Annotated in this window: 95 protein-coding genes (2 of these 95 cut by a window edge); 54 read left to right on the forward strand and 41 right to left on the reverse strand. The window is 58.7% G+C overall.

Annotated elements, in window-relative coordinates:
- From rlmN to ACV8MC_RS12045, 10 genes are all read left to right on the forward strand, one after another.
- Window positions 1–160 carry the 3' portion of a 23S rRNA (adenine(2503)-C(2))-methyltransferase RlmN gene (gene rlmN / locus ACV8MC_RS12000; protein WP_024014215.1) on the forward strand. 989 nt of this gene lie to the left of the window's left edge, so the window shows 160 of its 1,149 coding nt (coding positions 990–1,149); its start codon lies beyond the left edge, outside the window; its stop codon occupies window positions 158–160.
- A gap of 12 nt (window positions 161–172) precedes the next feature.
- Entirely contained in the window at window positions 173–931 is a 759-nt protein-coding gene (gene pilW / locus ACV8MC_RS12005; protein WP_073473307.1) for a type IV pilus biogenesis/stability protein PilW, read from the forward strand.
- Window positions 931–1,950 (forward strand): RodZ domain-containing protein, encoded by a 1,020-nt coding sequence (locus ACV8MC_RS12010; RefSeq protein ID WP_236168945.1) that lies wholly within the window; start codon window positions 931–933, stop codon window positions 1,948–1,950. The genes pilW and ACV8MC_RS12010 overlap by 1 nt, the downstream gene beginning before the upstream one ends.
- Before the next feature lie 3 nt (window positions 1,951–1,953).
- Window positions 1,954–3,063, forward strand: coding sequence for a flavodoxin-dependent (E)-4-hydroxy-3-methylbut-2-enyl-diphosphate synthase (gene ispG / locus ACV8MC_RS12015; RefSeq protein ID WP_016773332.1), 1,110 nt, complete (start codon window positions 1,954–1,956; stop codon window positions 3,061–3,063).
- Between the two features lie 22 nt (window positions 3,064–3,085).
- Window positions 3,086–4,375: a histidine--tRNA ligase gene (gene hisS / locus ACV8MC_RS12020; RefSeq protein ID WP_252882632.1), complete on the forward strand. Its 1,290-nt coding sequence runs from the start codon at window positions 3,086–3,088 to the stop codon at window positions 4,373–4,375.
- A 41-nt stretch (window positions 4,376–4,416) separates the two neighbouring features.
- A complete protein-coding gene (locus ACV8MC_RS12025; RefSeq protein WP_016773334.1) occupies window positions 4,417–5,058 on the forward strand; it encodes a tetratricopeptide repeat protein in 642 nt (213 codons plus the stop codon).
- Entirely contained in the window at window positions 5,051–6,202 is a 1,152-nt protein-coding gene (gene bamB / locus ACV8MC_RS12030) for an outer membrane protein assembly factor BamB (protein ID WP_016773335.1), read from the forward strand. The genes ACV8MC_RS12025 and bamB overlap by 8 nt, the downstream gene beginning before the upstream one ends.
- 135 nt (window positions 6,203–6,337) lie before the next feature.
- Window positions 6,338–7,810 (forward strand): ribosome biogenesis GTPase Der, encoded by a 1,473-nt coding sequence (gene der / locus ACV8MC_RS12035; RefSeq protein ID WP_024014210.1) that lies wholly within the window; start codon window positions 6,338–6,340, stop codon window positions 7,808–7,810.
- Between the two features lie 291 nt (window positions 7,811–8,101).
- Window positions 8,102–9,250 (forward strand): pyridoxal phosphate-dependent aminotransferase, encoded by a 1,149-nt coding sequence (locus ACV8MC_RS12040; protein ID WP_457265370.1) that lies wholly within the window; start codon window positions 8,102–8,104, stop codon window positions 9,248–9,250.
- Window positions 9,238–10,029 (forward strand): amidohydrolase, encoded by a 792-nt coding sequence (locus ACV8MC_RS12045; protein ID WP_252878849.1) that lies wholly within the window; start codon window positions 9,238–9,240, stop codon window positions 10,027–10,029. The genes ACV8MC_RS12040 and ACV8MC_RS12045 overlap by 13 nt, the downstream gene beginning before the upstream one ends.
- Window positions 10,030–10,205: 176 nt before the next feature.
- On the opposite strand, the gene leuA is transcribed toward ACV8MC_RS12045, so the two are convergent.
- The 3 genes from leuA to xseA form a co-directional block, all read right to left on the reverse strand.
- Window positions 10,206–11,885 carry a 2-isopropylmalate synthase gene (leuA, locus tag ACV8MC_RS12050; protein WP_016773339.1) on the reverse strand — a complete coding sequence of 560 codons (1,680 nt, stop codon included), beginning with the start codon at window positions 11,883–11,885 and terminating at the stop codon, window positions 10,206–10,208.
- Between the two features lie 463 nt (window positions 11,886–12,348).
- Window positions 12,349–13,170: a peptidoglycan DD-metalloendopeptidase family protein gene (locus ACV8MC_RS12055; RefSeq protein ID WP_252878848.1), complete on the reverse strand. Its 822-nt coding sequence runs from the start codon at window positions 13,168–13,170 to the stop codon at window positions 12,349–12,351.
- 3 nt (window positions 13,171–13,173) lie between these two features.
- Window positions 13,174–14,553, reverse strand: a complete 1,380-nt coding sequence (gene xseA / locus ACV8MC_RS12060; protein ID WP_024014206.1) for an exodeoxyribonuclease VII large subunit — start codon at window positions 14,551–14,553, stop codon at window positions 13,174–13,176.
- Window positions 14,554–14,772: 219 nt separating this feature from the next.
- Here xseA and ACV8MC_RS12065 point away from each other — a divergent pair, with 219 nt between their 5' ends.
- The 8 genes from ACV8MC_RS12065 (at window position 14,773) to ACV8MC_RS12100 (ending at window position 23,234) form a co-directional block, all read left to right on the forward strand.
- Window positions 14,773–15,540, forward strand: coding sequence for a sulfite exporter TauE/SafE family protein (locus ACV8MC_RS12065; protein ID WP_056790143.1), 768 nt, complete (start codon window positions 14,773–14,775; stop codon window positions 15,538–15,540).
- Between the two features lie 163 nt (window positions 15,541–15,703).
- The gene (locus ACV8MC_RS12070) at window positions 15,704–16,252 is read left to right on the forward strand and encodes a sugar ABC transporter ATPase (RefSeq protein WP_041479923.1); all 549 of its coding nucleotides are present in this window, start codon (window positions 15,704–15,706) and stop codon (window positions 16,250–16,252) included.
- A 105-nt stretch (window positions 16,253–16,357) separates the two neighbouring features.
- Window positions 16,358–17,827, forward strand: coding sequence for an IMP dehydrogenase (guaB, locus tag ACV8MC_RS12075; RefSeq protein WP_016773343.1), 1,470 nt, complete (start codon window positions 16,358–16,360; stop codon window positions 17,825–17,827).
- An 80-nt stretch (window positions 17,828–17,907) separates the two neighbouring features.
- Complete coding sequence (gene guaA / locus ACV8MC_RS12080; RefSeq protein WP_016773344.1) at window positions 17,908–19,485, forward strand: glutamine-hydrolyzing GMP synthase; 1,578 nt, start codon at window positions 17,908–17,910, stop codon at window positions 19,483–19,485.
- A gap of 307 nt (window positions 19,486–19,792) precedes the next feature.
- Window positions 19,793–21,001, forward strand: a complete 1,209-nt coding sequence (locus tag ACV8MC_RS12085) for a tyrosine-type recombinase/integrase (protein WP_320431277.1) — start codon at window positions 19,793–19,795, stop codon at window positions 20,999–21,001.
- Window positions 21,002–21,295: 294 nt separating this feature from the next.
- Window positions 21,296–21,526 (forward strand): helix-turn-helix transcriptional regulator, encoded by a 231-nt coding sequence (locus ACV8MC_RS12090; RefSeq protein WP_169896450.1) that lies wholly within the window; start codon window positions 21,296–21,298, stop codon window positions 21,524–21,526.
- A gap of 3 nt (window positions 21,527–21,529) precedes the next feature.
- Window positions 21,530–22,408 (forward strand): helicase RepA family protein, encoded by an 879-nt coding sequence (locus ACV8MC_RS12095; protein ID WP_320428398.1) that lies wholly within the window; start codon window positions 21,530–21,532, stop codon window positions 22,406–22,408.
- Complete coding sequence (locus tag ACV8MC_RS12100; protein WP_457265375.1) at window positions 22,395–23,234, forward strand: hypothetical protein; 840 nt, start codon at window positions 22,395–22,397, stop codon at window positions 23,232–23,234. Before ACV8MC_RS12095 ends, ACV8MC_RS12100 begins: the two co-directional genes overlap by 14 nt.
- Window positions 23,235–23,671: 437 nt before the next feature.
- Here ACV8MC_RS12100 and ACV8MC_RS12105 read toward each other — a convergent pair whose 3' ends face one another.
- From ACV8MC_RS12105 to ACV8MC_RS12125, 5 genes are all read right to left on the reverse strand, one after another.
- Window positions 23,672–23,992 (reverse strand): hypothetical protein, encoded by a 321-nt coding sequence (locus tag ACV8MC_RS12105; RefSeq protein WP_457265376.1) that lies wholly within the window; start codon window positions 23,990–23,992, stop codon window positions 23,672–23,674.
- A 2-nt stretch (window positions 23,993–23,994) separates the two neighbouring features.
- Entirely contained in the window at window positions 23,995–25,599 is a 1,605-nt protein-coding gene (gene trbL / locus ACV8MC_RS12110; protein ID WP_457265378.1) for a P-type conjugative transfer protein TrbL, read from the reverse strand.
- 2 nt (window positions 25,600–25,601) lie between these two features.
- Window positions 25,602–25,787: a hypothetical protein gene (locus ACV8MC_RS12115; RefSeq protein WP_169896454.1), complete on the reverse strand. Its 186-nt coding sequence runs from the start codon at window positions 25,785–25,787 to the stop codon at window positions 25,602–25,604.
- 2 nt (window positions 25,788–25,789) lie between these two features.
- Window positions 25,790–26,584 carry a P-type conjugative transfer protein TrbJ gene (gene trbJ / locus ACV8MC_RS12120; RefSeq protein WP_320428394.1) on the reverse strand — a complete coding sequence of 265 codons (795 nt, stop codon included), beginning with the start codon at window positions 26,582–26,584 and terminating at the stop codon, window positions 25,790–25,792.
- A 494-nt stretch (window positions 26,585–27,078) separates the two neighbouring features.
- Window positions 27,079–27,288 (reverse strand): TraC family protein, encoded by a 210-nt coding sequence (locus ACV8MC_RS12125; RefSeq protein ID WP_124401818.1) that lies wholly within the window; start codon window positions 27,286–27,288, stop codon window positions 27,079–27,081.
- Window positions 27,289–27,780: 492 nt separating this feature from the next.
- Here ACV8MC_RS12125 and ACV8MC_RS12130 point away from each other — a divergent pair, with 492 nt between their 5' ends.
- Both ACV8MC_RS12130 and ACV8MC_RS12135 read left to right on the forward strand, forming a co-directional pair.
- A complete protein-coding gene (locus tag ACV8MC_RS12130; RefSeq protein WP_457265381.1) occupies window positions 27,781–28,152 on the forward strand; it encodes a plasmid mobilization protein in 372 nt (123 codons plus the stop codon).
- A gap of 474 nt (window positions 28,153–28,626) precedes the next feature.
- Window positions 28,627–30,912, forward strand: a complete 2,286-nt coding sequence (locus tag ACV8MC_RS12135; protein ID WP_457265383.1) for an nSTAND3 domain-containing NTPase — start codon at window positions 28,627–28,629, stop codon at window positions 30,910–30,912.
- Window positions 30,913–30,988: 76 nt separating this feature from the next.
- Here ACV8MC_RS12135 and ACV8MC_RS12140 read toward each other — a convergent pair whose 3' ends face one another.
- Genes ACV8MC_RS12140 through ACV8MC_RS12150 form a run of 3 tightly spaced genes read right to left on the reverse strand, consistent with a single transcriptional unit; the run spans window position 30,989 to window position 36,000 of the window.
- Window positions 30,989–32,206 carry a phosphorylase family protein gene (locus tag ACV8MC_RS12140; protein WP_320428391.1) on the reverse strand — a complete coding sequence of 406 codons (1,218 nt, stop codon included), beginning with the start codon at window positions 32,204–32,206 and terminating at the stop codon, window positions 30,989–30,991.
- Window positions 32,196–32,672, reverse strand: coding sequence for a response regulator (locus ACV8MC_RS12145; protein WP_320428390.1), 477 nt, complete (start codon window positions 32,670–32,672; stop codon window positions 32,196–32,198). The genes ACV8MC_RS12140 and ACV8MC_RS12145 overlap by 11 nt, the downstream gene beginning before the upstream one ends.
- Complete coding sequence (locus ACV8MC_RS12150; protein WP_457265385.1) at window positions 32,665–36,000, reverse strand: hypothetical protein; 3,336 nt, start codon at window positions 35,998–36,000, stop codon at window positions 32,665–32,667. Before ACV8MC_RS12150 ends, ACV8MC_RS12145 begins: the two co-directional genes overlap by 8 nt.
- Window positions 36,001–36,148: 148 nt before the next feature.
- Here ACV8MC_RS12150 and ACV8MC_RS12155 point away from each other — a divergent pair, with 148 nt between their 5' ends.
- Window positions 36,149–36,610, forward strand: coding sequence for a hypothetical protein (locus ACV8MC_RS12155; RefSeq protein ID WP_098950442.1), 462 nt, complete (start codon window positions 36,149–36,151; stop codon window positions 36,608–36,610).
- Between the two features lie 363 nt (window positions 36,611–36,973).
- Here the strand turns inward: ACV8MC_RS12155 and ACV8MC_RS12160 are convergent, their stop codons facing one another.
- Window positions 36,974–40,102 carry a membrane-targeted effector domain-containing toxin gene (locus tag ACV8MC_RS12160; RefSeq protein WP_457265387.1) on the reverse strand — a complete coding sequence of 1,043 codons (3,129 nt, stop codon included), beginning with the start codon at window positions 40,100–40,102 and terminating at the stop codon, window positions 36,974–36,976.
- A 100-nt stretch (window positions 40,103–40,202) separates the two neighbouring features.
- Window positions 40,203–40,907 (reverse strand): trehalose operon repressor, encoded by a 705-nt coding sequence (gene treR, locus ACV8MC_RS12165; RefSeq protein ID WP_056790138.1) that lies wholly within the window; start codon window positions 40,905–40,907, stop codon window positions 40,203–40,205.
- A 235-nt stretch (window positions 40,908–41,142) separates the two neighbouring features.
- Here treR and treP point away from each other — a divergent pair, with 235 nt between their 5' ends.
- The 7 genes from treP (at window position 41,143) to tadA (ending at window position 50,547) form a co-directional block, all read left to right on the forward strand.
- A complete protein-coding gene (gene treP, locus ACV8MC_RS12170; RefSeq protein ID WP_041479919.1) occupies window positions 41,143–42,585 on the forward strand; it encodes a PTS system trehalose-specific EIIBC component in 1,443 nt (480 codons plus the stop codon).
- Between the two features lie 118 nt (window positions 42,586–42,703).
- On the forward strand, window positions 42,704–44,350 hold the full coding sequence (treC, locus tag ACV8MC_RS12175) for an alpha,alpha-phosphotrehalase (RefSeq protein ID WP_457265389.1): 1,647 nt from the start codon (window positions 42,704–42,706) through the stop codon (window positions 44,348–44,350).
- A 107-nt stretch (window positions 44,351–44,457) separates the two neighbouring features.
- Window positions 44,458–45,681: a maltoporin gene (locus ACV8MC_RS12180; protein WP_150741874.1), complete on the forward strand. Its 1,224-nt coding sequence runs from the start codon at window positions 44,458–44,460 to the stop codon at window positions 45,679–45,681.
- Between the two features lie 50 nt (window positions 45,682–45,731).
- On the forward strand, window positions 45,732–48,260 hold the full coding sequence (gene ptsP / locus ACV8MC_RS12185) for a phosphoenolpyruvate--protein phosphotransferase (protein ID WP_457265391.1): 2,529 nt from the start codon (window positions 45,732–45,734) through the stop codon (window positions 48,258–48,260).
- A gap of 2 nt (window positions 48,261–48,262) precedes the next feature.
- Window positions 48,263–48,553 carry a PTS transporter subunit EIIB gene (locus tag ACV8MC_RS12190; protein ID WP_252884793.1) on the forward strand — a complete coding sequence of 97 codons (291 nt, stop codon included), beginning with the start codon at window positions 48,263–48,265 and terminating at the stop codon, window positions 48,551–48,553.
- 117 nt (window positions 48,554–48,670) lie between these two features.
- Entirely contained in the window at window positions 48,671–50,047 is a 1,377-nt protein-coding gene (locus ACV8MC_RS12195; protein WP_457265393.1) for a multicopper oxidase family protein, read from the forward strand.
- The gene (gene tadA / locus ACV8MC_RS12200) at window positions 50,047–50,547 is read left to right on the forward strand and encodes a tRNA adenosine(34) deaminase TadA (protein WP_375122623.1); all 501 of its coding nucleotides are present in this window, start codon (window positions 50,047–50,049) and stop codon (window positions 50,545–50,547) included. Before ACV8MC_RS12195 ends, tadA begins: the two co-directional genes overlap by 1 nt.
- A gap of 166 nt (window positions 50,548–50,713) precedes the next feature.
- On the opposite strand, the gene cmoB is transcribed toward tadA, so the two are convergent.
- The 4 genes from cmoB to lon form a co-directional block, all read right to left on the reverse strand.
- Window positions 50,714–51,670: a tRNA 5-methoxyuridine(34)/uridine 5-oxyacetic acid(34) synthase CmoB gene (gene cmoB, locus ACV8MC_RS12205; protein ID WP_095181720.1), complete on the reverse strand. Its 957-nt coding sequence runs from the start codon at window positions 51,668–51,670 to the stop codon at window positions 50,714–50,716.
- The gene (cmoA, locus tag ACV8MC_RS12210) at window positions 51,667–52,410 is read right to left on the reverse strand and encodes a carboxy-S-adenosyl-L-methionine synthase CmoA (RefSeq protein ID WP_252878841.1); all 744 of its coding nucleotides are present in this window, start codon (window positions 52,408–52,410) and stop codon (window positions 51,667–51,669) included. The genes cmoB and cmoA overlap by 4 nt, the downstream gene beginning before the upstream one ends.
- Before the next feature lie 195 nt (window positions 52,411–52,605).
- The gene (locus ACV8MC_RS12215) at window positions 52,606–52,998 is read right to left on the reverse strand and encodes a protease inhibitor I42 family protein (RefSeq protein ID WP_252868225.1); all 393 of its coding nucleotides are present in this window, start codon (window positions 52,996–52,998) and stop codon (window positions 52,606–52,608) included.
- Window positions 52,999–53,214: 216 nt separating this feature from the next.
- The gene (gene lon, locus ACV8MC_RS12220; protein WP_122602379.1) at window positions 53,215–55,629 is read right to left on the reverse strand and encodes an endopeptidase La; all 2,415 of its coding nucleotides are present in this window, start codon (window positions 55,627–55,629) and stop codon (window positions 53,215–53,217) included.
- A 396-nt stretch (window positions 55,630–56,025) separates the two neighbouring features.
- On the opposite strand from lon, the gene ACV8MC_RS12225 reads away from it, so the two are divergent.
- Window positions 56,026–56,214 (forward strand): hypothetical protein, encoded by a 189-nt coding sequence (locus ACV8MC_RS12225; RefSeq protein WP_041479908.1) that lies wholly within the window; start codon window positions 56,026–56,028, stop codon window positions 56,212–56,214.
- Between the two features lie 206 nt (window positions 56,215–56,420).
- Here the strand turns inward: ACV8MC_RS12225 and ACV8MC_RS12230 are convergent, their stop codons facing one another.
- Together ACV8MC_RS12230 and ACV8MC_RS12235 are read right to left on the reverse strand one after the other, a co-directional pair.
- Complete coding sequence (locus ACV8MC_RS12230; RefSeq protein ID WP_095181723.1) at window positions 56,421–58,832, reverse strand: glucose/quinate/shikimate family membrane-bound PQQ-dependent dehydrogenase; 2,412 nt, start codon at window positions 58,830–58,832, stop codon at window positions 56,421–56,423.
- 217 nt (window positions 58,833–59,049) lie between these two features.
- A complete protein-coding gene (locus tag ACV8MC_RS12235) occupies window positions 59,050–60,411 on the reverse strand; it encodes a carbohydrate porin (RefSeq protein WP_406227334.1) in 1,362 nt (453 codons plus the stop codon).
- A gap of 298 nt (window positions 60,412–60,709) precedes the next feature.
- Here ACV8MC_RS12235 and ACV8MC_RS12240 point away from each other — a divergent pair, with 298 nt between their 5' ends.
- Together ACV8MC_RS12240 and ACV8MC_RS12245 are read left to right on the forward strand one after the other, a co-directional pair.
- Window positions 60,710–60,940: a VF530 family protein gene (locus ACV8MC_RS12240; RefSeq protein ID WP_016773359.1), complete on the forward strand. Its 231-nt coding sequence runs from the start codon at window positions 60,710–60,712 to the stop codon at window positions 60,938–60,940.
- A 1-nt stretch (window position 60,941) separates the two neighbouring features.
- Window positions 60,942–61,580 (forward strand): Pr6Pr family membrane protein, encoded by a 639-nt coding sequence (locus ACV8MC_RS12245; protein WP_095181724.1) that lies wholly within the window; start codon window positions 60,942–60,944, stop codon window positions 61,578–61,580.
- A gap of 121 nt (window positions 61,581–61,701) precedes the next feature.
- On the opposite strand, the gene ACV8MC_RS12250 is transcribed toward ACV8MC_RS12245, so the two are convergent.
- Together ACV8MC_RS12250 and ACV8MC_RS12255 are read right to left on the reverse strand one after the other, a co-directional pair.
- The gene (locus ACV8MC_RS12250) at window positions 61,702–62,487 is read right to left on the reverse strand and encodes a siderophore-interacting protein (protein ID WP_056790103.1); all 786 of its coding nucleotides are present in this window, start codon (window positions 62,485–62,487) and stop codon (window positions 61,702–61,704) included.
- Window positions 62,484–63,059 (reverse strand): PadR family transcriptional regulator, encoded by a 576-nt coding sequence (locus ACV8MC_RS12255; protein WP_016773362.1) that lies wholly within the window; start codon window positions 63,057–63,059, stop codon window positions 62,484–62,486. Before ACV8MC_RS12255 ends, ACV8MC_RS12250 begins: the two co-directional genes overlap by 4 nt.
- A gap of 495 nt (window positions 63,060–63,554) precedes the next feature.
- On the opposite strand from ACV8MC_RS12255, the gene ACV8MC_RS12260 reads away from it, so the two are divergent.
- The 5 genes from ACV8MC_RS12260 to ACV8MC_RS12280 all read left to right on the forward strand — a co-directional run bounded on the left by ACV8MC_RS12260 (window position 63,555) and on the right by ACV8MC_RS12280 (window position 69,238).
- Complete coding sequence (locus ACV8MC_RS12260) at window positions 63,555–64,043, forward strand: CS1 type fimbrial major subunit (protein WP_041479903.1); 489 nt, start codon at window positions 63,555–63,557, stop codon at window positions 64,041–64,043.
- A gap of 113 nt (window positions 64,044–64,156) precedes the next feature.
- Window positions 64,157–66,679, forward strand: coding sequence for a TcfC E-set like domain-containing protein (locus tag ACV8MC_RS12265; protein ID WP_056790099.1), 2,523 nt, complete (start codon window positions 64,157–64,159; stop codon window positions 66,677–66,679).
- 4 nt (window positions 66,680–66,683) lie between these two features.
- The gene (locus tag ACV8MC_RS12270; RefSeq protein ID WP_150638600.1) at window positions 66,684–67,901 is read left to right on the forward strand and encodes a hypothetical protein; all 1,218 of its coding nucleotides are present in this window, start codon (window positions 66,684–66,686) and stop codon (window positions 67,899–67,901) included.
- Between the two features lie 44 nt (window positions 67,902–67,945).
- The gene (locus tag ACV8MC_RS12275) at window positions 67,946–68,689 is read left to right on the forward strand and encodes a molecular chaperone (RefSeq protein ID WP_150638601.1); all 744 of its coding nucleotides are present in this window, start codon (window positions 67,946–67,948) and stop codon (window positions 68,687–68,689) included.
- 33 nt (window positions 68,690–68,722) lie between these two features.
- On the forward strand, window positions 68,723–69,238 hold the full coding sequence (locus ACV8MC_RS12280) for a CS1 type fimbrial major subunit (protein WP_041479899.1): 516 nt from the start codon (window positions 68,723–68,725) through the stop codon (window positions 69,236–69,238).
- Between the two features lie 91 nt (window positions 69,239–69,329).
- Here ACV8MC_RS12280 and ACV8MC_RS12285 read toward each other — a convergent pair whose 3' ends face one another.
- The 4 genes from ACV8MC_RS12285 to ACV8MC_RS12300 form a co-directional block, all read right to left on the reverse strand.
- Window positions 69,330–72,935 (reverse strand): NEL-type E3 ubiquitin ligase domain-containing protein, encoded by a 3,606-nt coding sequence (locus tag ACV8MC_RS12285; RefSeq protein ID WP_457265397.1) that lies wholly within the window; start codon window positions 72,933–72,935, stop codon window positions 69,330–69,332.
- A gap of 198 nt (window positions 72,936–73,133) precedes the next feature.
- Window positions 73,134–74,321: a dermonecrotic toxin domain-containing protein gene (locus ACV8MC_RS12290; protein ID WP_457265399.1), complete on the reverse strand. Its 1,188-nt coding sequence runs from the start codon at window positions 74,319–74,321 to the stop codon at window positions 73,134–73,136.
- A gap of 186 nt (window positions 74,322–74,507) precedes the next feature.
- Window positions 74,508–77,627, reverse strand: a complete 3,120-nt coding sequence (locus ACV8MC_RS12295) for a transglycosylase domain-containing protein (protein WP_457265401.1) — start codon at window positions 77,625–77,627, stop codon at window positions 74,508–74,510.
- Between the two features lie 711 nt (window positions 77,628–78,338).
- The gene (locus ACV8MC_RS12300; protein WP_252876841.1) at window positions 78,339–78,797 is read right to left on the reverse strand and encodes an REP-associated tyrosine transposase; all 459 of its coding nucleotides are present in this window, start codon (window positions 78,795–78,797) and stop codon (window positions 78,339–78,341) included.
- Between the two features lie 474 nt (window positions 78,798–79,271).
- Between ACV8MC_RS12300 and ACV8MC_RS12305 the strand changes: the two genes are divergently transcribed.
- The 7 genes from ACV8MC_RS12305 to ACV8MC_RS12335 all read left to right on the forward strand — a co-directional run bounded on the left by ACV8MC_RS12305 (window position 79,272) and on the right by ACV8MC_RS12335 (window position 87,208).
- The gene (locus ACV8MC_RS12305) at window positions 79,272–80,693 is read left to right on the forward strand and encodes an amino acid permease (RefSeq protein WP_056790085.1); all 1,422 of its coding nucleotides are present in this window, start codon (window positions 79,272–79,274) and stop codon (window positions 80,691–80,693) included.
- 237 nt (window positions 80,694–80,930) lie between these two features.
- On the forward strand, window positions 80,931–81,293 hold the full coding sequence (locus ACV8MC_RS12310) for a GtrA family protein (protein ID WP_095181734.1): 363 nt from the start codon (window positions 80,931–80,933) through the stop codon (window positions 81,291–81,293).
- A 26-nt stretch (window positions 81,294–81,319) separates the two neighbouring features.
- A complete protein-coding gene (locus tag ACV8MC_RS12315) occupies window positions 81,320–82,759 on the forward strand; it encodes a UbiA family prenyltransferase (protein WP_056790362.1) in 1,440 nt (479 codons plus the stop codon).
- Window positions 82,756–84,072, forward strand: a complete 1,317-nt coding sequence (locus ACV8MC_RS12320; RefSeq protein WP_423520687.1) for an FAD-binding protein — start codon at window positions 82,756–82,758, stop codon at window positions 84,070–84,072. Before ACV8MC_RS12315 ends, ACV8MC_RS12320 begins: the two co-directional genes overlap by 4 nt.
- Window positions 84,069–84,809: an SDR family oxidoreductase gene (locus ACV8MC_RS12325; RefSeq protein ID WP_041479891.1), complete on the forward strand. Its 741-nt coding sequence runs from the start codon at window positions 84,069–84,071 to the stop codon at window positions 84,807–84,809. Before ACV8MC_RS12320 ends, ACV8MC_RS12325 begins: the two co-directional genes overlap by 4 nt.
- Window positions 84,806–85,768, forward strand: coding sequence for a lysylphosphatidylglycerol synthase transmembrane domain-containing protein (locus tag ACV8MC_RS12330; RefSeq protein ID WP_457265405.1), 963 nt, complete (start codon window positions 84,806–84,808; stop codon window positions 85,766–85,768). The genes ACV8MC_RS12325 and ACV8MC_RS12330 overlap by 4 nt, the downstream gene beginning before the upstream one ends.
- A 21-nt stretch (window positions 85,769–85,789) precedes the next feature.
- Window positions 85,790–87,208: a glycosyltransferase family 39 protein gene (locus ACV8MC_RS12335; protein ID WP_457265406.1), complete on the forward strand. Its 1,419-nt coding sequence runs from the start codon at window positions 85,790–85,792 to the stop codon at window positions 87,206–87,208.
- A 46-nt stretch (window positions 87,209–87,254) separates the two neighbouring features.
- On the opposite strand, the gene ACV8MC_RS12340 is transcribed toward ACV8MC_RS12335, so the two are convergent.
- Entirely contained in the window at window positions 87,255–88,874 is a 1,620-nt protein-coding gene (locus tag ACV8MC_RS12340; protein WP_252876838.1) for an FMN-binding glutamate synthase family protein, read from the reverse strand.
- Between the two features lie 275 nt (window positions 88,875–89,149).
- Entirely contained in the window at window positions 89,150–89,620 is a 471-nt protein-coding gene (locus tag ACV8MC_RS12345) for a DUF4234 domain-containing protein (RefSeq protein ID WP_056790069.1), read from the reverse strand.
- A gap of 214 nt (window positions 89,621–89,834) precedes the next feature.
- Between ACV8MC_RS12345 and ACV8MC_RS12350 the strand changes: the two genes are divergently transcribed.
- From ACV8MC_RS12350 to ACV8MC_RS12360, 3 genes are read left to right on the forward strand one after another with little or no spacing between them, the layout of a single operon-like run.
- Window positions 89,835–90,269, forward strand: a complete 435-nt coding sequence (locus ACV8MC_RS12350) for an NUDIX hydrolase (RefSeq protein WP_258707147.1) — start codon at window positions 89,835–89,837, stop codon at window positions 90,267–90,269.
- A 23-nt stretch (window positions 90,270–90,292) separates the two neighbouring features.
- The gene (locus ACV8MC_RS12355; protein WP_457265408.1) at window positions 90,293–90,931 is read left to right on the forward strand and encodes a LysE family translocator; all 639 of its coding nucleotides are present in this window, start codon (window positions 90,293–90,295) and stop codon (window positions 90,929–90,931) included.
- 1 nt (window position 90,932) lies between these two features.
- Complete coding sequence (locus ACV8MC_RS12360; RefSeq protein ID WP_150638626.1) at window positions 90,933–91,430, forward strand: GNAT family N-acetyltransferase; 498 nt, start codon at window positions 90,933–90,935, stop codon at window positions 91,428–91,430.
- 130 nt (window positions 91,431–91,560) lie between these two features.
- Here the strand turns inward: ACV8MC_RS12360 and metR are convergent, their stop codons facing one another.
- The gene (metR, locus tag ACV8MC_RS12365) at window positions 91,561–92,478 is read right to left on the reverse strand and encodes a transcriptional regulator MetR (protein ID WP_016773382.1); all 918 of its coding nucleotides are present in this window, start codon (window positions 92,476–92,478) and stop codon (window positions 91,561–91,563) included.
- Between the two features lie 216 nt (window positions 92,479–92,694).
- Here metR and ACV8MC_RS12370 point away from each other — a divergent pair, with 216 nt between their 5' ends.
- From ACV8MC_RS12370 to ACV8MC_RS12380, 3 genes are all read left to right on the forward strand, one after another.
- Window positions 92,695–93,729: an alpha/beta fold hydrolase gene (locus ACV8MC_RS12370; RefSeq protein ID WP_056790057.1), complete on the forward strand. Its 1,035-nt coding sequence runs from the start codon at window positions 92,695–92,697 to the stop codon at window positions 93,727–93,729.
- A 107-nt stretch (window positions 93,730–93,836) separates the two neighbouring features.
- Window positions 93,837–94,532, forward strand: coding sequence for a hypothetical protein (locus ACV8MC_RS12375; RefSeq protein WP_024014168.1), 696 nt, complete (start codon window positions 93,837–93,839; stop codon window positions 94,530–94,532).
- The gene (locus ACV8MC_RS12380) at window positions 94,529–95,437 is read left to right on the forward strand and encodes a hypothetical protein (protein ID WP_457265411.1); all 909 of its coding nucleotides are present in this window, start codon (window positions 94,529–94,531) and stop codon (window positions 95,435–95,437) included. The genes ACV8MC_RS12375 and ACV8MC_RS12380 overlap by 4 nt, the downstream gene beginning before the upstream one ends.
- An 18-nt stretch (window positions 95,438–95,455) precedes the next feature.
- Here the strand turns inward: ACV8MC_RS12380 and ACV8MC_RS12385 are convergent, their stop codons facing one another.
- From ACV8MC_RS12385 to ACV8MC_RS12435, 11 genes are all read right to left on the reverse strand, one after another.
- On the reverse strand, window positions 95,456–95,785 hold the full coding sequence (locus ACV8MC_RS12385) for a GlpM family protein (protein WP_177342732.1): 330 nt from the start codon (window positions 95,783–95,785) through the stop codon (window positions 95,456–95,458).
- 8 nt (window positions 95,786–95,793) lie between these two features.
- Window positions 95,794–97,071, reverse strand: a complete 1,278-nt coding sequence (gene aauR / locus ACV8MC_RS12390) for a two-component response regulator AauR (RefSeq protein ID WP_231507471.1) — start codon at window positions 97,069–97,071, stop codon at window positions 95,794–95,796.
- A 44-nt stretch (window positions 97,072–97,115) separates the two neighbouring features.
- The gene (gene aauS / locus ACV8MC_RS12395) at window positions 97,116–99,017 is read right to left on the reverse strand and encodes a two-component sensor histidine kinase AauS (protein ID WP_252884780.1); all 1,902 of its coding nucleotides are present in this window, start codon (window positions 99,015–99,017) and stop codon (window positions 97,116–97,118) included.
- Between the two features lie 228 nt (window positions 99,018–99,245).
- Entirely contained in the window at window positions 99,246–99,980 is a 735-nt protein-coding gene (locus ACV8MC_RS12400) for an amino acid ABC transporter ATP-binding protein (RefSeq protein WP_016773390.1), read from the reverse strand.
- On the reverse strand, window positions 99,977–100,648 hold the full coding sequence (locus ACV8MC_RS12405; RefSeq protein WP_016773391.1) for an amino acid ABC transporter permease: 672 nt from the start codon (window positions 100,646–100,648) through the stop codon (window positions 99,977–99,979). The genes ACV8MC_RS12400 and ACV8MC_RS12405 overlap by 4 nt, the downstream gene beginning before the upstream one ends.
- On the reverse strand, window positions 100,648–101,394 hold the full coding sequence (locus ACV8MC_RS12410; protein WP_056790046.1) for an amino acid ABC transporter permease: 747 nt from the start codon (window positions 101,392–101,394) through the stop codon (window positions 100,648–100,650). Before ACV8MC_RS12410 ends, ACV8MC_RS12405 begins: the two co-directional genes overlap by 1 nt.
- 200 nt (window positions 101,395–101,594) lie before the next feature.
- A complete protein-coding gene (locus tag ACV8MC_RS12415; RefSeq protein ID WP_095181779.1) occupies window positions 101,595–102,509 on the reverse strand; it encodes a glutamate/aspartate ABC transporter substrate-binding protein in 915 nt (304 codons plus the stop codon).
- A gap of 525 nt (window positions 102,510–103,034) precedes the next feature.
- Window positions 103,035–104,570 (reverse strand): glycerol-3-phosphate dehydrogenase, encoded by a 1,536-nt coding sequence (gene glpD, locus ACV8MC_RS12420; RefSeq protein ID WP_457265414.1) that lies wholly within the window; start codon window positions 104,568–104,570, stop codon window positions 103,035–103,037.
- A gap of 289 nt (window positions 104,571–104,859) precedes the next feature.
- Window positions 104,860–105,615 (reverse strand): DeoR/GlpR family transcriptional regulator, encoded by a 756-nt coding sequence (locus ACV8MC_RS12425; protein ID WP_007953179.1) that lies wholly within the window; start codon window positions 105,613–105,615, stop codon window positions 104,860–104,862.
- Window positions 105,616–105,710: 95 nt separating this feature from the next.
- Complete coding sequence (glpK, locus tag ACV8MC_RS12430) at window positions 105,711–107,213, reverse strand: glycerol kinase GlpK (protein WP_457265415.1); 1,503 nt, start codon at window positions 107,211–107,213, stop codon at window positions 105,711–105,713.
- 77 nt (window positions 107,214–107,290) lie between these two features.
- The gene (locus tag ACV8MC_RS12435; RefSeq protein ID WP_457265417.1) at window positions 107,291–108,142 is read right to left on the reverse strand and encodes an MIP/aquaporin family protein; all 852 of its coding nucleotides are present in this window, start codon (window positions 108,140–108,142) and stop codon (window positions 107,291–107,293) included.
- Window positions 108,143–108,492: 350 nt separating this feature from the next.
- On the opposite strand from ACV8MC_RS12435, the gene ybaK reads away from it, so the two are divergent.
- Both ybaK and ACV8MC_RS12445 read left to right on the forward strand, forming a co-directional pair.
- Complete coding sequence (ybaK, locus tag ACV8MC_RS12440) at window positions 108,493–108,963, forward strand: Cys-tRNA(Pro) deacylase (protein WP_095181783.1); 471 nt, start codon at window positions 108,493–108,495, stop codon at window positions 108,961–108,963.
- A gap of 100 nt (window positions 108,964–109,063) precedes the next feature.
- Window positions 109,064–109,846 carry a PhzF family phenazine biosynthesis protein gene (locus tag ACV8MC_RS12445; RefSeq protein WP_457265419.1) on the forward strand — a complete coding sequence of 261 codons (783 nt, stop codon included), beginning with the start codon at window positions 109,064–109,066 and terminating at the stop codon, window positions 109,844–109,846.
- 120 nt (window positions 109,847–109,966) lie between these two features.
- Here the strand turns inward: ACV8MC_RS12445 and ACV8MC_RS12450 are convergent, their stop codons facing one another.
- Together ACV8MC_RS12450 and argF are read right to left on the reverse strand one after the other, a co-directional pair.
- Entirely contained in the window at window positions 109,967–111,076 is a 1,110-nt protein-coding gene (locus ACV8MC_RS12450; protein ID WP_095181785.1) for an ABC transporter ATP-binding protein, read from the reverse strand.
- A complete protein-coding gene (gene argF, locus ACV8MC_RS12455) occupies window positions 111,073–111,993 on the reverse strand; it encodes an ornithine carbamoyltransferase (RefSeq protein WP_024014160.1) in 921 nt (306 codons plus the stop codon). Before argF ends, ACV8MC_RS12450 begins: the two co-directional genes overlap by 4 nt.
- A 406-nt stretch (window positions 111,994–112,399) precedes the next feature.
- Here argF and ACV8MC_RS12460 point away from each other — a divergent pair, with 406 nt between their 5' ends.
- From ACV8MC_RS12460 to grxD, 3 genes are all read left to right on the forward strand, one after another.
- Complete coding sequence (locus tag ACV8MC_RS12460) at window positions 112,400–112,690, forward strand: hypothetical protein (protein WP_016773401.1); 291 nt, start codon at window positions 112,400–112,402, stop codon at window positions 112,688–112,690.
- A 135-nt stretch (window positions 112,691–112,825) separates the two neighbouring features.
- Window positions 112,826–114,931, forward strand: a complete 2,106-nt coding sequence (locus ACV8MC_RS12465; RefSeq protein ID WP_457265421.1) for a molybdopterin oxidoreductase family protein — start codon at window positions 112,826–112,828, stop codon at window positions 114,929–114,931.
- Window positions 114,932–115,028: 97 nt separating this feature from the next.
- Window positions 115,029–115,343 carry the 5' portion of a Grx4 family monothiol glutaredoxin gene (grxD, locus tag ACV8MC_RS12470; RefSeq protein ID WP_016773402.1) on the forward strand. Its footprint extends 27 nt past the window's final position, so the window shows 315 of its 342 coding nt (coding positions 1–315); the start codon lies at window positions 115,029–115,031; its stop codon lies off the right edge, out of view.

The following is a 115,343-nucleotide window of genomic DNA, read 5'->3' on the forward strand; positions in this document are numbered from 1 at the left end:
CGTCACCGTGCGCACCACCCGTGGTGAAGACATCGACGCCGCATGTGGTCAATTGGTAGGGCAGGTGCTGGATCGCACCCGTCGCAGCGAACGTTACATCGCCGTGCGCGAGTTGAGCGCCGACAGCGATCTGGCACAGAACGCCGCGAACACTAACTAAGAGAGGATCTCTATGTCCCTGCGCTTTGCGCTGCTGTTGCTGTTGGCCAGCCTGTGCGCTGGCTGTGTCCTGTCGGGTGACTACAACCCGATGAAGACCAGCAAGGGCCGCGATGAAGCGCGGGCTGCCTACGTGCAGCTGGGGCTGGGCTACCTGCAGCAGGGCATGACCGAGCGCGCCAAGGTGCCGTTGAAGAAAGCGCTGGAGCTGGACGGTTCCGACCCTGACGCCAATGCGGCCCTCGGTCTGGTGTTTCAGGCCGAGATGGAGCCGGCACTTGCCGACGAGCACTTTCGCAAGGCCTTGTCCTCACGTCCCACCGATGCACGCATCCTCAACAACTACGGCAGTTTTCTCTACGAAGAACAGCGCTACAAGGAAGCCTACGAGCGTTTTGAACAAGCGGCCGCCGATACCCTGTATCCTGAGCGCTCGCGGGTCTTCGAAAACCTCGGCATGACCGCCGCCAAGCTTGGCCAGCGTGATCTGGCCCAGCAACAGCTGGAAAAGGCGCTGCGCCTGAATCGCCAACAACCGCGCGCATTGCTGGAAATGGCTGAGTTGTCCTTCGAAGACAGGCATTATGTGCCCGCGCGTGACTATTACGACCGTTTCAGCCAGCTCACCGAACAAAATGCACGTAGTCTATTGCTCGGCGTTCGCCTGGCAAAAGTGTTTGAAGATCGCGACAAGGCAGCCAGTTACGGTCTGCAATTAAAACGACTCTATCCCGGTACGCCGGAATATCAGCAATACCTGTCGGAGCAATGATGAAAGCGGCGCATCCCGAAGTTGTAGCAGCGAATCGCGTAAATCCCGGTGAGACCCTGCGCCAGGCCCGCGAAAGCAATGGCTGGTCGCTGGCCGAAGTGGCCCTCAAGCTCAACCTCACCGTGACGTCCCTGAGCAATCTTGAAGCCGGCGCTTTCGACAAGCTGCCGGGGCATACCTTCGCTCGCGGTTACATTCGCGCCTATGCCAAGTTGCTCGGCATGGACCAGACCGTTCTGGTTCAGCAATTCGACCAGTCCACCGGCACCGATTCCCAGGGCAGCAACGTTCATGCCCTCGGTCGTATCGAAGAGCCGGTGCGCGTTTCCCACACCATTTTGCGTATCGTCAGCCTGTTGCTGCTGATCGCGGTCATCGGTGGCGGTTTCGTCTGGTGGCAGGATCAGACCTCGCAGCGCACCCGCGATCTGACCAGCCTGGCGCCTGAACACGTCGAAGTCGAAGGCGCGGACGGCACCACGCAGATCCACCCGATCGACGAGCCGGAAGATCAGGCTGTCGCCGAAAATCAGGCTGACAATTCGACATCGCTGGCCTTGCCGCAGTCGGAAACCAGTGCTGAATCCACCGGTGCCGAGTCCGCAGCGCCAGCAACCGAGCCGGCTGCCCCGGCAGTTGCGCCAAGCGCTCCGGCACCGACGCCTGCGCCAGTGGTGGCGGCTCCGGCCACTCCAGCGCCGAATGTCCCAGCGACACCTGCCCCGACCGCGCCGGTTGCTCAAGCGCCAAGCGCTGAAGCAGCTGCGCCGGTCGCCGGCGAAGGCCAGGTGCAGTTGCAGTTCACCGGCGATTGCTGGGCACAGGTGACCGATGGCCGTGGCAAAGTGATTTTCAGCGGCCTGAAGCATAAAGGCGACAGCGTGAGTGTTTCCGGCAAGCCGCCGCTCGCCGTACGTCTGGGCGTTGCCCGCGCGGCACAGGTCAGCTACAACGGCCAACCGGTCGATATCGCTCCGTTCACCAGTGGCGAGACTGCTCGCCTGAAGTTGGGTCAATAAGTCATGCACGGCGAATCTCCAATCAAACGTCGCGAATCGCGCAAGATCTGGGTCGGCAACGTACCGGTGGGCGGCGACGCGCCGATCGCTGTGCAGAGCATGACCAACAGCGACACCAATGACGTCGCCGCGACCGTGGCGCAGATCAATCGTCTGGAAGCCGCCGGCGTCGACATCGTTCGCGTCTCGGTGCCGGACATGGACGCCGCCGAGGCGTTCGGCAAGATCAAGCAACTGGTCAAAGTGCCGTTGGTGGCTGACATCCACTTCGACTACAAAATCGCCTTGCGCGTGGCCGAACTGGGTGTGGACTGTCTGCGCATCAATCCGGGCAACATCGGTCGCGAAGACCGCGTGCGTGCCGTGGTCGATGCGGCGCGTGATCGCGGCATTCCGATCCGCATCGGCGTCAACGCCGGTTCCCTGGAAAAAGACCTGCAAAAGAAATACGGCGAGCCGACCCCGGCCGCATTGGTCGAATCCGCTCTGCGTCACGTTGAACACCTCGAACGCCTGAATTTCCAGGACTTCAAGGTCAGCGTGAAAGCCTCCGACGTGTTCATGGCCGTCGAAGCCTACCGCCTGCTGGCGAAGGAAATCGTCCAGCCGCTGCACCTCGGCATCACTGAAGCTGGCGGTTTGCGCTCGGGCACGGTGAAATCCGCCGTGGGCCTAGGTATGCTGCTCGCCGAAGGGATTGGCGATACTATCCGCATCTCGCTGGCGGCCGACCCGGTCGAGGAAGTGAAGGTCGGTTACGACATTCTCAAGTCTTTGCATCTGCGTTCCCGTGGCATCAACTTCATCGCCTGCCCGAGCTGCTCGCGGCAGAACTTCGATGTGGTCAAGACCATGAACGAGCTGGAAGGGCGCCTTGAAGACCTGCTGGTGCCGCTGGATGTCGCGGTCATCGGTTGCGTGGTCAACGGCCCCGGCGAAGCCAAGGAAGCCCATATCGGCTTGACCGGCGGCACGCCAAACCTGATTTACATCGACGGCAAGCCGTCGCAGAAGCTGACGAATGACAATCTGGTGGACGAGCTGGAAAAGCTGATCCGCCAGAAAGCGGCCGAAAAGGTCGAAGCTGACGCTGCCGTTATCGCGCGCGGCTGATCGAACGAATTAAGGAAATTTTGTGAGCAAGTCTCTGCAAGCCATTCGTGGCATGAACGACATCCTGCCCGAACAGACCCCGCTGTGGCGTTATTTCGAAGGCACTGTGGCGCGTCTGCTGGATAACTACGGTTACAAGCAGATCCGCATGCCGATCGTCGAGTTCACCGAGCTGTTCAAGCGCTCGATCGGCGAAGTCACCGATATCGTCGAAAAAGAGATGTACACCTTCGAAGACCGCAACGGTGATTCCCTGACCCTGCGTCCGGAAGGTACTGCTGCGTGCGTGCGTGCCGTGCTTGAGCACGGCATCACCGGCGGTGGTCAGGTGCAGAAACTCTGGTACATCGGCCCGATGTTCCGCCACGAGCGTCCGCAAAAAGGCCGTTATCGCCAGTTCCACCAGATCGGTCTGGAAGTGTTCAACCTCGACGGTCCGGACATCGACGCCGAACTGATCATCATGACCTGGCGCCTGTGGGGCGAGCTGGGCATTCGTGATGCGGTCAAGCTCGAACTCAACAGCCTTGGCACCAGCGAATCCCGTGGTCGCTATCGTGAAGCGCTGGTCGAGTACCTCTCGGCGCACCACGACAAGCTCGATGAAGACAGCCAGCGTCGTCTGAAAACCAACCCGCTGCGCGTGCTCGACACGAAAAATGCCGACACTCAAGCGGTGTTGGTTGATGCGCCGAAAATGGCCGACTACCTCGACGACGAGTCCCGCGCTCACTTCGAAGGCCTGAAGGCGCGTCTGGATGCCGTCGGCATTCCTTACGTGCTCAACCCGAAACTGGTGCGTGGCCTCGATTACTACAGCAAAACCGTTTTCGAATGGGTCACCGACAAGCTCGGCGCCCAGGGCACCGTGTGCGCGGGCGGCCGTTACGACGGTCTGGTCGAGCAGATGGGCGGCAAGCCAACCCCGGGCGTCGGTTTCGCCATGGGCATCGAGCGTCTGGTGTTGATGCTCGAAACCCTTGAGCAGATTCCGCAGGAAATTTCCCGTCAGGTCGACGTCTACCTCTGCGCCTTCGGTGAAGAAGCCGAGCTGGCCGGTCTGGCCCTGGCCGAACGGGTTCGCGATCAACTTCCAAACCTGCGCCTGCAAGTCAATGCCGGCGCCGGCAGTTTCAAAAGCCAGTTCAAGAAGGCCGACAAGAGCGGTGCGCTGTACGCATTGATCCTCGGTGACGACGAAATGGCCCAGCAAGTGGTAGGTTTCAAACCCCTGCGTGGCCAGGGCGAACAACAAAGCATTGCCTGGGATGCGCTTGCCGCTCACCTGGCCACCTGCGTCGTGCAGGGTTGAAGCTGTCTTAACAGCCGATTTAGCGATTAAGGAGTATTGGGGTGTCGAGTACCGAAGACGAACAGTTGGCGGATTTGAAGGACTGGTGGACACGCAACGGCAAACCTCTGGTCACCGGCGGCCTGTTGGCGCTGGTCATCGTGTTCGGCTGGCAGGCCTATCACAAGTACCAGAGCAACCAGTCGCAAGGCGCCTCGGTGCTCTATCAGCAATTGCTGGAAACCACGCTGACGCCTGACGGCAAGCCTGATGCCGCCCGCGTTGCGGATCTGGCCGGCAAGCTCAACAGCGAGTACGGCGGTTCTGCCTATGCGCAATACGGCAGCCTGTTCGTCGCCAAAGTGGCGGTCGACAGCGGCAAGCTGGACGACGCGGCAACCGAACTCAAAGCCATCGTCGACAAACCGGCCAACCCGGCGCTGGGCGAAATCGCCCGTCAGCGTCTGGCGCAGGTGCTGGGCGCGCAGGACAAGGCCGAAGACGCCCTGAAACTGCTCGACGGCGATGCCGACAAAGCGTTCCTGGCCACTCGCGAAGAACTCAAGGGCGACCTGCTGGTGCGCTTGGGCCGTACCGATGACGCGAACAAGGCGTATCAAAAAGCCAAGGCGGCACTGTCGGATGAAGCGGCGGTCGGTGGCCTTCAAATCAAGCTCGACGACCTGGCCAAAGGGGATGCGTGACGTGATCCGTTGGAAGCATGCAGCATTGCTGGCTCTGGCCCTTCTGGCCGCGGGTTGCAGCAGCAACAGCAAGAAAGAATTGCCACCGGCCGAACTGACCGACTTCAAAGAAGAAGTCGTTCTGCAGAAGCAGTGGAGCCGCTCGATCGGTGACGGTCAGGGCGAAACCTACAACATGCTGGTGCCGGCGATCGACGGTGACACCATCTACGCCGCCGATGTGACTGGTGTGGTGATGGCGCTGGATCGCAGCAACGGCGACGTGAAGTGGGACCAGGATCTGGAACTGCCTGTCTCCGGCGCCGTCGGCGTGGGTTATGGTCTGGTACTGATCGGTACCCTGCGTGGCGAAGTCGTCGCTCTGGACACCAGCAACGGTGAAGAGAAGTGGCGTGCCCGCGTCAACAGTGAAGTGCTCGCGCCGCCGGCCAACAATGGCGACGTGGTGGTGGTGCAGACCCAGGACGATCGTCTGATCGGTCTGGACGCTGCCACCGGCAACCAGCGCTGGGTGTATGACAGCACCCCGGCGGTCCTGACCCTGCGTGGCACCAGTGCTCCGCTGGTGACCAACCGTCTGGCCGTAGCTGGCCTGTCGACCGGTAAAGTGGTCGCGCTGGACATCTCCAACGGCGTGCCGGTGTGGGAACAACGCATCGCCATTCCACAAGGTCGTTCGGAGCTGGAGCGCGTGGTCGACATCGACGGCGGTCTGCTGCTGTCCGGCGGTACGCTGTACGTGGCCAGCTATCAGGGTCGCGTTGCGGCGCTGGACCTGGAAAGCGGTCGTCAACTGTGGCAGCGCGATGCGTCGAGCTACGCCGGTATCGCTCAGGGTTTCGGCAGCGTCTACGTGAGCCTGTCCTCGGGCACCGTTGAAGGCGTCGACGAGCGTTCCACCACCGCACTGTGGAGCAACGATTCGCTGGCTCGCCGTCAACTGTCGGCACCGGAAGTGTTCTCCAGCTACGTAGCTGTGGGTGACCTGGAAGGTTATCTGCATCTGCTGAGTCAGGTCGACGGTCGTTTCGTCGGCCGTGAGCGCATCGACAGCGACGGCCTGCGTGCTCGTCCGCTGGTGGTGGGCGACACGATTTATGTGTATGGCAACAGCGGCAAACTGGAAGCCCTGACCATCAAGTAACAACTATGCTTGGGGTTCATCCCCAAGCGGCCCTGCATCAGCAGGGTTTGCAGCGCCCCCGGGTGTTGCCCCGAGCACCAGCCGCTGCCTCGCAGCGGCTTTTGTATTTTCTGAAATAACGAAGTGGAGAGCCGCATGGTTCCCGTAATCGCCCTGGTGGGCCGACCGAACGTCGGCAAGTCCACCTTGTTCAACCGCCTGACCAGGACTCGTGACGCCATCGTCGGCGACCTGTCCGGTCTGACCCGTGATCGCCAGTACGGTGAGGCCAAGTGGCAAGGGCGTTCCTACATTCTGATCGACACCGGCGGTATCTCCGGTGACGAACATGGTATGGACGAAAAAATGGCCGAGCAGTCGCTGCTGGCCATCGAAGAAGCCGATGTGGTGCTGTTTCTGGTAGATGCCAAGGCCGGTTTTACCGCTGCCGACCAGATGATCGCCGAGCATTTGCGCAAACGTAACAAGCGTTCCCACGTGGTGGCCAACAAGGTCGACAACATCGACCCGGAAATGGCCCGCGCCGAATTCGCCCCGCTGGGCATGGGCCACGCGATCCCGATCGCTGGCGCCCACGGCCGTGGCATCACGCAACTGCTGGAAGCCGCCCTGAGCGAGTTCCCGCGCGATGATGACGAGCCGGCTGAAGGTGAAGAGGAAGAAGTCGTTGCCGAAGGCGAGGAAGCCAAGCGCATTCCTGGTCCGAGCGAAAAAGACGGGATCAAGATCGCCATCATCGGTCGTCCGAACGTCGGCAAGTCGACCCTGGTCAACCGCATGCTTGGTGAAGACCGGGTCATCGTGTACGACCAGCCGGGCACCACCCGCGACAGCATCTACATTCCGTTCGAGCGCAATGAAGAGAAGTACACGCTGATCGACACCGCCGGTGTGCGCAAGCGCGGCAAGATCCACGAAGAAGTCGAAAAATTCTCCGTGGTCAAAACCCTGCAGGCGATCAAAGACGCCAACGTGGTGATCTTCGTGATGGACGCCCGCGAGGGTGTGGTCGATCACGACCTGAACCTGCTGGGCTTCGCGATCGAATCCGGTCGTGCGCTGGTCATCGCGATCAACAAGTGGGATGGCATGACGCCGAGCGAGCGCGACTTTGTGAAAGTCGAGCTGCAACGTCGGCTGTTCTTCGTCGACTACGCCGACATTCACTTCATCTCGGCGTTGCACGGCACGGGCGTGGGCAACCTCTACGCTTCGGTGCAGAACTCGTTCAAGTCCGCTGTTACCCGCTGGCCGACCAACCGTCTGACCCAGATTCTCGAAGATGCGGTGGGCGAGCACGCGCCGCCGATGGTCAACAACCGCCGGATCAAGCTGCGTTACGCTCACCTCGGTGGTGCGAACCCGCCGATCATCGTGATCCACGGTAACCAGATCGAGAAAGTGCCGAAGTCGTACGTGCGCTATCTGGAGAACACTTACCGTCGTGTACTCAAGCTGGTCGGTACGCCGATCCGCATCGAGTTCAAGGGCGGCGAGAACCCGTACGAAGGCAACAAGAACACGCTGACCGACCGCCAGGTCAACAAGAAGCGTCGCTTGATGTCGCACAACAAGAAAGCCAGCAAGAAGCGCCGCGACAAGAAGTGATCCGAGGCCCTGCACAATTTTGTGTGGGGCTTTTGTGGCGAGGGGATTTATCCCCGATGGGCTGCGCAGCAGCCCCAAAACCTGTGTCCGCGGTGTATCAGTCAAACCGCATTCAACGGGTTTGCGACTGCTTCGCAGCCGGAACGGGGATAAATCCCCTCGCCACAGGATTGGGTTTGTTCAATGAGAGAAGGGCGCCGTTTGGCGCCCTTTTTTTATGGGCGCCGGATGGGCTATCCTCGGGCTCTCCCGCGCCGTCGTCAGAGCCGGGTGTTGAGCAGAGAACCCCCGATGATCACCAGCAAGCTGCCGAATGTCGGCATCACTATTTTCACGCAGATGTCTCAGCTCGCGGCGCAGACCGGCGCGATCAACCTGTCCCAGGGTTTCCCGGATTTCGACGGCCCGCAGTCGTTGCGTGATGCGGTCGGGCGGCATATCGCCAGTGGCCATAACCAGTATTCGCCGATGACCGGTTTGCCGGCGTTGCGTCAGCAGATCGCGGCCAAGATCGCGCGCAGCTATGGCGTGACAGTCGATGCCGATCATGAAGTGACGGTAACGCCCGGTGCGACTCAGGCAATCTTCTGCGCGATTCAGGCAGTGATTCACAGCGGCGATGAAGTCATCGTCTTCGATCCGTGCTACGACAGCTACGCACCGGCGACGGAATTGGCGGGTGGTCGTAGCGTACATGTGCAACTGAATCCGGACGATTTCTCCATCAATTTCGATCAACTCGCAGCGGCCCTCAGTCCGCGGACGAAAATGATCGTCATCAACACCCCGCACAACCCGAGCGGCGCATTGATCAGCCGCGCCGAGCTCGATCAACTGGCGGCGTTGATCCGTGATCGCGACATCTATCTGATCAGCGACGAAGTCTACGAACACCTGGTCTTCGACGGCGTGCCGCATGTCAGCGTGCTGGCCCATGAAGAGCTGTATCAGCGCGCGTTCGTGGTCAGTTCGTTCGGCAAGACGTACCACGTCACCGGCTGGAAAACCGGCTATGTCGTCGCCCCGCCAGCGCTGACGGCCGAGCTGCGCAAGGTGCATCAGTACGTCAGTTTCTGTGGCGTCACGCCGCTGCAATACGCGCTGGCCGATTACATGGCCGAGCACCCGGAACACGTTGAAGAGCTGCCGGGTTTCTATCAGGCCAAGCGCGATCTGTTCTGCGATCTGCTTGCGCCGTCGCGCTTCAGCTTTACCCGAGTCACCGGCACCTATTTCCAGTTGGTCGATTATTCGCAGATCCGTCCTGATCTGAACGATGTTGAGATGGCCATGTGGATGACTCGCGAGCACGGTGTCGCGAGCATTCCGGTGTCGGTGTTCTACCAGAATCCACCGCAAGGCCAGCGCCTGATACGCCTGTGCTTTGCCAAACGCGAGGAGACGCTGCGTGAAGCGGCGGCAAAACTATGCGTGATCTGAGTGCATTGCCAGACCTGACCCTGGCGCTGATCCAGACGAGCCTGGCCTGGCATGATCGCCGGGCCAACCTCGAGCATTTCGAGCTGTTGCTGGAGCAGGCCCGTGGCGCCGATCTGATCATCCTCCCGGAGATGTTCACCACCGGGTTTTCCATGGAATCGGAAACCCTCGCCGAGGCGGAAAACGGCCCGACCAGCAAATGGCTGCGGACGCAGGCAGCGAAGTTCGATGCGGTCATCACTGGCAGCGTGATCATTCAGGCGGCTGACGGCAGCCATCGCAACCGCTTGCTCTGGGCGCGGCCGGACGGCGAAGTGCTGCATTACGACAAGCGTCACCTGTTTCGTATGGCCGGCGAGCACAACCATTACACGCCGGGCGAGCGTCAGGTGCAGTTCGAGCTCAAGGGCTGGCGGATTCGTCCGCTGATCTGCTACGACCTGCGTTTCCCGGTGTGGAGCCGCGACGCGCAGGACACCGATCTGCTGCTGTACACCGCCAACTGGCCGGGCGCACGGCGTCTGCACTGGAACCGCCTGCTGCCGGCACGAGCGATTGAAAATCTCTGCTACGTGGCAGCGGTAAATCGGGTGGGCAGCGATGGCAAAGGCTTCGCGTATACCGGCGACAGTCAGGTGCTGGATTTCCAGGGCGAGACGTTGCTGGCGGCGGGGGAGGCGGATGGCGTGTTCAAGGTGATTCTGGAAGCGGCGCCGTTGGCGGCGTATCGCGAGCGCTTTCCGGCGAACCTGGATGCCGACACTTTCGAGTTCACCTGATACTCCCAGCGCCTGTCAGGACGCCTTCGCGAGCAGGTTCGCTCCCACCGGGAAATGCATTCCAAATGTGGGAGCGAGCCTGCTCGCGAAGGGGCCATAAAAGTCAGCCAGAAACCTGTAGGCAAAGAAAGGCCCCGGAGTTTGCACTCCGGGGCCTTTCGCATTTCAGCGGTCGATTACGCCGCTTTCGCCTCTGGCTGGCTCAGCGAGCGGTTCAGCGCGCTGAACAATGCCTTGAAACTCGCCGTGGTGATGTTTTCATCGATACCCACGCCGTGCACTGCACGTTCACCGTTCACCCGCAATTCGATATAGGCCGCCGCTTTGGCATTGGTGCCTGCGCCGATCGCGTGTTCGTTGTAGTCCATGATTTCCACCGGAATCGGCAGGCCGGCGACCAGCGCTTCCAGCGCGCCGTTGCCCTTGCCGCGCCAGTGCAGGTTGGTTTCGCCCTGACCTTTGCTGGCCACTTCCACTTCGACGGCGCTGTTGCCGTTTTCTTCCTGCAGACGATGGCTGACGAGCGCATACGGAGTGTTGGCCTGCAGGTATTCGCTGATCAACAGCGAGTGAATCTGCTTGGCCGTCATCTCCAGGCCCAGGCGATCAGTCTCACGCTGCACCACTTGGCTGAATTCGATCTGCATGCGCCGTGGCAGGCTGATGCCGTATTCCTGCTCCAGCAGGTAAGCGATGCCGCCCTTGCCCGACTGGCTGTTGACGCGGATCACCGCCTCGTAGCTGCGACCGATGTCGGCCGGGTCGATCGGCAGGTACGGCACCTCCCACAGGGTGTCCGGTTTCTGCTGGGCGAAGCCCTTGCGGATTGCGTCCTGGTGCGAGCCGGAGAAAGCGGTGTGCACCAGGTCGCCAACGTACGGATGACGCGGGTGGACCTGGATCTGGTTGCACTCTTCGACGACCTTGCGCACGCCGTCGATGTCGGAGAAGTCCAGCTCAGGGTCGACGCCCTGGGTGTACATGTTCAGCGCGACGGTGACGAGGTCGACGTTGCCGGTGCGCTCGCCGTTGCCGAACAGGCAGCCTTCGACGCGATCGGCGCCGGCCATCAGGCCCAGCTCGGTGGCCGCGACGCCGGTGCCCCGGTCGTTGTGGGTGTGCAGGCTGATGATCACGCTGTCACGACGGTTAATGTTGCGACCAAACCATTCGATCTGGTCGGCGTAGACGTTCGGCGTCGCGCATTCAACCGTGGCCGGCAGGTTGAGAATCATCTTGTGCTCAGGCGTCGGGTTCCACACCTCGATCACGGCGTCGCAGACTTCCTTGGCGAATTCCAGCTCGGTAGCGCTGAAGGTTTCCGGCGAGTATTCGAAGGTCCACTCGGTCTCCGGCTGCATGGCCGCATATTTGACGAACAGCTTGGCAGCGTTGACGGCGATGGCCTTGATACCGTCCTTGTCCTGGTTGAAGACGATGCGACGGAAAGAAGGCGAGGTGGCGTTGTACAGGTGAACGATGGCTTTCTTCGCCCCGCGCAGGGATTCGAAGGTGCGCTCGATCAGGTCTTCACGGCCCTGGGTCAGTACCTGAATGGTGGTGTCGTCCGGGATGTGGCCTTCTTCGATCAGCGTACGCACGAAGTCGAAGTCGGTTTGCGACGCGGCCGGGAACGACGCTTCGATCTCCTTCACGCCGACCTGCACCAGGGTTTTCCAGAAGCGCAGCTTCTTCGCCGCGTCCATTGGTTCGATCAGCGACTGGTTGCCGTCACGCAGGTCGGAGCTGCACCAGATCGGCGCGGCGTCGATGGTCTTCGACGGCCAGGTACGATCCGGCAGGTTGATGACGGGAAACGCGCGGTATTTCGAAGACGGGTCTTTGAGCATGCTCATCGGGAAATTCCTTGTTGTCTGGGCCGAAAAGAGGCGGCCTGCCGGTTGAACGAATGTTCTTGGAAAAGCGTGGGACGAGGCGCAGCGATTCAGCCTGGCAGTCGTGCGCTGACGAGGCACAGGCTGCGGTGCTGGCGAAGCTGAATGAGGGTGTGAGAGGTTTTCATGGCTTCAACCCTAACCGCGAGGGGAAAGGATGGCAAGCAGTCGAAAAAAATTGAGAGGAATATCCGGAATGCGGGATTTTGCAGGAATTTATTGCGCTTAAGGCGGTGGAAGTTGTTGATGTTTGCGTAAGGCTAGATTGGGGCGCAATTGAGTTTTTGGAGATTCATTGAGTATGGCAGTGTGTTATAGGGCGCCTTCGCGAGCAGACTCGCTCCCACAGGGGATCTTTGTTGTGAACAAGATCCAGTGTGGGAGCGAGCCTGCTCGCGAAAAGGCCGGTCGCCTCAACACATATTCAAGGTTGGAAGGCACCAATGAAAATCGCCGGATCCACCCGCGCGTCATTCAGGCTGACGTTCCAGTGCATATGCGGCCCGGTCGCGCGGCCGGTCGCGCCGACCTTGCCCACCACCGCGCCACGGGCCAGTTGCTGGCCGTTCTTCACGTCGATCTTCGACATGTGGCAGAACATGCTGATAAAGCCTTGGCCGTGGTCAACGAACACCGTGTTGCCGTTGAAGAAGTAATTGCCGATCAGAATCACCTTGCCCGCCGCCGGGGTCTTGATTGGCGTGCCCGCCGGCACTGCGAAATCGAGGCCGGCGTGAGGATTGCGCTCTTCGCCATTGAAGAAACGGCGCACACCGAACTTGCTCGACAGCGGCCCGTTGACCGGTTTGTCCAGCAGCAGATTGCTCGGCGTGTTCGGGCTGAAACTGCGGTAAGCCGCGATCTGTTCCGCCAGTTCGCCTTCAATGCGCTTGAGGTTGTCGGCGTTCGGATTGACCTGCTGTTTGTTCTTCAGGGTGATGTGCTGTTCCGGGTATTTCTTGCTGCCCACGGTAAACGGCAGGTTACGCCCGCCACTGCTGATCTGCTGCGCGCCAGGCTTGACCGTCAGCGGCACGCCGACGATCGCCAGCCAATTGTTCTGCTCTTTGACCACCAGCACCGGTTTGCCTTGATAGGTGGCTTTCGGCGCCTGCGCGGCGGTGCCCAGATCCACCACGGCGACGCCGCCCGGCACCGGTTTGTTCAGCAGCCGAGTGATGTAACTGTCGGCGTGGGCGTTGAAGGTCAGGCAGAGCAACAGCAGCGGAGCGAGAAAAAGCGGCATGGATCAGTCCAGTAAAGAGAGGGTGACGGGCGTCAGGTGATTGTCCTCGACGCGCACTTGCAGTTCGCCTTCGCCGAGCTTGGCTTTCAGGCGCTGGCCGGTGTGGGTCTGCGCGGCGTTGCGGATCGCGTGGCCACGCTCGTCGAGCAGAATGCTGTAACCCCGGCCGAGAGTCGCCAACGGGCTGACCACGTGCAGCGTCTGCATCTGACTGTGCAATTGCTGCCGACGCTGTTTCAGAGCATCACGCATGGCCCGGGGCAGACGTTCGGCGAGGCTGTCGAGGCGCTGGCGAAGCATCGCCAGTTGGCGCCCCGGATGTTGCCCGGCGAGGCGGGTTTCCAGACGGATCAGGCGTTCTCGACGCGTATTGAGGCTGCGCTCGAAAGCGCGGCGCATGCGCATGTCCAGATCGTCCAGACGTTGCGCCTGCTGGCGCAGACGTTCGCCGGGATGGCGCAACCGTCGCGCCATGCCTTCGAGACGCAGGCGATCACGCATCAAACGGTCACGCATGCGCATCACCAGACGCCGGTGCAGGCTTTCGACCTGACGGATCAAATGGCTTGAATCAGGCGCGAGCAATTCGGCAGCCGCAGATGGCGTGGGGGCGCGGACGTCGGCGACAAAATCGCTGATCGAAACATCGGTTTCATGACCGACGGCGCTGACGATCGGTGTGACACAGGCGTCGACCGCGCGCGCCACCGCTTCCTCGTTGAAGCACCAGAGGTCTTCCAGCGAGCCGCCGCCACGGGCGAGGATCAGCGCGTCGAAGCCGCGGGCATCGGCCATTTTCAGCGCGCGGACGATTTGCGCGGTGGCCTCGCGGCCCTGCACGGCGGTCGGAATCAGGGTCAGTTGCACCTGCGGCGCACGGCGGCGGAACACGCTGATGATGTCGCGAATCACCGCGCCGGTCGGCGAACTGATGATGCCGATGCGCTGCGGATGCGCGGGCAGCGGCACTTTGCGTTCGGCACTGAACAGGCCTTCGGCGCTGAGCTTTTCCTTCAGCGCATCGAAGGCCAGACGCAGCGCGCCGTCACCGGCCGGCTCAACGGTGTCGAGGATCAGCTGATAGTCGCCACGGCCTTCGAACAGCGAAACCTTGCCACGCACCTTGACCGCCAGACCGTCCTTCAACGCCTGGCGCACGCGGGCGGCGTTCTGCCGGAACAGCGCGCAACGCACCTGCGCGCCGCTGTCCTTGAGGGTGAAGTAGACGTGGCCGGACGCCGGGCGCGCGAGGTTGGAGATTTCGCCCTCGACCCAGATGTTGCTGAACACGTCTTCAAGCAACACCCGCGCGCGGCCGTTGAGCTGGCTGACGGTCAGGACTTCACGGTCCAGGCCAAGTCTTGCAAAGGGATCTTTAATCATGGGGCGCAGTTTAAAGGCATTTGCCCGCCAATCACCATGACGCCGCACAAAACCCTGTGGGAGCGAGCCTGCTCGCGAAAGCATTGTGTCAGCGGACAACAACGGGAATGACACTCCGCCTTCGCGAGCAGGCTCGCTCCCACATGGGATCAATTTGATATCTGGTCGTGCTGCCCGCTACTGGCTACAGTCAGCGCGGTCTTATAAAGGATGCGGACGATGAGCATGATGGAGCTGTTGGGGGCGTGGTCGTGGGGCGCTGGCGGTTGGGCGGTCATCGGGTTGGCCATTGCCTTGGCCTACATCGTCTTCGGCATCGCCGGTTTCGGCACTGCGCTGGTCGCGGGGCCGATGCTGATTCTGTTCATGCCGCTATCGAAAATCGTGCCGCTGCTGGTGCTGCTGGATTTCGTCGCGGCGTTCGGCAATCTGCTGCCCTCGCGGCGCGACGTCGCCAAGCCGGAATTGCTCAGGCTGCTGCCGTGCATGGCAATCGGCTGCACGCTGGGGGTGATCTTCCTGCTGAATCTGAAATCCGATCTGTTGCTGCTGTTGATGGGGCTGTTTATCAGTGCCTATGCGGTTTACAGCCTGTGGGTCAAAGCGCGGCCCGCGCAGTTGTCAGCGGCGTGGGCGGTGCCGATGGGCACGGTGGGTGGGTTGTTCGGCGCGTTGTTTGGCAGTGGCGGCTTTCTTTACGCGATTTATCTGAACAGCCGCCTGCCCAAGGAAGCGGCGCGGGCCACGCAAAGTGCGTTGATCAGTTGCAGCACCGTGGTGCGCTTGAGTCTGTTTGTCATCGCCGGTGTGTATGCCGAGCTACCCTTGTTGATGCTGGCGCTGTGTCTGTTGCCGGCCATGGCGCTGGGCTTGTGGATCGGGCGGCGGCTGACCATGAGATTGTCCCGTGAGGCGTTTGTGCGGCTGGTGACTTGGCTGGTGCTGGCCAGCGGGATCGCGTTGATGGTGCGCTATTTCAGCACTTGACCGGATTTCTTCAGGGATTAAGCTGCCGGCCGCAGTTCCTTGTGGGAGCGAGCCTGCTCGCGAATGCGGTGGGTCAGCAACAAAAATGCAGCCTGACACTGCGCTTTCGCGAGCAGGCTCGCTCCCACATTGGAAATCTTAAATACTGGCAGCAGGCTCCACCATGAACTCGCAAAGCATTATCGTCCCGAAAATCTCCACCCTGCCGGTGCACGAGCCCCGGGCGCGGGCGATCGTGCGCTGGCTGGTGCGCAAGAACATCATCGAAGAACAATTGACCACCTGCGGCCGCACCGGCAACCGTATGGCCCACGCCATCGCTGATGGTGCTCGCGCCGTGGTGCTGCACCCGCAAGCGCTGCCGTTCGGCGAGCCGGTCAATGGCCTGGAGATCGTCACCAAACGCTGCATCTACACCCCGGCCAAAGGCTTTCTCGAAGAGGCCGGTTGCGCCGAATGTCGCCGCGAAGTGGGCGAGGCGCTGTTCGAGAGTCTTGAAGACTGGTTTCCAGGCCGCACCGACAATTTCACCTGCCCGGAATGCGGACATGAGGACGACATCAACGGCTTCCTGTTTCTGCAGGAATGCGCGTTTTCCAACCTCGGCTTCATTTTCAACAATTGGCTGGAGGCGGGGTTCAAGCAGAGCTTTATCGACGAGTTCGCCGATTGGCTCGATCAACCTGTCTCTTGGGTCAAGGTGGAGCTGTAGGGCCGGGCTTTTCCATCTATCAATTAGGCTGAGTTTTACATTGAACAGCAGGGGGTGTCTGACTATAATGGCGCGCTTCCATTTTCCCGCTCGGGAGCCCCCGCGATGCTGCGTATCAGCCAAGAAGCTCTGACATTCGACGACATTCTCCTAGTGCCCGGTTATTCCGAGGTACTTCCCAACGAAGTCAGTCTCAAGACCCGTCTTACCCGTGGCATCGAACTGAATATTCCTCTGGTTTCTGCCGCCATGGACACCGTTACTGAAGCCCGTCTGGCAATCGCCATGGCTCAGGAAGGTGGCATCGGCATTATCCACAAGAACATGACCATCGAGCAGCAAGCTGCCGAAGTGCGCAAGGTCAAGAAGTTCGAAGCCGGTGTGGTCAAGGATCCCATCACCATCGAGGCCGATGCCACGGTGCGTGATCTGTTCGAACTGACCCGTCTGCACAATATCTCCGGCGTTCCGGTCCTGCACGATGGCGACCTGGTCGGCATCGTCACCTCCCGCGACGTACGTTTCGAAAACCGTCTGGAAGCCACTGTCCGCGAAGTGATGACGCCTAAAGAGCGTCTGGTCACGGTCAAGGAAGGCGCCGACAAGAACGACGTCCGTGAACTGCTGCACAAGCACCGCATCGAGCGCGTGCTGATCGTCGACGACAAATTCGCCCTCAAAGGCATGATGACCGTCAACGACATCGAAAAAGCCAAAGCCTACCCGCTGGCCAGCAAGGACGATCAAGGTCGTCTGCGCGTTGGCGCTGCGGTCGGCACCGGTAAAGACACCGGTGATCGCGTGACTGCACTGGTCAATGCCGGCGTGGACGTGGTGGTGGTCGACACCGCACACGGTCACTCCAAAGGCGTGATCGACCGCGTACGCTGGGTCAAAGAGAACTTCCCTGAAGTGCAGGTGATCGGCGGCAACATCGCCACCGGCGCTGCCGCCAAGGCCCTGGCCGAAGCCGGCGCCGACGCAGTCAAGGTCGGTATCGGCCCTGGCTCGATCTGCACCACCCGTATCGTCGCCGGTGTCGGCGTACCGCAAATCAGTGCCATCGCCAACGTCGCCGCTGCCCTTGAAGGCACTGGCGTACCGTTGATCGCCGACGGCGGTATCCGTTTCTCCGGTGACCTGTCCAAGGCCATCGTGGCCGGTGCGTCCTGCGTGATGATGGGCTCGATGTTCGCCGGTACCGAAGAGGCCCCGGGCGAGATCGAACTGTTCCAGGGCCGTTCGTACAAGGCTTATCGCGGCATGGGTTCGCTGGGCGCCATGTCCCAGGCCCAGGGCTCGTCCGACCGTTACTTCCAGGATTCCTCGGCCGGTGCCGAGAAACTGGTTCCGGAAGGTATCGAAGGTCGTGTGCCGTACAAAGGCACCCTGAGCGCGATCATTCACCAGTTGATGGGCGGTCTGCGTTCCTCGATGGGTTACACCGGCAGCGCCAACATCGAAGAAATGCGTACCAAGCCCGAGTTCGTGCGGATCACCGGTGCCGGCATGGCCGAGTCCCACGTTCACGACGTGCAGATCACCAAGGAAGCGCCGAACTACCGCGTAGGTTGAGGCTTCCAGCAAAACGTTAAATCACCGGGGCTGTTCATTCAGCCCCGAGTTGTTTCTGATTCACTACATGAGAATGAGTCATGGCCCTCGACATTCACGCTCACCGCATCCTGATCCTCGACTTCGGTTCGCAATACACCCAGCTGATTGCCCGCCGCGTGCGCGAGATCGGCGTGTACTGCGAACTGCACCCGTTCGACATGGACGAAGATGCGATCCGCGAATTCGCCCCTAAAGGCGTCATCCTCGCCGGCGGCCCCGAGTCCGTGCACGAAGCCAACAGCCCGCGCTGCCCGCAGGCGGTGTTCGACCTCGGCGTTCCGGTGTTCGGCATCTGCTACGGCATGCAGACCATGGCCGAGCAACTGGGCGGCAAGGTTGAAGGTTCCGAACTGCGTGAGTTCGGTTACGCCCGCGTCGACGTGGTCGGCAAGAGCCGCCTGCTCGACGGCATCGAAGACCACATCGATGCCGACGGCCTGTTCGGCCTCGACGTGTGGATGAGCCACGGTGACAAAGTCACGAAGATGCCGGAAGACTTCCACATCCTCGCCAGCACCCCGAGCTGCCCGATCGCCGGTATGTTCAACGACGACCGCGCTTACTATGGCGTGCAGTTCCACCCGGAAGTGACCCACACCAAGCAGGGCGGGCGCATCCTGTCGCGCTTCGTGCTCGACATCTGCGGCTGTGAAGCCCTGTGGACGCCGTCGAAGATCGCTGAAGACGCCATCGCCAACATCCGCGCCCAGGTCGGCACCGACAACGTGCTGCTGGGTCTGTCCGGCGGCGTTGACTCCTCGGTGGTTGCCGCGCTGTTGCACAAGGCCATCGGCGATCAGCTGACCTGCGTCTTCGTCGACAACGGCTTGCTGCGTCTGCACGAAGGCGAGCAAGTGATGGCCATGTTCGCCGAGAACATGGGCGTCAAGGTGATCCGCGCCAACGCTGAGGAGCAGTTCCTCAACAACCTGGCCGGCGAAGCCGACCCGGAAAAGAAGCGCAAGATCATCGGCCGTACCTTCATCGACGTGTTCGATGCCGAATCCTGCAAGCTGGACAACATCAAGTACCTGGCTCAGGGCACCATCTACCCGGACGTGATCGAGTCGGCTGGCGCGAAAAGCGGCAAGGCCCACGTGATCAAGTCGCACCACAACGTGGGCGGCCTGCCGGAAGAGATGAACCTGAAACTGGTCGAGCCACTGCGCGAACTGTTCAAGGATGAAGTGCGTCGTCTGGGCCTGGAACTGGGCCTGCCGTACGACATGGTCTACCGTCACCCGTTCCCGGGCCCGGGCCTGGGCGTGCGCATCCTCGGTGAAGTGAAAAAGGAATACGCCGACCTGCTGCGTCGCGCCGACCACATCTTCATCGAAGAACTGCGCAAGGCCGATTGGTATCACAAGGTCAGCCAGGCGTTCGTAGTGTTCCAGCCTGTCAAATCGGTCGGCGTGGTCGGCGACGGCCGTCGTTACGCCTGGGTCGTTGCCCTGCGTGCCGTAGAAACCATCGACTTCATGACCGCGCGTTGGGCACACCTGCCTTACGAACTGCTGGAAACTGTCAGCGGCCGCATCATCAATGAAATCGAAGGCATTTCGCGCGTCACTTACGACGTGTCGAGCAAGCCGCCGGCGACGATTGAGTGGGAATGATCCTAAGTCCGGCACTGCCCGGCAAAATCTAGCAAGAAATACCCTGGAGCCCGCGTAATTGCGGGCTTTTGGCTTTTTAGGTCTGGCAAGTTCAGGTAGTGTTCTGCATCGCCAAGCACGGTGTTTATGTGGCATGGTACGGGGTATCAACTGTCTTCAATGCCATGTGTGGCGCTTAATACCATGTCGATTAGCTTAGGCGCTTCATGGTATCAAGTAGTGCGGAAGGCCCGGTTTTACTGGGGTTAGGCGCCATTTTTCTGCGCTTCTCTACGCATGGTATTTTTTCATGGAAATAGTGGAAGCCATGCTCACTGATACCAAGCTTCGAAATCTCAAACCCCAAGACAAGCTCTACAAGGTGATTGACCGAGATGGCTTGTACGTGGCGGTTACACCGGCCGGCTCAATCTCCTTTCGCTACAACTACTCCATCAATGGCCGGCAGGAGACCGTCACCTTCGGTCGTTATGGCTTGGGCGGGATCACCCTGGCAGAGGCACGTGAGCGGCTAGGGGAGGCGAAGAAGATGATCGCCGCAGGTAAGTCGCCAGCTAAGGAGAAGGCGCGTGCGAAGGCGCGCACGAAGGGTGCTGAGACCTTTGATGATTGGGCTGAAAAATGGCTGCGCGGCTATCAGATGGCGGACTCGACACGAGATATGCGCCGCTCAGTCTATGAGCGCGAGTTGAAACCACAGTTTGGCAACCAGAAGCTGGCAGAAATAAACCACGAGGACCTGCGAACGTTAACAGACGCGATAGTCGAGCGGGGGGCACCCGCAACTGCGGTTCACTCACGTGAGATCGTCATGCAGGTGTTCCGATGGGCCATTGAGCGTGGTCAGAAGGTTGAAAACCCGGCAGATCTGGTACGGCCTGCCAGCATCGCGAAATTTGAGCCACGCGACCGTGCGTTGACGCCTGATGAAATCGCGCTGATGTACCAGTACATGGACAGAATCGGTACCGCTACTTCGGTCCGCGCAGCGGCCAAACTTCTCTTGCTGACGATGGTACGCAAGAGCGAACTGACCAACGCGACGTGGAGTGAGATCAATTTCAGCGAGGCGCTATGGACGATTCCCAAAGAGCGGATGAAGCGTCGTAACTCTCATTTGGTGTTTCTGTCCCAGCAGGCATTGGATTTCTTCATCGCGTTGAAAACCTTGGCAGGAGGTTCAGACTACGTTCTGCCGTCACGATACGACTCCGATTTACCAATGAGTGCGGCCACGATCAATCAGGTACTGACGCTCACCTATCGCCTTGCTCAAAAGGAAGGTGTGCCACTAGGCAAGTTCGGTCCCCACGACCTGCGGCGCACGGCCAGCACGCTGTTGCATGAGGCGGGCTACAACTCCGACTGGATCGAGAAGTGCCTCGCGCACGAGCAGAAAGGTGTGCGCGCCGTCTACAACAAAGCCGAGTACCGGGATCAGCGCCGTGCGATGTTGCAGGATTGGGCGGACATGATTGACGAGTGGACGCTTAAAAAACCTCGTGTAGCGGATTGATTCTGAGCCTCTTGGCCAAACAGAGCACGCGTGTTTGTGGCGAAATACCCACTTCGGTGGGTTTTTTTTCGTCCCGAAATAGGCGTTTTAGGGACACTTTTTTTCTACCGAATTTCGTTAATAAAACTGCCGATAAAACAAGACATTGCGTGGCTGCGTCTGTCCCGAAACTAGACGTTAGTCGGACAGTTAACATATTGATTTTTATGGGGAAATTCAGGAAATTTGCTGGAAAATACAGGAAATGTGGGGCAATAATCGAACCTCGAGTGATGACGGAGCGAGGTATTCGGTGTGGAAAAAGAATCGAGAAAAGAGAGCAAAATACTGATCAGCAAGAAACAGTTGCTGGCAATGATTCCGCTATGCGAACGCACGATCTACAACTTCGAAAAGCAGGGAAAATTCCCTCGCCGGATTGCGCTCAGTAGCCGCAAGGTCGTGTGGGATCTGTGCGAGGTCGAAGAATGGATTGATGCATGCAAGGGCAGTGGCCCGGCTCCCCGACCAGGAATGGGGGCCTGAATTGTGGCGATTGACTTGCGGGCTGCGTTCGAGAACGAGCCTCCCATTCTAGACTTCATTTGGCCGGGTTTTCTTGCTGGAACAGTAGGAGCGTTGGTAGCCCCAGGAGCCACAGGCAAGAGCTTTTGGGCATTGGAAGCTGCAATGGCCATCGCATGCAGCGTTGCGGGCGGGGATCTTGTAGGGCTTGCCCCAGCATGTGCTGGCCGCGTCGTCTACTTTGCAGGAGAAGACCCAGAAGCCGCACTGGTGCGCCGGATTCATGCCATCGGTCGGCACCTGAATCAGCAGGCACGTGAATCCATCGCAATAAACCTTACCCTCGAGCCAATAATGGGTAAGCGGCTGAACGTAATGGATGATCGGCATCTTGCCCGGATCACCGATTTTTGCGCCGGTGCCCGGTTGATCGTACTGGACACACTCAGCAGGATTCACGACCGTGACGAGAATAGCAACGGTGACATGGCGCGGCTTGTCGCTACGCTTGAGCACGTTGCTGCCAACACTGGAGCATCGGTGTTGTACCTTCATCATGTCAGCAAGGGTAGCGCCCGCGATGGGCAAACCGATCAGCAGCAGGCAGCGCGTGGTGCATCAGCTCTTATCGATAACGCCCGTTGGTGCGGCTTCGTGGCCAAGATGACCGAGGACGAAGCAAAGCGACTAAGTGACCGCACCTATGAGCGACAGCCTATTGGCAATGACAGGCGCAGTTTTTTTGTCCGTTTTGGTGTTAGCAAACAGAACTACGATGCCACCCCGCTCGATCAGTGGTACCAGCGTCAGGAAGGCGGCGTGCTTGTGCCGGTTGAACTGGCGGAAGTGAGGAAAGGGAGCCCGCTGCAAGTCGCAAACGGAGGTGACGATGAGCGGTGGTAACTCCGTGGTCCCCACCAGTACTATCGCACAGGCCAGAGTGATGCTTTATCAGCCTAGCCAGCGCCCGCGGCTGCGCGAAGGTGATTGGGCAGAGACATCATTTGGGCGCTGCCGCGTGGCAGGTCGGTTAGGGCAGAGACACGCGGATGTATTGGAAGCGGTCCTGTACTGCGCAGAACGTCGGCGGCCTGTCTCCGATGGTGGCGTAGAACTTCTGGTAGATCCTGCGCGAGTGAGAAAGACACTTTCCGATAGCCGCTACAGCTTCTCACAGCTCGAAAAGCTGCTAGCCGAACTTCGGGCTGCAACGATCACAATTGAAACGCCGCAATTTGATTTTCCCATCATCGGCGGGTTGATTGACCACGTTATCCCTTCACCTATGACACGTCCCGATCCTCTGTCAGGAGGAGAGCGCAACCTATGGCGGGTGCGGCTCGGAATCGCACTGATGATGCTCCTTGAACATGATCTGAGCCTTTACTACGACCCGGCCCCCATAGCCCGACTCCAGCACGGCATCAGCCAAGCAGTAGCTCGGCACGTTTTGAGCCACAAAGTAGTGCCAGCAGGCGGTTGGTATCTGGACACCGTTATTGGGGCGGTTGCTGGGCAAGTCTCAAGTCAAAACATGCGCAATGCGCGAAAGAGGATCAAGGATGATGCTGAAGACCTACGGCAGATTGGGCTTATGCTTGATGGTGATCGCATTACGAAGGCGGTGCTCTCAACCCCTGGAGCGTTTCACACCCGCCCGATGGCGTGCCACACACGCCCGGAAACGTTTCACACACGCCCGGTGCGTGCCACACCCGCCCGGAACTAGCAGGATATTCAGGATATTCAGTCCCTGCGCGGCGCAGCCCGCGCTTTAGGCGCGGTCCGGCCTCGCCGGTCGGCCTACGGCCGTTAGACACCAAAAAGGAAGAACTAAGCCTCCAGACCCTTTTTGGCTTGCCAGAAGGCCGCAGGAGCCGTCAAAAATGCTTTTTAAGGGCGCGGTGATTTCTGTGGGTCCACATAGCCAAAAAATCGTTCAGAGCGCAGCGCATCGCCTTACAGGGGGCACGGACGGAGATGAGACAAGTGCGTGCGTATTACTAATGGCGAAGCCCGTTTGGTTGTCCGGCATAGTCGGGATTAGCCCCGTAATGAAATATCGCGAGTAGCCCGCAAAGCCTGTACGTCAACGTGACCAGGAGAGGCTGCGTTTGGAAAGCAAAACCCCGCACAGAGGCGGGGTTTTGCGGGTCTGATCAGCAATCACCGCTTGCCGGGCGTCTCTTGCTTCTGTGCTTCCTGTACAGCCTGGATGGCCATCAACGCCTGCTGATTCAGGGTAGCGTTATTCTTGCTCCCTAGCAAAGGTAGGCGATTCATAGCCTGTGCCCCGGCAAACATGCGATAGGAAGCCGATAAGGCGAGCGGGCTTACTCGAAGCTGCAAGGCCGTGTACTGGCGATCCAGCCTATCGAGTTGCGGCCCGTAGCCCTTGCTACGTAGCCATCGGCCGAGCGCCCACATGCCGATGGCGAACGTCGATGCGAATACTACGAATCCAGCGAACATCAGTATGTCCATCATGGTTATTTCTCCGAGGGGTCTTTGTTTGAGGCCGTGCCGGGCACATTGAGCGAGGCTAGTCGACTTGTAGCGAGGCTTGCATCCGAGGCTGGACGGATGACGTTAGACTCCGCCTCTGTGGGTTCCGTGGCCGATTCTGCCCCATTGGCCTGAGTGGTCGAGTTGGTATCGTCGGGAACTGGTGGCGGAGATCCTGCACCTAGAGACAAGGCGTGCGCATTCTCCATACCTGGCACTGCCATCGAGGCCATCACGCCGAGCATCTTTGCTCCGCCATTGGTCGACTGCGAAAGCGCGTTACCGGCGCTGACAAATCCCCCGTTTGGTGTCGCCTGCGGGTCTTTGTCGTCGTTGCCCTGAGCAGCCTTTCCAGCCTGTCTGGCGGCCTGCTGCACGCCGCTGCTGGGCTGCGTAGGTGAAGGTGATTGTGCCGAATTAGCAGTGCTGCCGCCTACACGCGAACCGGCCGAACTTGCACCCTTAGCGGCGGCCCCGCCACCGGTACTGGTGCCAACGCCTGCGGATGACGCCATGCCTCCGGCAGAGGTCGTCGCGCCACCGGCCGAGGTAGCACCGGCGGCCATGCTGGAGTTGAGCGAGCCCGCAAGACCGCCAGCGGTACCGGCCGCGCCTGCACTTGTCCCGCCCGCGCCAATCGCCGCTGCCGCTGGAGCTGCGGCACCTGCTGTTGAGATGGTTGCAATAGCCGCCGCTGCACCAGCGGCTCCAGCCGCCGCCATACCACCGATTGCCGATCCGCCGCCCATAGACGTGCCACTAATCATCCCGCCGATCAATTCGGGGATAGTTTTAGTCAGATAAGCGCATACAAGAGCCAAGCCTGCCAATGTCATCAAAGACGCTTCGTCGTTGGTATACGCTGCTAACCACGACTTCGCTGACGTGACGATAATCCCTACGATCAACGTTAGGACGAACAGCTTAGCGCCAACTGCAATGACGAAGCGGAGCGGAGCTATAGCAAAGTCGCGTGTCCACTGTGAACCACCAAAACCAAAGAACAGTACAGAGGCGTTGATGATGACATACGACTCTACTAGCGTCACAAACATGAATGCCGCGATGAACGCGAAACATAATAAAACTAAACAGCCAACAATCGCGATGAGGATCGCTTTACCCGGAGAGAATACAGAGATTCCCTCTACAATAGTGCGTGAGAAATCGACAGCCACTGCGAACATATCACCCGGCTGAATAGCTTGACCCAAACCGCTAGCCGTGCCCGCCGCTTCCCGGAAACTATTAACTACTGCTGTCGCCCACGGAACGGAATGCTCAATAATGACGTAGAAAAAGCCGACTGCCATGAAGAAGCGGATTAACTCACCGGCAATCTCGCCTAAGTCAGCTTGTTTTATGACTAGAGGCATGAACGTCCATACCAGCTGAATTAGTGCAAGGGAGCTCAGTAATGTTAGTGCATAGCCCTGGAGCCGTGGTGACCATTCGCTTGCGGCGTTATATAGCATCCGCAAAAGGCCATTCATTTCATTGCCCTGAGTTATATCTCCTGCTGCCGCAGCATTGCCGACCGAAAACAATAGCGCCGCACCGATGAATGCGAGAAGTGCTGAACGTTGCATAGTTAGAAATCCTCAGATGGACCCCAGTCGTTTTTCCGGGTTTCAAATTTTTTATCGGCATCTGTCGGCGTATGCCGTTCAGCAGTCACGCATTCAGCACTGACGGACACAACGACACCGGACACAAAAGCACCACTAAGAGCAGAAGCGATGCACAACACAGCAATAAAAATCTTAGAAATAAACATGGTTAGAAATCCTCCGAAGCTCCCCAGTTATTTTTCCTAGCCTCGAATTGTTGTTCCGCAGCTTCGCTAGCGGCCTTCCGGTCTCCTTGCTGGGCCATGTAGTTGCCCTGCATATTGATTTGGGTGGCCATCAGATCGCGCAGTTTTTGCAGTTGCTGCACGTTCTGGGAAGCAATTTCGTTGCCCGCCTGAATAGCTTGCATGCGGCCTACGGCTGACTGCGAACGGAACACCATGCGATTAAGCTGAGTGTCTTCAGACTCGAACGTGCTGGTATTGAGATTCGCCGCCTCAAGTGCTGTCTTTACGTTGTCGCTGCCTTGTTTAGACCACTTCTGATAACGATCCCGTGCCGGGAATTGTGCCGAGTTTGCTGCTTGATTCAGGTAGGACTCGAAGCCAGGAAAAGCCGTGTTGAACTGCGAATCCATATTCTGGATTTGGCGGCCCAAGACCTGCGAGCGGTTGTAGATGTTGACCACGCTTTTCAAGTCAGCCGCGATGCTGCCGAACATCGAATCGGGCAACCCCGTGCCCTGCGTGACCATGTTTTGGTACTGCTGAATTTGCGTTTGCAGTTGCTCGGCGGTGTTCAGCGCCGTGTTGACCTGCTCGGCGTACTCGAACATCTGTTGATAGAACGTCGAGCAGTTAGAGCAGTAGATGGCGTAAGCCGGGGCAGGTGTCATATAGAGAACTACACCAAGGCTTGTGGTTGCCATTGCCACAGCTAGCGCCGCGCCTCGGCCGAATATCCGAGCGACATAAACTGACGTTTTTTGCGATTCTATTTCCATACCGAATACCTAATTTTGTAGTAGCTTGAGGTTTGATTATTCTCCGATATGGCGTTGTTTTGAATATGCGGATAATAGTCTATCCGCTTAGATTGCAATAAGTTGCGTCCGGAAACTGTCCGTTAATCAACCCTTTAATGATGGAAACTCTCTGGCTTGTCTAGGTTTTTTCTTTTGTAAGGAAGAAGAATTGGCTGTCCGGTTTGATGCGTTTTGCGGATGAAAAAAGCCCACTGAAGTGAGCTTTTTATAAGTTGGTGCGCGGCGTCAGTGGGCTGCGTAATAAGGATTATGAGTGCGATAGAGGCAACGCTCAGTTTCAGGGATGTGCAGCGTCTCAAGGTGCCACTCTTCGAGTGAAGAAGCTAGCTCGGCCGCGATGCGCTGGGCCTCCGCAATGCGCTTACTAGATTGCCCACTGGCTCGGCCGAGGCAGGCTTGCAGTTCATTGAGTTGAGTGGCCAAAGCGCTGATGCGGTGAGCTGTCTTCATAATCAATTCCTCTTGCTTATCCTTTCCACGATTCTGTCGAATTCTTCCCGGATGTGATCGTCCGCGAGATCAAGATTAACTAATCCTGATTTTATTGCAATTCTTGCAATTCTTTCTGCTGCCTCATTGTCTAGTTTTGCAAGCCTTGCCTTAGCCATCTCTAGTTCAGAACAGGCGTCAGCTCGACGCTCAGAAAGGGTTTTTCTAGCCATTTTTCATGCTCCTTTTGGTGTCATTTCGGCCTTGATCTATTGTGGGCAGCGGAGATTCTAGCGACCGCTGGAGTTGTTAACCATATCAGGATCGGCGTCGCTACGAGCTAAGCGTGGTCGCGGTAAGTTGGCCGGCGCTCATACTTTCTCCGCTCTGTTTGATTCATTCATTTAAATTTAGTCGATTGAGTTAACTCAAAGCAATTTTAGGCAATTCCTTACCTAAATTAATGCAACTCTAGGCAACTTAGAGAGAATTAACGCAACTCAAGGAAATTTAAGGCAACTGACTTTGCCGAAACGACTATTAGCAATAAATTTCTTTTAATTGCACCCAGGCAGACGGCAAGATGTGTGTTGTACGGGTGCGGGCAAGCCCGCACCCTCCCAACACCTAGCCTTATTCGCCTGCGGCTCAACGTATCTTGCTCTGCGAGGCGTGCAGCCGCTGCCGCGTCTAAGAACAAAAACACAGCAACGGCAGGAGCACCCATGACAGGTGGCACCAAAGAAAAAACAACGGCTCGCCGACGCGGCAAGCCAATCGAGGTTTGGGTCACTGACGAGGAAAAGGCGGTGATCACGAATAAGGCCAAAGAAGCTGGCATGTCCCGATCTGGCTACCTTCGCGCCATAGGCATGAACACGCCCATTCGGTCGGTCGTTGACCTGATCGCCGTGGGTGATTTGGCCAAGGTGAGTGGCGACCTCGGGCGGGTTGCTGGTCTGTTAAAACTCTGGCTTGCAGAGAAGCGTGGAGAAGGCGCGAACGTCATTGAAGTGGAAAGTGTGATGATGGAGTTTCGGAGGTTGCAGGTGGCCGTAGGAATGAAGATGGGAGCGATTGTCAAAGCTCACAAGTAAGTCTTAGCTCTGAACCGCTTTTGGATTGTGCAATCCACAAAGACTGATAGCAGGTTGGCTGCCCCTCGGACTGTTTTGAGAACGATGCCGTCGCTCAATTGCTCAACGTATGCTATTGGTTGGCTTGCGCTCGCAGGTCACTAGGCGATAGGGGAGGACCAGATGAAAGATCGACCGCACAGTGAAGCAATGTCCGAGCAGCTTCGTGCTGACCCAGCATATGCGGCTGAACTACTTGCCGACGTGTTACGCGAAGGCAGCCCAGCAGAACTGGCTATTTTGTTACAACAGCTAACCCTCGCGTTTGGAGCGCACAAGTAGAACCAGCACGCCTAATGTCGGCGAATCGTTGCATCCAGTTTTCCCCCAGATCTGATTCTGTACTTGAGGATCTGCTCGCTTAGCCGCCGCATCGTGTGTGTGCTGACAGCAGTTGATAGGAGCGAAATTTTTTTTAATGGACGATACTGCGGCATGAACTATGACTTTAGAAATCTCTCATCGGCGGACTTTGAGGACCTGGTCCGGGACCTCATCGGAAAAGAAGAAGGACTTCGCTTCGAGGCATTCTGTGCAGGGCCAGATGGCGGCATTGACGGTCGGCACGCGCAGTCCAGCGGTAACGTCATCCTTCAGGCGAAGCATTACGAAGGTTCGCCGTTCAGCAAACTGACTGCCGCGATGAAGCGTGAGCGCTTGTCAATCGATAAGCTGGCTCCCACCCGATATATTCTTGCGACCTCTTGTAAGTTCACTCCGCTTGGCAAGGGCAAACTCGCCCCGCTCATAGGGCCAAGCCTGAAGTCTGAAGCGGATATTTTTGGTCCGGAGGACATTAACGGTCTTCTCCGGAAGTACCCAGACATCCTCAAGTCGCATATCAAACTGTGGCTCTCCGGGGCGGGTGTTTTGGAGCGTGTCGTACGTGCGGCGGCCCATACCTTCGCAGCGTTCACGCAGGAGGACATCGAACAAAAGGTTCGCGTTTATGCATCGAACCCCAGCTTCGACGAATCACTAGCTACGCTAGAAAAACATCGGCTTCTCATCATCTCCGGTCCGCCAGGTGTCGGCAAAACGACACTGGCCGAGATGCTTTGCTACACCTTCCTGAGCGAGCAGTGGGAGCTCGTTCCCATCCGCAGTCTGGAGGACGGCTTCGCTGCGATTACCGACAGCAAAAAGCAGGTATTCCTTTTCGACGACTTCTTAGGAAAGGTCGCCCTCGACCGACAAGCTCTAGCGCACAAGGATTCAGATTTAGCGCGGTTTATGAGCCGCGTACGACGCTCACCGAACGCCCGTTTTATTCTGACGACGAGGGGCTACATATTTGAGGAAGCCCGGAGAGTCTCCGAACATCTAGGCGACCAGCGTCTCGATGTGACGAAGTACGTGCTCGATGTTGGCATCTATACCCGCCGAATCAAGGCGCGGATTCTCTACAACCATCTCCTAGTACTAGAGACACCGCAGTCGCATATCCGGGCTCTATTGGAAAGCAATAAGCTCTCGGAAATTGTTGATCACAAGAACTATAACCCACGTGTTATTGAGGCGATGACGGATGCATTTCGCATCGGTGATATCGAATCCGCTTACTATCCCGCCGCCTTTATCGATGCTTTAAACAATCCCAGCCAGATTTGGGACACTGCTTTCCGGACGCACATTGATCATCGTTGCAGGCACCTTCTGATGGCGATGTTTTTCCTTACGGAGTATGGGGTTCCCCTTGCCATCCTTCGCTCATCTTTCGAGAGCCTACATACCGCTATGAGCACAGCTTACGGCCTGGAACATGGGCCTAAGGATTTCGAAGAAGCACTTCGCATTCTTGAAGGTAGCTTCATAAACATCGTCAACATCAGCGGGCCAACGGTCTCTTTTCTCAATCCCTCACTCAAGGACTATCTCTCAGCCTACCTATTGGACACGGACCTCCTCATTCGCATTGCTCCCGCAGCAGCCTCCATCGATTGGCTGTCGAGCCTGTGGGACTTCGTGCATCCGAACGGACTCAGCGAAGCCGAGCAAGCGAAGATCGCCAGAGCCTCCGTTGGCATGTTGGAGATGATAGAAACCCGTCCGCACTGGAGACCCCGAGCTGGTGACGCCCGCTCTCTCGAATACAATGACGCCACGAACTCCAAGCGGCTCCGAATGCTGATGGATTGGTGGCTGCTCACTGACGAGCAGCGGTTTGCCGACAGTATCATCTCGATCGCCCGCAATCCCCAGCAAGGCTTCGATGCATGGTCGGACGGGGAAGCTCTGATCGCCTTCTTTTCTTTGCTGAGCGACAGGAGCTGTAGCCGGCCGTTCATTTACGAAGCCGAATTATTAGCGCTAATCGAAAATATCCTCAGGGAAACAATACGCTGGAGTTCAAGTGACATGCTCTCCACGCTTGTCGATGCGGTGGACGCAGCGAATGGGCTGCCCGCCAGCATCACCCTTGCCTTGCAGGCGGCTGTGCTCAAAGAATTTGAGGAGAACACCATCCGTATCAGCGAGGATGATAGCGAGTCCTCCCTATCAGATCGGATCGATGCCCTGAAAAAGTTTGCCCCCCGTTTTGGGGTGCCGGACGCTGTGTTGAGCAGCGCCATTTCAGCTATTGAGGATCGTATAGGCGAGATTCAAGACCAAAGCAGTCACGCTTCCTCTCCGAGTGTCTCGTCATCGAACAGGCGTGATCGGGAAAAATTTGACGACACTGCCCTCCGAGACCTTTTCACCACTCTCCTTGATCGGTAGGTTAGTCGAAGCCATGAAGGTGGTCGAAAAGTATATTCTTTCTCACCACCATTACATGTGCAAGATGTTAGCTGATTTATTCCCGAAAGTAGTGGCGGATAAATTGCTCTACAGCGTTCGCAGAGATTGTCGCTGCGTATTGTTGATGCTGATCATCTTTTTTCTTGTCGCCATTATCGCAAACCGATTTCAATGAAATAAAGTCTGCACCTGTAAGAGTTGATGATACTGCGGCATAAACCCCATAAGTTTCCATGTCTAGGCCTGTAACATTACGATGTTGGATTGTACGTATCCGCTCTGATACTCGGACATCAGCGAGTACGGATGAGCCTGTAGCCATAGGTCCTAATACGAGCTTTGGAAGCTGCAATTTATGCTCTCTAGCATAGTCGGAAAAAGATTTCCAAAAGGGCTCGTCCCTCTTCAGCAGAAATAGTTTGTTTCTTAATTCATCATCGATGTTGATGTGGTGGGGGGAAGATTCAAATGCTTCTTCGCCATTCTTGTCTATATATTTGCCGCTCTGCCAGTCCCAAGAAACTTCTGCCGCAACCACATCTCCTATCCCGGCTTTACTTGCAATTCCGGCGCAGATACCAGCCATAATCACAATCTTCGGATTAAGAATCAATGATGCTTTAGTAGTCAATGTTGAAGCTGCAACGGCCCCCATTCTCGCGCAAAAAGCTGCCCCGATTTTTATAGTACTCCCAGCAACGCTCAGGGATGCATAGCGTATTAGGTGCGTACGATCCAGCGGTTCAAAGGGGCCCCAATCTAATTTAAGATTTTCAATGGCGCTGTACTCGGGATGAGGAAGTGCAGTTATTATAAAAACGTCGCAGGTGTTACGCTGCTCGCGTTGCGTTTTGTCGTTAAGAATCCAAACGGCTATACGGTGTAATGCATTGAGGCAGTCTTCATCGTTTTCCGAATAGGGGAGGATGCCCCAAGGCCGACAGCTGAAAAAATCATAAGCTGCATCGGTCAGGTCCGTAGCAGCACTTATAGGTAAAGAATAAAGCGGTCTTTTTTCCGCTGGTATAATGTCGTCAATGCTGTTGAAAAAATCTATACAATTTCTTTCGTCCTTTTCACTACCTAATTCGCCAGGCACGACCACGTCGGCTATTAACAAGTCATAGCGTGGGCGATCTTCAATTAGCTCTAGTGCTTGGCTCGTGCAGATAGCAACGTCCAGACGCCCAAATAGACCTTTATCTTTGAGCAGGGCAAGGAGTTTCCCTTTTTTTGCCGGGTCGTCTTCTAGCAAAAGTATGTCAAGAGGCATTTTTTTTCTCTAAAATTGATCTAAGATTAGATTCGATGCGAAGCTCCCAGTCAGAGAATGCTGAATCAAAATATACGGTATCTAAAAAGGTGTTAGGGAAGTCCTTTTTCAGCTGTTTTGATAGCTCTGTTAGCCCCAAGCTTTTCGATCCCTCGCTGAATACTGGATACGATGTCACTACTAGAGTAGGAATCTCCATTTCATAGCGTTCAAGGGTTTCGAAGACCTCAATGCCTCCAAAAGGTCTAGGAGTACCACCACGTTCTCTCGATTCGATGTCATACGTAGGTAAAGACATATCAGCAATTATGAAATCGGGTACATATTCTTCCAGTGCATCTATCGCAGATCTAACCGAATATGCTTTGCGAAGTGTCACATATGGAATTACTCGCTCCACGACACCCTGTATGCTAGTAAGTTTTGATTCGCTATCCTCTACAATCAAAATCTTGAAATTAGGCATTATATTCTACCTCGATAATTTTCGAAGCTTCACGGGATGGAGGATCTTCGGCCCGAGATGGTGGACTACCTAAGTATAGAAGCTGAAACTCCAAGCGAAATAAATCTTTTCCCTCGAAGCCAAAAGATATGTTGGTGTCTTTGTACTGCATTACTATCGTCGCAAGCTTACTAATCCCAGAGTCTCGGTTTTGCTTAGCTCTTTCGCCGTAAGCGCGCTTTTTAATATCTTGCCTTAGTGAGTTTAGTTTAGTCTCTTTTTCTGGTGTGATTGTGTTTTCGGCAATGTCATTAGTAATGGTAAAGTGAAGAAGTGAGGTTGCAGCATCAAGGTCGACTTTTATTGATACTTGGTTTCTGGTTTTTACGCCTGAGTGCTCGTATATATTAACTAACGCCAGGTAGAGTGCGTCTTGTATAATAGAGAATCCATGAAGATCTAAAAATAGGTCCTCTGGTACGCTTGCTTCAATTTCTGGATTGAATTTCGTATGTTGACCACTGACAAAGGCTACTGCTACGTCCACTATGTATTTTAGTGTGTAACTTTCATCTAGTTCTATGTTGGGGACTCTGATCCAGCTTGCAATAACTGAGGCCCTGCGATGTAACTCCTCCGACTGGTGGACAATACTGGATAATAGTTCTACATCGTCAATGCCATTGCTTCGGAGCTCATTGGTTAGTTTTGAAAAGGCAGATTGAAGATTTTTTTTGATTTCATGATCGATGGCGGGACGGGCTATCTCGCATCTCCCGGTTATATCATACCAAAACATTCCGATGCATTCTTTAAGGAACTGGTCGGCAGAGTTGCATGCTTGTGCAACAGCGCGGAGTAGCATTAAAAATGAGGTGGGAATAACTAAATCAAATACCCCGCGAGGCTTGTTTTTAGATTTTACATAAAAATACTCATCGCGCAGTAAGCCAATTGTCGAGTCGATCGATTCCGAAAAACGCGAAAAAGCTGCTTTCAGGATCTTTCTTCTTTTAGGATCAAGCTTTGCCGCTAACGCGTCCAGTCTAGCAGAAAGCTGATAGTCTGCTCCTGGTTTTGGTCTTTGGCATATTAATTCCACAGGCTCAAGTACACCGCGTAGTTCACTTGCAATTGTACCGTGCCTTATGCGCCTTCCAATTAATATATCTAATCCGGAAACTGGATCCCACAGGAATTTCTCTCTTATAGAGCCTACTAGTTCCCCTAAAAGATCATCCGCCTCGTTTTTTGGAACTTGAAAATTCTTAGCAGATGGCGAACGAAAACTTTTTATCACCTCTTGAAGGTCTTCGGATTCACCGACCCCGCTCTCAACTAATTTTTTATAGCGTTGAAAGTCTGCGGAGACTTCAGCGCTAAGCGCATTCATAATTGACTGCTCGTCTACATACACCTTGCTGTCATCAAGGACTTCTAATCCATCATCGACATGAAGACTATCTTCGATATGAATAGCTTCTTGGATGTATAGCTCTTCCATTGGCGGCTTCAGTTTTGCCAATGCTTTGAGTAGATCGCTCCTAGTCTGTCTTGACTTCTTAGAACTCGTCATGCCAGGTAATAGTTCAATTGTTACCAGATTGCAGGTGTTTGCACACAAATGAGCAATTAGTTCGATAGAGTGATCAGATTCCAGCAGGCGTTGTGGTAGATCAACGATTGATTTACAGCTATAAACTTTCATCAGATCTTCAATTGCATATCTTTTGTAAGTTCTGTATGTGCGCTCGTCTACGATTTTTAAAAAGTGATCGAGTGTAATCGCAACGTGTAAGAGTTCGCCACTCCTTCTAACGGTTGACCATTTATAGCCGTAATACATATCCACTATTGGGAGCGCGGCAATTATCTTGGCGTTATATATTCCCGACTTGGCGCAAATTTCAACGGCTGTAGCATGATCTCCACTAGTAAAGTAGCGGTTGCTTGCTATAACGCCGACACAATCCTGTGTAAGACGATTATGAATTCTTGAGATTTCAGGTTTGATATTTGTGTACAGTGCATCATAAATTTGTTGGAGTTCCGCTCCCAGTTTATCGTGATCCTGCATCAAGTACTTGGCTTCGTTCTGAAGTGCGAACGACATTGTGGAGGGAGGCGAGGATATAGGTGAGATACAGCTTTCAAATATTTTTGGCAGTGTCGGGAGCGACACCAAGTCTCCTACTTCGATACATTCAGATATCCAACTGAAATTCAGACAGAATTTTGCTAGTTCCTCGGCGTGTAGATCACTGTTCTGCGATGATATTTGTGATGCTAGTCCGCGTGCAAATATCTCATCAAATAAAGAAAGAGGTTTTGCTGGCTCGGAACCAAAAGAAATTTGTATTGCGGATTTTGCGTAGCTAGCAGTTTTAGCGTTGTAGCTAATGGTTTCTGAGGTGCTGTCGCCTATAGGTAGAAGGTTAAGTCTGCTCAATATTGGACTTAGCACATCTATTGCTCTGCTGGCCCTGCTGCGTACTGCTACCGTATAATTGTTCTGATTGCACAGTATTTTTTTACATGCTTTAATAAGCGTAAATAAGAGATCAATAGGAGTGGTAAATTGCTCAGCGGCAAGAATAAGTCTCAAGTCTTGGTCAGATGATCCCAGATTTCCGTGCAGTCTATACTTGGAATACACTCTCATTGCTTCGCTCAGGTCTGCATCATCAACTCTTCTAGTTGTGTTGGATCGATAGCGAGCTGAGTTTTGAGCGGGTTCATTTCGCACACCAAAAAAATACAGATAAAATCTAGTCAAACCATACGCTGATACTGAGAGCTCCGCGCTTCGAGTTTTCATAGGCTCTAGGCCATCTGTCTTTTGGAGCAAAGCAAGGCTTGTCTCCAGCGACCAGTAAGACACTCCTTCCACGCTCTCAAAGTCTTTCAGGTAGGTAGCAGCAGTTCCCCAGTCTGAGTCCCGTATTGCAGATGAAATTTTACAGGCTACATCAGCGAATGCTTCTAATTTTCCCGAAAAACGTGCTGTTTTAGACAGCGCAGTGTCTATTTCTGAAGCAAGATCGAGGGAGTCGATCTCAGCAGGGAATATACCTATTGAACTAAGCTCGACTCCGAGAGACGATTGAACTGCTCCCGTGGCGCCCAATTGTAGAGCCAGCCATTCAAAAAACTCGTTGAGCAACGTTTGACTGAGTTTAGCTTTGGCCATTGATATTGCTTTGTTGATTTGCTTTTGACAATACTGAGCCTGTTTTCCTGCATCACGCGCTCGTTCTGGTGTGCTTGGTTCTTTGAGCTTTGCGAGAGCTCCTCGAACAAGATTTTGGACATCAACTAAGTTTATGTTTGTCGTTTTTCTCATTTTCATGCTGTGGTCCTTTTTGGCACAAAAGCGGATTTTCTTGTCATAATGCCAAAATGATATTACTATTGCAAACTGTTTTTGATTTGCTTCTGGGTATCAAGTGTTGTGTGCTTGTACTTGAGTTAAAGTAATTTTAATTGTCGAGGTGGATATGGATGATGTTATAAAGTTTGAGCGTTCGATGGAACACGCTTGGAAGTACTTCGAACTGCATGCGCAACAGCGAATGACAGTGTTCAATTTCTTTTTAGCGATCTCTGGTCTTGTTGCTGCCGGAATAGGGGTTGGCTTGCAGCAGGGCGGAAAATTTTCAGCTCTGGTTTCACTTTTAGGTTGTTTCTTAAGTTTAGTGGCATTTATATTCTGGAAGCTCGACCAACGAGTGTCTTTTATAATAAAGCATGCGGAAGCGACGTTGTGCTATTTGGAGGGTGTCGGGCTTTCCTCAGAGGTATCTATATTCACTAAGGAAAGAAACAACGCTGCTGGTCTTGGAAGCGAATCGGCGTGGACTTACGGAAAGTGCTTCAGGCTATCCTTTTTAGCGGTGGGTTTGATTGGTGTTGCCTTTGTAGTAACTCCTTACTTTGTTAGCTTTGCTTGTAAACCTTAAAATAGTAGTTGATCTATTTATGTTCTTGTCCACAGGCTAAGGTTGTAGCGAGCTGGCGGAGCGACTTTCTTGCGCCCGTGCGGATGAAGCATTGAGTCGAATACCGTACGGGCTTCGTTTCAGTTGGTCAGTCGCGGGCGCGTAGCTAGGGCTTTCGCTGGATGCTCTCACCCGCATAGCTGTGAAGTCTTAGTTATGGCATTCTTCATGGTATTCCGTGCAGTTATGACTTTTAGCTGCCTGTCATAGCGGCTTTTGCTGGTAGTTTATAATAGAGTGGGAATGATCCTGCTGCGGTTCGAATAACGAAAAACCCTTGGCGTGAAGCCAAGGGTTTTTTCGTTTCAGAGCCCTGATAACTGATCAGGCGGGTAAACGACTTTGCAGGGTCATGCCGAGCTCGATCAGGCGCTCGGCTACTGCGGCGATGTCGCGGAAGACCATGCCGGTGATGCGGCGCATCGACTGGTCCCAGATATAAAACCGGCCATCTGCGGTGCAATGCACCCTTGTTTGCACGATGTTGCTGGCGCTGTTGCGCCGCACGAGTGTGTATGTGCTTGGTTCTGTTTTCCGTATCACGAACATGCCATTGCGAGGCAGAAGCTTTTCCAGCGTTGCATCATTCCATGGCGGCACGGGGGCCTTGACCTGCAATCGCAGGTCAGCGAACAGAGGGTCGAAGGCGCTGTTTGTCGTCGCCCCGTTGTAAAACGGGCCGCGAGCGACTTCCACTCCCGGGTCGATCCTGAGGTCGGCCACCTCGTCGGGCCAGACTTCTTCGATGCGCAAACCGATGCCGCCGCGGAGTTCGCTTATGCCTGCCAGATCTCTGAAGGTATTGGTATTCGTGGCATCGACCAGAGCCACCCACTTGCCGGGTCTGTTGAGCAGCTTGTCACGCTCCATGATCTGCGTTGCGAGGCGCGCCTTGATCATCTGCTCTTCGATCGACGTGAGCGGGACTTTCAGCGTGCAGGTTTCTGCTGCATCCAGTCCATGAACCCGGACGCCATTGGCTTGGGCAGCCCGGATCAATTCGAGCATGTTGAACCGGTTCTCAGGGTCAGTGCCCAGGCTGGACAAATAGGTACTGAGGTCTTCTGACATGTCACCCGACAGGTAGAAATGGTTGAGGTCATCCTGGGCGAAATCACTCAGCAACCCACGCACGTAGAGCGTTTTGATATGCCGCGCGAACGTTGGCATGTTCTCGATCATGAAGCGCGTGCTGGCGATGCGATCGAGGGTTTCACCGACGGCCAGTCCATCGGTATTGGCAAAGATGAGATCAATCAACTCATCGATCTCCATCTGCGGACTGACGGGCGGAATGACCGGGCGCTGGGGCAGGTTGATCCATTTCAACTCCCGGTAGAATGCTTCGGCGTCGTTCAGCAGAGCCGTGCGTTGTTCGCCGAAATGGGCCACGTATCGGTCGGTAGCCAGCAGATAGCGGCGTCCGGCGCTTGTGGTCTCGGCAGAAGGGTTGGGCAAGTTCATTGCCCATCTTCTCATTCCGGGTATTTCCGTCTCTGAGATACCTTTGAGCTTCGTAGCCGGGCGTAGCGGACACGGAACGCCTGGAAGCGGTTCGACGCGTGGCAGGTCCACCGACGGTGTTGCCTCGGTTGAGCTCACATCAGTCTCCGGCAAACATGCCTTGCCCACGCATTGACCGCCTCCGCGCAGCCGCAGCGCTGGCATGCGCTCCCACTTGCCGGCGCTTCCCAGGCGGACCGGCAACGAATAAGCGAACTGATTGGGACGCTCGGGATTGATGATTGCCCAGTTGCCACCGTCGTGCGAGTCGGCGAAGTAGCGCACGTAATAGGCGGCGCCATCCATTTCGATGGCATGACCGGGTTCTTTGTCGAGGCGGTAGATGCCTTCGTATTTCCCCGGCGTCGCCTCTACAGCGTGTTGCGCAAGTAACTCGTTGCATCGATAGCTGGCCGGTACTTGCGCAAAAGTCGAACCTTGCGGCAGAGCAGGCGTAATCAATGGCTCAGTGACATCGACGAATGCCGTTTCGCCAGGGATTTCGTTTGCCAACTCGCTGGCAGTTTCATTGGACGACGTGACGGGCGGGGGATCCAGAGGCGGCAATGACCGCGAGTCAGCCGAAGTAAGTTCGATCAGCCCGCGCATCTCTTCAGCCTCGGCATACTCGACCTGTGGCCCAACTTCCAACTGCGCGCCAGTGCCAATCAGGAACGGGACATTGAATACGGTTTCGATAGCGCTGAGCACCGCACCGATAACCCCGGCTCTACGCTCGGTCGCCGTAATGCCGTTGATCGCCTGATCGATGTTCAGCCCCGTGTTGACGACGCCCGCCCCAATCAACGGCAAAGCTGCAGGCCAGCCCACGGCCGCCATCGGGCCGAACACTTTCAGCCCGGCGCTCAGATAGCCGGTCCAGAGTTTCTTGCGCAGGTCACTGTTGGACGTGAGCACCAGATGCGCCTCGGCAACCATGCCCGTGCGGGTCGACTCGCTTAACCACGTGAAGGCGTCACCGCTGATCGCAACGTTGCTGCGGTTGATCATTCGATGATCGCTGTGGCCCCAGGTGCTCACCAAACGGTTCATCAGATCAGTGAGGTTCTCGGTGATGTGATTGCTGTCAGCCAGCGAGAAGTGCTTGAGAAACAAAGAGCGTTTCTGCTCTGAATTCATCTGCTCAAGCAGCCACCAGTGCAGATCCGCGGCAGTGTCCATCAGCCGAAAGGCCTGGGCCTGTCCCGGCAGGTAAAGGGTCTGTCGGCCACTGTCTTCGACCAGACGCAGCACGTTGGTGGCGACGTGACCGTCCAGGTCCAGCGTGCGCACCTGCGCGCCGACCGGGTACGTCGATCGGAGCATTTGCAGGGTTACCGGCCAGGTAACGGGGCCGATCAACGAGGTGACGATGCGTTGAAAGTCATTGCCGTCAACGTCCCCCTGTTGCAGCGCCTGCACCGCCTGACTGAGAAAATTGCACTTGGCCATGGCGCGGAAATCGTCCGACGAGGTTTGCCAGAATTTGGTCAATTGACCGCTGTAACGCGTGCTGAAATCAACGGCCCAGAATGACTTCAGCACATCGCTGCCAAGCAGTCGCACTTCGTTGCTCTGATTGAAATTCTCCGCGCCCGGGCCATCCGAGTAGAAGCCGCAGTAAAGGCCCAGCAAATCTGCGTTGTCTTGGTCGGTGGCGCGAAATCGATGGACGACCAGTTGCGTGAGGGTGAGCGTTTCATAAGGCTTTTCCAGCAAGTGCTCCCAACCGGTAAAGGTCAGCGTGCTGCTTTGCGCCGTTTTGAAACGATGGAAATAAACCTGGTCGGGATCAAGGCCAGATAGGCCCTTGGCGGTCAGCAGTTCGATCGCGACTAGCCGGGCCTCATCCAGCAGGCTTGGGCAGTTCTGCACAATGGTAGTGGCGATGGCTTTGAGGGCGGTTTTGTCCGCTGCGTTTGGCAGCAGACGACGTTCGGGAGCGGTCATGCGGGTGTTCATCCTTGAGACACAAAGGCAGAAGATGGCCCATGCGCTCAAGGGGAGGGTGTTAGCCGGTTATCGCGTGTTGCGTATCGAAAGATATGCCTCAGCGCCGCGCCACATCGGAAAAATAGAACTTGTCCAGCGTATGCCGCGATTCGGTGTACTCGAACTGGCGGCCGTCCTGCAGGAAGGTCTGGTTGCTGACCACGATGACATGGCTCTGGCCGTCGAGGTCCAGATGGTGGTGGTCGTCCTTGCTGCACGGCACGGCTTCGATGGTGCGCTGGGCGTAGGCGATCTGCAGTTGCAGGGTCTGTTCGATGTGGGCGTAGATCGAATGTTCGGCGATGTCTGCAGACAGGTCGGGAATCACCTCGCTGACGAAGTGGTTGATGTCGAGGATGACGCGTTTGCCGTCGATGCGCCGCACCCGCTTGATCCGGGTGATCGGGCTGCCGGGCTCGGCATTGATATGTTCAAGCAATGCACCTTCCAGCGGCACCTGACACATCTCGACCACTTCGGTGCTGACGTCGTTGCCCAGTCGCGGGTGGGTCTCCTGGAAACTGACGATGCCGCCGAGCTGGAATTCGATCGGGTTGGTCGACAGCACGAACGCGCCTTTGCCGTGAATCTTCTGAGCGAAACCGCGTTCCTGCAACTGGTCGATGGCCTTGCGTACCGTGCCACGGCTGGCCTGATAGGTGTCCATCAGCTCGGTTTCGGAAGGCAGCCGGGCGCCGCGCTCCAGGCGCTGCGTGGTGATGCTGGCAAGCAAATCGCTGTAGATCTGGTTGTATTTGCTCATGGCTGGACTCTGTGCCGACGGTACTCAAAACCCCGAACCTTAAGGGCTGGGTAGGGGTTTGTCCATGCGGACGAAGGAAAACATCTTAGGTCAGAGTAGGAAGAATCCGCATTTTTCTGACGTTCATCCACGGACGCAAACTCGTACAGACGAGTTGTTGCATTAACTCGTACAGACGAGTATTTTTCCTCTCGGCGTGCTGCCAATAACAACAATCCACGACGGAAGAACAAGCATGAGCCATGACTATCCGAACATCGCCAAGGAGCTGCTGGAAAGCCTCGGTGGCCGCGACAACATCGAGCAGGCGGCGCATTGCGTGACGCGTTTGCGCCTGGCGCTGAAGAACCCCGCGCTGGTGAATGTGGCCGCGCTCAATGGCGTCGATCTGGTCAAGGGTTCGTTCTTCACCGGCGGCTTGTATCAAGTGGTCATCGGCCCGGGTGATGTTGAAAAGGTTTATGCCGAACTGCGCCAGCAGACGGGCCTGGCGGCATCGACCATCGCCGACGTTAAACAGAAAAGCGCCGAGAAGATAAACGCCATGCAGCGGCTGGTGCGGGTGTTTTCCGATGTGTTCATGCCGATCCTGCCGGCGCTGATCATTGCCGGCCTGTTGATGGGCATCAACAACCTGCTCGGTGCCAAGGGCATGTTCATCGAGGGCCAGACCCTGCTGGATGCCTATCCCAACCTCGACGGGTTGTGGAGCCTGATCAATCTGATGGCCAACACCTCGTTCGTGTTCCTGCCGGCGCTGGTCGGCTGGTCGGCGGCCAAGCGTTTCGGCGGCAGCGAAATTCTCGGCATTGTCCTCGGTCTGATGCTGGTACACCCGGACCTGCTCAACGCCTGGAATTACGGCAAGGCCGTGGCCGGGCTGGATGGGCAGCAACTGCCGTACTTCGACATCCTCGGCCTGTTCCAGGTGGAAAAGGTCGGCTACCAGGGGCAGATCCTGCCGATCCTGCTGGCGGCGTACGTGATGAGCGTCATCGAAAAATGGCTGCGCGCGCGAGTGCCCAACGCCGTGCAATTACTTGTGGTGCCGATCACCACCATCGTTGTCACTGGCGTGCTGGCGCTGGCGATCATTGGCCCGGTGACCCGGCATATCGGCATCTACATCACCGAAGGGCTGGTGATGCTGTTCGATCTGGCGCCGTTGGTGGGAGGTCTGATTTTCGGTTTGCTGTATGCGCCGCTGGTAATCACCGGCATGCACCACATGTTCCTCGCCGTGGATCTGCAATTGATCTCGAGCCAGGGCGGCACCTTCATCTGGCCGATGATCGTCATGTCCAATCTGGCGCAGGGCAGTGCGGCCCTGGCGGTGTTCTGGATGACGCGCAATGCGCGGGACAAGAGCATGGCCTCGACCTCGGCGATTTCTGCGTATTTCGGCATCACCGAGCCGGCGATGTTCGGTGTCAACCTGCGCTACAAGTTTCCGTTCTACGCCGCGCTGGCCGGTTCGGCGCTGGGTTGCATGTTCCTCTCGCTGAACAAGATCCAGGCCTCGGCCATCGGCGTCGGTGGCCTGCCCGGTTTCATCTCGATCATTCCGCAGTTCATCCCGATGTTCGTCATCGGGATGCTGATTGCCATGCTCGTGCCGTTTGCCCTGACCTGCGTGCTGAGCATGAAGATCGTCCGCCCGGGTTACCGGGTTGCCTGAAATTCAACTGTAGGAGCTGCCGGAGGCTGCGATCTTTTGATCTTGCCTTTCAAAATCGAAAGATCGCAGCCTCCGGCAGCTCCTACAGAGATCGTAAAATTCAAGAGGGAAATCCGCCATGCAAGACTGGCAACGTTCGGTGATCTACCAGATCTACCCGAAGAGCTTTCACAGCCATGCCGGCAACGCCACCGGCGATCTGCTCGGCATCGTCGCCAAGCTCGATTACCTGCAATGGCTGGGAGTCGATTACCTGTGGATCACGCCGTTCCTGCGCTCGCCGCAGCGCGACAACGGCTACGACATCAGCGACTACTACGCGGTCGATCCGAGCTACGGCAGCATGGCCGACTGTGAACTGCTGATCGCCGAAGCGGGCAAACGCGGGATCAAGTTGATGCTCGACATCGTGGTGAACCACACCTCGATCGAGCATGTGTGGTTCCAGCAGGCGCGCAGCAGCCTCGACAACCCTTACCGCGACTTCTATATCTGGCGCGACCAGCCGAACAACTGGGAATCCAAGTTCGGCGGTTCGGCCTGGGAGTACGAAGCGCAGACCGGCCAGTATTATCTGCACCTGTTCGACCACACCCAGGCCGACCTCAATTGGGACAACCCCAAGGTCCGCGACGAAGTGTTCAAGATGATGCGTTTCTGGCGCGACAAAGGCGTCGGTGGCTTTCGTCTGGACGTGATCAACCTGATCTCGAAACCGGCGGAATTCCCCGAGGACGACAGCGATGGTCGGCGCTTCTACACCGACGGGCCGAACGTGCACACCTACTTGCAGCAGATGCACCGCGAAGTCTTCGAAGGGCATGAGCTGATCAACGTCGGCGAGATGTCTTCGACACGTCTGGAACACTGCATTCGTTACTCCAATCCGCAGTCGAAAGAACTGTCGATGACCTTCAACTTTCATCACCTGAAGGTCGATTACCCGAATCTGCAGAAGTGGGTGCGCGCCGATTTCGATTTCCTCCAGCTCAAGCAGATTCTCTCCGACTGGCAGACCGGCATGCAGGCGGGTGGCGGCTGGAATGCGCTGTTCTGGTGTAACCACGATCAGCCACGCGTGGTCTCGCGGTTCGGCAATGACGGCGAATACCGCGAGTTGTCGGCGAAGATGCTTGGTACCGCGCTGCACTTTCTGCAGGGCACGCCTTTCGTCTATCAGGGCGAAGAACTGGGCATGACCAATCCGGGGTTCGAGAGCATCGAGCAATACCGTGACGTCGAGACCCTGAATATCTTTCGCCTCAAGCGTGAAGCCGGGGCAAGCGACCTCGACAACATGGCGGCGATCATGCAGAAGTCCCGCGATAACGGGCGCACGCCGATGCACTGGCACGCCGGGCACAACGCCGGCTTCACTCGCAGCGAACCATGGATCGGTGTGCCGGCCAATGCCGCACAGATCAACGTCGCGCATCAACTGCACGACCCGGAATCGGTGCTGCATCACTATCGGCGCCTGATCGCTTTGCGCCGCACTGAAGCGTTGATCTCCGATGGCGTCTATCGCCAACTACTGCCGGAGCATCCACAGGTCTGGGCGTACCTGCGCGAGGGGACGGGAGAACGCTTGTTAGTGGTGAACAACTTCTATGGCACTGCCTGTGAGGTCGAGCTACCGGCGCTGATCGGCGAAGCCCAGGAGCAGCGCCTGCTGATCAGCAACTACCCGGACTGCCCGCAACGCACGAGTTTGCTGCAGTTGCGACCTTACGAATCCTTCGTGCTGCACCTGACCGACCCCTGATTTTTTAACTGAATAACAACCTTTGAAAAAACACGCAGAACGCTGCGCGGGGGATTTGTGCGCGCTGAATTCCTGCAACCACACAATAAAAACAACGGGTGGCATATATGAGAGCAACCATAAATTACAGCCTGGCAGTCGCGGGGATTTGTCTGGCAATGCCCACGTCCTCACAGGCGCTGGAGTTCGGCGGCTATCTGCGCAGCGGTGTCGGAACCTCGGTAAACAGCAGCAGCCAGTCGTGTTTCCAGTTGCCCGGCGCGCAGACCAAATATCGCCTCGGTAACGAGTGCGAGCAGTACGGTGAGCTCGAGCTGCGCCAGGATCTGTACACCCTCGAAGACGGCTCGGTGCTGAGCGTCGACGGCATGGCATCGCTGTACAACCGTTACGACCGTAGCCTGACGTTCAAGGAAGACAACGGCTCGATTCGTTTGCCGCAGGCTTACGCGCAATGGTCGGCGATGCCCGCGCTCAACGGCGGCTCGCTGTGGGCCGGTCGGCGCTACTACAAACGTAACGACATCCATATTTCCGATTTCTATTACTGGAACCAGAGCGCCACCGGTGCAGGCATTGAAGACGTGTTGCTCGGTGGCCTGAAATACAGCTACGCCTTTTCGCGCAAGGACAACCTTTACCAAAAGGATTACATCAACCGCCACGACTTCAACGTCGGCGGTTTCAACAGTAACCCGGGCGGTGAACTTGAGTTCGGCCTCAGCTACATCGACAAGCCCGACAGCCGCGACGCCCACCGTGGCTGGGCGATTACCACCCAGCACGTGCAGCAGGACTTCCTCGGCGGCAAGAACAAACTGGCGCTGCAATACGGTGAAGGGCCGGGCACCGGATTGGGCTATACCGGTAACGTCAGGCTCGATGACCGCAACAAGAGTTATCGGATCGTCGAGTTCTTCGACTGGCAACTGACTCCGCGTTTTGGCGGACAATTCCAGGCGGTGTATCAGAAAGATATTCGTCAGGGCGGCGCCGATCAGAACTGGCTGTCACTCGGTGTGCGCCCGGCCTATGCACTGAGCGAGCAGTTCAAACTGGTGACCGAACTGGGTCACGATCAGGTCGAGGCGGCGGACGGCACGCGCAAGCTGAGCAAGTTCACCTTCGCGCCGACCTGGTCACCAAAAGGCCCGGAATTCTGGGCGCGGCCCGAGGTGCGTCTGTATTACACCTATGCCAGCTGGAACCAGGCAGCCAAGCGTGCCGCCAACCTGTTGGCCAAAGGTTCGGCGCTGTCCGACACCGGCGCCTTCGGCAACGCACGGCACGGGGCCAATGTCGGGCTGCAGGTTGAATACTGGTGGAAATAAGCAAAGCGGCTGCGACCGCTCATTCAATCAATACACGCTCAGGTGATGTCATGGCCACACCCCAACAATTGCAGCTGCTGGCTCCTTTATCCGGCGTGCTGATGGCGCTGGACCAGGTGCCCGACCCGGTGTTTGCCGGGCGGATCATCGGCGACGGTTTGTGCATCGACCCGACTTCGTCAACGCTCTGCGCACCGCTTGCAGGTGTGGTCAGCGACGTGCAGGCCAGCGGGCATGCGCTCACCATCACCAGTGATGCGGGTGTTCAGGTGTTGATGCATATCGGCCTGGACACGGTGAATCTCGCCGGCGAAGGATTCACCCGCCGCGTTGACGCGGGGCAGCGGGTCGAAGCGGGGCAGGCGCTGATCGACTTCGATGCTGACTACATTGCCCTGCACGCGCGCAGTTTGTTGACCTTGATGCTGGTGGTCAGCGGCGAGCCGTTCGATTCACTCGTTGGCTCAACCGGGTTGGTCGAGGTGGGCCAGCCAGTGCTTGACGTCGTGGTCGGCGCAGCCGCCGGCGAACATCCTGCGCCGGTGCCGGGCGACGCGGTGTTCTCGCAGCCGATCCATCTGCCCAATCCCAATGGCCTGCACGCGCGGCCGGCGGCAGTATTCGCCCAAGCGGCCAAAGCATTTTCAGCGACCATCCATCTGCACAAGCTGCACGCGCAAGCCAACGGCAAATCCCTGGTGGCGATCATGGCGTTGCAAACGGCCCATGGCGACAGTGTGCAGGTCAGCGCCGAAGGCGAAGATGCCGAAGCAGCGGTCGCAGCGCTGACACGCTTGCTGAGCGAAGGCTGCGGCGAAGCGGTGACAGCGCTCGCACCGGTCGAAGCCGACGCAGCAGAAATGCCGAACATCCTGCGCGGTGTCTGCGCCTCGCCCGGTTCGGCGTTGGGACAAGTCATGCAGATCGTCGAAGCGTCGCTCATGGTCAACGAGTTCGGCGCCGAGCCGCCAGTTGAACTGGAGGCGTTGAGCCAAGCACTGATCGAAGCCGACATGGCCCTGCAACATCTGCGCGACACCGCCAGCGGCCAGGCGCAGGCGGAGATCTTCAAGGCGCATCAGGAACTGCTCGCCGACCCGAGCCTGCTGGATCAGGCCCGGGCGCTGATCGACGCGGGCAACAGCGCGGCGTTTGCCTGGAAGACCAGCACCGACGCAACGGCGGCGATGTTTCGCTCGCTGGGCAATGCCTTACTGGCTGAGCGCGCGGCGGATCTGGATGATGTCGGCCAGCGCGTGCTGAAGCTGATCCTCGGTGTTCACGAGCAGACGCTGGAGTTGCCGGACGACACCATTCTGATCGCCGATCAGCTGACCCCGTCCCAGACCGCCGGGCTCGATACGCGCAAGGTGCTCGGGTTTGCCACCGTCGGCGGTGGCGCCACCAGCCATGTCGCGATCCTCGCGCGAGCCTGCGGTTTACCGGCGATCTGCGGCATGCCGGCGCAAATGCTCGGGCTCGGCAACGGCACGCGGGTGCTGCTCGATGCCGACAAAGGCGAATTGCAGTTGCATCCGGACGCCGAGTCCATTGATCAATTGCGCACGCGGCATGAGCGCCAGCGCCAGCGTCATCAGCAGGAACTGGCGCAGGCCAGCGAGGCGGCCTGCACCCGTGACGGTCAGCACATCGAAGTCACCGCCAACGTTGCCTCGCAGCAAGAAACCGCCCAGGCCATGGAGCTGGGCGCGAGTGGCGTGGGGCTGCTGCGTTCGGAGTTTCTCTACCTGGGCCGTCAGCAATCGCCGAGCCATGACGAACAGGTGGCCACTTATAGCGCCATCGCGCGCACCATCGGGCCGGCACACAATCTGGTGGTGCGCACCCTCGATGTCGGTGGCGACAAGCCGCTGGCTTATGTGCCGATGGACAGCGAAACCAATCCTTTCCTCGGTTTGCGTGGTATTCGTCTGTGCCTTGAGCGACCGCAACTGTTGCGCGAGCAGTTCCGTGCAATCCTCGCCTGCTGTGAACTGACGCGTCTGCACATCATGTTGCCGATGGTCACGAATTTGGCCGAACTGCGTCTGGCGCGGCAGATTCTCGAGCAAGAAGCGCGGGTGCTGGGCCTGGCGCACCTGCCAAAGCTGGGAATCATGATCGAAGTGCCTGCCGCTGCGCTGATGGCCGATGTGCTGGCGCCGCACGTGGATTTTTTCTCCATCGGTACCAACGACCTCACCCAATACACCCTGGCCATGGATCGTGACCATCCGCGTCTGGCCAGTCAGGCGGACAGTTTTCATCCCTCAGTCCTGCGCCTGATTGCCATGACGGTGAAGGCTGCGCATGCCCACGGCAAATGGGTCGGCGTCTGCGGCGCCATGGCGTCTGAACGCCTTGCCGTGCCGTTGCTGCTGGGGCTGGGTGTGGATGAGCTGTCGGTGAGCGTGCCGTTGATTCCGGCGATCAAGTCGGCGGTCCGCGAAGTGGATCTGGCCGACTGTCGAATCATCGCCGAACAGGTTTCGAACCTGGAAAGCGCCGCCGACGTGCGCGCAGCCTTGCAGCAGTTTCATGGGGCGAAAGTCGATGCCTCGCCGGTTATGGAGAATTGAACATGTTCGACAAATTGCAGCAGGCATTCTGGAAAGCACTGACACCGGATCTGGTCCCGGATGAGGTGAAAGCCATCGCTGAACCGGTTGCCGGCCTGAGCGCCGAGATTGTTGCGGCGCTGGGCGGTGTGGATAACCTCAAGTCGCAGCAACCGGTGGCGCTGACTCGGGTGCGCGTGGCGCTGCACGACGAGGCCCGGGTCGACCGTCAGGCGTTGAATATGGCCGGTGTGTCGGGCGTCATGTGCCTTGAGGGCGGCGTGCTGCACCTGATTACCGGGCTGCGCGCATAAGGCCGACAAGACGTGCGGCCGCAGGTCGCCCTTACTGTTTCTCAACTGCGGGTGTATCGTATTCGCCTTTTGCGGATCCCTCGGGGTCTGTCGCTGATACGTGAGGTAGTTGAGTTCATGTCCTTTACCCGTCGCCAAATCCTCGGTGGCCTGGCCGGTCTTGTTGTCGTTGGCGTGGGCGCGGGAGGCGCGTCGCGTTACTGGCTGGGCAAGATGGCCGACGCCGAGGCCGGCCACGACTATGAACTGATCGCCGCGCCGCTCGATGTCGAGCTGGTGCCGGGCCACAAGACCGAAGCCTGGGCGTTCGGCCCGTCGGCGCCGGGCACCGAGTTGCGCGTGCGCCAGGGTGAATGGTTGCGGGTGCGCTTCATCAATCACCTGCCGGTGGCGACTACCATTCACTGGCACGGCATCCGTCTGCCGCTGGAAATGGACGGCGTGCCCTACGTATCGCAGTTGCCGGTGCTGCCGGGCGAATACTTCGACTACAAATTCCGTGTGCCGGACGCCGGCAGCTACTGGTATCACCCGCATGTCAGCAGCAGCGAAGAACTCGGACGCGGGCTGGTCGGGCCGCTGATCATCGAGGAACGCGAGCCGACCGGTTTCAAGTACGAGAAAACCCTGAGCCTGAAGAACTGGCATGTCGACGAGCAAGGCCAGTTCGTCGAGTTCAGCATCCCCCGCGAAGCGGCCCGTGGCGGTACCGCCGGGCGCTTGTCGACGATCAATGGTGTGCCGCTGCCGGTGATTGATCTGCCGGCCGGGCAGGTCACCCGGGTGCGTCTGCTTAACCTCGACAACACCCTGACCTATCGCATCAACATTCCCGGTGTCGAAGCGAAGATCTACGCGCTGGATGGCAACCCGGTCGAGCCCCGCCCGTTGGGCAAGGAATACTGGCTCGGCCCCGGCATGCGCATTTGCCTGGCGATCAAGGCGCCGGCGGCCGGTGAAGATTTGTCGCTGCGTAACGGCCCGGTGCGTCTGGGCACGCTGCGTTCAGTCGCCAACACCGACGCGCCGACGGACTGGCCGAAAGCCCTGCCGGCCAACCCGGTGGCCGAGCCGGACCTGGCCAATGCCGAGAAACTCAACTTCAATTTCGAATGGGTCGGCTCGGTCTCGGTGAACACCGAAAACGGCAAACCGCCGAGCCTCTGGCAGATCAACGGCAAGGCCTGGGACATCACCGACAAGACCTGTGCTGACCGACCGATTGCCAGCCTGAAACTGGGCCAGAGCTATATTTTCGAATTGAAGAACATGACTCAGTACCAGCACCCGATCCACCTGCACGGCATGAGCTTCAAGGTGATCGCGTCGAACCGGCACAAAGTCGTGCCGTATTTCACCGACACCTATCTGCTGGGCAAGAACGAGCGTGCGCAAGTGGCGCTGGTGGCGGATAACCCGGGGGTGTGGATGTTCCACTGCCATGTCATCGACCACATGGAAACCGGCCTGATGGCCGCGATCGAGGTGAAGTGATGCGCCAGATCCGCCCGGCGGCGATCATCGACCGCAGCCGCGACCGCGACTTCATGCGCGAAGCCTTGACCCTCGCCGCACAGGGCGCCGCCCTCGGTGAGGTGCCGGTGGGCGCGGTGCTGGTGCACGATGGCGTGATCATCGGTCGCGGCTTCAATTGCCCTATCAGCACCAGCGACCCGAGTGCCCACGCCGAAATGGTCGCGATCCGCGCCGCCGCGCAGGCCGTGGATAACTATCGGCTGCCGGGCAGCACGCTGTATGTGACGCTGGAGCCTTGCAGCATGTGCGCCGGGCTGATCGTGCATTCGCGGGTGGCGCGGGTGGTGTACGGCGCGCTGGAACCCAAGGCCGGGATTGTGCAGAGTCAGGGGCAGTTTTTTACCCAGGTTTTTTTGAATCACCGGGTGTTGTATGAGGGCGGGGTGTTGGCAGAAGAATGTGGTGCGGTGCTGACCGAGTTTTTCCGCGCCAGGCGCACCAAAAGCCCCTCACCCTAACCCTCTCCCAGGGGGAGAGGGGACCGACCGAGTTGGATGGACCAAATCCGCCGACCTGAAATACCGAGTCGGACTCAAGTTTTGAAAAGCTCAACAATCAGCCCCCTCTCCCATGGGAGAGGGCTGGGGTGAGGGGTAGGCCCACCGCGGTCATGGGAAAAAACGCTTACTTCCTGGCGACGATAACTGCCCGCATCGGCGCCGGCAGCCCTTCAATGGTTTTGCTGTGGTCCTCGGGATCAAGAAAATCACTCAGCGACTGATACTTCATCCACTCGGTCCCGCGCTGTTCCTCAACCGTGGTCGTGCTGACATCCACGCAACGAATATCGCTGAAACCCGCCCGTCGCAGCCACAATTCCAGCGCCGGCACCGACGGCAAAAACCACACGTTGCGCATCTGCGCGTAGCGATCTTCCGGCACCAGCACCTGATGCTTGTCGCCTTCGACCACGAGGGTTTCCAGCACCAGTTCGCCGCCCTTGACCAGGCAATCCTTCAGCGCCAGCAAATGCTCGATCGGCGAGCGACGGTGGTAGAACACGCCCATGGAAAATACTGTGTCGAAGCCTTCCAGATTCGGCGGCAGGTCTTCAAACGGGAACGGCAGGTGCCAGGCATTCGGCTCGGACAAGTAACGCTGCACCGCCTGGAACTGGCAGAAGAACAACCAGTTCGGGTCGACCCCGATCACGCTGTCGGCGCCGGCGCCGAGCATGCGCCACATGTAGTAGCCGTTGCCGCAGCCGACATCGAGGATGCGTTTGCCCTTCAGGTCGAGGTGCGGGGAGACCCGCGACCACTTCCAGTCCGAGCGCCATTCGGTGTCGACATGCACACCGAACAGGTCGAACGGCCCTTTGCGCCACGGCGAGAGGCCCATCAGCGCGGTGCGCATCTGTGCGCGGGTGTCGTCGTCGCAATCGGTGTCGAGTTTCAGGCCGTTGAGCAGGTCGACTTCGCTTGGCTGGATCTTCGGCAAGGCGTCCAGCGCACTTTGCCAGCGCTCCAGATCGCCGTGGCCTTTGTCCATTTTCTTGTCGAGTTGCGCTTGCAGGGTGTTGGCCCATTCGGCCAGCGGAGTACCGGCCAGACGCCGGGCGAGGGGGGACAGATCAATCATGGCAAGGCAATCAACGAGGCAAAGTTAAGACACTGGAACCACGGCACGACTTTCGAGAACCCGGCGGCCAGCAGGCGTTCGCGGTGTTCTTCGAGGCTGTCGGGCTTCATGACGTTTTCGATGGCGCTGCGCTTCTGGGCGATTTCCAGTTCGCTGTAGCCGTTGGCGCGTTTGAACGCTACGTGCAGGTCGGTGAGAAGGGCGTGTTCTTCGGCATCGTTGAAGCGCAGCTTTTCCGAGAGAATCAGCGCGCCGCCGGGCAACAACGATTGGCGAATCCGCGAGAGCAATTCAGTGCGCTGATCCGGGGCGATGAATTGCAGGGTGAAGTTCAGCGCGACTACGGAGGCGGGCTCAAATTGCAGCGCGAGGATATCGCCCTCAATTACCTCGACCGGCAGCAGTTCCTGAAACATCGAATCCTGACCATTGAGATACTCGCGGCAACGCTCGACCATCGCCGCCGAGTTATCCACAGCAATAACCCGGCAGCCGTCGGTGCGCACATGACGGCGCAGGGCTTGAGTCACTGCGCCGAGCGACGAGCCGAGGTCGTAGAGCACGCTGTTCGGCTGGGCGAATTGCGCCGCGAGCACGCCGAGGTTTTCGACGATGGTCGGGTAACCCGGCACCGAGCGCTTGATCATGTCCGGGAACACCCGCACCACGTCTTCATTGAAGGCGAAGTCAGGCACCTGGGCCAAAGGCTGGGCGAATAGGCGATCGGGTTCTTTGCTCACGGCGGCGTCCGGCGGTGTCGGTGGAAAAGGCCGGCATTTTAGCCAAAGTGGCGCGGGGATGCTTGGGTTGTCTGATAAAGCACCGAACCGGGTGTAATTCTCGCCGTCTGGGATATGGCTTTCGCGAGCAGGCTCGCTCCCACAGGGGGGGCGCGGTGATCTGTCGGAGCGAGCCTGCTCGCGAAGAAGCTGCAGTCAGTTCACCGAAATGGCGCAGTCGAAGGTCTCAACAGGCAGCACTTCCGGTGCCCACGGTTGTTGCGAGGTCAGGCGCAAACGCCCGGTGCCTGCTGCAAAGGCCTGGAAGCGCCAGGTCGAAACCCCCGCTGCGCCAACCACGCCGGCATCTTCCGGATTGCTGTAAACCTCGGGGCTGAGGGCGCGCAACACGCCGCCAGCTGAATCCTGAATCGCCCAGCGGTAGCCGGTGGTCGGGTTGCTTGGCAGGCTGATGATCAGGTTTTGCCCGACGTTGAGCCGCACGGGACATTCGCTTTGTTTTTCCACAGTCACGTTGTGTTTCGGTTGCGTGGCGCAGGCCGCCAGCAAGGAAAGGGCGAGGGGGAAAAACAGGCGAATGGGGGACATGAGGTCAGCAGCTCCGGCGGTTACGACGAACGGCGAGCATAACTGAAGATGGGACAAAGTGTGACGGTCAGGGAGTTCCGTGTTGGCAGCACTGAAGCCATCGCTGGCAAGCCAGCTCCCACAGGTTTCTCGGTTGACCACAAGATTTGTGGGCACATTGAACATTGTGGGAGCTGGCTTGCCAGCGATAGCGGTACATCAGGCACTACATGATTGTCAGAAGAGCACCTTCGCCACATCCGCAAACCGCTTGGCAAAGTGCACGGTTATCCCTTCCTTCAGATAATCCGGCAATTCCTCAAAGTTACCCCGGTTCGGTTCCGGCAGAATCAATTCGAAAATCTTCTGCCGGCGCGCTGCGATGACCTTTTCGCGCACGCCGCCGATCGGCAATACATGCCCGGTCAGGGTCAGTTCGCCAGTCATCGCCACGCCTTTTTTCGGCGGTTGATTGCGTGCGAGCGAGAGCAGGGCGCTGGCCATGGTCACGCCAGCGCTCGGGCCGTCCTTCGGTGTTGCGCCTTCCGGTACGTGCAGGTGGACGAAGGCTTCGTCGAAGAACTTCGCATCACCACCAAATTGCTTGAGGTGCGAGCTGACGTAGCTGTAGGCGATCTCCGCCGATTCCTTCATCACATCGCCCAATTGCCCGGTGAGCTTGAAGCCCCGGTTGAGCGTATGAATCCGCGTGGCCTCGATCGGCAAGGTCGCGCCGCCCATGCTGGTCCAGGCCAGACCGGTAATCACGCCGGTGCCGGACAGCACTTGCTCATTGCGGAACACCGGATGGCCCAGCGAGGCTTCGAGGTCTTTCGGCCCGAGTTTGATCACCGCTTTCGGATCGTCGATCAGCTTCATCACCGCTTTGCGCACCAGTTTGCCCATCTGCTTTTCCAGCTGCCGCACGCCGGCTTCGCGGGCATAGCCATCGATCAGTGCTTTGAGCGCGCTGTCGCTGATGCTCAGGCTGCCTTTCGATACGCCGGCCTTTTCCAGCAGTTTCGGCCACAGGTGACGCTTGGCGATGGCGACTTTTTCTTCGGTGATGTAGCCGGACAGGCGAATCACTTCCATCCGGTCCAGCAGTGGGCCGGGAATTGAATCCAGGGTATTGGCGGTGCAGACGAACAGGACTTTCGACAAGTCCATGCGCAGGTCGAGGTAGTGGTCGAGGAATTCAACGTTCTGCTCAGGATCGAGAGTTTCCAGCAGCGCCGAGGCCGGGTCGCCCTGGTAGCTCTGGCCCATCTTGTCGATTTCGTCGAGCATGATCACCGGGTTCATCACTTCGACGTCTTTCAACGCCTGCACCAGTTTGCCCGGTTGGGCGCCGATGTAGGTGCGGCGGTGGCCCTTGATTTCGGCTTCATCGCGCATGCCGCCGACGCTGAAGCGATAGAACGGCCGCCCGAGGGATTCGGCGATGGATTTGCCGACGCTGGTTTTACCCACGCCCGGTGGGCCGACCAGCAACACGATCGAGCCGCTGATCTCGCCTTTGTACGCACCGACGGCGAGGAATTCGAGGATGCGATCCTTGATGTCGTCCAGACCCGCATGGTGCTTGTCGAGGATTTTGCGTGCGTGCTTGAGGTCGAGTTTGTCCTCGCCGTACACGCCCCACGGCACCGATGTTGCCCAGTCCAGATAATTGCGCGTGACGGCGTATTCCGGCGAGCCGGTTTCGAGGATCGACAGTTTGTGGGTTTCTTCCTCGAGGCGCTTCTGCACTTGCGCCGGCAGGGTTTTGCCTTCGAGGCGCTGCTGGAACTGTTCGAGGTCGGCGCTGCGGTCGTCCTTGGTCAGGCCGAGTTCCTGCTGGATGACCTTGAGTTGCTCCTTGAGGAAGAACTCACGCTGATGCTCGCCGATCTTGCGGTTGACTTCGGCGGAAATTTCTTTCTGCAGGCGCGCGACTTCGACTTCCTTGCGCAGCATCGGCAGGACTTTTTCCATGCGCTTGAGCATCGGCACGCAGTCGAGCACTTCTTGCAGCTCGGGGCCGGTGGCGGAGGTCAGCGCGGCGGCGAAGTCGGTCAGCGGCGACGGGTCGTTGGGGCTGAAGCGGTTGAGGTAGTTCTTCAGCTCTTCGCTGTACAGCGGGTTGAGCGGCAACAATTCCTTGATCGCATTGATCAGCGCCATGCCGTAGGCCTTGACCTCGTCGGTCGGCTCGGTGGGCTGGTGCGGGTATTCGACTTCGACCAGGTACGGCGGGCGATGGTGCTTGAGCCAGGTCTTGATGCGCACGCGGCTCAGGCCCTGGGCGACGAATTGCAGTTTGCCGTTTTCGCGGCTGGCGTGGTGCACCTTGACCAGCGTGCCGTATTCGGGGAGGGCGCCGGTGTCGAAGTGGCGCGGGTCTTCCTGGGGCGTGTCCATGAAGAACAGGGCCAGGGAGTGGTGTTCGGATTTGCTGACCAGTTCGAGGGTTTCGGCCCACGGTTCTTCGTTGACGATGACCGGCAGGACCTGGGCCGGGAAGAACGGACGGTTGTGGATCGGAATGATGTAGACCTTGTCCGGCAGGTTTTGCCCGGGCAGCGCCAGGCCGGTGCCGGAAGAGGTGTGTTCGATGTGGTCGGTTTCGTAATCGTCGTGGTTGTCCGGGCGATCTTGCTGGTCGGTCATGGGGCACCTGCGCAATGGGGTATGGGGTGTTAGATGGGGCAGGGGTGGGGTGGTTTCAATGGGACGGGTGTGTTTCTGCGTGTGTGTTCAGGTTTGCAAAGTTTTTGACCTTGTTAACCTTGGCGGCCGTTGGGCCGGTGGCAAGATCCTTCAGGTCGGCACGGATGCCTAGTGGAATCTAACAATGTCTGTGCATAACTAGCGAAAAACGCGAGTGTTGGTTAGCTTTAACTATTAAATGGAGTTTTGATGGGTTCCGTTCGGCTTATTTCGAACTGGCCTTGAGCCCCTGTAATTTCTGACAGTAGACAACTGACTCAATCGGCCGAAGATTGCGGTTCAATCTCGAACGACAGAGAGGTGTTCGAGAATTTACCAACGTCAAGGAATCGAACCATGAGTCATACCGATACGAAATACAGGGATTTCATCATTCGCGAATATTCTTCCGACACGCCGGGTTTGCGTTTCCAGGTGATCTACAGCGAAACGGATAAGAGTTTGTTGCTGGAAACCCGCAAGCATGCCGAGCAACTGATCATCGATCGATTGCAACGGATGGCAAATGGAGGAAAAGCCTTTTGATTCTGTCGGGTCACGCTGACGACAAGCGTTCGAAGGTTGCGATCTTTTGATTTTTTCTTGAAAGCACCGAATTGCCCAAGGCGAAGTGGACAGACTTCATTGATGCCATACACCTTGGTGCGAATGGAGCATGTTGGGCACGCCTCCATGCAAAAAGGCGCCACCCCTCACAGGGTGGCGCCTTCTTTTTTTACCGCCGCTACCGCTTATTCCGGCAGTTTGTACGCAATGATGTAGTCACCCATCTTGGTGCCCAGCGAGCCGTGACCGCCAACAACGAGCAGCACGTATTGCTTGCCGTCCTTGCCGGTGTAGGTCATCGGAGTCGCTTGGCCGCCTGCTGGCAGGCGCGATTTCCACAGTTCTTTACCGGTATTCACGTCATAGGCGCGCAGGTACTGGTCAAGGGTGCCGCTGAGGAAGCCGACGCCGCCGGCGGTGACCATCGAACCGCCCATGCTCGGTACGCCGAGGGTGAAGCCGATCGGGATTGGCGAGCTGTCGCGGCTGGTGCCGTTCTTGCGTTTCCACACGACTTTGCCGGTGGTCAGGTCGATACCGGCGACGTAGCCCCAGGCCGGGGCCTGGCACGGTACGCCCAGTGGCGACATGAACGGGTGCATGATCACCGCGTATGGCGCGCCAGTGTTTGGCTGCACGCCCGAGGTTTCGCTCTCGCGCTTGCTGCCGGCTTCGACTTGCTCGCGTGGCACCATTTTCGAGACGAAGGCCATGTAGTTCGGGCTGGTGAACAGCAGTTGGCGAACCGGGTCGACCGAGACGCCGCCCCAGTTGAACACGCCGACGTTACCCGGATAGATCAGGCTGCCCTGTTCCGATGGCGGGGTGTACTGACCTTCGTAACGCAGTTCCTTGAACTGGATGCGGCACAGCATCTGGTCGAACGGGCTGGCGCCCCACATGGCTTTTTCGGTCAGTTCCGGGGCCAGCAGGTTGAGGTCCGAACGGGCCTGGGTCGGTGCGGTGTGGTCGCCTTTCACGGCGCCTTGCGGAACCGGGATTTCCTTGATCGGAATGATCGGCGTGCCGTCACGACGGTCGAGGACGTACAGGCTGCCCTGTTTGGTCGGGGCGATCAGCGCAGGTTTCACGCCGTCAGCGGTTTTCATGTCGAGCAGGGTTGGCTGGCTGCCCACGTCCATGTCCCACAGGTCGTGGTGGGTGAACTGGTAGTTCCAGCGCACTTTACCGGTGGCCAGGTCCAACGCGACGAGGCCGGCGCTGAATTTCTCGGCGCCCGGGGTGCGGTTGCCGCCCCATTGGTCAGGGGTCTGGTTGCCCAGTGGCAGGTAGACCATGCCGAGTTTTTCATCGACGCTGGCCAGCGACCACATGTTCGCCGAGTTGCGGCTGTAGGTTTCGCCCGGGGCCAGAGGCTCGGTGGCGTCCGGCTTGTCGCTGTCCCAGTTCCACACCAGGTGACCGTCGCGCACGTCGAAGGCGCGGATCACGCCCGATGGCTCATTGGTCGATTCGTTGTCGGTAACGTGACCGCCCATGATCACCAGATCACGGGTAATCGCCGCTGGCGAGGTGGAGTAGTAGCCGCCAGCGGTGAACGGGCCGATGCCTTGGGTCAGGTCGACCACGCCGTTGGTGCCGAAGCCTTCGCAGATCTTGCCGGTGTCGGCGTTCAGTGCGATCAGGCGGGCATCAGCAGTTGGCAGGTACAGGCGACGCGGGCAGGCCTGAGCAACGGCCTGGCCGGCTTCAGAGATGACAGCGGAACCGGCATTTTCAGACTTGGCATAGGCGGCTTCGTCGTAGTACGACACGCCACGGCAAGTCATGTGGGCGAAGCCCTTGAAGCCGACCGGGCTCTTGATCTGTGGATCGAAGCGCCAGATTTCCTTGCCGGTGTCCGGGTCCAGTGCCAGCACTTTGCTGTGCGCGGTGCAGGCGTAGACCATGCCGTTGGCTTTGAGCGGGGTGTTTTCGTTGGTCAGCTCGACCGGGTCATCCGCAGTTGGCAGGTCGCCGGTCTGGATGCGCCAGGCTTCTTGCAGCTTGCCGACATTTTCCGGGGTGATCTGCTTGAGCGGCGAGTAGCGGTCACCGAACTCGGTGCGACCGTACGCTTGCCAGTCGCCATCCGGCATGGCCGGTGCGGTGCTGGTCATGTCGGCGGTGTCGCGGCCCAGTTCGCCGAAGGTTTCGCCCGGGTGGGTGAAGAGGCTGGCCAGAGCGGTAACGCCGGCCAGGATCACAGCGACGGTCAGGCCGCCAGTGCCGATTTTCGCCGGGCCGTTGAGCAGCAGCGGACGACGGAACCACGGCAGCAGCATCACGAAACCGAGGACAAACCACAGCGCCAGACGCGGCACCAGTTGCCACCAGTCCAGACCGACTTCCCACAATGCCCAGACAGTGCTGGCAAACAGCACGATGGCGTACAGGCCCAGTGCCGCGCGGCGGCGCATCAGCAGCAGAATGCCGCTCAGCGCGATGCCGATACCGGCCAGCAGATAGTAAAGCGAGCCGCCGAGCATGCTCAGCTTGACTCCCCCGGCCAGCATGGCCAGGCCCATCAGTAGAAGCAGGATGCCGAGCAGGCCCGGTAGCAGACGGCCCCGACTCGAAGCACTTTCGGTGCTCATAGTGTGATTCTCCGTGACGTTTATGTAGTCCCGCGCTGTAGTCACTTTAGATGACGATCTGGCGCAGGCATGGTTCAGATAAAAACTTGTTCGGCTAACGAAATGCATTCCTGTGGGAGCGAGCCTGCTCGCGAAAGCGGTGTATCAGGCAACACTGCAGCGACTGACAGGCCGCATTCGCGAGCAGGCTCGCTCCCACAGGGGCTAACTGTGATCTTTAGAACGACGACTGGATCTTGATCCCGCCGATCAGGGCGTCGTCGACGTCGTTCACGCCACCGGGGTGGCGGATGTATTGCAGGTTGGGGCGCACGGTCAGCCAGTTGGCCACGTGCACGCCGTAATACAGCTCGGCGCTGTATTCGGTGTCCTGCGGTGGCAGGAACGCCGGATTGTCGTAGTCGTAGACGGCGTTGGCGCGGTTGCTCGCCTCGGCGTTCTTGCGATAGGCCGGGTTGACGTGCACACGAGCGAGGGCAAAACCGATGTCGTCCTTGGCGCGGGCATCGAACGGGCCTTTGTAGGTCAGGCCGGCCTGCACGTAGTTGTCGATGGCGTTGGTTTTCTTGTCATGCATCGTCGCGTTGGCGAACAGGCTCAAACCGCGCGAGTGGTCGCTGGCGATACTGGTCACCTGTTGCTGCACGCCCAGCCATACGCCGTGCTTGCTCGAGGCACTGCGATAGGCTTCGCCGCTCAGCGCTGCCGGTTGGTCATTGCGGTCTTTATAGACGTCAGAGGCCTTGGCATTGCTGTAGTAATAACCGGCGCGGTATTCGCCCGGCAGACCGTTGAGCTTCGGCGTCCACACCAGTTCGACCGGCAGGATCGCGCCTTGCGTGCCGCTGCCGCTGAGTTTGAAGCCGTTGCCGCGATCGAGGTTCGACGGGTTCTGCTCGTAGGCGCCGACCTGCGCGTACAGCTCGGGCGTCAGGTGATATTTGACCCGCAGCGCCCATTGGCTGACCGGCCAGTTGTACCAGATGCCGCCGACCCAGTTGCCGACCTGCGAGCCGCAGAAGGCCAGGTTCTGGAAGTCGCAAGGGAAGCTGTTGAAGTCTTCGCCTTCGCCGAAGCGGCCGACCTTGATATCGAGCTTCTGATCGAAGAATTTCTGCTGATACCACATCTGCGTCAGGCGAGTGGTCTGGCCACGACCCCAGACTTCCTGGGCGGAAGTGAATCCGCCAACGCGCGGGTCGTTGATGCGGTCGTTGCTGATGTTGTTGCCACTGCGCTTGGTGATGGTCAGCTGAAATTCAGCGTCGTTCCAACCGAGGATCTTTTGCAGATCCAGATGGGTACCGAGGCCGAACTGGTCGCTGTAGCGCGCAGTGCGGTCGTGGTCATAGCCGCCATGCAGGTTGCTGCCCATTTCGCCGGTGTAATCGAGTTTGAAGTCGTAGCCTTTTTCCGCAAGTTCCGTGCGCGTGCCGTTCCAGTCACCGAGCATGTACGGTGATTCACTGTCGAAGGCCGGCGCCGCGTGGGCGCAAGTGGCAAGGCCGAGGGCGGTGCAGCCGCCAAGGGTGCGCAGGGCAGAGATAGCGCTGTCTCGGGAGAAGGAAAAGTCAGGCATGAAGAAGTCTTTTTTTGATGTTTTCAGGTGCAGGCCGAGCGCTTCAGATTGTCGCAGGCAGTGAAGCGTTTCAGCGGAAGGGCGGCAGGATAATGATCTGTAACAAATTGAGAAAGCGCTTTTGCAGACATGCAGCGTTTCGGATTCGGTAACAGTGCGGCAAACGGGCGCATTGTGAGTCGGGCCACAGCCTGCGATCTTCCCGGGTTGGCCTACATTTGCAGGAAGGCCTTCCACCTGCTCTGCCCCTCGGCTAAGGTGCGCGGCTTCTGCATATCACTTCGCCCAAAGGCCCGGCATGAACGAACAATCCCCCGATCCGCTGCACGGCGTGACCCTCGAACAGATCCTCAATGCACTGGTGACTCACTACGAGTGGTCGGGGCTGGCCGAGCGTATCGACATCCGTTGCTTCAAGAGCGATCCGAGCATCAAGTCGAGCCTGACCTTCCTGCGTAAAACCCCGTGGGCGCGGGAAAAGGTCGAGCGCCTGTACGTTAAGCTGATGCGCACCAAGCGACCGCTCTGAGATGGACAGCGCGAGGCGCCGACGCCTGATCACCGGCCTGGCCGTGTTGGGCTGGGCCGGATTGACGATTCAGCTGTACCTCATCTTCTTCGCACGATTGAGCATCGGCGCCAGCCTGCTGGGCGGGCTGGTGAGTTTTTTCAGCTACTTCACCATATTGACCAACACCTTGGTGGCGACGGTGTTGACCTGCGCGGTCACCGAGCGCGAATCCGCCGCACGGCGCTGGTTTCTGCAACCGTGGGTCAGCAGTGGAATCGCGGTGAGTATCGCCGTCGTCGGTCTGGCCTACAGCATTCTGTTACGGCATTTGTGGCACCCCGAAGGCTGGCAGTTTGTTGCCGATGAGTTGCTCCACGACGTCATGCCATTGCTGTTTCTCGGCTATTGGTGGCGCTGCGTCCCCAAAGGCACGTTGCGCCTGTGGCATCTGCCGCTGTGGCTGATCTATCCGCTGGTGTACTTCATCTATGCCTTGCTGCGCGGGCATCTGCTCGGCGCCTATGCGTACCCGTTCATTGATGTGGCGGTGTTGGGTTATCCACAGGTGCTGGCGAATGCCGGGGGGATATTGGTGGGGTTTGTGTTGGTGGGGGTGCTGATTATCGGCCTCGACCGCAAATTGTCCGCACGAAGTTGAGATCCAGTGTGGGAGCGAGCCTGCTCGCGAATGCGGTGCGTCAGCCAGCAAATCTTTCGACTGTGCCGATGCCTTCGCGAGCAGGCTCGCTCCCACAAGGGTGATATGGGTCAGGAAGAGATCACTCCTCCTCAGAGCCCTCGGCGCGCCAGTAGCCGACCGCCTTGATGAACTGTTCATCGAGCCCATGCTCATCGATCAGTACCCGGCGGATCTGCCGTGAGACCTTGGTTTCGGTCGCCACCCATGCGTACAGATTGCCCTTGGGCACCTGCAATTGCTTGACGGTAGCCAGCAGGTTGTCCTTGCCGCCTTCGCGCAGCACCCAGATCACATTGAACGGCGCTGCGCTTTCCAGCACTTGCTGCTCAGCGCCGTTTTCCACTTCGATCACCACCAGCGCCTTGCGATTCGCCGCGAGGTGTTCGAGGCGGCGGGCGATGGCGGGGAGGGCGGTTTCGTCGCCGATCAGCAGATAGCTGTCAAAGATGTCCGGCACGATCATCGACCCGCGTGGCCCGCCGATGTGCAGGAACTGCCCCGGTTGTGCCTGCTCGGCCCAGGTCGAGGCGGGGCCGTCGCCGTGCAGGACGAAATCGATGTCCAGCTCCATTTTTTCCAGGTCGTAACGACGTGGGGTGTAGTCGCGCATCTCGGGCATCGGCCCGTTGTCCTTGCCGGCGCCCAGTTGCATCGTCTCCAGCGCCGCCGCTTGTTCGGCGTTCTGCGGGAACAGCAGTTTGACGTGATCGTCCGTGCCCAGGCTGATGAACCCGGCCAGTTCCGGCCCGCCGAGGGTGATGCGGCGCATGCGTGGGGTCAGGTCGGTGACGCGCAGCACTTCAAGCTTGCGCCGTTTGATTTCGTGCATCACGCGGTGAATGGTTTGAGTATCGACTGCAGTCATTCGGCTTTCTCCGTGGCAGGTTGAACGGCAGGGCCGTCGACGATGGCTTTGGCGGTGTCGTTGAGCAGGTCGCGCACGCGCAGGATTTCCTCGGCGCTCCAGCGCCCGTGGTGCAGCTGCAAGGCATGGCGCAGGTTGTGCACCGCTTCGTGGATTTCCGGCGGACGATCATGGCCGCGCAGCGAGCGCTTGCTGACGTCAATGCGCATGCGTACGCCGTCGAGCGCCACCGCTTGTTCACTTAAAGACAAACGACCGGCGTCGGTGACGCTGTAACGCTTTTTGCCGGCCTCGGCATCACCGGCAATCAAATCGCTCTCTTCCAGAAAGGTCAGGGTCGGGTAGATCACCCCGGGGCTCGGGCTGTAAGCGCCATCGAACATGCCTTCGATCTGGCGGATCAGGTCGTAGCCGTGGCAGGGCTGCTCGGCGATCAGCGCCAGCAACAGCAATTTCAAGTCGCCGGGGGCAAAAACTCGCGGGCCGCGACCGCCGCGTTCGCGACCGGGGCGTTTCTCGAAGCCGTCGCGGCCATCGCCGTGCTCGCGATGGGGGGAATGATGGTCTCTCATTTCGCTTCTCTCTCGTCGTATTTAGATACAACTTAAGATATATCTTAAGGGTTGCGCAAGACGTTTTTGGCCTTGTCCTGAGCTTGACGGACGAGCGGTCAAAGCGAAAAAGAGCCGGAAAAAGTTTTTTGATCAATAAATCAAAGCGGTGACCGTAAAGTTAAAGTTATCGCTCTAGTTGTACTTGAGTATATGTTCTAATTCCTCGCAAGTTGCCGCGTTAAAGCGGCTAAGTTGCTGTATGGTTTTTTGCCTGTAACTGTGTGTAGGGCGCAACTTACAGCGAATGTTGCAAGTATCTGTTTTTTGTTCTTTTTTCTGGCGGGGTGTGAGGTTGTTTAACTACGAGTTTGTCGGAAGTTGCCTGCTTACATTCCAGAGGCAACAGCCGATGATGCCCGCCATTGAAAGTTCAAGTTGCTCTGGCGGTCGATGAGCAAATGGTTTGTGAACTTTCAATGACACCCCCTATATAAAGCAAACAGGTACTGAACGATGTTCAAGAAAATCGCAATCGCTGCTCCACTGGCTCTTCTGGCAATGTCCTCCACTGCCTTCGCTGCGGGCGAAGCGTCGCACTCCATCAGCCTGATCGCTCATGTGCCAACCAACGGTTTCTATGTGGTGCCGACTGATCCGGATCTGGTCAACAAAGACCAGGACATGAGCTATCAGCCGACCACCGGCAAGATGGCCGACGTCAACGGTTTCTTCGATGTGCGCAATAACAACGGTTCGGTTCACGCCAGCCTGGAAAGCCTGCCGAAACTGGTTGCCGGCAATACCTCGATCGACCTGCAGGTCATGCTCAACAACAAGGAACTGACCCTGACCCCGCAAATGGTCGTCGGTGAATCCGAGTCGGATGTGAACTACCGCGCCCCGCTGAAAATCTCCGCCAAAGGCAGCAACTTCCAGCCGGGTGACTACACCGGTTCCGTGGCGATGATCTTCGACGCCGTGCCACCGGTTGGCGGCAACTGATCGACTGATCAGGTCCAAAACGCTCGCTTTTCAGCAGTGGCGTCAACCGACGGGGCAGGCAGTGATGTTTGCCCCGACGGATTTTCATTGTCAGTCAATCAGAGTACGAGTTCATGTTCCCGATGACACCCATCGCGGCTGCGCTTGCGCTGTTGTTTTGTGCCAGCGCAGCCGTCGCATCCAACACCGCCGGTACGACGCCACGCAGTTTGCTGGCGCAGGCCAAAGGCTTGCCAGCGGATTTCGAGGAGCATTTCTTTGATGTGCCTCTGGCGGTGCGGGTCGAAGTCGACCAACAGCCGTTGGGTGAGGCCATGGTGGTGTTGTCCCGCGATGATCGCATCACCCTTCTCGAATTCACCGACACCAGCGAAAACCGCTTCGGCCCCGCTGAACGGGAAAAATGGGCAAGCTACCTCAAACCCGGCGTGCCATTAGGTGCGTGCAGCGGTTCCTGCCCCGACCAGTTTCTCGCGGTGCATTACAACCTGGAAAGTTCGCTGGTATCGATCGTCACCGAAAACGCCGAACGCGACCTTCAAGCCAAGCGTTATTACGAGCAACCGAGCGGCGGTAGCAGCGGCCTGATGGTGCGCAACCAGCTCAACCTCAACGGTGGCCAGGATCAGGACCTCGGCGGACGCTTTGGCCTGGAAGCCAGTTCAAGCCTGGGCAACTGGAGCCAGACGCTGAATCTGCAATTGGCCCGGCTTGGTGGCCCCGACGACAAGCTCTACCACGCCGTGCACGAGCTGCACACCCAGCGCGAACTGCAAGGCAGTTTCTTGCGCCTGGGTTATTTCACCCCCAATTCCGAAGGGCTGACGCGCCAGCCGCGCACGTTTGGCACCAGCCCCGATACGGCGGTCGGCCTCATGTACGGCAGCTCCGACAGCCTCGCGATCAACAGCCCGATGCCCAGCGTTTACCCGATCTACGTGACAGCCAACCGGCAGGGTTCGGTGGAGATCTGGCGCGACGGTCTGTTGATCAATACCCAATCGGTGCCGGCCGGTTTGCAGACCCTCGACACCCGGCCGCTGCCCGGCGGTATTTATGAAGTGGAAGTGCGCCTGATCGAAGACGGCCAGATCACCTCCACCACCCAGGAGTTGGTGTACAAGCCCAGCAACTGGCGCAACCTTGACGAACGCTGGCGCTACAACGTGTTTGCCGGTGAAGAAAGCAAACTGCTGAGCAACTGGGACACGCAATCGAGCGGCAGTCCCACCGCCGGTGCGGCGGTCAATTACCTGCTGCACCCACGGGTGATTGTCGGCGCGTCGGCGCGGCAGATCCGCGAAAAACTGCAATACGGTACTTCCATCGACTGGACCCTGGCCAACCACGTCAGCCTGTATGCCAATGTCTACAAGACCGAGGATTACGGCACCGGTCTGGACCTGCAAAGCCTCTACAACTATGGCGCGGGCAGTCTGGTGATCAGCCACAACCGCAGCTGGCTCGACACCACCAACACCTACGACACGCTGCCGGACGGCACGCGCGTTCGCCCACGTAACGTGTTTGTCGGCCAGACCAGCAATTCGTCGCTGGCGCTCAACCATCGGCTGAGCAGCAAGAGTTCGGTCAATGCCCGGGTCTCGCACAGCGAAGGCAATGTCGAAGGCGTGGGCGTGGATCTGGGCTGGACCCAGCGCGCCGTATTGCTGGGCAGTGATGCCAGTTGGCGCCTGTCGGTCTTTGATCGCCCGGGCAGTTTCAGCAGTGGCGATGCGCGCAATCGCGGCGTCGATCTGAGCATCAACCTGGCGTTGGGCGCTCCCGGTCAGCAGCTCACCGGCAGCATCGGTTCACGCACGGCCCGCGACGGCAAACGCGACAACAATGCTTCGCTCGGCTGGCGCAAGGATTTCAAGGATCACGTGCTGCAAAGCGTCTCGGTGACGGCGCTTACCGACACTTACGGCCTGGGCATGTCGAGCCTGACCAATTTCCGCACCGACGCGGTAAACGGCGACGCCTTCGTCCAGCGCTCTTCCTACAACGGCAACTTCACTGGCGGGCTCAACCTCGACAGCACACTGGTGGTCGGCGGCGAAAAGATGCTGCTGACCAGCCAGAGCGACGTGCGCGGTGCCGGAATGATCGTCGATGTCGAGTCGGATATCGACGACATCGTCCTGCGGGCCGACGACTACAGCGGCGGCGGTGCCGCGCTGAAGCCGGGGCGCAATTTCATTCCGATCACCGCTTATCAGAACAGCTCGGTGAGCTTCGACTTCGAAGGCAACACCGTACCGGCCGCCACCATCGAACCGGCGCGAACCCGCTATCACCTGAACAAGGGCGGCATCGAGTATCGCAAGGTTCGCGTGATGAAAACCCTCACCGTGCTCGGTCGCCTGGTCGATGCAAGCGGGCGGCCGCTCAAGGGCCACCACGTGATCAACCACGCCAGCCGTGGCGTGACCGAAGTCGACGGTTTCTTCTCGATGGAAATGAACGCCGGTTCACCCACCCTGGAAGTGCGCCAGGGCAACCAGTTGCTGTGCCAGTTCCGCTTGAACGAGGCCGACCACCGCAGCGAAAACGACGTGTTGATGATCGGCGATCTGCGTTGCACCCCAGACACCCTCGCCGACGTCACTACCACCGAAATGAAGGCAGGCTGAGCATATGAAAATCTTCCAGGCAGGCTGCGCGCTGACGCTGGCGTTGGCCATGTCCACCGCCCATGGGTTCAATCAGGAAATCCGTGCGACGTTTCAGCCTGACCCGACGCAGCCAGGCAAGAATCTGTTCGTGAACAAAACCCCCAACACCGGCTACTGCGCAAGCTACCCGGCGCAATGCGCCGACCACAACATTTTCAGCATCGAGATGCCTGTACGGTTCGACTCCACACGCTTCATCTCACGCGGTGAACCGATGCTGGTGAAAGCCCCGGCCGACTGGCGACAATTGACAGTTACCAATATGCAAACGCAGGAAACCGAAACCGTCGAAGTGCGCATCATCGGTATCGGCTCCACGTACATTCTGGGCGATTCCGCGACCAGCATCACCGGCGTGTCAGACGTGGCTGAAGCGCATGACAAATTATGGGACTCCAGCGGTTGGGTTTATGTGCCGGAACCCTGCCGTTACAGCGGTGTGGCGTCCTACGGTACGCACAGTTATCGCTTCTTCTGGAAGACCCCGGTGCAAGCTGGCTGCTCCAAAAATGTCGCTTACCGTCTCCCGTCAATAGCTTTCGACAAGATGGATTTTGCTTATGAATTAAGGACTCCCAATCCGTTGGGCATGTCTACCGGGCAATATACCGGCTCGGTTACTTACACCTTGGGAGGCGGCCGCGATTTTGTTCTGGGCGGCCTCTTGCTGCAGCCCGACGACCCCACGCTGACCCTGGATTTCGTCCTCGACGTGCAACACACCCTCAAGGTCGACCTGCCCCCCGGCGGCACTCGGGTCACGCTTGAGCCCGTAGGTGGCTGGGAGCCATGGATCAACAGCGGCCGCAAACCCACGCGGATATTTGCCGACCAGGTCTTCTACATTTCGGCCTCATCGCGTTTCAAGGTCATGATGTTGTGCAATTCCTACGGCGGAAACGTCTGCAACCTGGGTAGCCCGAAGGGCGATACGGCCCCGGTTCATGTCTCGATGAGTTTGCCTTCGGGCATCAGCGGCCCCGGCGGCGGTCCGGTTAACCGGATTTCCCTGGATTTCAATCGCTGGTCAGCGCCGTTTCAGCCTGGCGTGTATGTCGAGCGCAAGCCTGGATATCTTCATTTTGATATGACATCGAAAGACATCGACTTCCTGCTCAGGCCGGGCAAGAACGACCGTTTGCGCGGCAACGTCACCATTATCTGGGATTCGGAAGTATGAGCGTCCTGGTCCGCTTTCACTCAACGTTCATGGAGTTCAACACGATGAACCGTGGTCTTTTGCTGGGCCTGCTCAGCGTTTTTTGCCTGACGGCGCAGGCCGGGCCGCAGATCAATGTCGGCACCGTTTACGACTATCTGGAAGCCGACAAGAGCACCTATCTCAAACGGGTTTTCAACAGCGGCGACGCCACCGCATTCGTCAAGATCAATGTGCTCGAAATCGTTTACGACGACGCCGGCACGCCCAAGGAAATTGCTGTCGAGAACGCCGCCGATGGCGCCTCGCGCAACGGCCTGATGGCCAGCCCGGCGCGGCTGATCGTCCCGGCGCAAGGCATGCAGGGCACACGCTTGCTGTACATGGGCGAACGGGATCGAGAACGCTATTTCCGCGTGCGCTTCGTGCCCGTGGTGCCGGAAAAGGAAGACGATTTTGTCGTCACCGGTGAAGAGCGGGAGGATTACAAAAAGTCGCTGTCGGCCGGCGTCAACGTCATGACCGGGTTTGGCACGATCTTCTTTGTCCGCCCCAGGGACGCGCGTTACGCCACGGCGATCAACGAAACCGAGAGTCGCTACGAACTGCGCAACAACGGCAATACCGTGGTGATCGTCGATGAGTTCAAGAGCTGTTCGCTCAGCAAGGAAAGCGATTGCGGGGCGACCACCAAACACCATGTGCTGGCGGGCAAGTCCTTTGCCTTCAACAAGGAAAAGGGCCGTGAGTACCGCTTCTTTCTGATCGAAGGCAGCGACAAGAAAACCATGAAAGTCGCCAGCCGCTAGGCCGGTTTTCCATTCACGCATCAGGTAGCCAACATGATCAAGCAATGCACCGCCGCCCTGCTGGCGGTCGCCGCCGCGTTGACCGCGGCAGTGACGTGGGCCGCCCGGGAGGAGCACACCTTCGAAGTGTCGCTGACCATTCCCAGCCGACCCTTCTACATCATTCCGGCACAACCGGACTGGATTCACCGTCCGCAGGTGCTGGCCTGGCAGCACGCCACGGACAGCCTGGGCAATCTGGAAAAATCTTTCGACATGCGGCATGACAGCAGCGCCATCGAGGCGCGTCTGGCCACCGAGCCATTCCTTGATACCGGCACAACGGGTGAAGTGATTGAGCTGCGGGTGACGTTCAATGACGTCGTGCTGAGTTCGCACATCATTCCGCAACAAGTGCTTTCGGAAGAAGAGGCGGCTGTCGGTAAACGTGTGCTGCTGAAAATCGAGCCCATCAAACCGCCGGGTGGCTACCGCCCCGGTCATTACAGCGGCAACGTCGTGCTGTTGTTCAGCGCCAGCGCGCCAAACGGCAATGACGCTGATGCCTGAATGTCATACGCGGTGGGTATCGCAAGCATGACCAGGGTCCGTCGGCAGATTCGGCCAGCCTGAAACGCTCGCCGAATGCCGTGTGATGGTTTCAGAGTCCGGCCCTGTCGAGGGCTTCGCGACTCAAGGCGCGGGATAGCTCGTTGCGCTCGTAGCTGATTTTGTCGGCCAGCTTCCTGTACTCCCGGTCGCTGCTGAACACCTGGCTGTCGAGCTGACGGAATTTTTCTTCGAACAGGCGCAGATTTTCCTGATAACGGTCAGGATAGGTATTGCGCAGGTAATCCTCCCAGAAAGGATCGGTATAGAGATCGATCATGCCGTTGACCAGGCCATCCCCTTGTTCGCGCTGGATGATTCTCTGGTAGGCAGCGTTGAGCTTTTCCTCGGTGATCCCGGCCCGAGGCTGCACAGGCATGCCCTCTGCTTGCCAGGGCAAATCCAGACGCTCGCCCAGGCCCGCTTCGAACGCCCGATGAATCTGGATTTCGTCCGGCGCCGGCAGGCGCGGATCGATCAGGTGTTGCTGTTGCTGGCGACTGACCTCCATGGCGGCCTCATCGCTGACCCGATCAAGGCGAGCCGCGCTGCGCGCCAGACGCACGAGTCTGTCTTCCAGCTGCGAGGCCGATGCCGTTTCGTTGTAGGCCTTGGATACCAGGACTTTGAGCCCCAGTGAATTGAACAGCTGCTGGCCCAGATCAGCGCAGTCCTGTGCAGACACGTTCTGCTCGAAGAGCTTTTTGCGCAGATGTTCGTCGAGCGCCGCCGCATCGACCATGTCCCAGACCCGTGCGGTCAAATTCCGCCGCCCCGCGTCAGTCCCGTAATCGGCGGATTCGCGTTGCTTGCGGATCACGCTGAAAAAGCCGGCGGAATCAGGCTCGGCCATCAGGTCATGCCAGGACTGCTCGCGGTATCGGCTGAAGGCTGCCGAAGGGTGGGACGGATCCGCATTGGCGGGCATCAACTTCCAGTAATCAAGCTCATCGGCGGCGGCGGATGAATAACCGGGCACGACGCTCAACCCTACCGACTGGCGATACTCGCCAAGACGCCGCAACTGGTCACTGTCGAATTTGGCAACACTGATCCGTGCGCGAGCCAGCAGGCGCGCCTGATCGCTACCGGGTTCGACCCGGGGCAGGGTGTCCAGCGGATTGTCTCGCATGTCCAGGTAGAAGCCTTTCGGGCGCTGCCGTATCTGTCCATCGACTTCAAGCCATCCTGCCGGCCAATCGCGAATGCGCGTATTGACCAGGTTCAGTTCGACCAGTTGCTCCATGCGCCCGATATCCGGCGGCACACGCAGGTTGTTGCCATTGAGATTCAGGCTGTGCAAGCGGGTGAGATTGCTCAGGCGCGTGCTTGAGTCATAGGTCAGTTCAATGCTGTTGTGCGACAGGTCCAGCGTCTGCAACTGATGCATTTTTCCGAGGGCAGCCGGCACCTCCTTGAAACCGCAGCGTTGGGCGCTCAATTGCCGCAGATTCGGGAAACTCGCCAGCAGGCTGTCCGGTGTGGTTGAAAGCGCAACGTTGGTGATGTTCAGTCCGGTAATCCGGTCGAAGTATTGCTGCATCCCGGGACGCCGTCGCAAGTCGCGCCACCATGACTCAAGGTTCGGTAGCGGCAGTTCGGCTGAAAGGTCCAGCGTATAGCCGTGTTCCGGATGGGGATTGCGTGCGCCGGGCCGTTCGTTCTCGCGTTTGAAGCACTTCCTCAACTGCTGCTCGATGTACAAGCCGCCCTCGCGGACGAAATCCGTTGGCAGCGCGATCAGTTCCCCGTTGTCTTCAATGACGGGGGTGTAACTGCTGCGCCAGCTGTCGAGGGCGTTGTCGAGCACTTCGCGTTCGCGCTCAAGGTCGGCGATGGCGCGTTCGCTGTTGCCCTTTTTTTCCAGCGCCGCCAGGAAACCCGCGACCTCTCTGTCGTTGAGTTTCGGGTACAACTGTCTGAGCCGCTGTTCCGGGGTTTTTGCCGCCCAGGGCCAGCCGCGTAGAAGAATCTCCGTCTCGCGGGGGGCGACCGTTCGGATCGGCGGTTGCGCCAGAGCAATACGGCGTTCGGCTGGCGGGGCGCACTGTTCCATGATCCACAGTTTCAAGGCGCGGCCCTGACCGCGCTGATAACCGGTACTCGCCAGCGTTTCGAGCGGTACGGCGCGCAGGATGGCTTCGTGGAAGTCGCTACTGTCATGCAGCAACTGACCCTTGGCGTCGCGCACTTCATAACGGCCTTTGCCACGCCTCAGCAGCTGCCTTACGGTGCTGGCGTCTTGCGGCCCGACACTGCAGCGCAACGGACCGTGCGGGCTGCCGTCGAACACTTCGATGCGCAGGTCGGCAAAGGTGTCGGTGTGGATTTTCAGCGTATTGAGCGCCAGGCGTTCGGTCTGTTCGGTCATCAGATCGTCCCGATAAAAACCGTCGTACGCGCGACTGGCCGACGCCTCGAAATCCAGCTCCCGGGCCTGATTCTTCAGGCGTAGCGGCAAGTGCTGTTCGTCGCTGATGCGTTGCCGTTCGGCGACGCGAGCCTGGCTCAGAACCGTCTCGGCCAAGGGCAATGGCAGATCCGGAAACGACTGTCTGATCACGGCAATGTCGGCGTGGCCGTTGCGCTGCCCGGCCTGGTACAGATGGCGGGCGACGGCGCTGCGCTGCTCATTGAGCGCGTCGGCCAGTTGACCGCGCAGGACCTCGACCCGTTGCTCGGCAGTGACCATCGGGCCGAGCAGATGATTGAACTCGTCGTCGCGCAGGAACCCGGCGACCCGCTCGGGCAAATGTCCGGCGTTGAGATCAGCCTGGCTGATGCGCAACGTGTCGGCTTCGGACGCCAGCGCGTTGCCGTATTTATGCGAGTAGCCGGTCAGGTCCTGACGCGCGAAAACCTCCAGCGCGCGTCGCGGCGGCCAGCCCGGCAGGCTGGTCAGCATCGGCTCCAGCCATACCGCATCGGCATCGATCGGTTTGCCGTTACGCAGGTTCTGCACAGCCTCGATGACATCCTCGTATGCACTGACGCGCCTGACCGTGTCGGCCAGCAGCGGCGGTGGCGGGCTGTTGTCGCTATGCATGCGACGCAGTTCATCGTGGCTGGTGCCGCTGCTGCGCCGGATGTCCTCCAGTTGCACAGGCGTGAAGCGCTCGACGCTGTGACCCAGGCGAGGCATCAGCCGGGCGTCGGGCCAGTCGCCTGGCGATTCTGCTTCATGCAGCCAGGCGCCGTGACCGTTGTGTTCGATCCGTGGCTGGTAGGCATTTTCTCGATTCGGATGTTTGATCCGGTGGTTTTTGCTGGTGGCATCGGCGGAGGCTTTTTCCACCACATAGAGCTTGCCTTCCAGCGGCAGGACGCTGGCGCTGGCATGTTGATGCAGACCGTGACGATCGGGCTTCGATTGCGCTGCCAGGCTCAGCTCGTCGCGTGCATAAGGGCTTAGGTCGCGATGCCACAGGCTTGGTTTGCCGTCGGGCAATTTGACCGGTTGCATGGCATCGACCTGCGGTGAGAGTTTTATCCGCAACGTTTCGCCAATCTGCGCGCCGGCGCCGAACGCAGCCAGTTGAATGACATCGGTCACCACACTGATGACATGTCCGGCAGCTTCCTCCCAGACGCCTTCGGCCAGATCGACGATGCCTTCAATTACATCGCTGGTCAGTTGATAGGCGGTATAGGCCATCATCACCTCGCCCAGACCAGGCACAAAGGGCGTGGCAATCAGCAGGGCGACGTTGAAGATGTCCGAGACGATCCGCTTGAAGTTGTCCCACCATGCCCAGCGTGCGTTGCTATCGGCATCGGCGGTCGAGACAGCGATTTGCCGCGCATCATTGATGACCTTGTTGAGTTTCTGCTGATAGACGTGCCGCCAGTAATCGCCCTACAACGGCAAGCGCGTGAACTGCAACCTGGGCTTTTCCACCGGGTCCTTGCGCCACACCGGGCGCTGGTCGGTGCTCTGCTCGCGTTCGTGATGGCGGACGACGAACAACCGCTGTTCGAGTTCGGCAAAAAAATGCCCACGTTGCTGCTGATCGACAAACTGGCTGAAGAATTGCCGGTACGTATGCCCGGTCGAGGCGCTCAGGCGGTCCTCGCGCAACTGGCGGGTCAGTTCGTCACGAAACGCAGCCAGCGACTCGTACTCCTTGAGTGGATGATCCGGATCGTGCGGCACGTAGACGATCAGGCGTCGAACCCCACGACTGTCGGGGTGGCCATGCATCAGCAACAGAATGCCGGTCAGGCGGGTACCGAGCATGGACAGGTCATTGCAGCGAATCGAACGGTTGTTGAGACGCAAGCGCGGGTTTTCCTCTGTACTGAAGCTGAGCACCATCCTGAAGGTGTCGTACTGGATCTCTGCCTTGAGCAAGGCGATGTGCGCCGCGACGGCGAGGGCGTCTTTGAGGCTGGTGCCGATCTTGTATTGCAGAAGGCTCTCGGCCAGCACTTCGCCGGGCAGCAAGTAGCCCTGCAAGTGCCTGGCATATTGCCCGCCCAGGTCGAGGTCGCGACACAGTGTCTGGAACTGACTGATGGGCATCTGGTTTTTGAGCGGCAAGACGTCGAAGTGGCCGCGCGCATCAGGCTGACTGATGTAGTCCGAGCCTGCACCGACCGTCTCGTTGGCGGCAAAGTTGTGCAGAGCGGCATCGAGCAGTGAGACCGTACGGGTCGTCGAACCGTCGACCACGTCGATTGCATACCAGGGACTGCTGGCGGGGATATACAGGCGCAGCCAGGTCTTCCTGACGTCCGGCTCGATGCCATGGCATTGCTTGATCCTTGCTTTGAGCAGCGGCTCGGCGAAGGCGTACAGGTCGGTCCTGGCCAGCAGATGATCGACCTTGTTCTGCGAGTCCCAGGCCTTGAGATTGGCGGCGGCGAGTCGGCTGGCAAACGTACCGGGTGCGCTGTACCAGGGTTCGCGCTTCAGTGGCGTGGCGGCGAGTGCCAGGCTGCGGCTGAGCGTTGCAGTTTTGAACGGCGCGCTGACAGCCGATTCGATGAACGCGTAATGCCGGCCTTTGTCGGCGGCTTCGGCAGGCTGAGGGGAGTCAGACATGGCCAATCATCCTTGATTGTTTGAGGAATGATCAGCGTACCGGCGGCAGGGCAAAACAAAAGTTCAAAGATCGGGAGCCAAACGTGTGATCGCCTCAGCGATGCGACAAGAATTCGAATCGGAACAATGCACGAATACCACCATTTGCGCCGATGGCCTTCGGCGCGACGTGCAGGCCATGTTCGGTCAGTGCAGCGCCGATGCCACCACGGGCGCCTGTGGCGGTTGGCACTGTGAGTCGCTGCCCGGTTGCAGATACGGCGTGAGAATCGGCGCCATGCCTTTGAGTACCTGCGTGGGCAGAGCCGAGGTGAACTTGAAGTTCTCCGCCGAGCGCCCCGGGACGAACGCGGTGAGGGTGCCGAAATGGTGGTCGCCGATGTAGAACACAAAGGTCGCCGTGCGGTTGATCGACTTCGAACTGATGATCCGCCCGCCAGACCCGATCGCCGCAATGCGGTTGTCGCCGGTGCCGGTCTTGCCGCCCATGGCCAGCGGTGTGCCGTCGGGCAGTTTGAAACTGCCGGACAGCCGTTTGGCGGTACCGGCGTCGACCACTTGCGACAGCGCCTCGCGCATGGCTCGGGCCACTTCCACCGGCATCACGCGTTTGCCCACGTGCGGGTCGTTGATCAGCCTGGTTTCATACGGCGTATCGGCGGCGAAGTGCAGGCTGTCGATGCGCAGCGTCGGCATGCGCACGCCGTCATTGAGAATGGTGCCGATCAGCTCGGCGAGCGCGGCGGGACGGTCGCCGGAACTGCCAATGGCCGTGGCCAGTGACGGCACCAGGTGATCGAACGGGTAGCCGACTTTCTGCCAGCGCTGATGAATGTCGAGGAACGCTTCGATCTCGAGCATGGTGCGAATACGACTGTCGCGCGCACCCTTGTGCCGGCTCTTGAACAGCCAGCTGTAGACTTCCTGGCGCTCGAAATGGCTGGCCTTGACGATCTCGCTGAAGGTCGCTTCCGGGTGATGCAACAGATAACCCATCATCCACAGGTCCAGCGGATGCACCTTGGCGATGAAGCCTTGGTCAGGCAAATCGTAACTGCCGGGGCCATAGGAATCGTAGAGGCGGATCAGACGGTCGTCGGTGAGTTTTTCGTTGAGCTTGGAGCCCTTGAGGTGCGAGCGCACGAAACGGTTGAAGTCTTCCTGACTGGCCTCCGGCAGCAGATAGCGATGCACCGCCGCCATGCGGATCGGCGTCGGGCGGATGCTGTCGAGGAAGGTTTCCAGGCGCGCCTGGGTGTCCTTGTTCTTGTACTTTTTCCAGAATTTGAGCAGGAACGAGGTGCCTTCGCGGTCGGCGAAACTGGCCAGGTATTCCTGACGGCGCGGATCGCGATCATCCTTGAGCAATTCGCCGTTGGGGCCTGAGTAGGTGGTGTAGCGGACGATGTCGCGCATCAGGCGAATGAACGGCAGGTTGATCGACTCGCGCAGCGAATCGCGCAGGGTCGGCAGGCGACCGTTGTCCTCTTTGCGGAAGTTGTTGAATCTGTGCAGCCCACCGCCGGTAAAAAACGCCTCGCCGGGGCTGGCCGAGTATTTGCGATCCAGCGCGGCGCCGAGCAGCTTCGACAGGTCGTGATCCTTGTTCTGGATCAGGTAGTCGATGACCCAGCGGCTGAGGCGGTCCTGATCGGGCACTTCGACTTTTTTCAATTCTGCCACGCCCATCGCGCCGTATTTGTCGTGCAGCTCGGCGACGATTTGCAGGTACGTGGTCAGCACACGCATTTTCGCCGTCGAGCCGAGTTCAAGCTTGCTGCCTTCGTTGATGTCGAACGGCTGATCGGTGCTGTCGGTCTGCACGCGCACCCGCGAGCCGTCCGGGGTCAGTTCGAACAGGGTGAAGCTGTAGCGTACTTGCGTGGTGCTGGTCGGCGTCAGCAAGCGTTCGCCGAGCAGACCGATTTCTGCTGCGTAGGCCGGGTCGGCAAGTTTTTTCAGATAAGCCGTGGCCTGCGTTTGCAGATCGCCCTGCAGGGTGCTGGTGGCCGACAGGTCGAGGCGATCGAGGTCGTACAGCGGGCGATTGAGCATGCTCGCCAAGCGGCTGCGGGCAACACTGATGCCCTTGTTGGTTTCAATCGGCTGCATCGTTGGCTGGGTCTGCCAGTCGCGATACGACACGGTGCTCGCCAGCGCAGCGTCAGCGAGGGCGGTGTCGATCACTCCGTTCTGCTTGAGCAGGCGCAGGTGGCTGTCGGTGAGGCTGGCCAATTCGTCGCGACCCTTGGTCAGGTAATGCGAAGGGCGGCGCTGGGCGATCATCAGCGAGAGCATTTCACGCAAGGCCAGGCCTTTGGCGGCCATGGTCTGCGGGTCGGTCTTCGGGCTGTTCAGTTGCTCGTTGGCCTTGTTGAAATCACTGCCGTACCAGACCCGCAAACCTTCGGCCATGCCGTGCACTTCACCGTGGCCGGGCACCGCCGAGAGCGGCACGCTGTTGAGGTAGTCGCGCACGATGTTCTGCCGCGAACCGAGAGTCTGCGGGCCATCCTGATAGGCGCGCACGCTGGCGGAAATCATCTGGCGGATCTTCTCCGCGCCCGACACGGTGAGGCCGTCGGGTGAGTGGCGATACTTCTCCAGTTGCGTTGCCAGGGTGCTGCCGCCGGCCGATTGCCCGGGCAGGTGCAGCAACTTCGCCACTTGCGACCACGCGGCCATGCCGAAGCGCGGCCAGTCCACCGCCGGGTTGGCCAGCGGCTGTTTCGGGTCGAGGAGAAAGCGGTTTTCGATGAACAGCAGGCTGCTGACCACCACCGGCGGAATCGCCGCGAAGTCGGCATACAGTTGCTGCGGATAGTTGTATCGATACAGCGGCGCGCCTCGGCAGTCGGTGATCGACAACCCGGCCTGGATCTTTTCCGAATACGGCACGAACAGGCCTTTGTCGGTGTAACCGAGCAGGGCGGGGGAGAAGCGCGTCTGCTCGGTGATCACGTAATTGCGCTTGAGCAGGCGTGGCAGGAATTCGTCCAGAGAGCTGTAACCCAGGCGCAGATCGAAAGGGCCGTTGCCCGGATAACGAATCGCTTCGCTGGGACCGGGTTCCAGTTTGTAGGTCAGCGAAGCGGCGTACTGGCTCAGCTCCCGCGCCTGAAAGCGCGAAGTGCGCATTTCCTTGGACGCGGCGAGTCCCACCACCACCGCAATGATCAGAAACAGCAACCAGAAAGCCTTCCACCCGTGCCGCTGACGACGGGGTTTTTCAGGGACAGGCGCTTCATTCACACGTTCAGTCTGAACCACGGTTTTACTCGAATCGGTTTGCCACAAAGCGCCCATAGTCGACTGATCCATTCACGCAGATTGATCGGACTTGTCTGAAGCTTAGACGGTGGTTGGAGCCGGTGAAGAAAATGTGCAGAGCGGAGGAGACGGCTTGTCTGAATAACTGGAACACACACTGTGGCGAGGGGATTTATCCCCGCTGGGCTGCAAAGCAGCCCCAAAACCTGCCATCACGGTTTCTACAGGCACACCGCATGTGAGCAAGTTGCGCCTGCTGCGCAGCCGAGCGGGGATAAATCCCCTCGCCACAAAAAGGCTGTTCACATGCCGGGATGTCGTCAGTGTGAGGGATTCAGGCGGCTAGCCGATTTATCAGTCATGCGGGGACTCCCTGTGGCGAGGGGATTTATCCCCGCTGGGCTGCAAAGCAGCCCCAAAACCTGCCAGCACGGTTTCTACAGGCGCACCGCATGTGAGCAAGTTGCGACTGCTGCGCAGCCGAGCGGGGATAAATCCCCTCGCCACAAGGATGCTGTTCACATCCCCATGATGTGTCTGTGCGAGCGATGGACAGATTTATCAGTCTTGCAGGGACTCCCTGTGGCGAGGGGATTCATCCCTGCTGGGCTGCAAAGCAGCCCCAAAACCTGCCACCACAGTTTCTACAGGCCCACCGCATGTGAGCAAGTTGCGCCTGCTACGCAGCCGAGCGGGGATAAATCCCCTCGCCACAATAGATGCACTTATTCCAGAGAGCTGTTGCGCTCAGAGCCAGCAGGTATCCCAAAGCGGGTAATCACCGAGGCTATCGACCAGCCCGGCTCGCAAGGGATTATTGATGATATAGCGGGCGATGGGCTCCAGGTCCTCGCCGTCACGGATCGCTCGGTCATGGTAGCCGGTTTGCCACAGCGGTCCGTGACGTCCGGTTTTTCTGTTAACCGCATGCGTACAGCGAGCCTTTACACCGCCAATGACTTCACCAAGGGAGCCGCGTTGCAATTGCATCAGCCAATGAAAGTGGTCAGGCATGACAACCCAGGCGATGGATTGCGCGACTCCTTGCTCATGAGCCCGGCGCAGTTCTGCAACCAGTAATCGGCCTGTCTGCCAATCTGCAAATACAGGCTGGCGTTCGTGGATGACAGAGGTGATGAAGTAGGCACGACCGTTTTCCGAGAAACGACCTTGGCGCAGGCGGTGGGAATTGGGGCGGACTGGCATGTGAGCTTCCTTGCATGTGCTCCTGGCTTTTTCAAAGGTTAGTGGTTGGCCGCCCCGGTCGGCGCTGCAACTGTTGAGCGAAATTTCTGAATCCGCCGGGCGATTTATCCGTGATCAAGCGCGAGGGGAGACATCGCGCGGTGAATCAAATGCACCGGGGCTGGAACATGACGCTGCACCATGTCTGTGCAATACTTCGCGGCTTTTTCAGTGGCGACTTTTCCTACGTAATGCAGTTAATGCCTCTCCGCAGAACCCACTATTGCCGAGAGTTGTCGCTGAATGTTGTGACTTTTAGAGTGAAAAATCCTGCCCTGAGCTTTTTATACTGCACGCCCCGCTGATCTTTCAGGCCTGCCCTGCAAGACGCGTCTGCCCACGAAGCCGACGCGGTTTCCTGCCCAGCCAAGGCCTATCGGCCGATGCTTCGAAACCCGGTGGTCATATCCAATAACAAGACGAGGTTGTACCCCTATGCCAGTTGGCAATCCTCTGCCGCACGGCGACACCGCTTCGGGCGGTCCGCTCAAACGTGAACTCGGCGAACGGCATATCCGCCTGATGGCGCTCGGTGCCTGTATCGGCGTCGGTCTGTTTCTCGGTTCGGCCAAAGCCATCCAGATGGCCGGGCCGGCGATCATGCTCTCTTACATCCTTGGCGGTCTGGCGATCCTGGTGATCATGCGCGCCCTCGGTGAAATGGCCGTGCATAACCCGGTGGCCGGTTCGTTCAGCCGCTACGCGCAGGATTATCTCGGTCCGCTGGCCGGCTTTCTCACCGGCTGGAACTACTGGTTTCTGTGGCTGGTGACCTGCGTCGCGGAAATCACCGCCGTGGCCGTGTACATGGGCATCTGGTTCCCCGATGTGCCGCGCTGGATCTGGGCCTTGGCAGCGCTGGTCAGCATGGGTTCGATCAACCTGATCGCAGTCAAAGCCTTCGGCGAATTCGAATTCTGGTTCGCCCTGATCAAGATCGTCACCATCATCGCCATGGTCATTGGCGGCGTCGGCATCATCGCCTTCGGTTTCGGTAACGATGGCGTGGCGTTGGGCATTTCCAACCTGTGGGCGCATGGCGGTTTCATGCCCAACGGTGTGACCGGTGTGCTGATGTCGCTGCAGATGGTCATGTTCGCCTATCTCGGCGTCGAGATGATCGGCCTGACTGCCGGTGAGGCGAAGAACCCACAGAAGACCATTCCTGACGCAATCGGCTCGGTGTTCTGGCGGATCCTGCTGTTCTACGTCGGCGCGCTGTTCGTCATCCTGTCGATCTACCCGTGGAATGAAATCGGCACCCAGGGCAGCCCGTTCGTGATGACCTTCGAGCGTCTGGGCATCAAGACCGCCGCCGGCATCATCAATTTCGTGGTGATTACTGCGGCGCTGTCGTCATGCAACGGCGGCATCTTCAGCACCGGGCGCATGCTCTACAGCCTGGCGCAGAACGGTCAGGCCCCGGCGGGCTTCGCCAAGACCTCGAACAACGGTGTGCCACGCCGGGCACTGCTGCTGTCGATCGCGGTGTTGCTGCTGGGCGTAATGCTCAACTATCTGGTACCGGAAAAAGTCTTCGTCTGGGTCACCTCGATCGCCACCTTCGGTGCGATCTGGACCTGGGTGATGATCCTCCTCGCCCAGCTGAAATTCCGCAAAGGCCTGAGCGCCAGCGAACGTGCCGGGCTCAAGTACAAGATGTGGCTGTACCCGGTCAGCTCGTACTTCGCGCTGGCGTTCCTGGTACTGGTGGTCGGCCTGATGGCGTACTTCCCGGATACCCGCGTGGCGCTGTATGTGGGACCGGCGTTTCTTGTGCTGCTGACGGTGTTGTTTTACGTGTTCAAGTTGCAGCCGACGCAAGTGACGCAAGGTTCGGTGCGTTCGGTTTCTTGAACCTTAAGTGCGTAAACAACGAAGCCCTGATCGAGAGATCGGGGCTTTTGGGTTTTATGGGCAAGGCGATTAACGGTCAACGCCTTAAAATCGCACGGGAAGAGCTATTGACACGTGAGTACGACAAGATGACCGCTGGTCGGATAAAGCCCTCGACCTGTAATTTCTGACAGTAGACCGTCTTCAAGCTCTGGCCTAGTTTGGAGGTCCGTCCTCTGGCAGCGGCTGGCCCTCACCATGAAAGGATTCTCTGCAACCACCGCCATCGGAGTGGCCGATGCGCTCATCCATTGGCAAATATTTTTCGTGCTCTGTCAGGCGGCCGCCCTGAGTCAGGCGGCCAGCAACTTTGCGGCGTTCTGCGTAGCTGCTGCGCTCTCTTTCTATCTGAACATGCTTTATATCTTTGAAAGGGAAACGCCGGTATTTCCCTATCTGATGTTCATCGGCCTGATGGGCGGCGTCAGTTTTGGCGTGGGTGTCATCGGGGACGTCTGGCGCTTGTCGGGGCTTGTGACGGTCGCTTCGTTTTCGCTGGTGAATATTGTTTTAGGGTACTGCGTTTTCCGCTTTGTCCTTTTTCCAGGGCGACGGGCATGAACGTCTCTCCGCCTGACGTACTGCCGATGTCAGCGTCCTGCGCTGCTTCAATGCCCTTCGTAGTTGATCTGGACGGTACCCTCGTCAAATCTGATCTGCTGTTCGAATGCGTGATGTCCTTTGTCCGCAGCAAACCATTGCACTGCCTGAAACTCTTTCCCTGGCTCTGGCACGGCAAGGCGTATCTGAAAGATCGACTGGCAATGACATCGGACGTCGATCTCGCGACTTTGCCCTATGATCCCGACGTACTCCGGATGATCGAGGAACAGCGCAACGCCGGTCGGAAAATTGTTCTCGCCACAGCCAGTCATTACACATTGGCAGTGCGGATCGCCGAGCATCTGCAGGTGTTTGATGACGTTCTGGGTTCAACCCTCGAGCAGAACCTTTCGGGAACGAACAAACGTGATGCGCTGGTGGCGTTATATGGGGAGAAAAGTTTCGATTACATCGGCAATTCGCTGGACGATCTGCCGATCTGGCGGTCGGCCAGGCAAGCTTATATCGTCAATCCGCTAGCGGGCGTCCAACGTGCCGCCCGGCATCTGGATAACGTAGCCCAGGTGGTTCACTCTCGCGTTACGTATTTCAGAAGTTTGTACAAAGCCTTGCGCATTCATCAATGGATGAAGAATGTGCTGATTTTCGTTCCCCTGCTTGCAGCGCATCAAGTGGCCAACCCGCTGCTATTGGGGCGCGGCTTGCTGGCCTTCATGCTTTTCGGCTTGTGTGCATCCAGCGTCTATCTTCTGAACGACTTGCTCGACCTGAACGATGATCGCAGGCACCCGAGCAAACGCAATCGACCCTTCGCCAATGGTTCGTTATCCATCCAGTCCGGTCTGCTGATTTTCCCCCTGCTGTTGTCAGTGTCGTTCATCGGCGCGTGGTTGTGGCTGCCTCACCCATTCATTGCCGTGCTGGCCTGCTATTACGGCCTGACGCTGGTGTATTCGCTGGTGCTCAAGAGGTTGATGGCGCTGGATGTCATCGCTTTGGCGCTGCTTTACACCTTGCGCATCATTGCCGGTGGCGCCGCTTTCGGGCTCGACCTGACGGGGTGGATGCTGGCTTTTTCCATGTTCATGTTTTTGAGCCTCGCGCTGGTCAAGCGCTATGCCGAGCTGTTGCTGGCGCTGCACGGCGGCATCACCGGTAAGACCGGCGGCCGCGACTACTTTCCTGCGGACCTGGCAATGCTCTCCTCTTTGGGGGCCGCATCCGGTTATCTCGCTGTCCTGGTGCTGGCGCTTTACATCCATGACAGCGCAACTACCGAGTTGTATGCATATCCCCGATGGCTCTGGTTTGCCTGCCCATTGATGCTGTTCTGGATCACTCGTATCTGGCTGCTGACGCATCGCGGCCGCATGAATGAGGATCCGGTGGTTTTCGCACTGCGTGATCGCTTGAGTCTGGTGATGGGAACAGTGTTCTGTCTGATTTTCTGGGTGGCGGCATGACGGCCTCGCTGGCTTCCTGGGGAAACTATCCCCATGCCCCGCAGAGCGGTCGTCCCTGTCACTGGCAAGCGGATATCGGACCGCAGTGGCAGCAGTTGATCGAATCACACGGGACAACTTTGCCGTTTGGCAATGGCCGCAGCTATGGCGATAGCTGCATGGCCGCAAGCGATCACGTGCTGCAATTACGTCCCCTGAAGCGCTTCATTGAAGGCGACTGGGAAAAGGGTGAGATCTGCGCTGAAGCCGGCGTGACACTGGGCGAGATTTTACAACTCGCCATTCCCCGTGGCTGGTTTTTGCCCGTCACACCCGGTACGCGGCATGTAACGCTGGGTGGGGCGGTGGCCAATGACGTCCACGGGAAAAATCACCATCGCTGCGGCACGTTTGCCCATTCGCTGGTGTGTTTCGGGCTGCACCGTTCCATGCAATCGCCGATGGTGTGCTCGGCGACGCTAAACCCACAGTGGTTTGCCGCCACCATCGGCGGGCTCGGCCTGACGGGCGTGATTACCTGGGTGCGCATTCGTCTGCGCAAAATCCAGTCCAGCCTGATCGACAGCACACGGGTGCGTTTTGACTGTCTGGATGACTTTTTTGCCCTGTCGGTCGACATGGATGCGCGGCATGAATACAGCGTCGCGTGGATCGATTGCTTGGCCAAGGGCAATGCGCTAGGGCGCGGATGCTTCACGGCTGGGGATCATTGCGAGGCGGGGCCCCTTGAGGTCGCTGCACCACGTTCTCTGTCTGTCCCGATCCGCCCTCCGGTATCGCTGATCAATTCGCTCACCTTGAAACTGTTCAACGATCACTACTGGAAACGGCAGCCAACGAACGGACAACATCAAAAGGTTGCCTACAGCTCGTTCTTCTATCCGTTGGACCGTATCGAAAACTGGAATCGCATCTACGGACGCAGAGGTTTCCAGCAATTTCAGTGCGTATTGCCGGCCTCGGTTGCAGCCGTGGCACTGGCCGAATTACTCAAGTCGATTGCGCGTAGCGGCAGTGGCTCCTTCCTCGCGGTGCTCAAGCGTTGTGGCGACATTCCTTCGCCGGGATGGCTTTCCTTTCCTATGCCCGGTACTTCATTGGCGCTGGACTTTCCACAGAACAATGAACTGACGAGAAAACTTCTGTCGCGTCTCGATGCCATCGTCCGTGAAGCCGGGGGGCGCTTGTATCCGGCCAAGGACGCTCACATGAGCGGCAGCGATTTTCGCCAGGCCTATCCCGCCTGGGAGCAGTTGGAAGCGATGCGCGATCCGACCCTGATGTCCCGTTTCTGGCAGCGAGTCACTCGATGAAAAAAATACTGATTGTGGGCGCCACCTCGGCGATTGCCTGCGCTTGCGCACGATTGTGGGCGGCTGATCGCAGCGAATTGTTCCTGGTCGGCAGGGATGCGCAAAAACTCCAGCAAACCAGCGTCGATCTTCAGGTTCGAGGTGCCAGAGCCGTGACCACGTACGTCATGGACGCCAGTGATATCGCGGCACATCCGGTCATGTACGAGAAATGCCTGGCGACGTTGCAGACGGTGGATATCTGTCTGATTGCCTATGGCTCGCTGCCAGATCAGTACGCGTGCGAACAACACGTTGAACAGGCCATGGAGCAGTTCGCCAATAACGGCAGTTCAATGATCGCGCTGTTGACGCTGTTGGCAAATCGCATGGTTGTCCAGCAGCACGGCACGCTGGCGGTCATTTCCTCGGTTGCCGGGGATCGAGGACGACCTTCCAATTACCTGTACGGCGCGGCAAAGGCGGCCGTTTCCACGTTCTGCGAAGGCTTGCGGGTACGCTTGTTCAAAGCGGGTGTGCATGTGATCACGATAAAGCCTGGGTTAGTCGACACGCCCATGACGCGAGGGTTGGCGCTGCCCTCCGTGCTTGTAGCGCAACCGGATACGGTTGCCCGGCGAATAGTCAGAGGGATCAATCGACAGGTGGCGGTGCTGTATGTACCCGGCTTTTGGGCGGTGATCATGTGGCTGATTCGGGTGATGCCGCAGCCGCTGTTCAAGAGGCTGAACCTGTGAATCAGACACTGAGGTTATCCGGGTGGCGTTACCGCGTTTTGATTGGCTCGGTGATTTGCTCCGCCCTCGCTTATCTCGCTGTTTCCCTGTGGGGTGGGTGGTCGGCGGTGAGCGCGGCGGTCAGTCGAGTGGGTTGGTGGCAGTGCGGGCAAATCGTCTGCGTGGTTTTGCTTGGATACGGTCTGCGTTTTTTGCGTTGGCAGGGTTATCTGTCTGCCTTGGGTCACCGGTTGCCTTGGCGGCCGAGCTTGAACATCTACCTGGCCGGATTCGCCCTGACGACGACTCCCGGCAAGGCCGGGGAGGCGTTGCGCGGTGTTTTGCTCAAACGTTTGGAGGTGCCTTACGCACAGAGCTTTGCCGCGCTGTTCAGTGAGCGGCTTGCGGACCTGCTGGCGATGGTGGGCCTGGCATTGTTCGGCTTGAGCGCGCATCCGGAATGGTTGTCGATGATCATTGCCAGTTTCGTCCTCTTGGTATGCGGTACATCGATGATGTTTTCGCCAAGCCTTGTCAGCGCGATTGATCGTCGCACTGAGCAACGGCACGACAGATTCTCGCGGTTGCTGGGGCATGCCGTTCAGGTATTGCGTCAGTCGCGCCGCTGTCACTCCCCTCGTCGCGTCATGGGCGCAACGCTATTGAGCCTGCTGGCCTGGGGGCTTGAAGCATTGGCGTTTTACTGGATTTTGCAGGCGATGGGCGCGGACGTGAGCCTGACGTTAGCGATCTTTATTTATGCGGTGGCCATGTTGGCGGGGGCTCTGAGTTTCATGCCGGGCGGTTTGGGCAGTGCCGAAGCAGCGATGCTAGCGCTGCTGGTTTCAGGCGGAGTCGGGTTGGCAGATGCGATCGCGGCGACGGTTTTGTTACGGCTGGTAACGTTGTGGTTGGCGGTCGGGGTGGGAATGCTTGCACTTTTATGGAAGAGGTCGGTAGCCGGTTTTGATCATGGCTGAGTAACTACTGAGGAGATGACAATGGACACTGCGTCGCGAAAGTACAAATTGGCAATGTACCTGTGTCTGATTGGCGCAATTGGATTTGGCCTGTATGTAAGGTTGCGCAACATCGATGCTACTGGCCTGTGGCTGGATGAGGCCTTCAGTGTATCGGTAAGCGATCCGCAAAATGGATTCTTTGACGTGTATCGAACTACATTGAGTGACGTTCATCCTCCCTTTTATCAGATTTTACTGTGGACTTATTATCAGGCTGTCGGGTTTGGCGAACACACAGGGCGGTATCTCTCTGCGGTAATCGGCGTGCTGTTGATTCCCTCTGTATTCCTCCTCGGGCGCAAATTGTTTGATGAACAAGTAGGGCTCATCGTTGCGTGGTTGGCAGCGGTCAATAGTTTCTTGGTTCAGTATTCGCAAGAGACTCGCTCTTATGCGCTTCTGTCGTTGCTTACCGTTTTGTCTTTTGTGATCTTCTTGCGCTGCTTAAGTCGAGGCAGAGGGCAGGATTTTTTTTGCTATTGGCTGACTTCCGCCGCGCTGATAAATACTCATTACTTCGGTTATCTGCCGGTCTTTGCTCAAGTGCTTGTGTTGCTTCACATGATCTTGCGCAGCGAGGTCCACAGCCAAGTTATATACAGGTTCATTTGCGCCGGATTTTTTGCCGCATTAACCGTAATTCCTGGTTTATCGTACGCTGAGAGTAGCTTTTTACGGGATTTCTGGATTCAACCACCCGAAACTGTTTTTTTCTTCAAGGTTTTCCTGTTGTATTTCGGAGATACGTTTCTGGCCGCTTTGCTCGCTGTAATTTTAATTTCAGGGCTGGCGTCGATGGCTCAAAATCCTGAAAGCGCAATTGCTTGCAGGCTGATTGTGTTCTGGGGGGTAGTAGGAATTGTGGTGCCCTATGTCTGTTCTGTTTACTTACGCCCGGTGACAACTCAACGCAATTTTATTTTTCTTCTGCCCGCCGTATTGCTGGTGGCTGCGTACGCAGTTGGCAATATAAGAGATGTGCCAGTAAAAGTGTTAATGCTGGTGGTATTGATGACATTTTCTGCTACGCCTTTATTCAGGGATATCAGTTATCTGAGGGATCCTGAAAATCCGTACTCACGCGAGACGCACATGAGAGATATCGTCATCTCTGTAATGAATAAGTCAAACGTGTTGCCAATCTATTCGCTTGATGCGATTCAGTTTGGTGTCTATTTCAAGTTGCTGGGATCTCCGCTGCTTGTTAGTAATTTAGAGAAGCTGAAAACTGATTTGTCGTTGCCCAGTCACCCGAAAGAATTTTATGTTCTGGAGACGAACTATGGTCCTGGTTTTGCTCAGGGAATCAAAAATCTAGAAAGGTACGAAGCAAAAATTATCGATAAGGAAGAAATAGGTCATGTGCGATTATTCAAGATCCGTACATTTGAACCATGATCGGTAGCGGTGGGCATTCCGAATGGAAATGCACACCTTTGAGCAGTTACGCAGCGACGACCTCGCTCGGCTCAAAACTATCCGCCCGCGCCATCTGCCACATCCGCGAATAGAACTCGCCATTCACTTCACCGGTGAGCAATTCCCCCGGTTTCAAAAACACGTGCAACTGCGAGAACAGTTTGATCTCGGTCGCCGACATGCGTCGTACCAGATGCTTGGCCGACAGTTGCGAGGGATGCTCAAGGCCTGCTGCAGCGAGCATTTCCGCCAGTGCTTTGAGCGTGCTGCGATGGAAGTTGTAGACGCGCTGGGCTTTGTCCGGTACCACCAGAGCGCGTTGGCGCAAGGCGTCCTGGGTGGCAACGCCGGTCGGGCATTTGTTGGTGTGGCACGACTGCGACTGGATGCAGCCGATGGCGAACATGAAGCCGCGCGCGGAGTTGGCCCAGTCAGCGCCGATGGCCAGCACGCTGGCGATGTCGAAGGCGCTGACGATCTTGCCGCTGGCGCCGAGTTTGATCTTGTCGCGCAGGTTCAGGCCGACCAGCGTGTTGTGCACGAACAGCAGGCCTTCGCGCATCGGCACGCCGATGTGGTCGGTGAATTCGACAGGGGCTGCGCCAGTGCCGCCTTCCTTGCCATCGACGACGATGAAGTCCGGAAGAATGCCGGTTTCCAGCATGGCCTTGGCAATGCCCATGAATTCCCACGGATGGCCGAGGCAGAATTTGAAGCCCACCGGTTTGCCACCGGACAATTCGCGCAGTTGCTGGATGAACTGCATCATCTCGATCGGCGTTGAAAACGCACTGTGGCGCGACGGCGAGACGCAGTCCTCGCCCATCAGGATGCCGCGTGTTTCCGCAATCTCCCTGGTGACCTTGTGCTTGGGCAAGATCCCGCCATGGCCGGGTTTGGCGCCCTGGCTCATCTTGATTTCGATCATGCGCACTTGCGGATTCTGCGCCTGCACGGCGAAGCGCTCAGGGTCGAAACGGCCGTCGCTGGTGCGGCAGCCGAAATAGCCGCTGCCCAGCTCCCAGGTCAGATCACCACCATGTTCGCGGTGATACGGGCTGATGCTGCCTTCGCCTGTGTCGTGGGCGAAGTTGCCGAGTTTCGCGCCCTGGTTCAAGGCGCGGATGGCGTTGGCGCTGAGCGAGCCGAAGCTCATTGCCGAGATATTGAAGATCGACGCCGAGTACGGCTGCGTGCACTGCGGACCGCCGACAATGACGCGGAAACCGTTCGGGTCACTCAACGGCGCCGGGCGCATCGAATGGCCGATGAATTCGAAGCCGGACTGGTAGACGTCGATCAGCGTGCCGAACGGTTTGTCGGCAGTTTCGTTTTTCGCTCGCGAGTACACCAGCGAACGCTGCGCGCGGGAGAAGGGCAGGGCATCGCTGTCGGACTCGAGCAGGTACTGGCGAATCTCCGGGCGGATGCCTTCGACCAGATAACGGATGTTGCCCAGAATCGGATAATTGCGGCGCACTGCATGGCGCGTCTGCAACAGGTCGAACACGCCGAGCAGGCTCAGCACAGCGGTGGCGGCGGTGATCGGCCACAGCCAGTCATGTTCGAGAAAGGGCAGGCTGGCGAGGGTGAAAATCACGCAGACGGCAAAGAAGGCGTAGCGGCTCAGCAGCGACAGGCTCATACGGTTTCCTTGGTTCGGATTGTTTGTGGCTGGCAGGCATATTGCGCCAACGACGGAACCGTGAACAGGCAGATTTCCCTCTCCTCGCCTACATCGGAGCCGTCTCGCTTACGATGCCAGTTGACTTGGCTGTTGAACGCGAGAAGCAGCCATGCAGCAATACTGGTGGGCAAACTTGTGGCATTGACGAACGCCTTCGCGAGCACGCTCGCACAAGGAATTGCAGTGAAAGGTGGAAGCGAACTTGCACGCGAAATCGACGATTACCTTTTTGTTTATGCCGCGACCGATTCCTGAGGCGTTTGCCGTTTCTGGTCATGTTTGTGCTTGGCCCTGGCCATATCGTTGATGCAGTAATTGATGTGATAGAAGGTGAACAGGACTGAATACAAGCGGTTCATTCGCGGTTCGAAGTTGTGTTTGGTCAGTGTGTAGGCGCGCAAGGCTCTGCGAACTCGAAAGCACCAAGCAATGGCGATGAGCTGAGCAATGACCGTCATCGCATACCCCGTGGCTATGAACCGCGGATCAGATACGGTGAAAAAGATCCCTCCGATACCACAGAGCGCCAGATAAACGACCAGACCGGTCTGGCTCAGTGTCTTGATTTGAGTGACCTCCTCAACCACGGTTGTTGTTTTGTGCAGCCATACAACCGAGTAGAGCCCCATGGTGACTACGGTCAGGAGAATGAAATGGAGCGTCTTGAGATTGTTCTTTTCCTTGAGCGTTGAAATGTCAGACATGCAGCGTTTTCCCTCTTAGGCGATGTAGCGAATGGCTGCCGGGCAGCGATGAATAACGCTACCAAATTCGCGAGTGGGAAATTTCCGAGCTTTTGGGCGGACTTGTCGTCAGAGTCAGGCTGATCACGGATGCTCCTTGTAGGGATCTTCTGATGACGCAGGCGCGTCGGGCGTGGGATCCTGCGATCTTTTCGCACAAGGCATTTTTCGACTCATGACGCCGACATCCGCCGTTTCGCCCTGCATCATCCATATCGCCGCCGCGCTGTTGCTCAACGCCCAAGGCCAGACCCTGCTGGTGCGCAAGCGCGGCACCACGGCTTTCATGCAACCGGGCGGCAAGATCGAAGCCCACGAGTTGCCAGTGCACGCATTGGCCCGAGAGCTGGAAGAAGAACTCGGGCTGGAAATCGACCCGGCGCAGGCGATTTTCCTCAACAGTTTTTCCGCCCCCGCCGCCAACGAGCCGGGCTTCATCGTGCACGCGGAGATCTTCCAATTGACCATCGATACTGACGTGTGTCCGGCGGCGGAAATCGAGGAAGTCATCTGGGTCGATCCGGCCACTGATCCGGCGCTCGAGCTGGCGCCATTGACACGCGAACACATCCTGCCGTTTTATCGCCGTTCACTGACTGCACTCGCCTGATCATTCCCGCAAAGGACGTTGCCATGATCCCGTTGCAAGACCTGCTGATCTTCGCCGCCGCCGCGTTGCTGATGGTGCTGACACCGGGGCCGAACATGATCTATCTGATCTCGCGTTCGATCTGTCAGGGGCGCCGCGCGGGGGTGACTTCGCTACTCGGCGTGGTCGGCGGGTTCTTCGTGCATATGTTCGCCGCGGCGGCCGGTTTGACGGCGGTGTTTCTCGCCGTGCCGATGGCTTATGAAGTGTTGAAATGGGCCGGCGCGCTGTACCTGCTGTGGCTGGCCTGGCAAGCGCTGAAACCCGGCGCGCGTTCGCCGTTCGAAGCGCAGCAATTGCCGCCGGACTCGTCGCGCAAGCTGATCACCATGGGCTTTCTCACCAGCGCCCTGAACCCGAAAATCGCCGTGTTCTATCTGTCGGTGTTCCCGCAATTCATCAGCCCTGAGCACGGCTCGGTGTTCACTCAAAGCATCGTCCTCGGCCTGACGCAGATCAGCGTCAGCTTCAGCGTCAATCTGTTGATCGCGCTGTTCGCCGCAGGCATCGCCTCATGGTTTGTGCGCAACCCGACGTGGCTGGTGATGCAGCGTTATTTCATGGGCATGGTCCTCGGTGGCCTCGCCGTAGGGCTGATGCTCGAACAACGCCGGACCGCCTGACATGTGGATCGAGCGGCTGGACGCCAGCCATGCCCTGGCTTACCGCGAACTGATGCTGCAAGCCTACGACCGGCATCCGCAGGCGTTCACCTCCAGCGTGCGCGAACGCGCGGTGATGCCATTGAGTTGGTGGGAAGGGCGCCTGACCAGCAAGCTCGATGTGGTGCTGGGGGCATTCGATGCCGGGACGTTGGCCGGGATTGTCGGCCTGGCCTTTGAACCGCGCGAGAAGGCACGACACAAGGCCACGCTGTTCGGCATGTATGTCTCGGCGGATTTTCGTCGCAAGGGGCTGGGCTTTGATCTGGTGCAGGCGGCACTGGTCGAAGCGCAAAAGCATCCGGCGCTGAAGCTACTGCAGCTCACTGTCACCGCCGGCAATGACGCGGCTTTTCAGTTGTATCAGCGTTGCGGCTTCATTCAGTTCGGCCTCGAGCCACTCGCCGTGCGGGTGGGCGAAGACTACTTCGACAAGATCCACATGTGGCGCCAGCTCTGACCCACCACGACAATCCTTGTGGGAGCGAGCCTGCTCGCGAAGGCGTCCGTCCAGCCGACATCATCGCTGAATCATCCACCGCTTTCGCGAGCAGGCTCGCTCCCACAGGGAGATCTCTTGTTCTGGAGAATCAGCGTACGGCACTGACCCCATCGAGGGTCGAGAACGAGGTGTCCTTGGCGGTCAGCAGGAAATCGCGCATGTACGGCGCGTCGAGCATGTCCGTGCGAATCGCCGCGTACAGCGTCGCGAACAAGCCTTTCTCACCCAACCGTTTGCCCTTCACATAGCCGCGCGAGCTGTATTCATGCAGCGCCCAGTGCGGCATCCCGCAGACGCCACGGCCGCTGGCGACCAGTTGCATCATCATCACCGTCAGTTCCGAAGTGCGCACCTGCGCAGGTTCGATGTCGGCCGGTTCGAGGAAGCGGGTGAAGATGTCCAGGCGATCACGCTCGACCGGGTAGGTGATCAGCGTTTCCGTCAGCAAATCTTCAGGAACGATGTACGGCTTGCTCGCCAGCGCATGCTGATTGGCCACCGCGAGCATGGCTTCGTAAGTGAACAGCGGCACGTAAGTGATGCCGGCAATTTCCAGCGGATCGGAGGTCACCACCAGATCCAGATCGCCACGGGCCAGTGCCGGCAGCGGGGCGAAAGCGAAACCCGAAGCCAGGTCCAGCTCGACTTCCGGCCAGGCATCGCGGAACTGGTCGATGGTCGGCATCAGCCACTGGAAGCAGCTGTGGCATTCGATCGCCATGTGCAGACGCCCGGCGGTGCCACCGGCCAGCCGACCGATGTCCCGTTCAGCGGCGCGCAACAGCGGCAGGGTGGCGTCGGCCAGTTGCAGCAGGCGCAAACCGGCGCTGGTGAAGCGCACCGGTTTGGTCTTGCGCACGAACAACTGCATGCCCATGCGCTCTTCCAGCTCTTTGAATTGATGCGATAGAGCGGATTGCGTCAGATGCAGGCGATCAGCGGCATCCACCAGGCTGTCGGCTTCGCGCAGGGCGTGCAGGGTTTTCAGATGTCGGATTTCAAGCACCGGCGGGGCTCCATGAAGAAAACTTGTGACGAATGCGGGGAAGGTGAGTTTGTCTCATGAGGCACGCTTTGTCGATCTGTCGGCGAGGATCCGGCGGGCATTCGACAGACGACCGCTCGGCACTCTTCATCAAACTGTCATGCAACTGTGGCAGCGCGCTCGCACGAACTTCATCAGACTCGCGCTCTACTGGGGTGCTGCGTTTTGGTGTTTTTCATGTTCAAGAGAGTTTTTTCAGTCGCGGCCGCGTTGGCCGCGCTTTTGTTCGGGGCCGGCTCGTTTGCAGCCGGGCGCTGTGATGTCAACGTGCCGACCGAGCACGCCGAGCTGGCGCAGGTCAGTCTTGCCTATCAAAGTATCGGCCGTGCATCAGACCCGGCGCTGTTGCTGGTCATGGGCCTGGGTGGGCAGTTGATCCACTGGCCGGACGAAGTCGTGGTCGCGCTGTGTCAGCAAGGGTTTCGGGTGATTCGTTATGACAACCGCGACGTCGGCCTGTCGACCTGGCGGCAAGCGCCGATCGAGGCCAATCTGACCTTCGAAGTGCTGCGTTACAAGCTCGGTTTACCGGTGTCGGCACCGTACAGCCTGACTGACATGGCCGACGATGCGCTGGGTTTGATGACGGCGCTGAAGGTTGAGCAATTCCACGTGCTCGGCGCGAGCATGGGCGGGATGATCGCTCAGCACATGGCGGCGATGGCGCCGCAGCGGGTGGAAAGCCTGACGCTGATCATGACCACTTCCGGCGCTGAAGGCCTGCCGGCACCAAGTGCGGCGCTGGTGCAGTTGCTCTCGCGCCGAGGTGCGCCGAACCGCGAAGTGGCGTTGGAGCAACAGGCCGATCTGCTTGCGGCACTCGGTAGCCCGGCGGTGACGGATGATCGCCAAGCGCTGTTGCAACAGGCGGCGGCGTCCTACGACCGCGCGTTCAACCCCGAAGGCGTCAAGCGCCAGATCATGGCAATCCTTGCCGAACCGAGCCGGGTGGCATTGCTCAATCAGCTGCGCGTACCGACCCTGGTGGTGCACGGCACGGCAGATCCGCTGCTGCCGGTGATGCACGGCGTGCATCTGGCGGCGCACATTCAGGGCAGTCAGTTGAAACTGATTCCGGGACTGGCGCATCGCTTTCAGGAGGCGTTCAAGGAGCCGTTGCTGGCGGCGGTGCTGCCGTATTTGCAGGCGCATCGCGAGGACACTTCGCATTGGGCTCGGGTCGATCCGCCGGCGCCGAACAATCTGCTGTAAGAGTGCGCCAGCATCCTGTCGCCAAAAAAATATCAATGTGCCACTATTGTTTGCCGCGTTGTTGCCGATAAGGCGCAGGAACGTTTTCAGACATAGGGACTTGATCCATGATTTTTCGCGCTACACGTCAATGGGCCGCGCTGGCTCTGCTCGCCGTACTGACTCTCACCGGCTGCGCCCATGTGCAACCGCCCGTGGCCCTGGACAAACAGTTCTGGGATGCCAAAGAGCCGACCATCGGTGTGGCCATTACCGTCGTACCGTCGCCGGTGCTGGCGCTGACCGGCAATCAGGGCATCCTCGATTACGCCATCAATGCCGGCGTCAACAGCAAGCTCAGCGCCAACGTCGAGACCTGGCAGGTGCGCGACCTGGAAACCCTGCCCGACGCCATCGTCGCCAAGCTGCAAGCCAAGGGCTACAAGGCCAAGCGCATTGATGAAAAGGTCGATCTGAAGACCTTCAAGGAAGTCGATTTCCGCGAGGGCTACATGACCAAGGACCTGTCGCCGATGAAAGCTGCCCACGGCATCGACCGTCTGTTGCTGGTGTCGATCTATGCCACCGGTGCCACCCGCAGCTACTACAGCATCGTGCCCACCAGCGTGCCGATGGCCCAGGTCGGCGGCCAGGGCATGGTGATCGATCTGTCGGACAACAAACTCTTGTGGTACCAGCCATTCGCCGCTGTGCAAGCCGCGCAAGGTGAGTGGGACGAGCCGTCTTACACCAACCTGTCCAACGCGTTTTATCAAGCGATGGATAACAGCCGTCAGCAAATGATCGCCCCGTTCGCACAATGAAACGTCTGGCGCTGACCCTCGCGGCGATCTCGCTGCTGGCGTTGCCTGGCTGTGCGCAGAAACCGGCACCTGAGGCCGGTTTCAAGGATCAGGCGGCCATGAGCTATGTGCAGGCACACGGACTGAAGGTCGACGTGCAACTGCCGGCGGAGTTTGTCGGCGCCAGCACGGTGATCGACAGCAAGGCGGCGGTGAACGCGGCCAATTCCAGTTACACGCTGGTGTCGAGCTCCGGCGCGGGCGCCGGTCTGGCGGGCATTCTGGTGGCCAGCCTGATCAACACGCAAATGGGTTCCGGTGCGTTACAGCGCGATGCCGAAAAAGCCGCGCTGAACGAATCGCGGCCGCTGGCCGACCTGCTCGCCGGCGTGCCGTTGCAGGAGCGCTTGCAACAGCGTTTTCAGGCGGCGTCGCAAGTCTCCGGATTCAAGCAGGGGGCAGGTGCGGTCACGGCACGGTTGCTGATCGAACCGAAGCTGATGCTGACGCCCGATCGCGGCAGTTTCGTGCTGGTCAATCAGGTGCAATTACAGGATATCGCCGGCTCGCCGCTGTACCGCATGCGCATCGAAGTGGCCAGTCAGCCGATCCGTCGTTGCGGCAAGCAATGCATCGATGACGGCGCCCTTGACCTGGCCAAGGTCACCGCCGTGCTGGATGAATGTATTGATGAATCCATGCGCGTGTTGAGCGCCGATCTGATGCAACCGACGCCACCGCCGGCCGCGCAGGAAACCCTGCGTTACGTGCTCGACGGCCAGCGTGTGGTCGAGCGCGGTTATCAACTGGCGCAGAACGGCAACTACTGGCGCTACCGCAATCTTTACGGTGCGGTGAAGTCAGTGCCAGTGCCGTTCGAGGATGCTCTGTCGTCCGCGCAACTGGCCAGAGTCTACGATCGCTAGTGGCTGATGCGCGTGGGTTCAGGCATGCAGCCGGACCCACACGCTCACCAATACCGTCGCCGCCATCAGCCACGCCACCGCCGCCACGGCCAGCGATGCTTCCAGACGCATGCGGTCGACCATCACATACAGCGTCGCCAGATACACAAAGTAGGGAATGATCGACCACATGCCGAACACGATCGTGGTTTTCAGATCGTCGACCGAGCGGCCCTTGCCGACGATGTAGTGCGCAATCAGGGCAAAGGTCGGGAACAGCGGCACCAGACCGGCGATGTAGTAGTTTCTGGTCTTCGACAGCGCAGCGAGGATCAGCACGACTGCGGCGCCGATAGCGGCTTTGAGAATCAGATCCATCAGTGGCTCAGCCCGTACTTTTTGACTTTATCGAACAGCGTGGTCTTGGCCATGCCCAGTTCCTGGCTGGCCTGGGTCAGGTTGCCGCCGCTGCGTTGCAAGGCGTCGACCAGCAGATTGCGCTCGAACGCTTCCACCGCTTCGGCAAACGCCAGACCCTGGCCGGCGCTGGCCCCGGATTTCTTGAAAGCCGGCAGGCCGAGGGCGAAGCGTTCGGCGACGTTGCGCAGTTCGCGCACGTTGCCCGGCCAGTCGTGGCTCATCAGGTTCGACAGGGTCTGGTTGTCCAGCTCCGGCAGCGCGCGGTCGAAGCGCAGCGCCGACTGCTGGGTGAAATGCTCGAACAGTTGCAGGATGTCTTCGCGGCGTTCGCGCAGCGGTGGCAATTCCAGGGTCACGACGTTGAGGCGGTAGTACAAGTCGCTGCGAAATTCCCCAGCCTTGCTCGACTCATCAAGGTCGGATTTGGTCGCCGCAATCACCCGGCAATCCACGGCCACGCTCTGGTTCGAGCCGAGGCGCTCAAGGGTGCGTTCCTGCAGCACGCGCAGCAACTTGATCTGCAATGGCAGCGGCATGCTTTCCACTTCATCGAGGAACAGCGTGCCGCCGTCGGCGTGCTCGATCTTGCCGATGCGCCGTTTGCCGGCGCCGGTGAAGGCGTTGGCTTCGTGGCCGAAGATTTCGCTTTCAAAAAGGTTTTCCGGCAGGCCGCCGCAGTTCAGCGCGACGAACTGTTTGCTGTGGCGCCGACTGAAATCGTGCAGGCAACGAGCGACCAGTTCCTTGCCGGTGCCGGTCTCGCCTTCGATCAAGACGTTGGCCGAGGTGTCGGCGACGTTGGCGATCAGCTCGCGCAGGTTCTGCATCGCCGGTGAGCGGCCGATAATCCGCCCTTCCAGCGAATCGCGTTCGGCCAGTTGCCGACGTAGCGATGACACTTCACGGGCGAGGCTGCGTTGCTCCAGCGCCCGCCGCGCGACATCGACCAGGCGTTCCGGCGAGAACGGTTTTTCCATGAAATCGTAGGCGCCTTTCTGCATCGCGCCGACGGCCATGGAAATGTCGCCGTGGCCGGTGATCAGCACCACCGGCAGGCTGCGATCACGCTGCTTGAGGCGGGTGAGCAATTCCAAGCCATCAATGCCCGGCAGGCGAATGTCGCTGATGACGATGCCGGCAAAGTTGTCGCCGACCTGCGCCAGCGCCTCTTCGGCACTGCCGACGCCGATGCACGGAATGTCCTCGAGGGTCAGCGCCTGTTGGCAGCCGAGCAGCACATGGGGGTCGTCTTCGACAATCAGCACACTGAGTTCAGGGTTCATATTGGCTCGGCAGAAAGAGGGCTTACCAACGGTAAACTGAGGACGAAAGTGGTGCCACCGCCGGCCGGGTGTTCGACACCCAGGTGCCCGCCGGTGGCGGCGGCGAGGCTGGCGGACAGGGTCAGGCCCAGTCCCAGGCCTTGCTCGCCGGGTTTGGTGGTGAAGAACGGTTCGAACAGATGCTTGCGCGCTTCGGCGTCGATGCCGTGGCCGTTGTCACGCACCCGCAAGCGATACTTGCCGTTGAATTCTTCACCCTCCAGCCACAGCTGCGGCTGCGGTTGCGCGTGCATGGCGTCGAGGGCGTTGCCGATCAGGTTGACGAGGATCTGTTCGAGACGGGTCTGATCGATCAGCAACTGCACATCGGCAAACTGCCGGTGAATCTGCAGCGCGGTATTTTCCACACGCGCGCCGAGCACTTGCAACGCGGCGTCGACGGCTTTGCCGAGACTGGCCAGACCCTTGTTGTCGCCGCGCCGGGCGAACGAACGCAGGCTGGCGGTGATCCGGCCCATGCGGTCGATCAGGTCGTTGATGGTCTTGAGGTTGGTGCTGGCGACGTCGAGCTGGCCGCGCTCGAGAAAGCGCACGGTGTTGCCCGACAGCGTGCGCATGGCCGCCAGGGGCTGGTTCAATTCATGGGCGATGCTGGTCGACATCTGGCCGATGGCCGCGAGTTTGCCCGCCTGAACCAGTTCATCCTGGGCGCGGCGCAAAGTCTCCTCGGCCTGACGACGCTCGCGGATCTGACTCTTCAGGCGTTCGTTGCTGGCGCGCAGATCGGCGGTGCGTTCGGTAATCCGACGCTCCAGTTGGCTGTTGGCTTCCTGCAGCGCTTCGCGGGCGGCGAGGCGGGTGGCGAGGACTTTGCGCCGCTCGTTCCAGGCAATCAGCAGGAAGGCGAACAGGGCAAACGCCACCGCCACCAGAATGCCTTGGTTGATGGCTTCGCGGCGCAGGTCCTGCAATGGCGTGAGCAGGGTGAAATTCCACGGAGTGTCGCTCAGCAGTCGGGTTTGCGCCAGATAACTGATGTCGTCTTCGTCGGGCTGCAATTCGCTGTTGGCCGGGAAGGTCAGTTTCTCCACGCCTTCGGCCAGCGTCTCGCGGGCCAGTGGTTGCAGTTCGTTGAGCGGGAACCAGTAGTACTGCAGGCTGCGGGCGAGTTTTTCCTTGACCTCATCGCTCAGCGGAATTACCGATTTCAGCCGCCTGGCGGGATCGCTGGACAGAATGATGATGCCGTTCTCATCGCTGACGAACGCTTCCAGACGCGCCCGCTGCCAGCGTTCCTCCATGGCTTCCAGACGCACCTTGACCACCGCGACACCGATGATCTTGCCGTGCTCTTCGAGGCCGTGGGCGAGGTAGTAACCGGGTTCGCCATTGGTGCTGCCGATGCCGTAGAAGCGTCCGGGCTGGCCGCGCACGGCGTCTTTGAAATAGGCGCGGAAGGACAAGTCTTCACCCAGATAACTGTCGACATCGCGCCAGTTGCTGGTGGCCATGACCCGGCCGGTGGTGTCCATCACGTAGATGGCCCGGCTGCGGCTGCGGCGGTTCAGGCCTTCGAGGTAGTCGTTGACCGTCTGCCGGTGTTCCGGGGTCGGGTCGGCCAGCAACTGCGGCACACTCGTTTCGAGTTCCAGCAGGCTGGGCAGGTAGGTGTATTTGCTGATCTCGCTTTCGACCGCGCGGGCGTGCAGTTCCAGCTGACGCTGGCCGTTTTCGCCGAGGCTGCGGATGCCGAAGTGTTCACTGGTCCAGAAGCCGATGAAACCCAGGCCGACCATCAGGGCGATGATCAGCGGCGGCAGGAACAGATGACGGATCAGACGGGGCTTCACGGCAAGTGATGGCTCGGCAGCGCGATAAAGAGTGGGGTCGCATTTCATCACAGATGCCTTGGGTCAACCACAACACTTGTTTGTGCCTGTGGCGAGGGGATTTATCCCCGTTGGGCCGCGAAGCGGCCCCAAAACCATCACTGCGGTTTAACTGAAAGACCGCATGCACGGGTTTTACGACTGCTGCGCAGCCGGACGGGGATAAATCCCCTCGCCACAGGGGATCTCATTGTCAGGCTGTCCGCACCCCACAGACAGGGTGCGGGTGTGTTGCTTTTAGTGCTGCAGGATTTTCTCGAGGAAGTGCTGCGCGCGTTCGGAGCGGGCGCTGATGTCGCCGAAGAATTCCTCTTTCGGGCAGTCCTCGATGATCTTGCCCTGATCCATGAAGATCACCCGGTCGGCCACTTTACGGGCGAAGCCCATTTCGTGGGTCACGCACATCATGGTCATGCCTTCGTGAGCCAGTTGCACCATCACGTCGAGCACTTCGTTGACCATTTCCGGATCGAGCGCCGAGGTCGGTTCGTCGAACAGCATGACGATCGGGTCCATCGCCAGCGCACGGGCAATCGCCACACGCTGTTGCTGCCCGCCGGACAGTTGCCCCGGGTGCTTGTGGGCGTGCGCCGACAGGCCGACGCGCTCAAGCAACTGCAGACCTTTTTTGGTCGCCTCTTCCTTGCTGCGGCCGAGCACCTTGATCTGCGCGATGGTCAGGTTTTCGGTGATGGTCAGGTGCGGGAAAAGCTCGAAATGCTGGAACACCATGCCCACGCGCGAACGCAGTTTCGGCAGGTTGGTTTTCGGGTCGGCGATCGACGTGCCGTCAACCACGACATCACCTTTCTGGAACGGCTCCAGGGCGTTGACGCATTTGATCAGCGTCGACTTGCCGGAACCCGACGGGCCGCAGACCACGATCACTTCGCCTTTCTTGACCTCGGTGCTGCAATCAGTCAGCACCTGGAAGTCCCCATACCACTTGTTGATGTTTTTGATAGAGATCATACGGCGAACCTTTTTTGCAGACGCTTGACCAACCGCGAGGCGGCGAAGCTGATGATGAAGTACACGAGACCGGCGAAAATCAGGAACTCATTGGAGCGGCCGATGATGTCGCCGCTGGCACGCGAGGCGTTGAGGAAATCCACCAGGCCCACGGTGTAGACCAGCGAGGTGTCCTGGAACAGGATGATGCTCTGCTGCAGCAGCAGCGGGGTCATCTTGCGGAACGCCTGCGGCAGGATGATCAGGCGCATCATCTGCCCGTAGTTCATGCCCAGTGCCTGAGCAGCACCCATCTGGCCCTTGGAAATCGACTGCACACCGGCCCGGACGATTTCGCAGAAGTACGCCGCTTCGAACATCATGAACGCCACGACGCACGAGGTGAACGCGCCGATCGGCGTGTCTTCGCCGGTGATCCAGCGCAGCACGAACGGCACCGCCAGGTAGAACCAGGTGATCACCAGCAACAGCGGGATCGAGCGGAAATAGTTGACGTAGGCGCCGGCTATGCTCGACAGCAGCTTGTTGTGTGACAGACGGCACAGCGCGAGGATCGTGCCGAGAATCATCCCGCCGATCACGCCCATGGCCATCAGCTTGAGGGTCATCACCATGCCGTTCCACAAACCGGGAATGGCCGGGACGATGCCACTGAAATCGAATTCCATTATTTACCCCCCACGGAGATCAGGCCGGGCACCGCGACTTTCTTCTCGACCAGGCGCATCAGCAGCATCAGGCTCATGTTGAGGGTGAAATAGATCAGGGTCGCCAGGGTGAACGCTTCGAACAGGTTGGCCGAGAACTCGGCGGTCTGTTTGGTCTGCGCCAGCAATTCCATCAAACCGATCAAGGACGCCACGGAGGAGTTCTTGAACACGTTGAGGAATTCCGAGGTGAGCGGTGGAATGATGATCCGGTAGGCCTGGGGCAGCAGCACGTTCCAGTAGATCTGCGGCAGTTTGAAACCCATCGCGCGGGCGGCGGATTCCTGACCACGGGGCAGCGCCTGGATACCGGTGCGCACTTGCTCGCAGACACGGGCGGCGGTGAACAGACCGAGGCAGACGACAACGCTCAGGTAGGCCGAGGTGGTCGGATTGAGGTCCTGCTTGTACCACTCCTGCAGATCCGGCGGCAGCAGATCGGGTACCAGGAAGTACCAGATGAACAGCTGCACCAGCAGCGGCACGTTACGGAACAGCTCGACGTAGCAGGTCGCGATGCCCGATACGATGCGGTTCGGCACAGTGCGCATGATGCCCAGCAGCGAGCCGAGCAGCAGGGCGATGATCCACGCCACGACGGCGATGGCGATGGTCCAGCCCAGACCGGAGATGAACCAGTCGAGATAGGTCTCGCTGCCCACACCGGTGGACTTGAAGAACACGCCCCAGTCCCAGTTGTAATTCATTAGGGTCTCCCCTCGATTCGATCGATGTACAAGTGCCCGCCTGGGGAACTCCGTTCCCTCCCCAGTCTTTTTTCAAAGACCGGGCACACGCGATCGGCTCGACAGCCACCGGTTCGAGTGTTTCCAGAAAAATGCCAGCAGGGAGTGACCATCCCCTGAAAAGGCAGGCGCCTCCTCAGGGGATAAGGTTAGTCAGAAAATCAGGACTTCTTGTCGTCAGCCGCTTTGTCGGTCGGATTGGCGATCAGGGTCTTGAGCTCGTCGCTCATCGGGAAGTTCAGGTTCAGGCCTTTTGGCGGAATCGGCTGCATGAACCACTTCTCGTAGATCTTGTTGATTTCGCCCGAAGCGTAAGTGGCCTTGATCGCGTCATCCACAGCCTTTTTGAACGGCTCGTCGCCTTTGCGCATCATGCAGCCGTAGATTTCGTACGACTGTGGCGTGCCGGTCACTTCCCAATCGGCGGCTTTCTTGGCCTTGGCGGCTTCGCCGGCCAGCAGTGCGTCATCCATCATGAAGGCAACGGCACGGCCCGATTCCAGCATCTGGAAGGACTCGCCGTGGTCTTTGGCGGAGATGACGTTCATGCCCATCTGCTTGTCGGCGTTCATCGCCTTGAGGATGCGCTCGGAGGTGGTGCCGGCGGTGGTTACGACGTTCTTGCCTTTCAGATCGTCGAAATCCTTGTACTTGGAGTCTTTCTTGGACAGCAGACGGGTACCGATTTCGAAGATGCCGACGGAGAAGTCGACCTGCTGCTGACGCTCGACGTTGTTGGTGGTCGAACCGCACTCGACGTCCACGGTGCCGTTCTGCACCAGCGGGATACGGGTCTGCGAGGTGACGAGGTTGTATTTGACTTGCAGGTTCGGCAGGTCGAGGTCTTTCTTGATCGCTTCGACGATCTTCAGCTGGATATCGTGCGAGTAGCCGACCGGCTTGCCGGACGCATCAGCGATATAGGAGAACGGAATGGAGGCGTCACGGTGGCCCAGGGTGATGACACCGGACTCTTTGATCTTCTTCAGGGTGCCGGTGAGTTCGGCGGCGAAAACTGGCGTGCTGATCAGAGCGGCAGCAATGGCTGCGCCCAGGATATGGGGAACGATGCGCATCAAATTTTCCTCGACATTGTTTTTTTTATGGAGCCAGTTTGTCGGCCCTTTTTGTGCTTCGAATGCCTGACGGCTCCTGAAGTGTTGGCACAGCAGGCATTCGTCGAGAGAGTGTAGAGCATGACTCGTGCCAGAGCAGTCGAAGTCCGTTAAGCGATTGTTTTATAACGTTATTAAAGTTTTATGGCGGTAATTTTATGAACGCATGATCCGGTTAACCGAATCGACTGTGGAGTCGCGTTCGGAAAACCGAACGATCAAAAGCCCCTCACCCTAACCCTCTCCCGGAGGGAGAGGGGACTGACTGCGGTGGATGGTCGAGTTACGGCGACGTGAGATACCGAGTCGACCTCGGACTTTGGAACCCACGGAGATCGGCTCCCTTTCCCCTCTACCCCTGGGGGAGAGGGCTGGGGTGAGGGGGAAAAGATCCAACTGCCCCAATCAGGTTCAACAAAGTCCACATAACAAAAAGCCCCTGAATCTCACAATTCAGGGGCTTTCGTTCAAGCGATGGGGCGAAGATCAAGCCGCCTCGATCTTCCGGCTCTGCTCAACCTTGCCCAGATACGTCGACAGCGTCTGCTGTTCCTCCGGTGTGGTGAACAAGCCTAGCTTGGTGCGGCGCCACAGGATGTCGTGCGCCGTAGTGGCCCACTCTTCGCTGCACAGGTAATCGACTTCGCGGGTGTAGAGCCCGCCGCCGATGTGCTCGCCCATATCGGCCAGCGTTTGCACGCCTTCAAGCATGCGCCAGGTGCGGCTGCCGTAGGTGACGGCCCAGCGCCGGGCGATTTCGGTCGGGACGAAATCGAACTTGTCGCGAATCCGCGCGCTCAGGGCCTCTGGCGTGGTCATGTCTTCGCCGCCGGGCAGGGTGGCGGTCGAGGTCCAGCTCGGGCGCATCTGGGTGAAGAACGGCATCAACTGCGCCATCGCCGACTCGGCGAGCTTGCGGTAAGTGGTCAGCTTGCCGCCGAACACCGACAGCAGCGGCGCTTCCTCGGCGTTGCCCGACAGCGCCAGGGTGTAATCGCGAGTGACCGCAGACGGGTTGTCGGATTCGTCGTTGCACAGCGGCCGAACGCCCGAGTAGCTGTGCAGGATGTCTTCGCGGCTGAGCTGCTTCTTGAAGTGGGCGTTGACCACTTTCAGCACGTAATCGGTTTCGCCTTCGGTGATCGCTACTTTCGCCGGGTCGCCGGTGTATTCGCGGTCGGTAGTGCCGATCAGAGTGAAGTGGTTCAGGTACGGAATAGTGAAAACGATGCGCTGATCTTCGTTTTGCAGAATATGCGCATGTTCGCCTTCGTACAGTTTCGGCACGATGATGTGGCTGCCCTGGATCAGACGGATGCCATACGGCGATTCCATCTTCAGGTCGTCACGGATGAACTTGGCCACCCATGGGCCGGCGGCGTTGACCAGTGCTTTGGCGGTGATCGAAAACAAACTGCCGTCGGCGCGCTCCAGATGCAGGTGCCACAGACCTTTGGTGCGGCGGGCACTGACACAGCGGGTCTGGGTATGCACATGCGCGCCTTTTTCACGGGCGGCCATGGCGTTCAGGACCACGAGGCGGGCGTCATCGACCCAGCAATCGGAGTATTCGAAGCCTTTCTTGATTTCGCTTTTCAGCGCGCTGTCGGCGCCGAACTTCAGGCTTTTCGAACCTGGCAGCTTTTCGCGTTTGCCAAGGTTGTCGTAGAGGAACAGGCCGGCACGAATCATCCACGCCGGACGCAGGTGCGGGCGGTGTGGCAGTACGAAACGCATCGGTTTGACGATATGCGGCGCCTTGGCCAGCAACACTTCACGCTCGGCGAGCGCTTCACGCACCAGACGGAATTCGTAATGTTCCAGATAGCGCAGGCCACCGTGGATCAGCTTGCTGCTGGCCGACGAGGTGTGGCTGGCCAGGTCGTCTTTTTCGCAAAGGAACACCGAAAGACCGCGACCGGCGGCATCCGCTGCGATCCCGACGCCGTTGATCCCGCCGCCAATCACGGCAACGTCATAGATCTCGGAGAGAGGGGGCGTACGCAAGGTAGAGGTGGACATCGGCTGGCCTCGGTTCTTTTGATTTTGTATTGGAAATCGAACATAAATGTTCATTTGCGAAAATGGTAGCCCATAAACACGCGCGCAGCCAGTCGCGTTCGATTGAAAAAACTCATCGAAGGGCGATTAAAAGAAAATTTTCGAACATGAACGCGCGCAAGGCGCAGAAGATGTGTGGTGTGATCGATCGTTTTCGCGAGCAGGCTCGCTCCCACATTTTGCAATGCATTCCAAGAGTGGGAGCGAGCCTGCTCGCGAAGGCGTCGGTTCGGTCAGCGAGGGAGAGGGTTCAGACGACTTCCAGCCGAATCTTGTGCTGACTCAACAACTGCGCCAGCGCCGGCACCGGTTGCTGATCGGTGACCAGGCAATCGATCAGGCTGATCGGCCCCAGTCGAATCATCGCATTACGCCCGAACTTGCTCGAATCCGCTGCCAGAATCACCTGTCGCGCGTTGGCGATGATCGCCTGGCTGACCCGGACCTCCTGATAATCGAAGTCGAGCAGGCTGCCGTCCTCATCGATCCCGCTGATGCCGACCAAGGCGAAATCGACCTTGAACTGATTGATGAAGTCCACGCTCGCCTGACCGACCACACCGCCGTCGCGGCGCACGTTGCCGCCGGTCAGCAGCACATCGAAATCATCCTTGGCGCTGAGCATCGAGGCGACGTGCAGGTTGTTGGTGATGATTTTCAGGTGGCTGTGATTGAGCAGGGCGCGGGCGATCGATTCGGTGGTCGTACCGATATTGATGAACAGCGAGGCGTGATCGGGGATCTGCGCGGCAATGGCTTCACCGATGCGTTGCTTTTCATCGCGCATCTGATCGGCACGCATGGCATACGCGGTGTTTTCGACACTGGAATCGTACGCGGCGCCACCGTGGTAGCGACGCAGCAGGTTGGCTTCCGCGAGCTGGTTGATGTCGCGGCGGATGGTTTGCGGGGTGACAACGAACAGCGTGGCCATTTCCTCGATGCTCACATAGCCGCGTTCGCGGACCAGCTCGAGGATTTGCTGCTGACGGGGAGGCAGATTCATGGGGCTTCCTTTGGGCTGCCAAGCAAAATTTGCCCATGATGCCGCAGGAATCCGCTCCCGACCAGTTAGATGCCTATGTGTATCTCAAGGCTGGCTTATTCACCGTCCTCGCGCGCCCAGTCACGGGTGCGGCTGACGGCTTTTTTCCAGCCTTTGTAGAGTTTCTCTTTCTCGGTTTCGTCAAGGCTCGGTTCGAACTCGCGCTCGATCACTGCCTTGCCGCGCAATTCTTCCAGGCTGCCCCAGAAACCGCAGGCCAGGCCGGCCAGATAAGCCGCGCCGAGTGCGGTGGTTTCGCGCATTTGCGGGCGTTCGACCTGGGTGCCGAGGATGTCGGCCTGGAACTGCATGAGGAAGTTGTTCGCCACCGCACCGCCGTCCACGCGCAGAGCTTTGAGGCGTTCGCCGGAATCCTGTTGCATGGCGTCGAGTACGTCGCGGGTCTGGTAGGCGATCGACTCCAGCGCGGCGCGGATGATGTGATCCACACGTACGCCGCGCGTCAGGCCGAACAGTGCGCCACGGGCATACGGGTCCCAGTACGGCGCGCCGAGACCGGTGAACGCCGGCACCAGATACACGCCGTTGCTGTCCTTGACCTTGTTGGCAAAGTATTCGGTGTCGTGGGCGTCGTTGACGATTTTCAGTTCATCACGCAGCCATTGCACGGTCGAACCGCCGTTGAACACGGCGCCTTCCAGAGCATAAGCCACTTCGCCGCGCGGGCCGCAGGCGATGGTGGTGAGCATGCCGTGCTGGGATTTCACCGCTTTGTCGCCGGTGTTCATCAGCAGGAAGCAACCGGTGCCGTAGGTGTTTTTCGCCTGGCCCGGCTCGACGCACATCTGCCCGAACAGTGCTGCCTGCTGGTCGCCGGCGATGCCGCCGATGGCGATGCCGCTCTTGGTGCGACCGTAGATTTCCGAGGACGCTTTGACTTCCGGGAGCATCTCGCGGGGGATGTCGAGGATCTCCAGCATCTTCGAGTCCCACTCCAGCGAATGGATATTGAAGAGCATGGTGCGCGAGGCGTTGGTGTAGTCGGTGACGTGCACCTTGCCGCCGGTGAATTTCCAGATCAGCCAGCTATCGACGGTGCCGAACAGCAGCTCGCCGTTGCGCGCACGCTCGCGGCTGCCTTCGACGTTGTCGAGGATCCACTTCAGTTTGGTGCCGGAGAAGTACGGGTCGGTGACCAGGCCGGTGGTGTCACGGATGTAGTCTTCGTGGCCATCGCGCTTGAGCTGCTGGCAGATCTCGGTGCTGCGGCGGCACTGCCAGACGATCGCGTTATACACGGGGCGGCCGGTGGTCTTGTCCCAGACCACGGTGGTTTCACGCTGGTTGGTGATACCGATCGCGGCAACCTGGTCATGGTGCAGGCCGGCCTGGGCCAGCGCTTCAACCATCACCGCGCTCTGGGTGGCGAAGATTTCCATCGGGTCGTGCTCGACCCAACCGGCCTGCGGGTAATGCTGAACGAATTCGCGCTGCGCGGTGCAGACTACGTTCGCGTCGCGGTCGAAGATGATCGCGCGCGAACTGGTCGTACCCTGATCAAGGGCAATGATGTAGTTCTTGTTCTGAATGTCGGTCATGTCGATTGCCTTGGACGAAAAAAACGAGAGTGGGCCGTGGCGCAGGCTCGGATGGGCAGGAGCCGGCGCCGACTGTTTCAAGAAGTTCTTGGTTTGCCGTCAATGGCCGGTTCTGCATCCTTTGTAGCAGGTGTGGCGCCGGTCAGGTGACGGGCGATGAGCCCGCGATACCCGGCAGCGCCGAGGCAGGCACCGACAATCGGTGCAAAAATCGGAATCAGGAAATACGGAATATCACGACCACCGGTGAAGGAAATTTCACCCCAACCGGTAAAGAAAGTCATCAGTTTCGGACCGAAGTCACGCGCAGGGTTCATCGCGAAACCGGTCAGCGGACCCATCGCACTGCCGATCACGGCAATCAGCAAACCGATCAGCAACGGCGCCATCGGGCCGCGTGGCAGGCCGTTGTTGTCATCGGTCAGGGCCATGATCACGCCCATCAGGATCGCGGTGATGATCATCTCGACCAGAAAGGCCTGGGCCGTCGAAAGCACCGGGTTCGGGTAGGTCGAGAACACCGACGCCAATTCAAGGCTGGCGGCCGAGCCACGAATCATCTGGTGGGTTTGTTCGTAATCGAAGAACAGATTGCTGTAGAGCGTGTAGACCAGCAATGCGCCGCAGAAGGCGCCGGTAATCTGCGAAAGGATGTAGAACGGCAGTTTGTGCTTTTCGAAGTCAGCGAAGATTGCCAGAGCAATGCTCACTGCCGGGTTCAGGTGCGCGCCGGAAACCCCGGCGGTGAGGTAGATCGCCATGCTCACGCCGACGCCCCAGATGATGCTGATCTCCCACAGGCCGAAGCTGGCACCTGCGACTTTGAGCGCGGCGACACAACCGGTGCCGAAGAAGATCAGAAGGGCGGTGCCCAGGAATTCGGCCATGCATTGGCCGGAAAGCGATGGTTGCGGTAAAGCAGCTGTCATTGAAAACCTCGGTTCTTTTTCTTGTGTGGCGCCTTGCCAACGGAGCAGGGCGCGATCTTCACCGGGTCGGAATCCCCATTCGGTTCCCGGGTTACTGCTGGGTACTGCGTTGAGCATGATTCTTACATTATTCAGATTCGAAAAAATATAGACAAGAAACAAACCTGTCAAAGGTCGAAAGTGAACCACCGGTCACAATAAAACTATTCGCCTTGTGAATGATCAGCGCCGCGAACTGCTTGAATGCAGCGCGAAGCCACGGGATTCGCGGCTTGGAATAGAGCCTTTTGCCCAACGATGACCTAGAATCCGCCGCAGGTTTTTCAAAGATTGCCGAACCCGGAGCTGCCATGACCCCAGCGTTGGACTTGTTGAAAAAAGTTCGTGCCGAACATCGCGTGCACAGTTACGAACATGATCCGAAGGCCGCGTCCTATGGGCTGGAGGCGGCGGAGAAGCTCGGGCTCGCACCGGCGCAAGTGTTCAAAACCTTGCTGGCCGCCAGTGAAAAAGGCGAACTGCTGGTGGCTGTGGTGCCGGTCGTCGGAACGCTCGACCTCAAAGGGCTGGCCCATGCCGCTGGAGTGAAGAAAGCCGAAATGGCTGACCCGGCTGCCGCGCAACGTTCAACCGGCTACCTGTTGGGCGGCATCAGCCCGCTCGGGCAGAAGAAACGCCTGCGCACCTTCATCGACAATTCCGCTCAGGGGTTCGCGACTATCTATGTGAGTGCCGGGCGGCGAGGACTGGAAGTGGAACTGGCGCCGGCAGTATTGGCTGAGCACACCCAGGCGCAGTTCGCCGATATAGGCCGCGCGTAATGTTCGCGCCGGCTGTATGAAGAAACAATTGCGCTTCTGTCACTGGCACTGATCCGGGCCGCCGTTGCATGCTCGGTCGACCAATTAAGGGAGAAAATCCATGCAGCTTGCGTTTCATCAGGTCGACGCGTTCAGTGATCGGCCGTTCAGTGGCAACCCGGCGATGGTCTATCGGCTCGACAGTTGGCTAGCCGATGACTTGATGCAGAAGATCGCCGCCGAACACAACCTGGCGGAGACTGCGTTTCTGGTGCGCGAAGGTCAGGCCTGGCATATCCGCTGGTTCACCCCGACCACCGAAGTGCCGCTGTGCGGGCATGCGACCCTGGCCAGCGCGTTTGTACTGTTCGAAATCTATAAGGAAAGCGCCGAGCGCATCGACTTCATCTGCAAGTCCGGGCCGCTGAGTGTCAGCCGCGAAGGCGACCGGCTGTGGCTGGATTTCCCGACCATCGTGCCTTCGGAAATCGGCGTGACGCTGGATGTCGAGCGGGCGCTGGGTGTTGAGGCTGTTGATGTGCTCGGCTCCAACGAACTGTTCGTGGTGCTGGAATCGGAACAGGCCGTGCTCGACTGCAAACCGGACATGGCGGCGCTGGCGAAACTGCCATGGCTGGGCGCAATCGTCACCGCGCGTGGCAACCAGCATGATTTCGTCTCGCGCTATTTCGCCCCGGCGATCGGTATCAATGAAGACCCGGTGACCGGTTCGACGCATTGCAGCCTGATTCCGTACTGGTCCAAGCGTCTGGGCAAAACGAACCTGAGCGCATGCCAGCGCTCGGCGCGGGGCGGGGAGTTGTTCTGTCGGCTGGAAGGTGAGCGGGTGAAGATTGGCGGCAATGCGACGCTTGTGGCCAGCGGTACCCTGTTTTTAGGCTGAGGCAATACCAACTGTGGGAGCGAGCCTGCTCGCGAAAGCGCTCTTTCAGTCAACATCTTCGGCGACTGAAACACCGCATTCGCGAGCAGGCTCGCTCCCACAATTTTTATCCAGTGCGGATCAAAGGCTGGTGCTGAACCGACGGACGCCGTTTTCCACCGCCGGAATCTGCGCCGCGGTGCTGCCGGATGCCTGGAACAGCACCAGGTGATCCGCCGCTACGCGAATCCCGACCTGCGCGCCAACCAGATGATCGGCGTGGCTGGGGAAGATCGATTCCAGCTGCGCGCCGGTCGGCAGTTGCAGGCGATACAAGGTCGCCGCGCCGAGGAATGTCTTGCCGACAATCTGCGCCTTCAATGGGCTGTCCGGTGCATAAACAATGTCATCCGGACGCAACAGCACATCCACTGCACCGCCAATCGGCCAGGTGTAAGCACGGTTGCCGCGCAGTTCACCCAGCTCGGTCTGCACCGATTCCGGGGTGACGAGCTGGCCGCGAATGAAATAGCCCTGACCGATGAAACTGGCGACATACGGCGTCGCCGGTTCGTGATAGAGGTTGTAGGGCGTATCCCACTGTTCCAGCCGACCTTCCTTGAACACGCCAACGTGATCGCTGACGGCGAACGCTTCTTCCTGATCGTGGGTGACCAGAATCGCACTGGTGCCACGAGCCTTGAGAATGTCGCGCACCTCATGGCTGAGCTTGCGGCGCAGTTCGCCATCGAGATTGGAGAACGGCTCGTCGAGCAGCAGCAACTGCGGCTCCGGCGCCAGGGCGCGGGCGAGGGCGACGCGCTGTTGCTGACCGCCGGACAATTCGTGGGGGAAGCGCTTGCCGAGGTTTTTCAGGTTGACCAGTTCCAGCAGCTCTTCGACCACGCGCGCCTTGTTCGGGTGCTTGCGAATGCCGAAAGCGATGTTGTCGGCCACGCTCAGGTGCGGGAACAGCGCGTAGTCCTGAAACACCATGCCGATCCGGCGTTTCTCCGGCGCCAGGGTGAAACCGGCACTGGACAGGGTTTCGCCACCTAGGGTGATTTCGCCTTCATGCACCGGTTCGAAACCGGCGATTGCGCGCAGGGTAGTGGTCTTGCCGCAGCCGGACGAGCCGAGCAGGCAGCCGATGTCGCCGGCGTTGAGGTGCAGATTGAGGTTCTGCACCACGCGTTGATCTTGGTAGCCGCAAGCGAGGTTGCGCAGGTTCAGCAGTAATTCATGGCTCATGCGTGGTGATATGCCGGTTCAACGAGGAACTCGAGCAGGGCCTTCTGTGCGTGGAGACGGTTTTCTGCCTGATCCCAGGCGACGGAGCGCGGGTCATCGAGCAGGTCGAGACTGATTTCTTCGCCACGGTGCGCCGGCAGGCAGTGCATGAACAGCACGTCCTCGGCAGCGAGGTCGAGCAAGGCACGGTTGACCTGAAACGGCGCGAACAGCTTGAGGCGCTTGGCAGTTTCCTCTTCCTGACCCATCGAAGTCCAGACGTCGGTGCTGACCAGATGCGCGCCACGCACGGCGTCTTGCGGATCGCGGACGATGGTCACGCGATCACCAGCCTGGGCGACGAATTCCGGGTTCGGCTCGTAGCCTTCCGGGCAGGCAACGCGCAACTGGAAGTCGAACTGGATCGCCGCTTCTATATAGCTGTTGCACATGTTGTTGCCGTCACCGATCCAGGCCACGGTCTTGCCCTGGATCGAGCCACGGTGTTCGAGGAAGGTCTGCATGTCGGCGAGCAACTGGCACGGGTGCAGATCATCGGACAGGCCGTTGATCACCGGCACGCGCGAGTTGGCGGCGAATTCGGTGAGGGTGCTGTGGGCGAAGGTGCGGATCATCACCGCATCGAGCATGCTCGACATGACGATGGCGCAATCGCTGATCGGCTCGCCACGGCCCAGTTGGGTGTCGCGCGGGGACAGGAAGATTGCCTGGCCGCCGAGCTGGATCATGCCGGCCTCGAAGGAGATCCGGGTACGGGTCGAGGATTTTTCGAAGATCATCCCCAGCACGCGGTTTTTCAGAGGCTCGAACAGTACGCCGCGGTTACGCAGGTCCTTGAGCTCAACGCCTCGACGGATCACGCTGACCAGCTCTTCGGGCGTGCAATCCATCAGGGAGAGAAAGTGCCTTGCGCTCATCATTGACTACCTTTTTGCTACAGACCGCAGATGCTCAAAGCCTTGTTTAACGGAACAACGGGCGAGACCTGCGGCGTAAGCCGCACGGGGCGACGAAATAGGGGAAGGCGCGATATTGACACTAAATGTCGCGTTTTTCCAATAGGGTACTTTTGTCTGCGGGATTCGGAGCGCGGACCGAGCATTTCGATCACGCATATTGAAGCCGGATTCAGTACAGCGGTGAGCCTCTTTGTACACTGGCGCCGCCGCGCTTGGCAATGCGCCGCGACGGCAACGCAGCGGTCCTGGTCGGTTTGCGAACGCTGCGCCACCGATTCGCTTGGTCGGATGTTCAGACTGAAACATTTGCTAAAGCAAAGTGCTGGGTTATAAATAAGTTTCGAGCGACGCAGGAAGCCTCCGCATGGAATCGAAAGAACAACTGTTAATGGAGCTGCTGGGCCACACGGCTCGCTCCCTGACCCATCTCACCGCGTCAGTCACCTCGATGTCTTTCGAGTTGCTGCGCAGTGACGACGAAGTGGTCAAATCCGCCGGCCGACACATGATCGATCGCATGGCCACCATCAGCGCCGGGCTCGATGAACACTGGCGATTGATCGGCGAGCTCACCGGCGTGCACGTCGCCCATGAGCAGATCGAAACCATCCAGGAAATTCAGCTGGCGGCACCGCCGCAGTTGCCGCCGAACTGATCGCGGCGATTTATCGGCTGTCCTGATAACCGTCGATTCACAAGACGAACGTCGCTGGCGCAGCCTCTGCGCACGGGCCATAGTTTTGTTCCCGCGGGCGTGATTGCCTGCTCCCGAACAAGACAGAGACTGGCCATGACCAAGACTCTTCACCACCGTGCGTGCCACCTGTGCGAAGCCATTTGCGGGCTGACCATCGAAACTACGGAAACCGATGGCGATGTCGCGATCACCTCGATCAAGGGCGATGCCCTCGACACCTTCAGTCGCGGACATATCTGCCCGAAAGCCGTGGCCCTGCAAGATATTCAGAACGATCCCGACCGCCTGCGGCAGCCAATGCGCCGCGTCGGCAGCGAATGGCTGCCGATCGAATGGGACGAGGCGTTTGCGCTGGTGGCCGAGAAACTCGCGGCGATTCAGGAACGTCACGGCCAGAACGCCGTTGCGGTGTATCAGGGCAATCCGAGCGTGCACAACTACGGCCTGATGACCCACAGCAATTACTTCCTGGGGTTGCTGAAAACCCGCAATCGTTATTCGGCCACTTCAGTCGATCAACTGCCGCATCACCTCAGCAGCTATCTGATGTACGGCCACGGTCTGCTGTTGCCGATCCCGGACATCGATCACACCGATTTCATGCTGATCCTCGGCGGTAATCCGCTGGCGTCCAACGGCAGCATCATGACCGTGCCGGACGTCGAGAAGCGCCTGAAGGCGATTCAGGCGCGCGGTGGCAAAGTGGTGGTAGTCGATCCGCGCCGCAGCGAAACCGCAGCGATGGCCGATCAGCACGTGTTCGTCCGCCCGGGCGGCGATGCGGCGTTGCTGTTCGGCATGCTCAATACGCTGTTCAGCGAAGGCCTGACCCGCGACAGCCATTTGCCGGTCGATGGCCTCGACGAAGTGCGAAACGCCGTGGCTGAATTCAGCGCCGAAGCGATGAGCCCGCTCTGCGCGGTGCCTGCCGAACAGATTCGCCAACTGGCGCGCGACTTCGCTGCCGCACCGAGTGCCGTCTGCTATGGGCGCATGGGCGTCTCGACCCAGGCCTTCGGTACCTTGTGTCATTGGGTGGTGCAGTTGATCAACCTGGTCACCGGCAACCTCGACCGCGTTGGTGGTGCACTGTGCACCGAACCCGCTGTGGATCTGGTGGCGTCGACCTCGGGCGGGCATTTCAACAAATGGCAGAGCCGGGTTTCCGGGCGTCCTGAATACGGCGGCGAGTTGCCGGTCTCGGCGCTCGCTGAAGAAATGCTCACGGAGGGCGAGGGGCAGATCCGCGCGCTGATCACCGTGGCCGGCAACCCGGTGTTGTCGACACCCAACGGCCGGCAACTGGAGAAGGCGCTGGACGGCCTCGACTTCATGCTCAGCATCGACCTGTACATCAACGAAACCACGCGCTATGCCGATCTGATCCTGCCGTCGACCTCGGCGCTGGAAAACGATCACTACGACACCACTTTCAACCTGTTTGCGGTGCGTAACGTGACCCGCTTCAATCGCGCGATCCTCGCCAAGCCCGAGGGTGCGCTGCACGACTGGGAGATCTTCGTCGGTTTGGCCAAGGCCTTCGCCGAGAAAACCGGCAAGGAGCTGAAACCAACGATGCCGCCGGCGAAGATGATCGACATGGGCCTGCGCATGGGCCGCTACGGCGATGCATCCGAGCACAAGTTGTCGTTGGCGGCGCTGTTCGATCATCCGCATGGCGTGGATCTGGGTGCGCTGAAACCGAATCTGGCATCACGTCTGAAAACGCCGAATCAGCGTATCCAGGCCGCACCGCCGGAAATTCTCGCTGACCTCGCTCGCTTTGCCGCGTTGCAGGCGCCGGCTGCCGATGAGTTGTTGATGATCGGCCGCCGCCATGTGCGCAGCAACAATTCGTGGATGCACAACTTCCATCGACTGGTGAAGGGCAAGCCGCGGCATCAGTTGCTGATGCACCCGGATGATCTGGCCAGCCGTGGCCTGGCCGACGGGCAACGGGTTCGGGTGAGTTCGCGGGTCGGGCAGATCGAGGTGGAAGTGCTCGCCAGTCTCGACATGATGAAAGGCGTGGTCAGCCTGCCGCACGGCTGGGGCCATGCGCGCCCGGGCGTGCAGATGGCGATCGCCAGCGGCCAGCCGGGGTCGAGCGCCAACGACCTGACCGACGAGTGCCAGCTTGACGAACTGTCGGGCAACGCGGCGTTGAACGGTGTGCCGGTGACAGTGGCGGCGGCTTGAGCGGGTCTGTCGGGGAGACCGAGCATGGCGCTCGGGATTCCGTTACAATGCGCCACCGTGCCGACCTCTGAGTCGGAAAGTTCAGCCGAGGTGCTCCATGGATATCATCGAAACGATTAAAGAGCAGATTGCCAACAACACCATTCTGCTTTACATGAAAGGCTCGCCGAATGCCCCGCAGTGCGGCTTCTCCGCAAAAGCTGCGCAAGCCGTGATGGCCTGTGGTGAAAAGTTCGCGTACGTGGACATCCTGCAGAACCCGGAAATCCGCGCCAACCTGCCAAAGTACGCCAACTGGCCGACTTTCCCGCAACTGTGGGTCGGCGGTGAGCTGGTCGGCGGCAGCGACATCATGACCGAGATGGCTGCAGACGGTTCGCTGCAAAGCACCATCAAGGCGGCTGTCGAAGCG

It is taken from the genome of Pseudomonas sp. PK-RTE-24 (assembly GCF_054052265.1).

Excerpts from the sequence above, each read along its gene's own strand:
- ACV8MC_RS12270 (WP_150638600.1), top strand. The coding sequence starts at position 66,684 with ATGAAAATCTTCCAGGCAGGCTGCGCGCTGACGCTGGCGTTGGCCATG.
- glpK (WP_457265415.1), bottom strand. The coding sequence starts at position 107,213 with ATGACCGACATTCAGAACAAGAACTACATCATTGCCCTTGATCAGGGT.
- ACV8MC_RS12160 (WP_457265387.1), bottom strand. The coding sequence starts at position 40,102 with ATGACCGCTCCCGAACGTCGTCTGCTGCCAAACGCAGCGGACAAAACC.
- ACV8MC_RS12405 (WP_016773391.1), bottom strand. The coding sequence starts at position 100,648 with ATGGAATTCGATTTCAGTGGCATCGTCCCGGCCATTCCCGGTTTGTGG.
- pilW (WP_073473307.1), top strand. The coding sequence starts at position 173 with ATGTCCCTGCGCTTTGCGCTGCTGTTGCTGTTGGCCAGCCTGTGCGCT.
- ACV8MC_RS12335 (WP_457265406.1), top strand. The coding sequence starts at position 85,790 with ATGGACACTGCGTCGCGAAAGTACAAATTGGCAATGTACCTGTGTCTG.
- ACV8MC_RS12105 (WP_457265376.1), bottom strand. The coding sequence starts at position 23,992 with ATGATGGACATACTGATGTTCGCTGGATTCGTAGTATTCGCATCGACG.
- ACV8MC_RS12150 (WP_457265385.1), bottom strand. The coding sequence starts at position 36,000 with ATGAAAATGAGAAAAACGACAAACATAAACTTAGTTGATGTCCAAAAT.
- ACV8MC_RS12155 (WP_098950442.1), top strand. The coding sequence starts at position 36,149 with ATGGATGATGTTATAAAGTTTGAGCGTTCGATGGAACACGCTTGGAAG.
- ACV8MC_RS12085 (WP_320431277.1), top strand. The coding sequence starts at position 19,793 with ATGCTCACTGATACCAAGCTTCGAAATCTCAAACCCCAAGACAAGCTC.
- ACV8MC_RS12055 (WP_252878848.1), bottom strand. The coding sequence starts at position 13,170 with ATGCCGCTTTTTCTCGCTCCGCTGCTGTTGCTCTGCCTGACCTTCAAC.
- ACV8MC_RS12010 (WP_236168945.1), top strand. The coding sequence starts at position 931 with ATGAAAGCGGCGCATCCCGAAGTTGTAGCAGCGAATCGCGTAAATCCC.
- treP (WP_041479919.1), top strand. The coding sequence starts at position 41,143 with ATGAGCCATGACTATCCGAACATCGCCAAGGAGCTGCTGGAAAGCCTC.
- ACV8MC_RS12245 (WP_095181724.1), top strand. The coding sequence starts at position 60,942 with ATGGACAGCGCGAGGCGCCGACGCCTGATCACCGGCCTGGCCGTGTTG.
- ACV8MC_RS12145 (WP_320428390.1), bottom strand. The coding sequence starts at position 32,672 with ATGCCTAATTTCAAGATTTTGATTGTAGAGGATAGCGAATCAAAACTT.
- ACV8MC_RS12225 (WP_041479908.1), top strand. The coding sequence starts at position 56,026 with ATGAGTCATACCGATACGAAATACAGGGATTTCATCATTCGCGAATAT.
- ACV8MC_RS12300 (WP_252876841.1), bottom strand. The coding sequence starts at position 78,797 with ATGCCAGTCCGCCCCAATTCCCACCGCCTGCGCCAAGGTCGTTTCTCG.
- ACV8MC_RS12375 (WP_024014168.1), top strand. The coding sequence starts at position 93,837 with ATGATTTTTCGCGCTACACGTCAATGGGCCGCGCTGGCTCTGCTCGCC.
- xseA (WP_024014206.1), bottom strand. The coding sequence starts at position 14,553 with ATGATTAAAGATCCCTTTGCAAGACTTGGCCTGGACCGTGAAGTCCTG.
- ACV8MC_RS12250 (WP_056790103.1), bottom strand. The coding sequence starts at position 62,487 with ATGACTGCAGTCGATACTCAAACCATTCACCGCGTGATGCACGAAATC.
- ACV8MC_RS12370 (WP_056790057.1), top strand. The coding sequence starts at position 92,695 with ATGTTCAAGAGAGTTTTTTCAGTCGCGGCCGCGTTGGCCGCGCTTTTG.
- ACV8MC_RS12275 (WP_150638601.1), top strand. The coding sequence starts at position 67,946 with ATGAACCGTGGTCTTTTGCTGGGCCTGCTCAGCGTTTTTTGCCTGACG.
- trbL (WP_457265378.1), bottom strand. The coding sequence starts at position 25,599 with ATGCAACGTTCAGCACTTCTCGCATTCATCGGTGCGGCGCTATTGTTT.
- ACV8MC_RS12320 (WP_423520687.1), top strand. The coding sequence starts at position 82,756 with ATGACGGCCTCGCTGGCTTCCTGGGGAAACTATCCCCATGCCCCGCAG.
- ACV8MC_RS12045 (WP_252878849.1), top strand. The coding sequence starts at position 9,238 with ATGCGTGATCTGAGTGCATTGCCAGACCTGACCCTGGCGCTGATCCAG.
- ACV8MC_RS12435 (WP_457265417.1), bottom strand. The coding sequence starts at position 108,142 with ATGACAGCTGCTTTACCGCAACCATCGCTTTCCGGCCAATGCATGGCC.
- ybaK (WP_095181783.1), top strand. The coding sequence starts at position 108,493 with ATGACCCCAGCGTTGGACTTGTTGAAAAAAGTTCGTGCCGAACATCGC.
- ACV8MC_RS12190 (WP_252884793.1), top strand. The coding sequence starts at position 48,263 with ATGTTCGACAAATTGCAGCAGGCATTCTGGAAAGCACTGACACCGGAT.
- treR (WP_056790138.1), bottom strand. The coding sequence starts at position 40,907 with ATGAGCAAATACAACCAGATCTACAGCGATTTGCTTGCCAGCATCACC.
- tadA (WP_375122623.1), top strand. The coding sequence starts at position 50,047 with ATGCGCCAGATCCGCCCGGCGGCGATCATCGACCGCAGCCGCGACCGC.
- lon (WP_122602379.1), bottom strand. The coding sequence starts at position 55,629 with ATGACCGACCAGCAAGATCGCCCGGACAACCACGACGATTACGAAACC.
- ACV8MC_RS12040 (WP_457265370.1), top strand. The coding sequence starts at position 8,102 with ATGATCACCAGCAAGCTGCCGAATGTCGGCATCACTATTTTCACGCAG.
- ptsP (WP_457265391.1), top strand. The coding sequence starts at position 45,732 with ATGGCCACACCCCAACAATTGCAGCTGCTGGCTCCTTTATCCGGCGTG.
- ACV8MC_RS12465 (WP_457265421.1), top strand. The coding sequence starts at position 112,826 with ATGACCAAGACTCTTCACCACCGTGCGTGCCACCTGTGCGAAGCCATT.
- ACV8MC_RS12425 (WP_007953179.1), bottom strand. The coding sequence starts at position 105,615 with ATGAATCTGCCTCCCCGTCAGCAGCAAATCCTCGAGCTGGTCCGCGAA.
- ACV8MC_RS12325 (WP_041479891.1), top strand. The coding sequence starts at position 84,069 with ATGAAAAAAATACTGATTGTGGGCGCCACCTCGGCGATTGCCTGCGCT.
- ACV8MC_RS12135 (WP_457265383.1), top strand. The coding sequence starts at position 28,627 with ATGAACTATGACTTTAGAAATCTCTCATCGGCGGACTTTGAGGACCTG.
- ACV8MC_RS12195 (WP_457265393.1), top strand. The coding sequence starts at position 48,671 with ATGTCCTTTACCCGTCGCCAAATCCTCGGTGGCCTGGCCGGTCTTGTT.
- ACV8MC_RS12280 (WP_041479899.1), top strand. The coding sequence starts at position 68,723 with ATGATCAAGCAATGCACCGCCGCCCTGCTGGCGGTCGCCGCCGCGTTG.
- ACV8MC_RS12180 (WP_150741874.1), top strand. The coding sequence starts at position 44,458 with ATGAGAGCAACCATAAATTACAGCCTGGCAGTCGCGGGGATTTGTCTG.
- ACV8MC_RS12415 (WP_095181779.1), bottom strand. The coding sequence starts at position 102,509 with ATGCGCATCGTTCCCCATATCCTGGGCGCAGCCATTGCTGCCGCTCTG.
- ACV8MC_RS12340 (WP_252876838.1), bottom strand. The coding sequence starts at position 88,874 with ATGAGCCTGTCGCTGCTGAGCCGCTACGCCTTCTTTGCCGTCTGCGTG.
- ACV8MC_RS12070 (WP_041479923.1), top strand. The coding sequence starts at position 15,704 with ATGAACTCGCAAAGCATTATCGTCCCGAAAATCTCCACCCTGCCGGTG.
- ACV8MC_RS12235 (WP_406227334.1), bottom strand. The coding sequence starts at position 60,411 with ATGCCTGACTTTTCCTTCTCCCGAGACAGCGCTATCTCTGCCCTGCGC.
- ACV8MC_RS12125 (WP_124401818.1), bottom strand. The coding sequence starts at position 27,288 with ATGGCTAGAAAAACCCTTTCTGAGCGTCGAGCTGACGCCTGTTCTGAA.
- trbJ (WP_320428394.1), bottom strand. The coding sequence starts at position 26,584 with ATGGAAATAGAATCGCAAAAAACGTCAGTTTATGTCGCTCGGATATTC.
- ACV8MC_RS12450 (WP_095181785.1), bottom strand. The coding sequence starts at position 111,076 with ATGAGCCATGAATTACTGCTGAACCTGCGCAACCTCGCTTGCGGCTAC.
- glpD (WP_457265414.1), bottom strand. The coding sequence starts at position 104,570 with ATGTCCACCTCTACCTTGCGTACGCCCCCTCTCTCCGAGATCTATGAC.
- ACV8MC_RS12240 (WP_016773359.1), top strand. The coding sequence starts at position 60,710 with ATGAACGAACAATCCCCCGATCCGCTGCACGGCGTGACCCTCGAACAG.
- ACV8MC_RS12400 (WP_016773390.1), bottom strand. The coding sequence starts at position 99,980 with ATGATCTCTATCAAAAACATCAACAAGTGGTATGGGGACTTCCAGGTG.
- ACV8MC_RS12355 (WP_457265408.1), top strand. The coding sequence starts at position 90,293 with ATGATCCCGTTGCAAGACCTGCTGATCTTCGCCGCCGCCGCGTTGCTG.
- ACV8MC_RS12140 (WP_320428391.1), bottom strand. The coding sequence starts at position 32,206 with ATGCCTCTTGACATACTTTTGCTAGAAGACGACCCGGCAAAAAAAGGG.
- ACV8MC_RS12295 (WP_457265401.1), bottom strand. The coding sequence starts at position 77,627 with ATGGGCGCTTTGTGGCAAACCGATTCGAGTAAAACCGTGGTTCAGACT.
- ACV8MC_RS12115 (WP_169896454.1), bottom strand. The coding sequence starts at position 25,787 with ATGTTTATTTCTAAGATTTTTATTGCTGTGTTGTGCATCGCTTCTGCT.
- ACV8MC_RS12315 (WP_056790362.1), top strand. The coding sequence starts at position 81,320 with ATGTCAGCGTCCTGCGCTGCTTCAATGCCCTTCGTAGTTGATCTGGAC.
- ACV8MC_RS12290 (WP_457265399.1), bottom strand. The coding sequence starts at position 74,321 with ATGTCTGACTCCCCTCAGCCTGCCGAAGCCGCCGACAAAGGCCGGCAT.
- ispG (WP_016773332.1), top strand. The coding sequence starts at position 1,954 with ATGCACGGCGAATCTCCAATCAAACGTCGCGAATCGCGCAAGATCTGG.
- ACV8MC_RS12215 (WP_252868225.1), bottom strand. The coding sequence starts at position 52,998 with ATGTCCCCCATTCGCCTGTTTTTCCCCCTCGCCCTTTCCTTGCTGGCG.
- ACV8MC_RS12345 (WP_056790069.1), bottom strand. The coding sequence starts at position 89,620 with ATGTCTGACATTTCAACGCTCAAGGAAAAGAACAATCTCAAGACGCTC.
- ACV8MC_RS12360 (WP_150638626.1), top strand. The coding sequence starts at position 90,933 with ATGTGGATCGAGCGGCTGGACGCCAGCCATGCCCTGGCTTACCGCGAA.
- cmoB (WP_095181720.1), bottom strand. The coding sequence starts at position 51,670 with ATGATTGATCTGTCCCCCCTCGCCCGGCGTCTGGCCGGTACTCCGCTG.
- ACV8MC_RS12305 (WP_056790085.1), top strand. The coding sequence starts at position 79,272 with ATGCCAGTTGGCAATCCTCTGCCGCACGGCGACACCGCTTCGGGCGGT.
- bamB (WP_016773335.1), top strand. The coding sequence starts at position 5,051 with ATGCGTGACGTGATCCGTTGGAAGCATGCAGCATTGCTGGCTCTGGCC.
- ACV8MC_RS12130 (WP_457265381.1), top strand. The coding sequence starts at position 27,781 with ATGACAGGTGGCACCAAAGAAAAAACAACGGCTCGCCGACGCGGCAAG.
- argF (WP_024014160.1), bottom strand. The coding sequence starts at position 111,993 with ATGAGCGCAAGGCACTTTCTCTCCCTGATGGATTGCACGCCCGAAGAG.
- ACV8MC_RS12380 (WP_457265411.1), top strand. The coding sequence starts at position 94,529 with ATGAAACGTCTGGCGCTGACCCTCGCGGCGATCTCGCTGCTGGCGTTG.
- ACV8MC_RS12310 (WP_095181734.1), top strand. The coding sequence starts at position 80,931 with ATGAAAGGATTCTCTGCAACCACCGCCATCGGAGTGGCCGATGCGCTC.
- ACV8MC_RS12255 (WP_016773362.1), bottom strand. The coding sequence starts at position 63,059 with ATGAGAGACCATCATTCCCCCCATCGCGAGCACGGCGATGGCCGCGAC.
- der (WP_024014210.1), top strand. The coding sequence starts at position 6,338 with ATGGTTCCCGTAATCGCCCTGGTGGGCCGACCGAACGTCGGCAAGTCC.
- ACV8MC_RS12100 (WP_457265375.1), top strand. The coding sequence starts at position 22,395 with ATGAGCGGTGGTAACTCCGTGGTCCCCACCAGTACTATCGCACAGGCC.
- ACV8MC_RS12065 (WP_056790143.1), top strand. The coding sequence starts at position 14,773 with ATGAGCATGATGGAGCTGTTGGGGGCGTGGTCGTGGGGCGCTGGCGGT.
- leuA (WP_016773339.1), bottom strand. The coding sequence starts at position 11,885 with ATGAGCATGCTCAAAGACCCGTCTTCGAAATACCGCGCGTTTCCCGTC.
- ACV8MC_RS12410 (WP_056790046.1), bottom strand. The coding sequence starts at position 101,394 with ATGAATTACAACTGGGACTGGGGCGTGTTCTTCAAGTCCACCGGTGTG.
- guaA (WP_016773344.1), top strand. The coding sequence starts at position 17,908 with ATGGCCCTCGACATTCACGCTCACCGCATCCTGATCCTCGACTTCGGT.
- ACV8MC_RS12230 (WP_095181723.1), bottom strand. The coding sequence starts at position 58,832 with ATGAGCACCGAAAGTGCTTCGAGTCGGGGCCGTCTGCTACCGGGCCTG.
- ACV8MC_RS12285 (WP_457265397.1), bottom strand. The coding sequence starts at position 72,935 with ATGATGGCCTATACCGCCTATCAACTGACCAGCGATGTAATTGAAGGC.
- ACV8MC_RS12460 (WP_016773401.1), top strand. The coding sequence starts at position 112,400 with ATGGAATCGAAAGAACAACTGTTAATGGAGCTGCTGGGCCACACGGCT.
- ACV8MC_RS12445 (WP_457265419.1), top strand. The coding sequence starts at position 109,064 with ATGCAGCTTGCGTTTCATCAGGTCGACGCGTTCAGTGATCGGCCGTTC.
- treC (WP_457265389.1), top strand. The coding sequence starts at position 42,704 with ATGCAAGACTGGCAACGTTCGGTGATCTACCAGATCTACCCGAAGAGC.
- aauS (WP_252884780.1), bottom strand. The coding sequence starts at position 99,017 with ATGAAATGCGACCCCACTCTTTATCGCGCTGCCGAGCCATCACTTGCC.
- ACV8MC_RS12350 (WP_258707147.1), top strand. The coding sequence starts at position 89,835 with ATGACGCCGACATCCGCCGTTTCGCCCTGCATCATCCATATCGCCGCC.
- ACV8MC_RS12260 (WP_041479903.1), top strand. The coding sequence starts at position 63,555 with ATGTTCAAGAAAATCGCAATCGCTGCTCCACTGGCTCTTCTGGCAATG.
- ACV8MC_RS12265 (WP_056790099.1), top strand. The coding sequence starts at position 64,157 with ATGTTCCCGATGACACCCATCGCGGCTGCGCTTGCGCTGTTGTTTTGT.
- guaB (WP_016773343.1), top strand. The coding sequence starts at position 16,358 with ATGCTGCGTATCAGCCAAGAAGCTCTGACATTCGACGACATTCTCCTA.